This is a genomic window from Solwaraspora sp. WMMD792, assembly GCF_029626105.1.
GTDB lineage: Bacteria > Actinomycetota > Actinomycetes > Mycobacteriales > Micromonosporaceae > Micromonospora_E.
On record NZ_JARUBH010000009.1, the window covers coordinates 4,145,722 to 4,261,064 of the forward strand.

Here is a 115,343-nt window from a genome sequence, read left to right on the forward strand (position 1 = left end):
AGCTCGCCGTCTACCAGGACATCCCGGCCGACCTGCTGGAGCTGGTCGAGGACGTACTGTTCGACCGCCGCCCGGACGCCACCGACCGGCTGGTGACCTTCGCCGGCACCGTCTCCGGCTCCGGCACGAAGCGCGCCGTCGACCTGTCCTGGCGGGACGCCCCGGTCGCCGACCGGCTGTCGCACGCGCTGGTGCACGGCATCGTCGACTTCATCGAGGCCGACACCGAGGAGGCCCGCCAACTGGCGGCCCGGCCGCTCGACGTGATCGAGGGGCCGTTGATGGACGGCATGAAGGTCGTCGGCGACCTGTTCGGCTCGGGCAAGATGTTCCTGCCGCAGGTGGTCAAGAGCGCCCGGGTGATGAAACGGTCGGTGGCCTACCTGGAGCCGTTCCTGGAAGCGGAGAAGGAACAGGCCCGACAGGACGCCGCCAACGCACCGGCCGGGCAGGAGACCGCCGCCGAGGGCGGTGGGGAACGCGGACCGGGCACCGTGGTGCTGGCCACCGTCAAGGGCGACGTGCACGACATCGGCAAGAACATCGTCGGGGTGGTGCTGGGCTGCAACAACTACCGGGTCATCGACCTCGGGGTGATGGTGCCGGCCGCGAAGATCCTGGACACCGCGGTCGCTGAGAACGCCGACGCGGTCGGGCTGTCCGGCCTGATCACCCCGTCGCTGGACGAGATGGTCACCGTCGCCGGCGAGATGCAGCGGCGTGGGCTGAAACTACCGCTGCTGATCGGCGGGGCCACCACCTCCCGGCAGCACACCGCGGTGCGGATCGCACCGGCGTACGACGGGAGCACCGTGCACGTGCTCGACGCGTCCCGGGTGGTCGGGGTGGTCTCCGACCTGCTCAGCGCCGACCGGGTGGAGCAGTTCGACAGCGACAACCGGGCCGAGCAGGACCGGCTGCGCGAGCAGCACACCAACCGGCGGCAGCCGCTGCTCACCCTCGCCCAGGCCCGGGCCAACGCGGAGCCGGTGTCCTTCGAGGATCTGCCGGTGCCGGCGTTCACCGGCGTACGGTACGTCGAGCCCGGCCTCGACGAGCTGCGGCCGATGATCGACTGGCAGTTCCTCTTCCTCGCCTGGGAGCTCAAGGGCAAGTATCCGGCGATCCTGGAGCAGCCGGTCGCCCGCGAACTGTTCGACGACGCCAACACGATGCTCGACCAGATCATCGCCGACGGTTCGTTGCGGGCCCACGGCGTCTACGGCTTCTGGCCGGCCCACTCCGAGGGCGACGACCTGGTCATCGCCGCCGGACAGGCCGACCCGCCGGGCGGCGGCACCGACACCGACCAGCCGGTACGGATCCCGATGCTGCGCCAGCAGACCACCAAACCCGCCGGGCGGCCGAACCGCTGCCTCGCCGACTACGTGGCACCGGCCGGGGACCATCTCGGTGGCTTCGCGGTGGCCGTGCACGGCGCGGAGGAGCTGGCCGCCGGATACGAGGCCGCTCAGGACGACTACCGGGCGATCATGGTGAAGGCGTTGGCGGACCGGCTGGCCGAGGCGTTCGCCGAGCACCTGCACCTGCGGGCCCGACGGGACTGGTACGAGCCGGACGCCGACCCGGACGTGGCCGACCTGCACGCCGAGCGGTTCCGCGGCATCCGGCCGGCGCTGGGCTACCCGGCCAGCCCGGACCACAGTGAGAAGTGGCAGTTGTTCGACCTGCTGGGCGCCGGGCGGGCCGGCATCGAGCTGACCGAATCCGGGGCGATGACCCCGGCGGCCAGCGTCAGCGGCCTGCTCTTCGCCCACCCGGCGTCGCGGTACTTCACCGTCGGGCGGATCGGCCGGGACCAGGCCGAGGACTACGCGGCCCGGCGTGGGATGCCGCTCGCCGAGGTGGAGCGCTGGCTGCGCCCCAACCTCGGCTACGAGACCGACTGAAACCGCACCGCGCGGGCTGGGGAGGAATCAGCCCGCGGCGGTGAGGTCCGAGCAGTCCGTCTCGTCCGGCAGCAGCGGGCGCAGGGTCACCGTCCACCGCTTACCCGCCGACGTCCACGGGGTGGCGGTGGTCGCGTCCGCCGCTGCGGACCGCAACTTCTCCAACGCCTCCCCGGTGACCGTCACGCAGCCGAGATCGAGCGTCTCGGACAGCGATTCGCCGGGCAGTTCCGGGCCGGGCCAGGCCACCTCCGGCTGGCTGGCGTCGACGGACTCGTCGACCGCCACCCACGGCTCGGCGACCGCGGCGATCGCGTGCGCGACGTAGGGCTCGGAGTCCTCCGGTGCCGCGCCGACACCGCCGGACAGCTCGGTGAGCGAGTCGGCGAAGTCCCGCAGCTTGTCCCGGGCGGCGACCTGCTCGTCGGTCAGCCCGGCGTCACCGGAGGCGTCGTCGGACAACGCGTAGACCTCGAGTTGTTCGACGCCGTTGTCGGTCAGCACGGTGAACCGGGTCGACGTCGCGTCGGCCACCGGCGGGCGGCCCAGGTCCTGCTCGGTGCCGACCCCGGCGGCCAGCGCCTGCTTGACCAGCTCGTCGACCTGCTCCGCGCTGATCGTCTGCACCTGCAGGTTCGGCATGGCCGGACCGGGGTAGACCAGGATGGTGGGGCCCTGGGTGATCACCCGGCCGTCGGCGTACACGCTGACCACCGGTAGCCGGGTCAGCAACGCCGCCGGCATGGTGAAACCGCCGGTGTGGTCCACCCGCAGGACCAGCGTGTCGGCCGGCAGCGACGACCCGCCGGCGGTGCCGTCGGTGGACGAGTCGGTGCCCGGGTTCTGTCCGCACGCGGCGGTGAGCAGCAACAGGGAGGCGGCGGTGGCCGCCGCCCGTACGCCTCGAAAAATCGTCATGTCTGCTGAGACGTCGCTCGATCCCGATCGGTTCCACCCCAACCGGTTCAGTTCCCGCCCGCCGGTTCCGGGCCGGTGGACGCCGGGACCGGTACGGCGTAGCCGGCCGTCCCCAGCACCAGGGCCATGGTGACCGCTGCCGTGCCGGCGATCCCCGCCGCGCTACCCGCGTACGCCACGAACAGCCGCCGCCGGCTCAGCGCCTCCAGCGGCAGCCCGGTCACCTGGTCGGTCACCGCCATCGCGGCCCCGGCCGCCGCCAGCAGTCCGACCCCGGCGAGCAGCAGCAACGCCAGGGACATCGGGTGGTGTTCGCTCGGACGCAGCTCGTCGTCCGGCGACCGGGCCAGCGTGAGCGCGAGCATCCCGGCCGCCGCCCACCCCCCGACGACCAGCAGCGCCGCCACCGCGTCACTGGGCCGGTGCCAGCCGGCGGACAGGGTGGCCACCCCGGCGGCCGCCGCGTAGCCGGCACCGGCGAGGGCGCCGATGCCGCGCAGCGCCGCTGGCAGCACCAGGACCAGCGCCACCGCGACCGAGGCGGCAACCGTGGTGTGCCCGCTGGGCAGGCTGTTGGCCGGGTTCGCGTCGACCGGATCGACCCCGAACGACGGCCGGGCGACGGCGTACTTCACCCACTGGGTGGTCAGGTTGGAGCCGGCGATCACCCCGGTGGCGACCACCGCCAGCAGGACCCGGCCCCGGATCAGCGCGATGAACCCGATCACCCCGGTGGCCAGGGCGAGCGAGGCCACCGAGACCACACCGAGCACCGTGTTCGCCGGCCCGTACGCCTCGTCCTGGCCGATCGAGTTGCCGGTCAGCGCGATGGTGTCCAGCCACTGGCCGCGCCAGGTCCGCACGAAGACCCACCAGACCACGCCGAAGGCCGCGGTCTGGCCGGCGGCCAGCAGAAGGCACCAGACGCCCAGGAGCACCGCGCCGCGACTGCGCATGCCGTCACGGTAGCCGCCCGGCCCGGCTCCCGCGCTCGGTCAGAACGTCCCGCGCTCGGTCACAACGTGGGAACCCGGAATCTCAGCACGTCAGAACCAACCAGCGAACCAGTTCCAGACGCTGACCACCCATTCGGTCTGCCGCAGGTAGGCGAACCCGACGACGATCAGGTACGCCCCGGTCACCATGTGCGAAACGCGAGCACCGTGCCGGACCCGACCCAGCTGCCGTTCCAGCACCACCCGGCCGATCACCCGGCACAGCGCGAACAGACCCGCCCCGACCAGCATCGTCAGCACGAAGGTCAGCACCGGGCTGGCCAGGTTCCCCCGGGCGGAGATGGCCCAGACCCCCCAACAGACGAAGGCGAACAGGCCACCCAGCACGCTCCACTCGCCGCCGCGACGGAGCTGGGCGAGCTGCTGACTCAGCGGTGGCCGGGGCGGCCGGATCCGGCCGTCCGACCAGCCCGGCCCGGCCTCGGACGGCCAGCCCGTGCCGGTCGGCTCGTGCGGCGCGGTGAACTCGGCGGTCGGCGGCGGCCCGCCCCGGCCGACCTGCGCCACCCCACGCCGGAAAAGACCGGCGACGCCCGGTGCCGTCGGCTGGTCCGCGCCCGGTGCCGTCGGCTGGTCCGCGTCCGCTGCGCCGGGAGCCGTGCGCTGCGGCGGCACCTCCACGGTCCGCTCGGCCCAGGGTGTATGCCGATCTGCCATCTTTCCTCCCCACGGGTGCGGGCGGACCCCCGTACCATTTAGACGCTCACATCCGAGAGTAGCGAGCCGGCAAATGGGTCGCCGACCCCGCCACCGATCGGTTAGACAGAGCAGATGGATGCACCGTTTCCGATCCGGGCCGGCGTGCCGCAGGACTTCGACCCAGTGATGGAGTTGCTGCTGGCGGCCTTCCATCAGAACCCGGACCCGGACCTGCACCACGTCGAGCGGGGCGTCTTCGAGCCGGACCGGTCGCTGGTGGTCACCGACGGCGACCGGTTGGTCGGGCACGCGGGGGCGTACACCAGGGAGTTGACCGTGCCCGGCGCGGTGCTGCCCGCCGCCCACGTCTCCATGGTCGTGGTCGCCCCGACCGACCGTCGGCGCGGGCTGCTGACCCGGCTGATGCACCGCCAGCTGCGCCAACTACGCGACGGCGGCGAACCGGTCGCGGTGCTGTGGGCCAGCGAGGGCCGCATCTACCCGCGGTACGGCTACGGGATGGCCGCGCAGCGGCTGGAGCTGGATGTCGACCTGCGGGAGACCCGGGTGCTCGACCCGGCCGGCCCGGGCGCGGGCGCCGACCCGTCCGCTGGCCCTGGCGTCGGGTCGCTGCGCGTCGGCGACCCCGGGCAGCTGCGGCCCGAGCTGGCGGCGGTGTACGAACGGCTGCGCCCCGGCCGTCCCGGCTGGTCCGGCCGGGACGACCGGTGGTGGCGGTACGTGCTGGCCGACAGCCCGGCCTGCCAGTCCGGCCAGACCGCGCTGCGGGTGGTGCTGCACGACGGTCCGACCGGCCCGGACGGCTACGCCCTGTGGCGCACGGTGAGCGACTGGGACGCCCGTGGGCCGAAGGGCCGGGTACGGGTGACCGAGGCGGTCGCCGGCAGCGTCGACGGATACCGGGCCCTGTGGCGGTTCCTCACCGGCATCGACCTCAGCCGGGCGCTCTCCTTCCGGTTCGCGGCGCTGGACGAGCCGCTGTTCCAGCTGGTCGACGAGCCCCGGCAACTCGGTGCCGCGCTCGCCGACAGCCTCTGGGTGCGGCTGGTCGACGTCGCGGCGGCGCTGTCCGCCCGCCGGTACGCCACCGGAGTCGACGTGGTCATCGACGTCACCGATCCGCTGCTGCCGGAGAACTCCGGCCGCTGGCGACTGACCGGCGACCGGGAACAGGCCCGCTGCGTACCCACCGACGAACCGGCGGACCTCGCCTGCGGGGTGGCCGACCTGGCGGCGGTGTACCTGGGCGGCCCGTCGCTGCGGTCGCTGGCCGACGCCGGCCGGGTACGCGAGCTGCGCCACGGTGCGGTGGCCGAGGCCAACACCGCGTTCGGCTGGGACCGTGCCCCGGCCGGCATCGAGATCTTCTGAGCCGGTCGCGGTACGGTCGGCGGATGGCGGACTTCGAACGGCGCAGGCGACGGCACCGGCACGGCGCCCCGACGGAACGCCCCGACAGCGGACCGGCCAGCGCCAGCACCGCCGAGGTGCACGATCCGGAGCAGGACAGCACTCCGGAGCCGGACAGCACTCCGATCACTCCGGAGCCGGACGGCAGGCCGGTACCGGGGCCGGGGCCGCGCCCGCAGTCACTGGGACCGCGTGCTCCGGAGCCGTCGCAGCGCGTTCCGGAGCCACCGCCGACGCACCGTCAGCGCCGGCAGACGTCGGGCCGGTCCGGCGGCGGCGGGTCCGGCGGCGACGACCGGGAAGCCGACCGTGGCCTGCGCGGACTGGTCGGTTCCGGCACCTCACAGGTCAGCACCTCGGCGGCGCTGCGGGCGCGGGACGCGTCCCGCCCCAGTGAGGACGACCTCGCCCGGGCCGAGGAGACCCTGACCATCGTCCGCCGGCACTGGGTGCCCCGGGAGGAACTGCCCCGCCGGGAGCGGTGAACCGGCCGGTTCCCCGAGAACCACCGGACCCCGGAACGCAGCGCCACGGCGTCCCTGGTCAGGGCAGCGCGGGCAACTCCCGGTCGACCTCGTACGCGGCGACCTGGGCGATCCGGCGGGCGTGCCGGTCGTTGCCGGAGAAACCGGTGGCCAGGAACGCCTCCACCAGCGTGGTCGCCTCGTCGAGGGTGTGCTGGCGGGCACCGATCGCGACGACGTTGGCGTCGTTGTGGGTGCGCGCCAGCTGCGCGGTCTCCAGGTTCCAGGCCAGGGCCGCCCGCACCCCGGGCACCTTGTTGGCGGCGATCTGCTCGCCGTTGCCGGAGCCGCCGATCACCACTGCGAGGCTGCCCGGGTCGGCGACCACCCGGGTCCCGGCGTGCAGGCAGAACGCCGGGTAGTCGTCGTCCGGGTCGAACTCGTGCGGCCCGACGTCGGTCACCTCGTACCCCTGCTTGGCGAGGTGGTTGACCAGATGCACCTTGAGCTCGTAGCCGGCGTGGTCGGCTGCCAGGTAGACGCGCATACCCGCAGTCTCTCAGCGCCGACAGGTAGGCCGTACAGCCGGGTCAGCCGGTCCCGCGTAACGGCTCAGCCGATCTCGGCCAGCACCAGGCCGCCGCGTGCCTTCGGGGTGAACCAGGTGCTCTTGCGGGGCAGCTTCTGCCGGGCCAGGTTCACCGCGACGAAATCGTCGACGGTGACCGGGGCGATCAGCACGGCCAGCTCGGCCCGGCCGGCGTCGACCTCGCCGGTCAGCCAACTGGCCGGATAGTCGCCGCCGACGTAGGTGATCCGCTTGTCGCCCGGGTCGAGGCCGAGCACACCGCGCAGCAGCACCCGCTCCACCAGCGCGTGGTCGAGGTTGTCCACCCGGTCACCGCCACCGGTCGGCAGGGTGACCTGGTAGCCGCGTCCGGCCAGGTAGAGCCGTACCTCGCCGCCGGCAGCCGGAACCGTCGGCGCGCCGTCGAGCGCGGTCACCGCAGCACCGGCGGCCCGCAGCCCGGCCAACGTCTCGTCCGGGCTCAGAGTCAGCTCGCTGACCAGCCGGTTGTACGGCTGGATGGCCACCGACGCGGGAGTGGTGACCACGGCCAGGAACCGGGACAGGCCGCCGGTCTGCGCGGCCAGACTGCGGTGGTTGCCGTCGGCGACGACCAGCTCACCGCCACCGGCCAGCGCACAGAGCCGCTGCTGCAGCTCTCCCGGACCGACCGGCCAGATCGCGTGGGTACGGCCGGCCTGGTCCAGATCGGTCGCGGCCGGCGCGCCGGCGGCCTCCGCTGCCTCGCCGAGCGCGGCGTGCAGCTCGTCGCCGCGCCCGGTCTGCAGCAGCAGCACCGGGGAGAGCAGATGTCCGACCGCCTCGGCCAGCGCCACCCGCTCCCGGACCTTGGCGATGAACACATCCTCGTTGCGGATCACCAGGCCCGGTTCGTCGGCGCTGGTGGAGATCTGGTCGGTGTCGACCATCACGAACAGGCCGTACGCAGCCGCGTCGCTGGCCGGCTCGGTGATCCGGTAGAGCACGGCGACCTGCTCGGCCGGTGTGTAGCTACCGTCGGCGCGGGCCTCGGCGAGCCGTCGGGCGGCCGCCGGCAGGCAGTCGAGAAACGACTGGCCGAGGCTGTCCGGCGCCCGGTGCGGCATCTCCACCGCCAGCGCGCTACGGGGATTCGCCTCGATGATCGCGGTGATCTCGGCGTCGTCGGCGAACTCGTCGTAGTTCTGCGCACCGGTCTCACCGGTGGTGATCCAGGCGCGGGAAATCGGGTGAACGACCGTCATGGCGCGGACGCTACCGGCGGGGTCCGCTGTGACGACCGATACATCGGCCGTGTCCACCGGATGGACGCCGACCTGGTCGCCGGACCAGTGCGACGGACGCCGGCCCGGTCGCCAGGGCAGGTGGAACGGGACAGCGGCCCGGTCGCCCGGGCCGCTGTCGACGGCGGTGGCCGCAGTGACCGGCCGGACCGGATCACCCGACCGGGGTCGGGCGCCGGTGCCGGCCGCCGCCGGACCGGGCCGCCGGGACCGCGCCGACCGTCGACGCCGGCAGCCCCGACGGTACGGCGACCGGCACCCGCTCCACCTCGTGGACCGACGGTTCCCGCCGGTGCCGGCTGCCGTCACTCGGCGCGCCCCAGACCTGGGCGGCGATCGCCTCGCGCAGCACGGGCAGATCCCAGTAGTCGGAGTCGATGTCGACCAGCATGTTGACCTCCGATGCGTCGGTGTGGCCCGGTCTCCTACCGGGCCGGCGGGGTGAACATCCTGGGCAACGACGTGGCCTGGGACGCGTCACGTGCGCCGCGCAGCGACACGCCGGGCGACGTGGAACTCGTCCCCGACACCGACGAATTGGTCAGTCGAACGTGGGATCCACCTCGCGGGACCGCTTCAGCTCGTAGAATCCCGGCGTCCCGGCGACCAGCAGCACACCGTCCCAGAGCCGCCCGGCGGCCTCGCCGCGCGGCACCGGGGTGATCACCGGGCCGAAGAACGCGACCGGGCCGGCACCCTCCGGGCCCGGGGCGTGGATCACCGGCGTACCGACGTCCATCCCGACCGGGGCCATCCCGGCGGCGTGGCTGGCCCGCAGCGGGCCGTCCCAGGCCGGATCGTCGGCGGCGGCGGCCAGCGCCGGGTCCAGCCCGGCCTCGGTCAACGCGGCGGTGTAGAGATCCGGTCCGGTCGGCTGCTTCTCCAGGTGGATCCGGTTGCCCAGCGCGGTGTAGAGCGCCCGTACCGCAGCGTCGTCGTGGTCCTGCTGGACCGCGACGGCGACCCGGACCGCCCCCCAGGCCCCGTCGAGCAGCTTCCGGTAGCTCTCCGGCAGGTCTCGGCCCTCGTTGAGCACGGCCAGGCTCATCACCCGGAACCGCACGTCGACCGGCCGGACCTGTTCGACCTCCAACAACCAACGTGAGGTGATCCAGGCCCACGGGCACAACGGATCGAAGTACATGTCCACGGTCTGACGGTCGGACATCAGACTCCCCCTCTTTTTCGTCCGGCGGCTGTCCGCCGCCATTGTCCGGGTCACCTCGCCAGATACCGCCCCAACCCACCAAGTCCAGGATCTGGGCCGGCCTCGCCAGGCCCCCACGACGTGAAAGACTTGGCCGAACGGGGTCATTCCCAGCTGTCCCCGACGCCGCCGACGTCGACGTCGGCGGTTGAACGATTGGACGGAGGCACACGGTGGCTGGAGTGCGCAATCTGACCCAGGTCGAGGCGGCCGAACGCGCCCGCCTGCTCGACGTGACCGGGTATGACATCCACCTCGACCTGTCCGCCGCCGGCAGCGCAACGGACAACCGGGTGTTCCGCTCGACGACAACGGTCACCTTCCGTTGCGCCGAGCCCGGAGCCAGCACGTTCATCGAGGTGGCGGCGGACCAGCTGCACTCGGCGACGCTGAACGGCCAGCGACTCGACCCGTCCGGTTGGTCGGCCGAGTCCGGGCTGGCCCTGCCGGACCTGGCTGCGGAGAACACGCTGGTCGTCGAGGCCGACTTCATCTACTCGGCCAGCGGGCAGGGGCTGCACCGCAGCGTCGACCCGGTCGACGGCGAGACCTACCTGTACAGCCAGTTCGAGACCGCCGACGCGCAGCGGGTGTACGCCTGCTTCGACCAGCCGGATCTGAAGAGCGTCTACACCTGGCACGCCGTCGTACCGGCCCACTGGCGGGTCATCTCGAACATGCCGGTGGCCGCCGAGGAGCCGGCCGGGCCGGACGCCAAAACCGTCCACTTCGCCGAGTCGGCCCGGATGAGCACCTACATCACCGCGCTGTGCGCCGGCCCGTACCACGAGGTGCGACGCAGCCACGACGGCGTCGACCTGGGCTACTTCTGCCGGGCCAGCATGGCCGAGCACCTCGACGTCGACGATCTGCACCTGATCACCGCGCAGGGTTTCGACTTCTTCCAGGACCAGTTCGGGGTCCGCTACCCGCTGCCCAAATACGACCAGATCTGGGTGCCGGACTTCAACGCCGGCGCGATGGAGAACTTCGGCGCGGTCACCCACGCCGAGGCGCACTACATCTTCCGTTCCCAGGTGACCGACTTCGAGTACGAGCAGCGGGCCAACACCGTGCTGCACGAGCTGGCCCACATGTGGTTCGGCAACCTGGTGACCATGCGCTGGTGGAACGACCTGTGGCTGAACGAGTCGTTCGCCGAATGGGCCAGCCACTGGTGCAACTCGGAGGCGACCCGGTTCACCGACGCCTGGACCACCTTCCTGTCGGTCCGCAAGAACTGGGGATACCGGCAGGACCAGCTCTCCTCCACCCATCCGGTCTACTGTGAGATGCCGGACCTGGAGGCGGTCGAGGTCAACTTCGACGGCATCACGTACGCCAAGGGCGCCAGCGTGCTCAAGCAGCTCGTCGCGTACGTCGGGTTGGAGCCCTTCCTCGCCGGTCTGCGGACCTATTTCCAGCGGCACGCATGGGGCAACGCCACCTTCGACGACCTGCTCTCCGAGCTGGAGACCGCCTCCGGCCGGGAGCTGCGCAAGTTCGCCGCCCAGTGGTTGGAGACCGCCCAGGTCAACACGCTGCGGCCGGAGCTGTCGGTCGGCCCGGACGGCACCTACCAGCAGGTCACGGTGCTTCAGGAGGCACCGGCCGGGCACCCGACGCTGCGTACCCACCGGATCGGGGTCGGCCTCTACGACCTGGTCGACGGTCGGCTGGTCCGCCGGCACCGGGCCGAGGTCGACATCAGCGGCGAGCGCGCCGAGCTGGTCGGCCTGGCCGGGCTGCCCGCCGCCGACGTGCTGCTGCTCAACGACGACGATCTGAGCTACACCAAGCTGCGGCTCGACCCGGCGTCGATGGCCAACGTGGTGCAGCACATCAGCGCGTTCGAGTCGTCGCTGGCGCGGGCGCTGTGCTGGGCGGCGGCCTGGGACATGGTCCGGGACGGGGAGCTCGCCGCCCGCGACTACGTCGCCCTGGTGCTCACCGGGCTGCCCAACGAGACCGACATCAACCTGGTGACCGCGACCCTGCGGCAGGCCACCAACACGCTGACGTTCTACGCCGAGCCGGGCTGGGCGGCGCAGGGCTGGGCCGACCTGGCTCGGACGGCCCGGGCGGCGCTGCAGGCGGCGGAGCCGGGCAGCGGTTTCCAGCTGGCCTGGGCGCGCAGCTACGCCACGGCGGCCCGCTCCGACGGCGACCTGGCGGTGCTGCGTGGCTGGCTCGACGGGGCAGACGTGGTGCCGGGGCTGACCATCGACACCGAGCTGCGCTGGACGGTGTTGCAGTCGTTGGCCGCCAACGGCGCCGCCACCGGCGAGCAGATCGACGCGGAGCTGGCCCGGGACCGGACCGCCAGCGGTGAGCGGGAGGCAGCCCTGGCCCGCGCCCTGCTGCCGGACCCGGCCAACAAGGCCGCCATCTGGGCCAAGCTGACCGGGCCGGACAGCCTGCCGAACTGGCAGCACCGGGCGTTGCTGCAGGGTTTCCAGCACTCGACGCAGGTGGAGCTGACCGAGCCGTACCGGACGGCGTACTTCGACGTGTTGGGCCGGATCTGGGCCACCCGGGACAGCGAGCCGGCGCAGGAGTTCGTCATGCTGGCCTACCCGGCGTACCTGGTCTCCCAGGAGACGGTCGACGCGACGGACGAGTGGCTGGCCGGCGAGGGTCACCCGGCTCCGCTGCGCCGGCTGGTCGCTGAGGGCCGCGACGGGGTGGTCCGGGCGTTGACCGCGCGGGCCACCGACACGGCCGCCGCCAGCTGAGCGACTCCCGCGCCAGCCGCCATCGAGGTGAGGCTGAGACACCCTACGACGCAGATTTAAGGTGTCTCAGCCTCACCTCGATGCGGCTCTCCGGCTCGTCTGGCTCAGCCGACGCGCAGTGCGGCCACGGCTACCGGTTCACGCGTGGCGGCGGAGGCGCCAGCCGGTTCTGCACGCGAAGCCGGTAGATGGCGGCCTCACCGCCAACTCGCGGACCTGCTTCGCGCCCAGATCGAAGCCGGAGAGCTACCGCCGGGCCGGCCGATCCCGAGCGTCGTCCAGCTTCAGCAGCGGTACGGGCTCGCCCGAGAAACCGTGCGACGACGGAGCCGATCACGGCCGGCGGTCGGCGGATCAACTTCGGCACCCGATCGTGTGTCCAGCGACCATCCGCGCAGTGCTGGTCGCCGGTCATGCGTGCCGGCTCTTGCGGGCGATCATGCCGACGAGGGTGTCGGTGAGGTCTTCGGCGGAGACGCCACCCCATTTGGGGTCGGTGAGCTGACCACTGGCCGCCAGGCCGGCAATCCCGTTCGCGCTGCTGATGAGCAGGGCCGCGTACCGGCGGGCGTCCTGCTCTCCCACCAGGTCGGCCACGACGGCGAGAAACTCGGTCTGACTGTGCTGGGCGGCACGGGCGAGTGCGGTGGGGTCGCCGGACGGGTTGCTGAACATGAGCTTGTAGAGGTGCGGCTGAGAGCGGCCGATGTCGATGAGAGCGAGGAGGCCGGCGCGTAGTTTGTCGGCAGGCGACAGGCCCGGATCCGCGCGAAGGGTTTGCATGCGGTCGCCGAGAGTGTCCCAGGCCCGGCTCCCGACGGCGATCAGCAGGCTTTCCTTGTCCGGGAAGTGCCGGTAGGGCGCTCCCCGAGTCACCCCGGCACGCGCTCCCACCGCGCGCAACGTCACGGCCTCGAGGCCGCCGGAATCAAGCAGGTCAGCGGCCGCAGCCAGCAGGGCACGGCGCGTGGCGGCGGCGGACTCGGCGCGGCTGGACACGCGGACCATCCTAGCCAACTTGCGATGACTAAGTCACTCGATACAGTTGACAACGTCATCTCAACGTCGGACACTCGGAAGATGACAACGTCATCTGAAACTCAGGAACTTGTGGTCGTGAGCGGGGCCTCGACCGGCATGGGCGCGGCCACCGCGCGGGAACTGGCCCGCCGCGGCTTCCACGTCCTCGCCGGCGTACGACGCGACAGCGACGGGATGTCCCTGCGAACTGAGGGCATCGAGCCGGTGATCCTCGACATCACCGACCCCGACCACGTCGCCGCGCTCACCGCACGCGTCGATCAGGACCTGCGGCCGCTGCGGGCGCTGGTCAACAACGCCGGCATCCCTGGCGCCGGCCCGGTCGAAGTGACGCCGCTCAGCGAATGGCGGCGGATCTTCGAGGTGAACCTCTTCGGCCACGTCGCCGTCACCCAGGCCCTGCTTCCCGCGCTGCTACGCGGCAAGGGACGCGTCGTCAACATCACCTCCCTCAACGGCAGAATCTCCATGGCCGGCTATGGACCGTATGCCGCCAGCAAATTCGCGATGGAGGCGGTGAGCGACGCGTTGCGCAACGAGTTGGCCCCCCATGGCGTGCAGGTGGTGGTGGTCGAACCGGGCGGCGTCAAAACCGAGATGTCCCGCGTCGGCCTCGCCGCCCTCAGCCGCCTCGACGATGGGATGACGCCCGAGCAGAACGCGCGCTACGGGACTCTGATGCAGGCAATACCCTCCCACGTGGCCGCGTTCACCAAGGCCGGCGTGACCTCCGAGGTGGCCGCGAAGAGGATCGCCAAGGCAGTGACCGACGGCAGGCCCCGCACCCGCTACACCATCGGCGCGACGGCTGCCTTTCTCATCCTGGCTTCCCGCATCCTTCCCGACCGGGTGCTCGACCGGATGACCACCTCGGACCTGCGCAGGCACTACCCGGCCAAGGCCCGTGGCCGGACGACTGCGGCACCCGCTTCGAGACGCTGAAAGGCAACGGCGGCTCAGCCGCAGGGGGTGATCCGGGGCGGTTCGGCGGACGTGGTACGCGGACCTGGCCGACGCTGGGGGCATGCGTGCCATCCAACTCACCGCGCCCGGCACCCTCGAGCTCGTCGACGTGCCGACACCGAAGCCCGGCCCGGGCGAGATCCTGCTGGCCACGGCGGCGGTCGGCGCCTGCCACTCGGACCTGCACATCCTCGACGCGCCCGCCGGGGTCTTCCCGACCCCGATGACCATCGGCCACGAGATCGCCGGCCGGGTCGCCCAACTCGGTCCGGGGGTCACCGGATGGGCCGAAGGGGACACCGCGGCGGTGTACGGGATCATCGGCTGCGGGCGCTGCCGGGCCTGCCTGCGCGGGCTGGAGAACCAGTGCCGCACCGTACCGGTCGGCGGGGTCGGCATCAGCCGCGACGGCGGACTCGCCGACCACGTGGTGGTGCCGGCGGACCGGCTGCTGCCGCTCGGCGGGCTGGACCCGGTGCAGGCGGCACCGCTGACCGACGCCGGGCTCACCCCGTACCATGCGATCTCCCTCAGCCGGGACGCGCTGCGGCCCGGCACCCACGCGGTGGTGATCGGCGTCGGCGGCCTCGGCCACATGGCGGTGCAGATCCTGGCGGTGACCACCGCCGTCACGATCATCGCGGTGGACACCAGCGACGCCGCGCTACGGCTGGCCAAACGGATGGGCGCGCACCACACCGTGCAGGCCGGTCCGGCAGCGGTCGACCAGATCCGTGAGCTCACCGGCCCGGCCCCGGACGGTGCCGACGTGGTGCTCGACTTCGTCTGCGTGGACGCCACCCTGGACACCGCCCGGCAGGTGGTGTCCACCGGCGGTCACCTGACGATGGTCGGCCTGGGCGGCGGTACGCTGCGGATCGCGGCGACCGTCGAAGGCCCGCCGCCGGTGCCGATGGAGACCACCGCGGTCATCCCGTTCTGGGGCACCCGCGCCGAACTAACCGAGGTGATCGCCCTCGGCCGCCAGGGCCTGCTCCGCGCCGAGGTGCAGACCTTCCCGCTGACCGAGGCGGTGCAGGCGTACCAGCAGTTGCGGGACGGGAAGATCCACGGCCGCGCCGTGCTGGTCCCCTGACCAGGCGACGGTGACTGGGAGATCCGGTAAGGCTGGATCTGTCAGGCGCGGCCGGCTCGCGACGCCAGCTGGTCGATCCCGCTGACCAGGCCGCCGGCCAGGTCACCGCCGCCGAAAGAGGCCACCATGGACAGCGCGGCGAGCTTCGCGTCCCGGTCCGGGATCCGCTTACGGGCCTCGGCGCCGGTGACGACCTCCAGCACCCGCTGATTCGGCGACACGGCGATGAGCACCGCGTCGTCCGGGTCGGTGAGCTGCCGGTGCAGCGTCACCGCGTACTCCCGGGTCGGCTCCTCCAGCTCACCGACGTAGATGCTGAACGCCAGCCCGGTGGCCGAGTCGGCCAGCCGCAACGCCTCGTCGAGCCGGAGCAGCTGCCGGGTGCCGAACGGCCCCGGCAGGGTAGCGCTCGTCCGGGTGGACTCGCTGGACTGCTCGTGGGCCTGCTCACCAACGGTCACTTGCGCCTCCCGTCGCGCCCGGACGCGGCTGCCCGCCGCCGAGGTTGGTCGACTCGATCGCCGTCGGCTCGGTGCCGGCCGGCAGCGCCGCCGCCGGGGTCCCGGTGGACCGGTCGCCGGACGAGACGTACCAGACCGGGCTGAAGTCGAACTGCCGGCCGGGCCGGTAGCGGCGGTCCGCGCCGCCACGCCCGCCGATCATCGCCAGACCGGCCACCACGAGCACGATGACCGCCGGGATCACGACGAAGAAGAGCACCGTGTTGGTAACAGACAATCTCAACGCCCCCCGGCATCGGTTCAAGGGACTCAGCGGATGTCTGGAGTGGTGGACCTGGCCACACCGCCAGCCCGTTCCGGCTCAGACGCCTTCACGGTAGCGGAGGGCCCGGCCCGCCAGATCTCCGGGTGCCGACCGGGCCAGCCGGTCCGCTCCTCCAGCTGAGCGGCCGCGGCCAGCACGGTGGCGTCCGCGCCGCCGCGGCCGGTCAGCAGAACTCCCACCGGCTGCCCGGCCGCACTCTGCGCCACCGGGACGGACACCGACGGTTGCCCAGTGACGTTGAACACCGCACAGTACGGCGAGAAGCGCCGCTGCCGGTCGAAGTCCTCGGCCGGGTCACCCGTTTCGGTGAACCAGCCGACCGGGGCCTGCGGAGCGCTCAACGTCGGGCACAGCAGCAGGTCCAGCCCGACCACCGCGTGCATCGCCCGGCGTACCTGGACCTGCAGCTCGGCCAGGGTGGCGACCAGCGTCGCGGCGCTGATCGCGTTGCCCCGGCGACGCAGCAGCCGGGTCAACGGCAGCAGCCGCGCCTCCCGTTCCGGTGGCACCGGGGCCAGCGCGAGCACGTACCAGACGGTCTCGAACAGCGGCCACAGGTCCGGGCCGAGCGGCGCCGGAACGTCGACGACCTCGTGGCCGGCGTCGGCGAGCAGCGCGGCCGCCGTGTCCACCGCCGCCAGGCAGTCCGGATGCACCGGTTCGTCGGCGAGCATCGGGGTGGTGAACCGGCCGATCCGCAGCCGGCCGGGGTCCGCGCGACGGGCCGCCGCCAGATAGCCGCCGGGCGGCGGTGGCGGTGCCAGGTACGGCTCACCGGGCACCGGCACCGCCATCGCGTCGAGCATCGCGGCGGCGTCGGCGACGGTCCGGGCGATCGGTCCGTGGCTGGGCAGGCCGAACCCGCCGGCGCCGAGCGGGCCGCCGGAGACGACCCCCCGGGTGGGCTTGTAGCCGACCAGGCCGCAGAGGGCGGCCGGGATCCGGCACGAACCGCCGCCGTCCGAGCCCTGCGCGAACGGCACCAGTCCGGCGGCCACCGCCGCCGCCGCTCCCCCGCTGGAGCCGCCGGCGGTGCAGGCCAGGTCCCACGGGTTACGCGCCGGCGGTGCCACCTCCCCCTCGGTGTAGAGCGAACAGCCCAGCTCGGCGGCGGTGGTCTTGCCGAGGCTGACGGTGCCGGCGGCACGCAGCAGGCGGACCACGTCCGCGTCGACGCTCGGCACGTAGTCGGCGAACGCCGCCGAGCCGAAGGTGGTGCGGACCCCGGCGGTGAGGGTGAGGTCCTTGATCGCCACCGGTACGCCGTACAGCGGGCCGGGGTGCTGCCGGGTCCGGGTGCTCGGCGGGACCCGGTCGAGGGCGTGGGCCTGTTCCCGGGCGTGGTCGGCGGTGACCGTGACGAACGCCCCGACGGTGTCCGAGTGGGCGTCGATCCGGGCCAGGTAGTGCTCGACGATCTCGGTGCCGCTCAGCTCGCCCCGGCGGATCGCGGCGCCCTGCTCCAACGCGGTCAGATCATGGATCTGCGACATTGACCGATCCTGGCAGGTCACTCGCCGGCCGCAGCGGCCAGGTACGGGTGACCTGACCGGGCGCTGGTTCACCCGGGAGGGGGAGGCATAGCCGGCGCCGGGACGGGAAGTCGGGCCAGCGGGCTCCGGCCGTCGGCACGGCACACCGGTCGCCGCCGACGCAGCCGGCATCGCCGGCCGGCCGGAGCGTAGTCGGGGGGAGATCATGCCAGGAGTGAGCCATCTGGTCCGCACGCTGGCCGGGCTCGCCGCCGCCGTGCTGATCGGCACGGTGGCGGCCGGGGTCGACGCGTCGCCGGCGTACGCGGGCAGCACCTACGTGGAGGCCGATCCGAGCACCGTGCACGCCGGTGGTCGGGTGACCATCCGGGCCAGCTGCGGGGACGACAACACCAGCCAGGCGACGGTCGAGTCGGACGCGTTCGGGCGGGTGATCGTGATGCCGGACCAGGATGTGCTGACCGGCCAGGTGACGGTGCCCGGCAGCAAGCGTCCCGGGCGCTACCCGGTGGACCTGCAGTGTCAGAACGGGAACACGGCGACAACCACCCTGACCGTGACCGGCACGGCGCACCCGACCAGAGGCCCGGACGCCGGAGGCGGCGGCACCGCGTCGGCCAGCACCGGCTCCGGCGGCTCGGCCCTGCTGGTCGGCGGTATCGCCGTGATCGGGCTGGGCGCCGGGATCGGGCTGTTCGCGATGCGCCGTCGACGCGCCGACTCCGGCGCGTAACCAGCGGGCGGCCAGATGGTCCGTCCTACCCCGGCTGGCGGCCGCCCGGGCGGCTGGGTGCTCCCGTTCCTGACCCAGGTCACGGCGGCGGGTACCACGGCGCACACGGTGGCGCCCCGGGTGTCGACCTACGGTCAGCCGAGGCCGACACCGCCAGATCGGCCGACGGACGAAGTGGGGGATCCGCCGGCGAACGGGGCGACGGATCAGCCGACGGACGGGGCGGCGTACCCGGCGTACCCGGCGATCCCCGGCACGGCCCGCGGGGTGGCCCGTGCCCCGCTGCGTGGGGTGGCCGCGGTGCCGGGTGCCGCCGGTCGCCGCGGTGTCAACGGGCCCGCCGCCAACCGCCGTGCACCGCACGGCCCACCCCGGCAACGGCGGAGCTGGCCCGGGTTCGGGTCGCTGCGCCCGGGTCGACGCCGGGCCGAGGCGGCTGCCGCCCAGCGGGTGGCGGTGGGTGGCTACCGGGGGCGCACGGACGCGCCGTCACGGTGGAGTCCGGTCGCGCTGGTGCTGATCGTGGCGGGCGTCTTCGTCGCCGGGTTCGGCTTCGAACGGGTGACCGGCACCCCGCTCGGGCAGTGGCTGCCCGGAGCGCACCGCGCGACGCCCGAGACGCACCCGCCGTTGGGTGCCAGCGACCCGGTCAGTCTCGCAATCCCGGCGTTGAACCTGCAGGCCGCGGTGCACGACGTCGGGTTGGCCGAGGACGGCACGATCGCGGTTCCGGAACTGAACCGGCACAACGAGGCCGGCTGGTACGTGGCCAGCCCGACGCCGGGTGAGAACGGCCCGGCGGTCATCGTCGGCCACGTCGACACCAGTACCGGTCCGTCGGTGTTCCACCGGGCCGCCACGCTGCACCCGGGCGCGCAGATCCAGGTCCGCCGGATGGACCGGTCGGTGGCGCTGTTCGAGGTCACCTCGGTAGAGCAGTTCGACAAGTCGTCCCTGCCGGTGGACCGGGTGTACGACGACTTCAGTCACCCCGGGCTGCGTCTGATCACCTGCGGTGGTCAGTGGGTCGGTGGTTCCACCGGGTACGCGGACAACGTCGTCGTCTTCGCGTCACTGGTCGGCGCCCAGCACGGCTGACCTCCGCAGCCGGCTCGGGCGGCGGACCGGTCTGCTCAGACAGCGCCCAGCCGGCTCAGGCGGCGGCTTCGGACTCGGACAGGTCGAGCCAGTCGGCCCAGCGCGGATCCGGCGCACGGTGCCCGAGCACCCGCCAGGCGGTGCCCTTCGGGGCGGCCGGCGGGGACGGCAGCCGCCAGCCCAGCTCGGCCGGGGTCCGGTCGCCCTTGCTGTGGTTGCAGCGGGCGCACGCGGCGACGACGTTCTCCCAGATGTGCCGGCCACCACGGCTGCGGGGAAAGACGTGGTCGATGGTCTCCGCCGGGCCCCGGCAGTACGCGCACCGCCAGCCGTCGCGGGCGAAGATCGCCCGGCGGGAGAGGCCGACGTGGGTCCGGTAGGGCACCCGAACGTAGCGGGTGAGCCGCACCACCGACGGCACCGGCAGGCAGTGCCGGGCACTGTGCAGCATGCCCTCGCCGTCGGCGACGCAGACCGCCTTGGCGGACAGGACCAGGATCGCGGCCCGGCGTACGGATACGACACACAGCGGCTCATACGTCGCGTTGAGCACCAACGAACCGGAGCCCACCGTGGGTCGTATGTCAGGCATCCCGCTCACCCTCTCGGTTGTGTTCCCACCCGCTCCTAGTGCCGACTACGAATCGACGCGGACCGACGGTCGGACCGCGACCGGCGCTGGCGAATCGCCAGCGCCCGTGCGCCAATAGTCCCCGATAGATGACCCAAATGCACGTACTATTCGGGCCTGACCCCTCGGGCGTTCGGCCGAGGGCTCGTCGCTGGCCTGTTCCGCCTGGTCAGACCGACAGTGTGGGTCGGCCGCCGACCGGGCAGGGCGGTACGGTACGAATTGACGGTGACCGCACGATCGCCCGCCCGCGCTGACCCCGAGCCTCCCGACCCGGCGACCGGGGCAGCGGCGACCGACCCGCCGTACCAGTGGGCTCAACCGGAGCCGCAGCCCTCGGTGAGCCCGGTGTGCCCCGACGACGACCCGGTCTGCAGCCAGGTGCTCGACTGGACCGGGCTGCCGTGGCTGGCGGAGGGGAGCTTCTGGCTACTGGTCAAACCCCTGCGGATCGTGCTGATCGTCGTGGTGGCGGTGGTGCTGCGGTACCTGCTGCACCGGGCCATCCGCCGGCTGGTGACCAGTACCTCGACGGTCGCCGGGCCGACCATCCTGCGGCCGTTGCGGGAACGGACACCGCCGGCTGGGACGGTGGTGATGCCGGAACGGCGGCGGCAACGCGCCGAGGCGATCGGCTCGGTGCTGCGCAGCACGGTGAGCGCGACCGTGTTCGGGATCGCCGTACTGCTGGTGCTTGGCGAACTGAGCTTCAACCTGGCACCGCTGCTGGCCAGCGCCGGCATCGCCGGCATCGCGCTGGGTTTCGGGGCGCAGACCTTGGTGAAGGACTTGCTCGCCGGGCTGTTCATGCTGCTGGAGGATCAGTACGGCGTCGGCGACATCGTCGACCTGGGCGAGGCCACCGGCGTGGTCGAGGCGGTGGGTCTGCGGATCACCACGGTCCGGGACGCCCGGGGTGTGCTCTGGTACATCCGCAACGGGGAGATCATCCGGGTCGGCAACAAGAGCCAGGGCTGGGCCATGGTGGTGGTCGACATGCCGGTCGGCTTCGCCGACACCGAGCAGGCCACCGCGGTGCTGCGTACCGCCGCCCTGGGGGTGGCGGCCGACGAGGAGATGGCCGGTCACTTCGTGGAGCCGCCGGACGTGCTCGGCGTCGAGCAGGTCACGGTCGACGGCGCGGTGATCCGTACCGTCGCCAAGACCACCGCCGAGGGGCAGTTCGTGGTGGGCCGCGAGTTGCGCCGTCAACTGGCCGCGGCACTGCACACCTCCGGGATCTCGGCACAGATCGTGGCCGGGCGGATGTTCGTCACCCGTGGGTCGGGAGGTGGGCAGGAGGAGCCCGGCCAGGGCGGAACGACTTGACCGGTCACCGGGACGGCGTGTCCGAGTACCGGGACGACGTGTCCGCCTCGGCCGACTAGCAGGGACTATGCACCGTATGGCGAACTGGTTGTCATCCGAATGTTTAGTCGGAGTGACGACAAACCAGCCGTTCACACTAGCCAGATGTCACCCGATCGGGCATGATCCGGGACGAGTGTCATCGGAGTGTCACCACCACTTCGCTCAGCCGTACGTCCGGGACGTTCCCCGGTAGCACCCGCCACGAGCGGGTGCCGCCGAGAACGATGGAGGCGCCGTCCGTGTCCGACGAGGCACAAACCGCCGGGAGTCCGGCGACCTTCCGCGAGGTGTTCGCGGCGGATGAGTTCCGCTTTCTTTTCGTCTCGGTGGCGCTGTCCTGGATCGGCGACTACATCGCGAAGGCAGCGGTCACCGTCCTGGTCTACCGGGAGACGGAGTCGGTGGCCCTGTCGGCCGCCGCCTTCGCGGTCAGCTTCCTGCCCTGGTTGATCGGCGGCCCGCTGCTCACCACGGTCGCCGAGCGGCACCCGTACCACCGGGTGATGATCACCACCGATCTGATCCGGATGGCCCTGATCGCCGTTGTCGCCACCCCCGGCCTGCCGGTCTGGGCGATGATCAGTCTGCTGTTCTGCACCACTCTGGCGAATCCGCCGAACCAGGCCGCCCGGTCCGCGCTGATGCCCACTGTGCTGACCGGTGACCGGCTGATCGTGGGGCTGTCGCTGATCGCCAGTACCGGCCAGCTCGCCCAGGTCGGCGGCTACATCGCCGGCGCGGCGATCGCCTCCGTCAACCCACGGGCGGCGTTGCTGTTGAACGCGACCACCTTCGCCGTCTCGGCCCTGGTGATCCGGCTCGGGGTCCGGGCCCGGCCGGCGGCCACCACCCCGGACCGCCGCCAACACCTGCTCCGCGAGACCGCCGAGGGCTTCCAGCTGGTGTGGCGTACCGACGTGCTGCGGGCCATCGCGATCCTGGTCTGGACGGTCCCGCTGTTCGCCATCGTGCCGGAGGGGTTGGCCGCCGCCTGGGCGGCCGAGCCCGGGGTGTCCGACTCCGAGCGGGGTCTCGCCCAGGCGATGATCATGGCGGCGAGTCCGACCGGCTACATCGTCGGCGGGCTGCTGATCGGCCGGCTGGTCCGTCCGGGCCGCCGACGCAGACTGATCCGACCGTTCGCGGTGATCGCCCCGCTGGCGCTGGTCCCCACTCTGCTCGACCCGTCGCCGCCGGTGGTGGCGGTGCTCGCCGGGGTCTGCGGCTTCGCGGTGGCCGGTCTGCTGCCGGTGACCAACGGGCTGTTCGTCCAGGCGTTGCCGCACGGTTACCGGGCCCGCGCGTTCGGGGTGATCGCTACCGGCATCCAGGTCGGCCAGGGAGCCGCAGTGCTGGTCACCGGCCTGCTCGCCGACCGGTTCGACATCCCGACCGTGGTCGGGTTGTGGAGCCTGACCGGTGCGGTGGTGATCTCCCTGGCGCTGCTGCGGTGGCCGGCCGAGGAGCGCTTCGACGCGGCGATCGCCGCCGTCGCAGCCGCCCCCGGCGCCGCGACCGGTACCGCGACCGGCGGTGGTTCCAGCACAGCCGGCACAGGGACCGCCGGCACAACGGAGACACCGGGCACTTCCGCCGCCGGCTCTTCCGCCGGCGCGGCGGCCAGCAACGGCAACCCCGTACCGCAGGCCCGTGACGCGCAGCAGGCCGACGAGGTCGGCCGCGCCTGAGCCCGCGCTGGCGCACACCACGCCGCACCACGCCGCACCACGCCGCACCATGCCGCACCATGCCGCACCGGGGACCGCCGGGCGCGGACCGGCTGGCAGGATGGAGTGGTGACAGCGTCAGATCCTGCCAACGACTCGGCCGGCGCGGCGCCCGCGGCCGGCGGTCCCGCCCCGACCTTCTTCGCCGCCATCGGCGGGGAACCCGCCTTCCGCCGGCTCGTCGACGAGTTCTATGCCGGCGTCGCCACTGATCCGCTGCTCCGCCCGATGTACCCGGAGCAGGATCTGGGGCCGGCCGCGGAGCGACTGACCCTGTTCCTGATGCAGTACTGGGGCGGCCCCGGCACGTACTCCGAGCAGCGTGGACACCCCCGGCTGCGGATGCGGCACGCACCGTTCCGGATCGGTCCGGCGGAGCGGGACGCCTGGTTGACCCACATGCGCCGGGCGGTCGACCGGCTGGACCTGCATCCGGAGCTCGCCGGGGTGCTCTGGGACTACCTGGAGCGTGCCGCCTACTTCATGGTGAACGAGATGGACCCGTCCGATCCGCCCCGGCGCGACCTGGCCAGCGGCTGACCGGCCGTCAGAGCAGGGCGCCCTCGTCGTGCAGCCAGTCGACGAAACTGGTCGCCACGGCCGCTCCGCAGTCCAGCAGTTCGACAAGCAGCGCGTCGTTGGCTCCGGCGGCGAGTGGGACCTGCAGCTCGGCGTAGATGGGCAACTGGCCACGGTCGGTGGGGTCGCCGACGTACGCCTTGCAGAACCGTCTGGTGTGGTTCCACTCGTTGACCACCCGGTAGGCACGGTCGGCCCAGTCGGGTGGCACGGTGGAGTGCGGTCGGGCGCGGACCACCAGGATCTCGTCCTCCGGCCCTTCGAGGGTGAACAGGACGGCGTGCCGCTCCCACATGGCCAGCAGGCTGCCGTCGCCGTCCGCGAGATACCGGATGTCCAACATGTCCAGTGCGGTGCCGATCCGGCGGAGGGTCACCGGCACCACCTGCGGCGATAATTCCTTGCCCGCCGCCGCGGCCGGCGACGAGATCGGGCAGGACGGCCCTACCGGCCTGGTCGGCCCGAGTTCAGCCGACGACGACCGGGGCGTCTGCTCCGGCGTTCGTGGCGCGGGCGGGCCAAGCCGGACACCGCTGTCCACTCCGGTCCTGCTTCGGGTATCCGGCTCACCGCCATCTGCGTGACCGGAGCGCCACGACCACCATGGCATTATCCGCACCTCACTCCCCAGCGGATCCGGGCGCCTACGTTGCGTCGGATCCGAGGCCCGACGGTACCCGGATAGCCGTTCCTAGGCACCCCCCCAACGGACCCCCCGAACCAGAGGGATGAGGGAGCATCATACTTTCGGCTGAGTGATCGTCGGCGTGAGTGCAAGATTGTTAACTCTTTGTGTCCAGGCCGCCCCGAACGGCGCATCAAGTGCTACCCAATTGCCTACTGTCCCGACCCGTACCACCGACTGCAGTGGATCCACGGGGCGGCCCGGCAGGTCGGTCCGGTCCCGACAGTCGACCGGCTCCGGCCGACCGACCGGCCCCTCGGTCGTGCCGAGGAACCCCATCCGGGCCACCGCCTGCACCAGCCCCTGGCGGATCTCGATCCGCTCGCCGATCGGACCGTCGACGGTCACCACCACGGCCACGTGGTCGAGCAGGGCGTCCCGTACCGCCCGCTGGCCCACTGCCCGTCCACCGACGCCCTGCGTCTCGGCGGCCCGCAGGGTGCCGGCCGCCGCCACCGCGACCCGTCGCAGATCGGCCGCCGGCACCACCTCGACGACCCGCGCCGGGCCGGGCGGCAACGGCCACCGCCACGCGCTGTCCCGGCGCGGCGGCAGCCCGGTGGAGACCGCCGTCAGCCGGGCCAGCAGCTCCGCGGCGGACACCGTGGCGTCCCCCGGGCCGGGCCCCGCCACGGTCCGCTGCACCAGGACCGCCCACGGCAGGCGGGCCCAGAGCTCGGTGTGGTCCCGACCGACCGACCGCAGCCGCACCGGTGCGCCGGGGTCCAGCCGTACCAGCCGGGCCAGGAACGCGCCGGCGTCGGCCAGCCCGGTCAGCCGGTGACCGGCCGACGCCGAGTCGGCCCGGGGCGTCCGGCCGGCCATCATGCCTCGGCGGCGGCCGGTCGGACGTACGGCAGCAGGAAGGCCCGCTCCGCCTCGGTCAGCCGGCGCGGCCGCCCCTGCTCCAGGTCGAACGGCACCAGCACCGAACGGGCCCGGCTGACCAGCAGGTCGCCGTCGAACATCTCGTAGGCGACCGTGAACCGCGACGGACGGACCTGTTCGATCCAGAGTTCGATCCGGACGGCCGGTGCCTGATCGGCGGTCGACCGGCCCATCCGGTAGTCGACCGGGCGCAGGTAGTCGACCTCGTGCCGGTGGATCAGCACGCCGTCGGCGAACGAACCGACGCCCCAGGCCCGCCCGCCGGAGAACATCAACGCGACCCGGGCCTCCTCGTACAGCGTCAGGAACCGGGCGTTGTTGACGTGCCCGTACGCGTCGAGGTCGGACCAGCGCAGCGCGGCGTGGAACGTGTAGCGCTGGCCACCGCCGGCGGCCGGGACCTCGCCGGTCGTCGACGAGCCCCCGGCCAGTGCCGCATCAGTCACGGGTCAGCTTGCGGTAGGTCACCCGGTGCGGCCGGGCCGCTTCCGCGCCGAGCCGGTCGATCTTGTTCTTCTCGTACGCCTCGAAGTTGCCCTCGAACCAGAACCACTTCGCCGGGTTGGTGTCGTCGCCCTCCCAGGCCAGGATGTGCGTGGCGACCCGGTCCAGGAACATCCGGTCGTGGGAGATGACCACGGCGCAGCCGGGGAACTCCAGCAACGCGTTCTCCAGGCTGGACAGCGTCTCCACGTCGAGGTCGTTGGTCGGCTCGTCGAGCAGGATGACGTTGCCGCCGATCTTCAGGGTGAGCGCCAGGTTGAGCCGGTTACGTTCACCACCGGACAGCACCTTGGTCGGCTTCTGCTGGTCGGGGCCCTTGAAGCCGAACGCGGCCACGTACGCCCGGGACGGCATCTCGACCTTGCCGACCATCAGGTGGTCCAGCCCGTCGGAGACCACCTCCCAGACCGTCTTGCTGCTGTCCAGGCCGGAGCGGTTCTGGTCGACGTACGACAGCTGCACCGTCTCGCCGACCCGGACCTGGCCGCTGTCCGGCTGCTCCAGCCCGACGATCGTCTTGAACAGCGTGGTCTTACCGACGCCGTTCGGACCGATGATGCCGACGATGCCGTTGCGCGGCAGCGAGAAGCTCAGGTCGTCGATCAGGACCCGGTCGCCGAAGCCCTTCTTCAGGTTCACCGCCTCGATGACGGTGTTGCCCAGCCGCGGCCCCGGCGGGATCTGGATCTCCTCGAAGTCCAGCTTGCGGGTCTTCTCCGCTTCGCTGGCCATCTCCTCGTAGCGGTCCAGCCGGGCCCGGGACTTGGTCTGGCGCGCCTTGGCGTTGGACCGGACCCATTCCAGCTCCTCGCCGAGGCGCTTCTTCAGCTTGGCGTCGCGACGACCCTCGACCGCCAGCCGGGCGGCCTTCTTCTCCAGGTACGTGGAGTAGTTGCCCTCGTACGGATAGGTCCGGCCGCGGTCCAGCTCGAGGATCCAGTTGGCGACGTTGTCCAGGAAGTAGCGGTCGTGGGTGATCGCCATGACGGTGCCGGCGTACTTGGCCAGGTGCTGCTCCAGCCAGTGCACGCTCTCCGCGTCCAGGTGGTTGGTGGGCTCGTCGAGCAGCAGCAGGTCCGGCGCCTCCAGCAGCAGTTTGCACAGCGCGACGCGTCGCCGCTCGCCGCCGGAGAGCTGGGTCACCTCGGCGTCCGGTGGCGGGCAGCGCAGCGCGTCCATCGCGAGTTCGAGCTTGGAGTCGATGTCCCAGGCGTCAGCGTGGTCCAGCTCCTCCTGCAGCTGACCCATCTCGGTCATCAGCTCGTCGGAGTAGTCGGTGGCCATCTGCTCGGCGATCTTGTTGAACCGCTCCAGCTTCGCCTTGGTCTCGGCGACCGCCTCCTCGATGTTGCCGAGCACCGTCTTCGCGTCGTTGAGCGGCGGTTCCTGAGCGAGCATGCCGACGGTGTAGCCGGGCATCAGCCGGGCGTCGCCGTTGCTCGGCCGGTCCATGCCCGCCATGATCTTCAGCAGGCTGGACTTGCCGGCGCCGTTCGGGCCGACCACACCGATCTTGGCACCCGGCAGGAAGTTGAGCGTCACGTTGTCCAGCACGACCTTGTCGCCGTGCGCCTTGCGCGCCTTTTCCAGGACGTAGATGAACTGGGCCACGGTGCGGCCTACCTCCAGAACTCTCGTGGGACCCGTCGGTACGGGCAGGTCACGACCCCGCGTACCGGCCGCCGGCACCGACCGGAGCGGCTGCGGGTGGTACGCGGTACGCGGTCGTGCGCGGTACGACGGTCCGATCGGTGCGTACGCCGTTGTCAATCCTGACAGGTCCAACGCCCCAGCCGCACCTCACCCCACCGGACGGCCGGGATCTTCGCGCCAGTGTTACCTGCCTCATTGCGCCCGGCCGGGTTTCGATGTCCTGATCAGCTGGGCACCAAGAGGGGGACGGGGGTCCGCCCGTCTGGCCCGCACAGTACGCTCATGGCGGTCCCGTAATCACCGGAGGTGTACGGAACGTGACGGTTCGGAGCTCGTTCGTAGTGGTCGCCAACCGCCTGCCGGTGGACGAGGTGACCACGCCGGAAGGTCGCCAGTGGCGGCGCAGCCCCGGCGGTCTGGTGACCGCCCTGCACCCGGTGCTCGCCGCGCACCAGGGCACCTGGGTCGGCTGGGCCGGTGGCGCCGGTGCGGCACCGGAGCCCTTCGACCTCGAAGGCATCCGGTTGCACCCCGTCCCGCTGAGCGCCGAAGAGCTGGAACGGTACTACGAAGGTCAGTCCAACGCCACCATCTGGCCGCTGTACCACGACGCGGTCGAGACGCCGGCGTTCAAGCGCCGCTGGCGGGAGGCGTACCGGGTGGTCAACGCCCGGTTCGCCGAGGCGGCAGCGGAGGTCGCCGACGAGGGTGCGACGGTGTGGGTGCAGGACTACCAGCTGCAACTGGTGCCGGCCATGCTCCGGGAGATCCGCCCGGACCTGCGGATCGGCTTCTTCCTGCACATCCCGTTCCCGCCGATCGAGCTGTTCATGCAGATGCCGCAGCGCGCCGAGATCCTGCGCGGACTGCTCGGCGCCGACCTGGTCGGCTTCCAGCAGCGGCTGGCCGCGCAGAACTTCGTCCGGCTGGCCCGCCACCTGCTCGGGCTGCGGTACGAGGGCCAGATGATCCAGGTCGACGGCCGTAAGGTCAAGGCGGGTGCCTTCCCGATCTCGATCGACGTTCCGGAGATGGAACGGATGGCGCACGACGCGACGGTGGAGGCGCGGGCCAAGCAGATCCGCGCCGAGCTGGGGGATCCGAAGACGGTGATCCTCGGGGTGGACCGGCTCGACTACACCAAGGGGATCGAACTCAGGCTGAAAGCGTTCCGGGAACTTCTTGCTGACGGAAAGCTGACAGTTCCGGACGCAGTTATGGTGCAGGTTGCCACCCCCAGCCGCGAGCGGGTCGAGCACTACCAGGCACTTCGGGTCAAGGTTGAGCGCGAAGTTGGCCGGATTAATGGTGAATTCGGCCGGGTGGGTGTGCCCGCCGTGCACTACCTGCACCAGTCGTACAGTCGCAGTGAACTCGCCGCGCTCTACCGCGCGGCCGATGTGATGATGGTGACACCACTGCGAGACGGAATGAACCTGGTGGCCAAGGAGTACGTCGCGGCCCGCGCCGACACCGGCGGTGCCCTCGTGCTCAGTGAGTTCGCCGGCGCGGCAACGGAGCTGCGTCAAGCGTTCCTGTGCAACCCGCACGACCCGGACGGCGTCAAGGATGCCCTGTTGCGGGCGGTGCACGTCGACAGTTCCGAGGCCCGGCGGCGGATGCGGATCATGCAGCGCCATCTGCGGACCCATGACGTCGGCCACTGGGCCCGCTCCTTCCTCACAGAACTCGGTGTGCCCGAGACGGAGGAATGAATGAGAACGTCCGTCCTTGACGGGGACGTACGCGCGGCCGCGGATCAGATCGATCCCGAGCTGCGCGCGGCGATCGGGCGGATCGCCCGGATGCCGATACTGCTGGTGGCCTGCGACTACGACGGCACCCTCGCACCGATCGTCGAGGACCCGACCCGAGCCGTACCGCTACCGGAGTCGGTCGCGGCGGTGCGGGCGCTGGCCGCGCTTCCACAGACCACCGTCGCGGTGGTCTCCAGCCGGGCGCTGCGCGACCTCGCCGCGCTCTCCCGGCTGCCCAGCGAGGTCCATCTGGTCGGCAGCCACGGGTCCGAGTTCGACATCGGCTTCGTCGAACGGCTGGCCCCTGAGCAACTGCAGGTGCACTCCCAGCTCAAGCGGGAGCTACGGCAGCTGATCAAGGACCAGCCCGGGGTACGGCTGGAGGTCAAACCGGCCAGCGTCGCGGTGCACACCCGGGGCGCCGATCCGGCGGTCGCCGAGGCGGTCGTCGCGGCGGTCAACACTGGACCGGCCGCCTGGCCCGACGTCACCGTCACCCAGGGCAAGGAAGTCGTCGAACTGTCGGTGGTCGCCACCGACAAGGGCACCGCCCTGGACCAGATCCGCACCCAGACGTCGGCCAGCGGCGTGCTGTTCATCGGCGACTCGATCACCGACGAGAGCGCCTTCGCCAACCTGCACGGCCCGGACGTCGGCATCAAGATCGGCGACGGCGACACTCGGGCGGCGTTCCGGGTCGCCGAACCGATCGACGCCGCGCGGGTGCTCGGCGTCCTGCTGGAGACCCGGCGCAACTGGCTCTACGGCGAGCACGCGGTGCCGATCGAGCGCCACTCGATGCTGGCCAACGGCCGGACCATCGCGCTGCTCACCCCGGACGCCAAGGTGACCTGGCTGTGCCATCCCAAGCCGGACTCGTCGGCGATCTTCGCCGATCTGCTCGGCGGCGCACCGGCCGGGCACTTCGCCGTCGCACCGGCCCGCGGCGGGTTCCCGCTGGGGCAGCGCTACCGGCCCGGCACGATGACCGTGGAGACCCGCTGGTCGGGGCTGACCGTCACCGACTGGCTGGACCACCCGCCGGCCGAGTCCTCCGCCGGCGACACGGTGCTACCGGGCGCCGACTCCACCCTGGTCCGGGTACTCACCGGCACCGGGCAGGCACAGCTGGAGTTCGCCCCGCGCCCCGAGTTCGGCCAGGTGGCCGTGCAGCTGCAGCCGCTCGGTGACGGGCTGCTGGTGCTCGGCTCCAACGAGCCGGTGGCGCTCTACTCCCCCGGGGTGGAGTGGAAGGTCGTCGACGACGGCGGTCGGGAAACCGCCCGCGCCCTGGTCGACCTGGCCGCGCTCGACGGCATGCTCACCATGGAGCTGCGGTTCGGCTCGCACAGCCTGGAACACCACACCGTCACCGTGCAGCAGCGCCAGTCCACCGCAGAACAGCCGTGGCGGGAGTGGGTCCGGCAGCTGCAGCTGCCGAACACCGGCCGGGAGCTGGTCGCCCGCAGCGCGCTCACCCTGCGGGGGCTGTGCCACGAGGCAACCGGCTCGATCCTCGCCGCCGCGACCACCTCACTGCCCGAAGAGCTCGGCGGGGTACGCAACTGGGACTACCGGTACTGCTGGCTGCGGGACGCGGCGATGAGCGCCCGGGCGTTGGTCGACCTCGGCTCGCTGGCCGAGGCCGAGGCGTTCCTGCGCTGGGTGGACGGCTGCGTCGAGCGCACCGGCGGCCACCCGGAGCGGTTGCACCCGCTCTACACGGTGGAGGGACTGGAGCTGGGCGCGGAGGCGGTCATCGACACCCTCCCCGGCTACGCCGGCTCCCGCCCGGTGCGGGTCGGCAACCTGGCCAACCACCAGCTGCAGCTCGACGTGTTCGGGCCGATCGCCGACCTGCTCGCGGTGGTCGCCGACGCCCGTGGTTCGGTGCACGACGACGAGTGGCGGGTGCTGGAGGCGATGGTGCAGGCGGTCGAACGCCGCTGGCACGAGCCGGACCACGGCCTGTGGGAGGCCCGGCTCGCTCCCCGGCACCATGTCTTCTCCAAGGTCATGTGCTGGATGACGGTGGACCGGGCGCTGCGGATGGCGGGCCGGCACGGCGGCGGCGAACGGCCGGACTGGGTCGAGCTGCGCGACCGGATCGGCCGCAACGTGCTGGAACACGGCTGGCACGCCAAGGCCGGCGCGTACACGGTCGCCTACGGCGACGAGGAGATGGACGCCTCCTCGCTGTGGATCGGGCTGTCCGGGCTGCTGCCCGACGACGACCCGCGGTTCCTCGCCACGGTGCTCAAAGTGGAGGCGGACCTGCGCAGCGGCCCGGTGGTGTACCGCTACCGGTGGGACGACGGGTTGCCCGGCCGGGAGGGCGGGTTCCACATCTGCACCGCCTGGCTGATCGAGGCATACCTGCGCACCGGGCGGCGCGGTGACGCCGAAGAGCTGTTCGAGCAGATGATCGACACCGCCGGCCCGACCGGTCTGCTGCCCGAGCAGTACGATCCGCTCGCCGAACGCGGGCTGGGCAACCATCCCCAGGCGTACAGCCATCTGGGGCTGATCCGGTGCGCCCTGCTGCTGGACGACATGCTCAAGCTCTGAAACCGGGGCCGGTCCGGCGCGCCGCTCCCCCGGCGCGCCGGACCGCTCAGTCCTCGGTCCGGTCGGCTCGATCGGTTGGCCGGTCGGCTCGATCGGTCGGCACGTCCAGCGTGCCGACCACGTCGCCGACGACCACCACGGCCGGCGGCCGCAGCCCGGCGGCGGCGGCCTCGCCGGCCACGGCACCCAGGGTCGACGTCAGCGCCCGCTGGGCACCGGTGGTCGCCTCCTGCACCACCGCCGCCGGGGTGTCCGCGCCACGGCCGTTGGCGAGCAGCGTCTCGGCGATCGCCGGCAGGTTCTTCAGCCCCATCAGCACCACCAGGGTGCCGCGCAGCCGGGCGAGCGCCGGCCAGTCGACGAGCGACAGCCGGTGCCCCGGCGGCAGGTGGCCGGAGACCACGGTGAACTCGTGGGCCACCCCTCGGTGGGTGACCGGGATACCGGCGGCGGCGGGTGCCGCGACCGAACTGCTCACGCCGGGCACCACCGACACCGGTACGCCCGCCTCGACGCAGGCCAGCAGCTCCTCGCCGCCCCGGCCGAAGACGTACGGGTCACCGCCCTTGAGCCGGACCACGACGGACCCGGCCCGGGCCCGGTCCACCAGAATCCGGTTGATCTCCTCCTGGGCGGCAGCCGGGCCGTACGGGATCTTCGCGGCGTCGACCAGCTCGACCCGGGCGGGCAGCTCGTCCAGCAGCAGCCCCGGCACCAGCCGGTCGGCGACCACCACGTCGGCCTCGGCGAGCGCGCGGCGGCCCTTCACGGTGATCAGTTCCGGGTCACCGGGGCCGGCGCCGACCAGGACCACCCGGCCGGTCGGGCCGGGGCCGGCGGCGGCCGGCGCCGCCCCGGCGGTGCCGGCGACCGGGATCGTGCCGTCGGCCAGCCGCTGGTCGATCGCGTCCCGGACCCGGACCGCCCGCTGCGGGTCCCCGCCGCCGAGCACCGCCACGGTCACCGGGCCGTGCCGGGTCACCGCCGGGGTCCAGGCGGTCGCCTCGGTCCGGTCGTCGGCCCGTACGCAGAACACCCGCCGGGGCTCGGCGGCGGCGCTGACTTCGGCCGCCGCCGCCGGGTCGTCGACGGCGACCTGGACCAGCCAGGCCCCGTCGAGGTCACCGGGCTGGAACCGCCGCTGCCGCCAGCCCAGCCGACCGGCGGTGACCAGGCCGTGCAATGCCGGGGTCAGCTCGGGTGAGACGACGAGCACGTCGGCTCCGGCGTCCAGCAACGCCGGCACCCGCCGGGTGGCGACCGTGCCGCCGCCGACCACCAGCACCCGCCGGCCGTCCAGCCGCAGTCCCAGTGGGTAAAGGTTCACTTCTCGGAAACTCCCGCCGCGTCGAAGGTGGCCACCTCGTGCAGGACCCGGACCGCACTGGCCACCATCGGCCAGGCGAGCAGGGCGCCGGTGCCCTCTCCCAGGCGCAGCTCCAGGTCGACCAGTGGGTGCAGGCCGAGCTGGCGCAGCCCAACGGTAGCCCCCGGCTCCACCGAACGGTGCCCGGCGACCATCGCGGCGGTGGTGTGCGGGGCCAGGGCCGCCGCGGCCAGCGCGGCGGCCACCGCGCTGACCCCGTCCAGGATCACCGGGATCCGCCGGGCGGCGGCGCCGAGCAGGAAGCCGCAGAGCGCCGCGTGTTCCAGCCCGCCGAGCGCGGCCAGCACCCCGACCGGGTCGGCCGGGTCCGGCCGGTGCCGGCGCAGCGCCGCCTCCACCACGGACACTTTCCGCTGGTACGTCTGCTCGTCGACCCCGGTGCCCCGGCCAGTGACGTCAGCCGCCGTCGCACCGGTGAAGCCGGCGATCAGGGCCGCCGCCGCAGTGGTGTTGGCGATTCCCATGTCACCGGTGAGCAGGCTGGCGGCGCCACCGTCGTGCAGGTCGCCGGCGACCCGGATGCCCACCTCGATGGCGGTACGGGCCTCGTCGACGGTCATCGCCGGCCCGCTGCACAGGTCGGCGGTGCCGGGGCGTACCCGGGCCGACACGAGCCCGTCGGCGGGCTCCAGCGGCGCGGCCACGCCCACATCGACCACGGTGACGCTGGCCCCCATCTGGCGGGCGAAGGCGTTCACCACCGCGCCGCCAGCCAGGAAGTTGGCCACCATCTGCGCGGTGACCTCCTGCGGCCAGGGGGTGACCCGCTGCCGGTGCACCCCGTGGTCGGCGGCGAAGACGGCCACCGCGCCGGGCTCGGGCAGCGGTGGCGGGCAGGCCGCGGCGAGGCCGGCGAGCCGTACCGAGAGCTCCTCCAGCGCGCCGAGTGAGCCGGCCGGCTTGGTCAGCCGGGCGTGCAGTGCACGGGCCTGCGTCATCGCGTCGCCGTCCGGTGGCCGGATCCGCGCCAGGGTCGCCTCGATCAGTGAGCCGGTCGGGCCGTCGGGCACAGGACCTCCAGAGCCGTCGGGCATCAGTCCTCCACGACCATCGGGCATCAGTCCTCCAGGGCGGTCGACAACACGGAGACGAAGGCGTCGGTGGTGGCAGTGTCCCGTACCGCGATCCGCAGCCAGTCGACACCCAGCCCGGGGAAGGTGTCGCCGCGGCGTACCGCATAGCCCCGCTCACGCAGCCGGTGCCGCACCCGCTGCGCACCGGCGACGTGGATCAGGACGAACGCGCTGGCCGGGGTGCCGGCCACGGTGACCCCGGGCAGTTCGGCGAGCCGTCGGACCAGGTGGGCGCGCTCGGCGGCGAGCGCGGCGGCGAACCGGCGTTCGGCGCCTACCGCCCGGCGGCTGGCGCACATCTCGGCGGCGACCAGCGCCGGAGTGGCGACCGGCCACAGCGGCGCCGCGGTGGCGAGCCGGCGCAGCAGCGGCTCCGGGCCGAGCAGGTAGCCGATCCGCAACCCGGCCAGTCCCCAGGTCTTGGTCAGGCTGCGCACCACGACGAGTCCGGGCAGGTCGCGCCGGTCGGCCAGCGACTGCGGTTCGCCCGGTACGCCGGCGGCGCAGGTGGTGTCGGCGAACGCCTCGTCGACGACGACGACCCGGCCCGGTCGGGTGAGCGCGGCGACCGTCTCGGCGGGGTGCAGCACCGACGTCGGGTTGGTCGGGTTGCCGATGAGCACCAGGTCCGCGTCGGCCGGGACGAGGGCGGGGTCGAAGGTGAACCCGGTGTCGGCGGACAGCAGCACCCGGTCGACCCGGTGCCCGGCGTTGCGCAGCGCGGCTTCCGGCTCGGTGAACTGCGGGTGCACCACCACTGGGCGGCGGGCGTCGCGCAGCCCCTGGGCGATCAGGACGAAGCCCTGGGCGGCACCGGCGGTGAGCAGCACCTCGCTGGCGGGCCGGCGGTGCCGGTCGGCGACGGCCGTGACAGCGGCCCGCTGGTCGGGGTAGCGGGCGAGATCGCGCAGGCTGGCAGAGACCGGTTCGGTCAGCCAGCGCGGCGGTTCGCCGACGCGGACGTTGACCGCCAGGTCGATCAGGCCGGCGGTGGCCTCGACGTCGCCGTGGTGCCCGAGATCGTACTCCTGCATGGTGGCGATCATGCCGGGCGGGCGGGATGAAATCGACGAAGGGTGACGCTTGTGACACGATTCGTCTTATGGTTTTAATCCTTTTGGTCACTTTTTGTGGCTGTCCGGCTTAGCTTTGGGCCGTGAGGAAACGCACCCGCCACCCAGCTCGCAGTGGCCGCCTCGTCCAACTGCTCCGGGCCGGTCTGATCGCCGGTGTCGTGGTCGCCGCCGCCGCGTACCCGATGGCCGCCGTTGCCGGTCTCGGCGTCATCGCCAGCACCAAGGCGATCGACCAGATCCCCAGCGAGCTGCGCGAGGCCCAGCCCGCCCAGACGTCGTACGTCTACGCCGCCGACGGCAAGACCCTGGTGACGATGTTCTACGAGGAGCACCGCAAGTACGTACCGCTGACCGAGATGTCGCCGTTCATCCAGCAGGCCATCGTCGCCTCCGAGGACAACCGGTTCTACCAGCACTCCGGCGTCGACCCGAAGGGCGTCGCCCGGGCGTTCGTCGCCAACCAGCAGGCCGGCGGGGTGTCCCAGGGCGGCTCCACACTGACCATGCAGTACGTCCGGCTCGCCCTGCAGCAGACCGCCCAGAACCCGTTGGAGCTGCAGGCGGCCACGGCACAGACCCCCGGCCGCAAGATCCGGGAGATCCGGATCGCCATGGAGCTCGAGAAGCAGATGTCCAAACCGGAGATCCTGGAGCGGTACCTCAACGCCGCCTACTTCGGTCACCGGGCGTACGGCATCTACGCCGCCGCGGAGATCTTCTTCTCCAAGCACCCGAAGGCGCTGACCGCCAGCGAGGCCGCGCTGATCGCCGGACTGGTCAAGGCACCGTCGGAGTACGACCCGGCGACATCGGACCAGGCCGCGGCCACCGAGCGGCGCAACTACGTCATCGACCGCATGGCCGACCTGGGCTACCTCTCCCCGGTCGCGGCCGAGCAGGCCAAGGCCGAACCGATCCGGCTCAACCTGAGCACCCCGCCGAACGAGTGCGTGTCGGTGCCGCAGGAGCACAACGACTGGGGCTTCTTCTGCGACTACCTCAAGTCCTGGTGGATGAGCCAGAAGGCGTTCGGCGACAGCCCGTCCGAGCGGCTGGCCAACCTGCGTACCGGCGGGTACCGGATCGTCACCAGCCTCGACCCCGGCATCCAGAAGGTCGCCCAGGAACAGGTCACTTCCCGGGAGTCGATCGGCAGCCCGTTCGCGCACGGCCTGGTGGCGGTCGAACCCGGCACCGGACAGGTCAAGGCGATGGCGGTCAACCGGGTCTACTCGCTCGACCAGACCGACAACGGACAGCACTCCAACCCCAACCTGCGGGAGAAGGTCAAAGGCAACTACCCGAACACGGTGACACCGCTGCTCGGCGGCGGCGACCTGCCCGGGTACCAGGCCGGCTCGACCTTCAAGATGTTCACCATGCTGGCCGCGCTGGACGCCGGGATGCCGTTGCGCTCCGGGTTCAACGCGCCGCACCGGATCAACTCCATCTACGACGGCGGCGAGGGCTCCAGCAGCTGCGGCGGACGGTGGTGCCCGAGCAACGCCGACGGGTCGATGGCCGGTTTCCACTACATGTGGTCCGGGTTCGGTAAGTCGGTCAACACCTACTTCGTCTGGCTGCTGCAGCAGGTCGGCGCGGAGAAGGCGGTGCAGATGGCCGAGCGGCTCGGGCTGCGTTGGCGCACCGACGTCGACCGGCGCAACGCCTCACCGGAGCACGCCAGCAAGTGGGGTGCGTTCACCCTCGGCGTCTCCGACGTGACCCCGCTGGAGATGGCGAACGCGTACGCCACCATCGCCGCCGACGGCAGCCACTGCGAGGACTCCCCGGTGCTGGCGGTGGAGAACCCGGACGGCAGCCCGGTCACCTACCGGGCGTTGACCGGGGTCGACGTCGAGGTGGCAACCCCGCGCTGCCGGGCGGCCTTCTCGCCGGACGTGGCCCGAGCCGCCACCGACGCCGCCCGCTGCCCGGTCGGTGACCGCCCGGCCGCCGGCGGCTGTGGCGGCTGGGCCACCGCCGAAGGGGTCGCCAAGGCGGTCGGGCGGCCGGTTGCCGGCAAGACCGGTACCACCGACAGCACCCGGTCCGCCTGGTTCACCGGCTACACCCCGGAACTCGCCGTGGCCAGCTTCATCGCCGACCCGGACAACCCGTTCAACGCGGTCGGCGACTGGCAGTCGCAGAAGCCGGTGGACTCGGCCGCCGGCACGTTGAAGAACGCCCTCAAGGGCAAGCCGCCACGCCAGTTCACCCCGCCGTCAGCCGAGATCGTCGGCTGAGGCCACCAGCACCGGCTCGGTGTCCTCGTCGTCGCCGACCGACGGCGGCCGTGGCCCAGGCGGATGCTGCACGGACGCATGCGGCGCTGCCGAATGCGGTGCAGGCGGGTGCGGACCGGGCGGATGCGGCGGCACCGGCGGATGCGGTGCGGGCTCCCCCGCTGGCGGGCCGACCGGGGAGCCCGCACCGGTACGGCCGTCGGCGGCGGCGACCACCAGTCGCCGGGCGATCTCCGGCGCCCCCGCCCAGTGCAGCGTCAACTGGGAGGCGTGCACCCGACGCCAGACGAAGCCCTCCGGCACCCCGTTGCCCCAGGTCCACGCGGGGGTGTGGCCGGCACGCGGGGAAACCACCATCTGGTGCTGCTTGTAGCCGATCAGTCGGCCGCCGAGCGGCGCGACCGGGGTGGCCGCCCGCGACGTCGCCTCCCGGTAGCCGACGATCATCCGGTCGGTGGTCGACGCCGCCGCGTCGAACACCTCACCCATCGGCCGCCCGTCACACTCCCGGACCAGCCAGAGCAGCCCGGTCCCCTCGGCAAGCACCGGCCGACCGGACCGGGCGAGGTCGGCCACCGCGAGGGTCAACGCCCGGTTCGCCGACAACTCCGGCAGGTAGGTCTCCGGCAGCCCGCCGGGCAGCACCAGCGCCGCCGTCGCCTCCGGCAACGACTCGTCCCGCAGCGGATCTACCGGCACCACCGCGGCACCGGCAGCGGTGAGCAGTTCGACCGTCTCCGCGTAGCCGTAGATCAGCTCAGCGGTGCCGGCGACCGCGATCACCGGACGCCGGGCCGGCGGCGGCGCCGGCGGCACCCCGGCCGCCTCGGCCTCGGCCGCCAACGCGTCGCCGGCGGTCCACTCCGGCACCGGCAGCGGCGGCGCTGACCGGGCCATTGCCAGCACCAGGTCCAGGTCGACGGCCGCGTCCACCGCCTCACCGAGCCGGCGGATCAGCCGTACCGTGTCGATGCTGTGATGCGCGACCGGCACCACCCCGGCCGGACGCGGAATCCCCGCCGGCAGTTCGCCCCGGTGCAGCGCGCCGAGCACCGGCACGCCGATCTCGTCCAACGCGGTACGGAGCACCTGTTCGTGCCGCGCCGAGCTGACCCGGTTGAGGATCACCCCGCCGAGCCAGAGCAGTTCGTCGTACGCCCGGAAGCCGTGCACCAGCGCGCCCACCGACTGCCCCATCGTCGCCGCGTCCACCACCAGCAGCACCGGGGCACGCACGGCGGTGGCGACGGTGGCCGTGGACGGGCTGTCCGGTCGGCTACCGAGACCGTCGAACAGCCCCATCGCCCCGGCGACCACGGCGATGTCGGCTCCGGCCGCACCGTGCGCCAGCAACGGACCGATCCGCCCGGAGCCCACCAGCATCGGGTCCAGGTTGCGGCCCGGACGCCCGGCGGCGGCGCCCAGGTACGCGGCGTCGGTGTGGTCCGGCCCGACCTTCAGCCCGGCGGTGCTCAGCCCTCGGTGCCGCAGCGCGGCCAGCAGGCCGATCGCCACCGACGACTTGCCGTGGCCGGACGCGGGGGCGCTCACCACCAGGCGGGGCAGGGACGGCATCTGCGACTCCTCTGTACGTACGGGTGGCGGGCGGTCCCGGGCCCGACGGACGCCCGGTGGGGTCGGCCGGACCGCCACCGGCGGCATCGGTGGAACAGCCGCAAGACGATACCCGGTAGTCTCCGCAATGTGTACCGGTTCCTGCTGACGCCCCGGTGGCTGGGCTACCTCGCGGTGGCCCTGGCCGCCGCGGCGGTGATGGTACAGCTGGGAAACTGGCAGCTCGACCGCTACCACCAACGCAGCGCGGTCAACGACCGGATCGACGCCGCCGGGCAGCAGACCCCGGCCGAGCTGACCCAGGCCGCCGGCCGCCCCGGTCCGGCACCCGGGCAGGCCGGCGACGCGCCGCCGGAATCGGCCACCTGGACCAGGGTGACCGCCGTCGGGCGCTACGACAGCGACAACCACGTGCTGGTCCGCAGCCGTACGGTGAACAGCCGGGTCGGGTACGAGGTGCTCACCCCGCTGGTGCTGGCGGACGGTTCCGCAGTGCTGGTCGACCGGGGCTGGATCCCGCCGGACGACAATGGGCTCGCCGTCGCGCCGCCGGTGCCGCCGGCGCCGACCGGCGAGGTGAGGGTGACCGGACTGCTGCGCCAGCCGGAGCCGATGTCCGGCTCGGTGACCCGCCAGGACGGCACGCTGCAGACCCGGCGGATCGCCACCCCGGTGCTCGCCGCCGAGTTGCCCTACCCGATCTACGGCGGTTACGTGCTGCTGCAGCAGCAGGACCCACCGGCCGACCCGGTCTTCGTCGCCGTACCGATCCGGCACGAGAACAGCTGGCAGAACGGCGGCTACGTGGCCCAGTGGTGGATCTTCGCGGCGATGACCCTGGTCGGTTTCGGCTGGCTGGCCCGGCGCGAGGCACACCACCGGCGGCGGCCGGCCGGCGACGGTGACCGGGCCGATGCCACCGGAGGCGATGCCGGCCCGGTCGACCAGCGTCCGACTACCGTGCGGTGAGCCCGACCGACCCGTCGCCCGGCGGTCTGGCCCGTCGGCTCGGCACCGGCGACGCGGTGGTCGTCGGTCTCGGCGCGATGATCGGCGCCGGGGTGTTCGCCGCGTTCGCCCCGGCGGCGGCCGCCGCCGGCGGCTGGCTGCTGGCCGCGCTCGGCGTCGCCGCCGTGGTGGCCTACTGCAACGCGATGTCGTCGGCGCGGCTGGCCGCCCGCTACCCGGAGTCCGGCGGCACCTACGTGTACGGCCGACAACGCCTCGGCGACCTCTGGGGCCACCTCGCCGGCTGGGGGTTCGTGGTCGGCAAGACCGCCTCGTGCGCGGCGATGGCGCTCACCGTCGGCAGCTACCTGGCACCGGGGTACGCCCGGCCGGTAGCGGTCGCCGCGGTGGTCGCGCTCACCGCGCTGAACCTGTTCGGCGTACACCGGTCGGCGCTGGCCACCCGGATCATCGTCGGTGTCGTGCTGGTGGTGCTGGCGGCGGTGGTCGTGGCCGGCCTGCTCGGCGGCACCGGGCCGGTCGTCGGTGCGGCGGGCGGCGTACCCGTCGACGGTTGGGGGGTGCTGCAGGGCGCCGGGCTGCTCTTCTTCGCCTTCGCCGGCTACGCCCGGATCGCCACCCTCGGCGAGGAGGTCCGCGACCCGCGGCGCACCATCCCGCGGGCGATCCCGATCGCGCTGGGCATCGCCCTGACGGTGTACGCGCTGGTCGCGATCGCCACGCTGCGGGCCCTGGGCCCGGCCGGGCTGGCCGACGCTCCGGCACCGCTGGCCGCCGCCGTGTCGCAGGCCGGTGCCGGTTGGTTGGTCCCGGTGGTACGGATCGGCGCGGCGACGGCGGCGCTCGGCGCGCTGCTGGCGTTGATCCTCGGGGTGTCCCGGACCGTGTTCGCGATGTCCCGGGGCCGGCACCTGCCGGCCGGGCTGGACGCCGTGCACCCACGTCGGCAGGTGCCGCACCGGGCGGAGATCGCGGTCGGGGTCGCGGTGGTCGCCCTGGTCTGCGTCGCCGACCTGCGCGAGGCGATCGGCTTCTCGTCGTTCGGCGTACTGATCTATTACGCGGTGGCCAACGCCGCCGCGCTGACCCTGCGCCGCGACGAGGGCGCGCTACCGAGGTCGGTGCCGGTCGTCGGGATCGCCGGTTGTCTGCTGCTGGCCGCCACCCTGCCCGGCACGGCGGTGCTCACCGGGCTGGTGGTCTTCGCCGTCGGCGGCGTCGTCTGGTGGGCCGGTCGCGGCGTCCGGTCCCGCCGCTGAGCCATCCGGCCGCCCGCTGAGCGATGCCCGGCGGCGAGGGAACCCACATGGTTTGGCTCTGCCGGTCCCGCTGCCCGGGGCGCCAGCACCCGGGCAGCGGGACCGGCAGGCGTCAGAAGCCGCGGGCCAGCCGGTGGTACGCCTGGCTCCAGCGCAGCTCGGCGGCGAACCGCCGGACCGTGGTGTCGGCGTCGATGACCGCCAGTTCGGTGCCGGTCATCTCGGCCAGGTCGTGCAACTCGTCCACCCCGACGGCCTGGGAGAGAACGGTGTGGTGCGGGCCGCCGGCGGTCAGCCATGCCTCCGCCGACGTCGGCAGGTCCGGCTCGGGGCGCCACACCGCCCGGGCCACCGGCAACTTCGGCAGCGGCTGTGCCGGCGGCACGACCTCTATCTCGTTGGCCACCAGACGGAACCGTTCGCCCAGGTCGACCATGCCGAGCACGACGGCCCGGCCGGGTGCGGCATCGAAGACCAACCGCACCGGGTCCTCCCGGCCGCCGATGCTCAGCGGATGGATCTCACACGACGGGGTGTCGGCGGCGATGCTCGGGCAGACCTCCAGCATGTGCGCCCCGAGGATCCGCTCCTGCCCAAGGGTCAGGTCGTAGGTGTAGTCCTCCATGAACGACGTACCACCGGAGGCGCCGACGGACATGGCCTTGAGGGTGCGCACCAGTACGGCGGTCTTCCAGTCGCCCTCACCACCGAAGCCGTAGCCGTCGGCCATCAGCCGCTGCACCGCCAGACCGGGCAGCTGCCGCAGCCCGCCCAGGTCCTCGAAGTTGGTGGTGAAGGCCCGGAAGCCGCCCTCGGTCAGGAAGCCGCGCAGACCCAGCTCGATGCGGGCGGCGTAGCGCAGCGAGTCGTGCCGGTCGCCGCCGGCCCGCAACGCCGGGTCCACCCGGTACCGCTGCTCGTACTCGTCGACAAGGACCTTGACGTCGGGGTCCGGTACCGCGTCGACCGCCTCGACCAGCTCGTTCACCCCGTACGTGTTGACCGAGACGCCGAACCGGACCTGCGCCTCCACCTTGTCGCCTTCAGTGACCGCGACGTTGCGCATGTTGTCGCCGAACCGGGCCAGCTTCAGTGACCGCAGCTCGGTGTGGCCGATCGCGGCCCGCGCCCAGCCGGCGATCCGGCCGACGACCCGGGGGTCGCTGACGTGGCCGGCGACGGTCTTGCGGGCCACCCCGAGCCGGGTCTGCACGTAGCCGAACTCGCGGTCGCCGTGCGCGGCCTGGTTCAGGTTCATGAAGTCCATGTCGATCTCGGCCCACGGCAGCGTCACGTTCGCCTGAGTGTGCAGGTGCAGCAGCGGCTTGCGCAGCGCGTCCAGGCCGGAGATCCACATCTTCGCCGGGGAGAACGTGTGCATCCAGGCGACCACCCCGACCACGCCGGGTTCGGCGTTGGCGGCGAGGCAGACCCGCAGGATCTCCTCCGGGCTGGTCAGCACCGGCTGCCAGACGATCTTGACCGGCAGCCCGTCGGCGTCGTCCAACCGCCGGGCGATCTCCTGGGACTGCTCAGCCACCTGCTGCAACGTCTCCGGACCGTACAGCCCCTGGCTGCCGGTCAGAAACCACACCTGCGCCGACCGCATCGATGCCTCCATCACCACGGATCCCCCCTGTGCCACACTTCTCGGTCCCATCTGGACAATCTCTGCCGGCTGCGGTTCACCGCTGGCCGTACACGTTCTGGTAGCGCTCGTACAGCGCGTCGACCGCCGCCTGCGGCAGCGGCTCGACCGGACCGAGCTGGCGGGCCAGGTGGATGGTGCGGGCCACGTCCTCGCACATCACCGCCGCCTTCACCGCCGCCTTCGCGGTCGCGCCGATGGTGAACGGGCCGTGCTGGCGCATCAGCACCGCCGGTGACCGGTGTCCGGTGAGCGTCGCGACGATGCCCCGGCCGATCGCGTCGGAGCCGATCAACGCGAACGGCCCGACCGGGATCTCGCCGCCGAACTCGTCGGCCATCGCGGTCACCGCGCACGGGATCGGTTCGCCGCGTGCCGACCAGGCGGTGGCGTACGGGCTGTGCGTGTGCACCACCCCGCCGACCTGCGGCATGTGCCGGTAGACGTACGCGTGTGCCTCGGTGTCGCTCGACGGCGCGTAGTCGCCCTCGACCAGCGAGCCGTCGAGATCGGTGACGACCATGTGCGCCGGGGTGAGCTCGTCGTAGCTGACCCCGGACGGCTTGATCACCAGCAGGTCGGCGCCGGGCACCCGGGCCGAGACGTTGCCGCTGGTCCAGGTGACCAGCCCCCAGCGGGTCAGGTGCTCGTGCAGCCGGCACACCTCGGCACGCAGCCGGGTGATCTCGGCGGCCACGTCGGTGGCTGCGACGTCGGTGGCGGAGCCGGCGGTCGTTGCGGGGCCGGCGGTCGTTGCGCGGGCGGTGGTGCTCATCAGGCGGATACCTCCCGGTCGGAGCGGGCGAGCGCGGCGTTGCGGATGTCCCGCAGCCGGTGCATCGCCTTGTCGGCACCGGTGCCGAAGTGGTCGTGCAGCAGCTGGTACTCGGCGTACAGCCGGTCGTAGCCGGCGGCGGCATCGGGGTCGGGGCGGTAGACGGCGGTCTCCACCGCGCCCATCACCCCTGCCGCGGTGACCACGTCCGGGTACGCCCCGGCGGCGACCGCCGCGTGGATCGCCGAACCGAGCGCCGGTGCCTGGTCGGAGCTGGCCACGCTGACCGGCCGGCGCAGCACGTCGGCGTAGATCTGCATGATCAGCTTGTTTCGTTTCAACCCACCGGCGACGACGAACTCGGTCACCGGCAGCCCGGCCCGTTCGAACGTCTCCACGATGGTCCGGGTGCCGAACGCGGTCGCCTCGATCAGCGCCCGGTAGATCTCGTCCGGCCGGGTCGCCAGGGTCAGCCCGACGATCAGCCCGGACAGGTGATGGTCGACCAGGACCGACCGGTTGCCGCTGTGCCAGTCCAGGGCGACCAGCCCGTGCCCGCCGACCGGCTGCTCGGTGGCCTGCCGGGTGAGCAGGTCGTGCACGCTGAGTCCGAGGCGCGCGGCCTCGTCGTGCACCGCCGGCGGTACGCCGTTGTCGACGAACCAGGCGAAGATGTCACCGACGCCGGACTGGCCGGCCTCGTAGCCGTACGCCCCGGCGGTGATGCCGCCGTCGACGACGCCGCAGATGCCCGGGACCTCGACCAGGTCGGTGCCGTTCATCACGTGGCAGGTCGAGGTGCCCATCACGGCGAGCAGCTGTCCCGGTGCGACCGCGCCGGCCGCCGGCGGGGTGACGTGCGCGTCGACGTTGCCGACGGCCACCGCGATGCCGGCCGGCAGCCCGGTCCAGCCGGCGGCCTCGGCGGTCAACCCGCCGGCCCGGGCGCCCAGCGGCAGGATCGGGTGTTCCAGCCGGGTGGCCGCGAAGTCGGCGAAGTCGGGGTGCAGCGCGGCCAGGTACGCCGGGTCCGGGTACCGGCCGTCCTGGTAAATACCCTTGTAGCCGGCGGTGCAGGCGTTACGGGTCTCGGCGCCGCACAGCTGCCAGACGATCCAGTCGGCGGCCTCGATCCACCGCTCGGTACGGGAGTAGACCTCCGGGTCCTCCTCCAGCACCTGCAACGCCTTGGCGAACTGCCACTCGGCGGAGATCTTGCCGCCGTACCGGCCGATCCACGGCTCGCCGCGCTGGTGGGCCAGGGCGTTGATCCGGTCGGCCTGTGGCTGCGCCGAGTGGTGCTTCCACAGCTTCGGCCAGGCGTGCGGCCGCTCGGCCAGCTCGGGCAGCTGGCACAGCGGGGTGCCGTCGGCCAGGGTCGGCAGCACCGTGCACGCGGTGAAGTCGGTGGCGATGCCGATCACCTGTGCCGGATCCACGCCGGCGTCGGCGAGTGCCGCCGGCACGGCGTGGCGCAGCACGTCCCGGTAGTCCTCCGGGTCCTGCAGGGCCCAGTCCGGCGGCAGCGGTTTGCCGCTGGTGGGCAGGGCCCGGTCGATGACGGCGTTGCGGTACTCGTGCACCGCCGAGCCTGCTTCGGCGCCGTCGGCGACCCGGACCACGACGGCCCGCCCGGACAAGGTGCCGAAGTCGATGCCGATGGTGTACTGGTCGGTGTTCACCCGTTCTCCCTGTGGTGGATTCCTACCTGGCCACTATGGTGAGTCATCCGCGCCGCCGGGTGACCAGGCGTTGCAGGATGATGAAGGCGAACAGCAGCGCGCCGATGACGATCTTCGTCCACCAGGAACTCAGCGTCCCCTGGAAGGCGATGATCGTCTGGATGAGACCGAGCACCCCGACGCCGAGGACGGTGCCGAGCAGGTAGCCGGATCCGCCGGTGAGCAGCGTGCCGCCGATCACCACCGCGGCGATCGCGTCCAGCTCCAGCCCCTGGGCGTGCAGGCTGTAGCCGGAGAGCATGTAGAAGCTCAGCAGCACGCCGCCGAGGGCCGCGCAGAACCCGCTGATGGTGTAGACGGCGATCCGGGTCCGCCCGGCCGGCAGCCCCATCAGCAACGCGGACTGCGGGTTGCCGCCGATCGCGTACACGTTGCGGCCGAACGGCGTGTACGCGAGCACGAAGGCGGCGATCAGCACGACGACGAGCGCGATGACCACGCTGATCGAGATGAAGTAGCCGTCGCCGAAACGCAGCCGCTGCTGGGCCGCGCCGGTCCAGAACGCGTCGGTGATCGGGATCGAGTCGCTGGTGATCAGGTGGCAGAGCCCCCGGGCCAGGAACATCCCGGCCAGGGTGGCGATGAACGGCTGGATGTCGAAGAAGTGGATGATCAGGCCCATCAGCAGCCCGAGCGTGGTGCCGATGAGCAGGACCAGCGGCAGCACCACGCCGGCTGGCCAGCCCTCGCGCAGCAGCACGGCGGCGCAGACGGTGGTCAGGGCGACCACCGCGCCGACCGACAGGTCGATGCCGCCGGTGAGGATCACGAAGGTCATCCCGACCGCGACGACCAGCAGGAAGGCGTTGTCGACGAAGACGTTCAGCACGATCTGTGGCTGGGCGAACCCGGTGTAGTTGAGCGCGCCGAGGCCGTACATGGTGGCGAGCAGGGTGAGGGTGGCGAGCACCGGCAGGTGCCGTTGCTGCGGCAGGTACCGCCGAGGGCGCACGGTCGGCGTCGGCGCGGTGGCCGTCGCCTGCCGGGGGTCGCTGACGTCGATCATGCCCGTACCTCCGCCTCTGCCGGTGCCGCCGGGCCGGCCTGCTGGGGCAGCCCGCCACCGGTGCCGTCCGGTCGCTTCCCGGGCGGGGTTGCCGGCGGCCGGGCGGGCCCGCCACGGCGGGTGATCCCGGCCAGTCGGGCGCGGAACGCCGACGACTGGGCCAGGCACAGCACGATGACCACGACCGCCTTGAACAGCAGGTTCGCCTGGCTGGGGATGCCGATGGTGTAGATGGTGATGTCCAGCGCCTTGATGATCACCGCGCCGAGGACGCTGCCGGCGAGGGAGAACCGGCCGCCGGTGAGCGCGGTGCCGCCGATGACGACGGCGAGGATCGCGTCGAGCTCGATCAGGTTGCCGGCGTTGTTGCCGTCGGCGCTGGAGACGTTGGAGCTGAAGATGAGTCCGGCGATGCCGGCACACAGTCCGGCGAAGACGTACGCCAGGATGACGAGTTGCCGGGCGCGGATGCCGGCCAGTCGGCTGGCGGTCGGGTTGCCGCCGACCGACTCGACCAGCATGCCGAGCGCACTGCGCCGGATCAGCAGCGCGGCGGCGGTGACCACCGCGACGACGATGAGCACCGACACCGGCAGGGTGAGCGCGTAGCCGGCGCCGATCACCTTGTACGGCGCCGAGTTGACGTTGATGATCTGCCCGTCGGTGATCAGCTGGGCCAGCCCTCGGCCGGCCACCATCAGGATCAGTGTGGCGATGATCGGCTGGATGCCGATCGCGGCGACCAGGGTGCCGTTCCAGAGGCCGAGCAGCACCGAGAGCCCGAGCGCCAGGGCGACGGCGAACAGCACACCCCCGACGCTGTTCTGGTCGGCCAGACCGCTGATGTGCAGGCAGGCGAGCGCGCCGGAGATGGCCATCACCGAGCCGACGGACAGGTCGATGCCGCCGGTGGCGATGACCACGGTCATCCCGACGGCGACCAGGACCAGCGGGGTGCTGGCCCGCAGGATGTCGATCAACGAGCCGTACAGGTGCCCGTCGCGAACCGTGATGGAGAAGAAGCTCGGGGTGAAGAACAGGTTGCTGACCAGCAGCACCACCAGGATCAGCACCGGCCAGAACAGCCGCTGCCGGACCAGGCCGGTCAGTCGTCGCTGCGCGTCGCTCATGCTGCCGCCTCCCCGGCGATGGTCCGCATGATCCGGTCCACGTCGACGCCCGCACCGTTGGCGAGCTGGTCGATCATCTGCCGGTCCCGCAGTACCGCGATCTTGTGGCTGAGCCGGAGGACCTCCTCCAGCTCGGCGCTGATGAACAGCACCGCCATGCCGCCGCCGGCCAGCTCGACCACCAGGCGCTGGATCTCCGCCTTGGCGCCGACGTCGATCCCCCGGGTCGGTTCGTCGACGATGAGCAGCTTGGGCTCGGTGATCAGCCACCGGGCCAGCAGCACCTTCTGCTGGTTGCCGCCGGACAGGTTACGGATCGGCAGCTCCGGGTCGGCCGGGCGGATCTGCAGCGCGGCGATGTACTTGGCGACCAGCTCGTCCTGGCGGCGACGCGGGATCGGTCGGGCCCACCCCCGGGCGGCCTGCATGGCGAGGACCAGATTTTCCCGTACGGTCAGGTCCTCGACCACGCCCTCGGCCCGCCGGTTCTCCGAGCAGAACGCGATGCCGTTGGCCATCCCGGTCCGCGGGCCGCGCAGCGCGGTCGGCCTGCCGGCGATGCTCAGCCGGCCCCGCTCGGCGCGGTCGGCACCGAACAGCAGCCGGGCCGCCTCGGTACGTCCCGATCCGAGCAGCCCGGCGAAGCCGACCACCTCGCCGGCGTGGATGGTCAGGTCGAACGGGGCGATCGCCCCGGACCGGCCGAGTCCGGTCGCCTCCAGCACCGGCTGACCGCCCTCCAGGGTGGCCAGGTCCGGCTTGGACTCACCGTCGAGCTGCTCCAGCACGCTGAGGTCCTTGCCGATCATCTTGGCCACCAGCTCCAGCTGGCTCAGCTGCGCGACCGGCCACTCACCAATCAACCGGCCGTTGCGCAGCACGGTCATCCGGTCGGCGATCTCGTAGACCTGGTCGAGGAAGTGCGAGACGAACAGGATCGCCACCCCGGACTCCTTGAGCTGGCGGATCACCGCGAACAGCTGTTCCACCTCGGAGGCGTCCAGGCTGGAGGTCGGCTCGTCGAGGATGAGCACCTTGGCCGAAATGTCCACCGCGCGGGCGATGGCGACCATCTGCTGTACGGCGAGCGAGTGGCTGGACAGCGGCGCCGTCACGTCGATGTCGAGATGCAGCCGGTGCAGCAGCTCGGCCGAGCGGCGCCGCATCGTGGCCCACCTGATCGCGCCGAACCGACGGGGCTCCCGGCCGATGAAGATGTTCTCCGCCACCGACAGGTTGGGGCAGAGGTTCACCTCCTGGTAGACGGTGCTGACGCCGGCCTGCTGGGCCTGCAGCGGACCGGCGAACCGGACCTGCCGGCCGGCGAGCCGGATCTCGCCGCGGTCGATCCCGTAGACCCCGGTGAGAACTTTGATCAGGGTGGACTTGCCGGCGCCGTTCTCGCCCATCAGGGCGTGCACCTCGCCGGGGAACATCCGGAAATCGACGTCGTCGAGCGCGACGACGCCGGGGAAGGTCTTGCCGATCCCGGTCATCTCCAGGATCGGCGCCGCGTCGGTCATCCGTACCTCTCACTGCTGTCGCTGCGGCCGGCCACCGCCGGCCCGGTCGGCGCCTGCGAGGGCCGACCGGGCCGGCGGCCGGCGCCTGCCCCCGTCGTCCCGCCCGGCGCGGTGGCCGGGCGGGACGACGGCCCGGCTCAGTACTCCCGGGTGGGCAGTGCTTCCTTGGCCTGTTCCTGGGTGAAGGTGGTCTCCTCGGTGACCACCCGCTTGGGCACCGACTCGCCGGCGTGCACCTGCTCGACCAGCTCCATCAGCTGTGGCCCGAGCAGCGGGCTGCACTCCGCGATGAAGTTGATCTTGCCGTCGGCGAGCGCCTGCATGCCGTCCCGGACCGCGTCGATCGTGATGATCGTGATGTCCTGGCCGGGCACCAGACCGGCGGCCTCGATCGCCTCGATCGCACCGAGACCCATGTCGTCGTTGTGCGCGAAGAGCACGTCGATGTCGTCGTGGGCCTGGAGGAAGGCCTCCATGACCTCCTTGCCCTTGGCCCGGGTGAACTCACCGGTCTGCGACGCGATGATCTCGAACTTCGGGTCGGCGGCGATCGCCTCACCGAAGCCCTGCTTGCGGTCGTTCGCCGGGGCCGAGCCGGTGGTGCCCTGCAGCTCGACGATCCGCACCGGGCCGGGCTCGTCGGCGAACTCCTCGACCAGCCACTCCCCGGAGAGCCGGCCCTCGAGGACGAAGTCGGAGCCGATGAAGGTCTCGTAGAGCGTCTCGTCCTGCGAGTCCACCGCGCGGTCGGTCAGGATCACCGGGATCTCGGCGTCCTTGGCCTCCTTGAGCACCGTGTCCCACCCGGACTCCACGACCGGGGAGAAGGCGATCACGTCGACCCGCTGGGCGATGAAGTTGCGGATCGCCTTGATCTGGTTCTCCTGCTTCTGCTGCGCGTCGGCGAACTGCAGCTTGATCCCGGCCTCGGCCGCGGAGTCCTGGATCGACTTGGTGTTCGCGGTACGCCAGCCACTCTCGGCGCCGACCTGGGAGAAGCCGAGGACGATCTGGTCGTCACCGCCGCCACCCCCCTCCGCGCCCGAGTCACCACAGGCGGCGGTGGTCGCCACCATCATCGCCGCGATCATGACGGCGGAAAAACGTCTGAACACTGCCTACCTCCCGCTGAGGCTGATGTCGTCCGCCGGTTGGCCGGACGACCGGCGGTCGAAACGGCCCACGGATGCGGTGGACCGATTGTTAGCGTTAACTTCGTGGCCTGGTCAAACACCCGGCATGCGCCGAGCTTTCACCCTGCCGACACCCTTCCCAGGTGGCCAGACTGGTCGGGATGCCATCGACGGCTGGGGCTCAACCGCCGCGTTTCAGGAGTGTTACCGTTCTCATCAAGCACGTCAAGGGGGTGGATCGCGGCCGTTACCGCTCTGTTGCGACAACTTTCCTCGGCGACACCGAGTGGGGCTGGACGATCAGATGAGCGATAACATCGACAACTGTCGCAGACAAGGATATCCGGTCGGGTCCCCGTAGTGGGCTACCACTGCCGGATCGATGGGACCAGGTTCTCCCCTCGGCTCGCCGCCAGCCCATGGCGGCTCCCGGCGGGTGACCGCTAACCTCGCTGTTGACGGAGCTGGCACGGGCACCGGAAGACAGCCCGGCCCACCCGGCCGGTCCAGTTCCACGGCCCTGGCACCACGCCGGGTCTGAAAGATCATCGGCAGTGCCGGCACGTCCCGGCCGGACTTGAGGTGGGCAGCGGTGAGCAGCAGAAGCGTCCGGGAACCGGCGATGACGGATGTGGCCAGACTGGCCGGGGTTAGCCACCAGACGGTGTCCCGGGTGCTCAACGGTCACCCCAACGTGCGCGAACAGACCCGGCTGCGGGTCCGGGCCGCCATCGCCGAGCTGGGCTACCGGCCGAACCGCGCCGCCCGCGCCCTGGTCACCGGCAAGTCACAGGTGATCGGAGTGGTGGCACAGAACTCGACGCTCTACGGCCCGGCGTCCCTGCTCGCCGCGTTCGAGCAGGCCGCCGGGGCCGCCGGGTTCGCGGTCAATGTGGGCAGCGTCCGCAGCCTGGACCGGCAGTCCATCGCCGGCGTCGTCGACCGCCACCTCGACCAGCGGGTCGCCGGCCTGGTAGTGATCGCACCGGTGGTCTCCGCCGGCGAGGCCGTGGAACAGGTGCCGGCCGGGGTGCCGCTGGTCACCATCGACGGTGACCCGCAGCGCAACACCGCGCTGGTCACCGTCGACCAGGCGGCCGGGGCACGGGCCGCCACCCGGTGCCTGCTGGACGCGGGTCACCCGACCGTCTGGCACGTCTCCGGTCCGGGCGACTGGTTCGACAGCGCCGGGCGGATCCACGGCTGGGAGCAGACCCTGCGGGACGCCGGTGCCGAGGTCCCGCCACTGGTGCCGGCCGACTGGAGCGCGGCGTCCGGCTACCGGGCCGGGCAGATGCTGGCCCGGATGCGCGACGTCACCGCCATCTTCGCCGCCAACGACCACCTCGCGCTGGGCATCCTGCGGGCACTGAGCGAGCGGGGCCGGCGGGTGCCGGACGAGGTCAGCATCATCGGCTTCGACGACGTGCCGGAGGCCGCCTACTTCACCCCACCGCTGACCACCGTCCGGCCGGACTTCGACGCGGTGGCCAAGGCGAGTCTGGCGCTGCTGCTGCGGCAGATCGAGTCGGGCGCGCGCAGCGACGAGCGGCACACCATCGAGCCGACCCTGGTGCACCGGCGCAGCGTCGCCGCACCCAGCTGAACCGGCCCGCCAGCCGAGCCGGCGGCGCTCCACATCCAGCCCTTGAGCTGTGGAAACGTCCCGCGACGGAAGCGTCGGGGCGGCACCGGCGCGGGCGGTCGGATGTTTCGCATCGGTTTCCCCAGGATCGCGCAGGGGCTCTTGACAGCGATCTTGTGAGCGATAACACTGCGACTCACATAGCCACCGATAGTTGCAGCAACCCGACAGCGTGACGGGGCCGCATGGCCAGCGGCCGTCCGCCGTGCCCGGGTCACCGCCCAGCGGCCCGGCACCTCATCGCCCACGGCACCACAACCTCCCGCCTGCGGCGCCACCGCCCGCAGCCCATCCCAGAAGAGGGAGACGTCCGTGCAACTGCGCACCAGCACCATGATTCGACGGCTGGCCACGATCGGCGCAGCCGCCGCCCTGGCGACCGGTCTGGCCGCCTGCGGTTCCAGCGAGAAGACCATCAACCAGGAGACCGGCAACGGCGACAACACGGGTGCCCTGGTCGGTGTCACCATGCCCACCCGGTCCTCCGAACGCTGGATCAGCGACGGCGACAACGTCAAGGCCGCGCTCGAGGAGCTGGGTTACGAAGTCGACCTGCAGTACGCGGAGAACGACATCCCGACCCAGGTCAACCAGATCGAGAACCAGATCACCCAGGGCGCCCGGCTGCTGATCATCGCCTCGATCGACGGCAAGGCGCTGACCACTCAGCTGCAGCAGGCCGCCGACCAGGGCATCCCGGTCATCTCCTACGACCGGCTGATCCTCGGCAGCCCCAACGTGGACTACTACGCCACCTTCGACAACTTCCAGGTCGGCGTACAGCAGGCGACGTCGCTGCTGGTCGGGCTCGGCGTACTCAACGCGGACGGCTCCGCCGGCGAGGCCGACGGGCCGTTCAACATCGAACTGTTCGCCGGATCGCCGGACGACAACAACGCCACCTTCTTCTTCGACGGCGCGATGTCGGTGCTGCAGCCGCACATCGACTCGGGCAAGCTGGTGGTCCGCAGCGGCCAGACCGACTTCGACACCGTCGCGATCCTGCGCTGGGACCCGGCCAACGCGCAGCGACGGATGGAGGATCTGCTCACCCGCACCTACCAGGGCGGCGTCACCGTCGACGGGGTGCTCTCGCCGTACGACGGGCTCTCCATCGGCATCCTGTCCGCGCTCAAGAGCAGCGGGTACGGCACCGCCGGCCAGCCCTACCCGGTGGTGACCGGGCAGGACGCCGAGGAGGCTTCGGTCAAGTCGATCCTGGCCGACGAGCAGTACTCGACGATCTTCAAGGACACCCGCGAGCTGGCGCAGAAGACCGTCGAGATGGCGCACGCCATCCTCAGCGGCGACGAGCCGGAGGTCAACAACACCACCGACTACGACAACGGGGAGAAGGTCGTCCCGTCCTACCTGCTCGAGCCGGTGATCATCGACAAGAGCAACTACGAGGTGCTGATCGACAGCGGCTACTACTCGGCCGAGCAGCTGGGCTGAGTCCACGACCATGCCGACCGACGCCATCCTGCAGATGCGGGGCATCACCAAGACGTTCCCCGGCGTGCGTGCTCTGCACGACGTCAATCTGACCGTACGCCGGGGTGAGATCCACGCCATCTGCGGCGAGAACGGCGCCGGCAAGTCGACCCTGATGAAGGTGCTCTCCGGCGTCTACCCGCACGGGTCGTACGCCGGAGAGACCACCTTCGACGGCCGGCCGGCCCGGTTCGCCGGGATCCGGGACAGCGAGCACCGGGGCATCGTGATCATCCACCAGGAGTTGGCGCTCTGCCCGCAGCTGACCATCGCCGAGAACATCTTCCTCGGCAACGAACAGACCCGCCGTGGGCTGATCGACTGGAACCACACCAACCACCAGGCGGCCGAGCTGCTGCGCCGGGTCGGGTTGACGGAGAATCCGACCACCCTGGTCACCGAGATCGGGGTGGGCAAGCAGCAGCTGGTCGAGATCGCCAAGGCGCTGTCCAAGCAGGTGAGGCTGCTGATCCTGGACGAGCCCACCGCCGCGCTCAACGACGAGGACTCCGCGCACCTGCTCGACCTGCTCCGCGGGCTGCGGGACACCGGCATCACCTGCGTGATCATCTCGCACAAGCTGAACGAGATCCTCGCCATCGCCGACACGATCAGCATCCTGCGCGACGGCGAACTGATCGAGACGCTCGACCTGGCGACCGACGAGGTGACCGAGGACCGGCTGATCTCCGGCATGGTGGGCCGGTCGATGGAGCACCGGTTCCCGCCGCGCACCCCGAGGATCGGCGCCGAGGCGCTGCGGATCGAGGAGTGGACGGTGCGCTCCCCGGACGGCGACCGGGTGGTCGTCGCCGACGCCAACCTCACCCTGCACCGTGGGGAGGTCGTCGGGCTCGCCGGGCTGATGGGAGCCGGCCGCACCGAGCTCGCGATGAGCGTCTTCGGTCGGGCGTACGGCCGGGACATCAGCGGCCGGGTGTACAAGGACGGCCGGCAGATCCAGCTGCGCTCGGTCCGCGAGGCGATCGACCACGGCATCGCGTACGCCACCGAGGACCGCAAGCGGTACGGGCTGAACCTGATCGAGGACATCCAGCGCAACGTGTCGGCGGCCGGGCTGACCCGGCTGGCCCGTCGCGGCTGGGTCGACGAAGGCGCCGAGCACCGGACGGCGCAGGAGTTCCGCCGCAGCATGAACATCAAGGCGCCGAGCGTGGCGAGCATCGTCGGCAAGCTCAGCGGCGGCAACCAGCAGAAGGTCGTGCTGTCCAAGTGGATCTTCACTGAGCCGGACGTGCTGATCCTGGACGAGCCGACCCGGGGCATCGACGTCGGCGCCAAGTACGAGATCTACTCGATCATCAACCAGATCGCCGACAACGGTACGGCGGTCCTGGTCATCTCCTCTGAACTGCCCGAACTGATCGGGCTGTGCGACCGGATCTACACGTTGTCGGCCGGCCGGATCACCGGCGAGGTGCGGCGGGCCGACGCCACCCAGGAGCGACTCATGCAGCACATGGTGCAGGGACAGGAGCAGGGATCGGGGGCCGACCGGTGAGCGTCGCCCGGATCAACGTCCGCGAGAGCGGCATCTACATCGCGTTCGGGCTGATCGTCGTGCTGTTCGCGGTGCTGACCGACGGGGCGCTGCTGCAGCCGCAGAACCTGTCCAACATCATCGTGCAGAACTCGTACGTGCTGATCCTGGCGATCGGCATGATCCTGGTCATCATCGCCGGGCACATCGATCTGTCGGTCGGCTCGGTGGTCGGCGCGACCGGGGCGATCGCCGCCGTACTGATGGTCGAGCACGACCTGCCCTGGCCACTCGCCCTGCTGATCACCCTGATCGCCGGTGCCGCGATCGGCGCCTGGCAGGGGTTCTGGATCGCGTACTTCGGCATCCCGGCGTTCATCGTCACCCTCGCCGGGATGCTGCTGTTCCGAGCGCTCACCCTGAGTGTGCTCGGCAACCAGGGCATCGGGCCGTTCCCGGATCCGGTGCGTACCCTCGCCAACGGCTTCACCGAGGGCTATCTGGGCAACATCGGGTTGGGCCCGCTCGGCGGCGCCGATCTGGTCAGCCTGCTGGTCGGTCTGGTCGCGGTCGGCGGTATCGCGGTCAGCCAATGGCGGGCCCGGGTCGCCCGGCTCGGCTACGACCAGGCGGTGGAGCCGATGCCGGTCTTCCTGTTCAAGATCGTCGGCGCCTCGGCGGCGGTGCTGTTCGTGATCGTGCAGCTGGCCCGGTTCAAGAACCTGCCGTGGGTGCTGGTGCTGCTGGCGGCACTGGTGCTCGGCTACTCGCTGCTGACCAAGCGGTCGGTGTTCGGTCGGCAGATCTACGCGGTCGGCGGCAACCTGCAGGCCGCGGTGCTGTCCGGAGTCAAGGTCAAGTCCGTCGTGTTCTGGATCTTCGTGAACATGGGGGTGCTCTCCGCGCTGGCCGGGATCATCTTCGCTGGCCGGCTCAACCTGGCTGGACCGACCGCCGGCAACACCTTCGAGCTGGACGCGATCGCCGCCGCGTTCATCGGCGGGGCGGCCGTGCAGGGCGGGGTCGGCAAGGTGGTCGGCGCGGTCACCGGCGGTCTGATCATGGGCGTGATCAACAACGGGATGTCGCTGATCGGCGCCCCCAGTGAGAACGTCATGCTGGTCAAGGGTGCGGTGCTGCTCGCCGCGGTCGCCTTCGATGTGTGGAGCAAGCGCCGCGCCGGCGTCGCCTCCCGCTGACTCCGCCGATCCACCCGTACCGCCTGGGCTGTCCACCGGGATGCGGCGCAGCTCACCATCGGCCCCACCGGTCTGACACCCGCAGCCCGCACCGCTAACCTCCTGATGCTCGGCGACAGCCCGGAGCCGCCGGCGATCCCGGCGGCGGTGGCCATCACGGCCAGCCACGGACGTCGTACCGCGAACCGTAGGCAACAACCACGCCTACCGCGGCCTGCCCTGCTCCCACACGACGGGGGCGGGGCAGGCCCATGTCGTCCTAGCGCACCAGCTTGGCTTCACCTGACGACCCGGCCCCGTCCGCCGCCAGGGCCGGGCTGCCAGGGCCACGGCACGTCCCGGTACGCGGCCTCGATGAGCAGCGCCTCCAGGTCGCGCAGGTACGGCTCGATCGTTTCCGGTGCCAGGAACCGGGTGTCGACCGTGTAGGTGAGGCCGAGCGCATCCGGCTCGTCCACCACGTGCAGCAGGCGGTGCCAGGAGGCGGCGTCCAGGCCGTCGGTCCGGGAGAAGCGACTGTCGTCGGCGGCCGCCCGCAACTGCTGCTCGGCGACCAGCGGCGCGTCGTCCACCAAGTCCCCGCCGGGCAGCCGGACGTCGTTGAAATAGTAGTGCGGCAGGAATGCGGTGGTGTAGTCGTAGCCGAGTTCCTCGAACGTCGTCCGCATCGCAACGGCGTCGTAGTAGGCGTGCAAATAGCCGTCTAGCGCGACCCGATAGATCCGTGGTAACAGCTCAAAGAATCCCGGCCGATCGGCGATGTCCAGCACACAGAAGCCGATTTGACCGAGATTGGCGATCGCATTGACGTACTCGGGCCGGAAGCGGTTGTGCGACATGTTGAACAGTCCGCAGACCTGACGCCCGGTCGCTCCGGCCGACAGGGCGGTGGTGGCGGCGAGCAGCACCGTCGAGACGCTCACCCGGTGCCGGGCGGCGACCATCCGGGCGGCGGTGGCGGCGGCCGACGAGACCAGCGTGCCCCGGTGCAGCCGTGGGGTGGCCGGCGGCACCGGCTCGTCGAGCGAGACGTCGGCCAGCCGGCGGTACTGCCGGAGCCAGTACGCCACGGTACGGCCCGAGCGCCGCTGGTCCGGCCCGTGCTGGCGGCGGGCCACGTCCACCGACTGCAGCCCGGCCGGGGTGCCCAGGTCGCCCCGGAGCAGGATCAGCCGCAGGTCACGCAGCACCACCTCGACCGCGTACGCGTCCACGGTCGAGTGGCTGAAGACCAGCACCAGCTGGCGTACCACGCCGTCGACCTGCACCACGGCGAACCGCACCGGCCACTCCCGACCGTGGTCGAAGGCGACGTCACCCAGCCGGCGGGTGAGCTCGGCGGCCGCCGCGGCGCCGTCGCCGGTGCCCGCAACCACCAGGACCGGGACCTGCCCGGCCGCCGCGGTCTCCTGCCGCGACGTTCCGTCCGCCGCCCGGCACACCCGGGTACGCAGCCCGCCGTGCCGGCCGACCAGCGTGCCGATCGCCCGCACCACGCTGGACAGGTCGGCCGGGGCCCGACGCGGCACCGCCAGCACCCGGCGCAGGTTGAGGAACAGGTGCTGGGTCCTCGACAGGGTGGCGGCCCGCCACATGACCTGCTGTGCCCAGGTCATCGGCGCGTCCTCGGTCCGACCACCGTGGAATTCCGCGTGGATCAACTCGTCCATGGCCCACTCGGTGGGCACGATGGCATCGGCGAATCGCATTCCTGACGGTACGACGGCACGACGTGCATCGAATCGATCGTTCGTCTGCACCACAGTGCACCAAAAGTTGATTCCGCTGTGCCGACGACGGGAGTCAGGCTGATGGTTCATGTAGACAAATCAAAGGCAATCCGGGTGACGAATCTCGACGTACCAGCGCAGGATGTCCCGATCCAATCACAAGTGATTCAGCACCGAAATGGGGAAAGTCCGGCACTGTCGTTCGGTCAGGAACGGATCTGGTTCACCGAGCAGCTGACGCCGGGCACCGCCGGCTACGTCGTACACAGCACGGTACGGATGGGTGGCCCGCTCGATGCCGACCTGCTGCGCGCCGCAGTGGACACCGCCGCGGCCCGCCACGACAGCCTGCGGATGCGGTTCACCGAGAACCTCGACGGCGAGCCGCGGGTCGAGGTGGTACCGCAGGTCACCGTACCGTTCACGGTGCTCGACGCCGACGACGAGACACACGCCCGGGAGCTGGTCGACGCCGCCGTGCGGACCCCGTTCGACCTGGCCGTCGCACCGCTGCTGCGGGTGCTCCTGGTCCGGCTCGGCGACCACGACCAGGTACTGCACGTCGGGATGCACCACATCGTCAGCGACGGCTGGTCGCTGAACCTGCTGCTGGCCGAGGTCGCCGCCCGCTACGGCGCGCTCACCGACGGTCTGCCGGTGCCGCCGGCACCGGCCATCGACTACGCCGACTACGCCGCCTGGCAACGGGTACGCGGTGACGGACCGGCCGCCCAGCGGGAACTCACCTACTGGACCGGGGCGCTCGCCGGAGTACCGCCGCTGGAGCTGCCGACCGACCGGCCCCGACCCGCCGTGCAGTCGTACGCCGGCGACGTGCACCGGTTCGGCTTCGATGCCGAGCTCACCGCGGCACTGCGCCGGCTGAGCCGGGCCCACCGCAGCACCCTCTACATGACGCTGCTCGCCGGCTGGCAGGCGACGTTGTTCCGGTACAGCGGGCAGCGGGACTTCGCCGTCGGATCACCGGTCGCCGGCCGGGTGGTGCCGGAGGTGGAGAACCTCGTCGGGCTGTTCGTCAACACGGTGGCGATCCGGGCCGACCTGTCCCGGACACCGACCAACAGCGCCGGCGGTGGCGGTGCCGGCGATCGCGGTGGTGCCAGCAGTGCCGGCGACGGCGGTGAGCCGAGCTTCGGCGAGGTGCTGCGCCGTACCCGGGGGCGGGTGCTACGGGCGCTGAGCCACCAGGAGGTCCCGTTCGAACGTCTGGTCAAGGAACTCAACGTCGCCCGCGACGTCAGCCGGGCACCGGTGTTCCAGGTGCTGTTCACCCTGCAGAACTACTCGCGGGCGCAGAGCAGCTGGCCGCGCGGGATCACCACCGGGGCGTTCGGCAGCGACGCGGCGGCGGCCCGGTTCGACCTGTCGCTCTACGTCAGCGAGACCGACGACGGGCTGCGGGCCATGCTGGTCTACAACACCGACCTGTTCGACGCCGCCACCGTGGCACGGCTCACCGGGCACTACCGGGCGTTGCTGCGCGCCGCGGTGGCCGACCCGGACCGGCCGGTGGTGGACCTGCCGCTGCTCGACGACGCACAGCAGCGGCAGCTGACCGCGTTCAGCACCGGCCCGGTGCCCGACGCCGACCGCCCGCGACCGGCCACCGCCGGTGCGGCCACCCTCGGCGACCTGGTCAGCCGGCACGCCACGGCCACCCCGCAGGCACCCGCCGTGGTCTGCGGCGACGACCTGATCAGCTACGCCGAGCTGGACCGACGCGCCAACCAGCTGGCCCACCAGCTGCGGGAGTGCGGCGTCGCACCCGGCCGGCTGGTCGGCGTCTGCCTGGACCAGTCGGTGCAGCTGGCGGTCGCCCTGCTCGCCGTACTGCGGGCCGGCGGGGCCTACCTGCCGCTCGACCCCGAGCAGCCACCCGCCCGGTTGCAGCTGATGCTCGCCGACGCCGCCCCGACAGTGGTACTGACCAGCAGCGAGATCCGCGCCGTGCTGGGCGGCGACGCGGCCCCGCCGGCTCTCGCCGAGGCGACCTGCCTGGACCGGATCGCCTCGGTCGTCGCGCAACAGCCGACCAGGCCGCCGGCAGGGGCGGCGGGCGGCGACGACCTGGCCTACGTCATCTACACATCCGGCTCGACCGGCGTGCCCAAAGGGGTCGCGGTCGCCCACCGGCAGGTGCTGAACTATCTGGACGGCGTCGCCGAACGGTTCGACGTCGTGCCCGCCGGCCGGTACGCGCTGCTGCAGTCGCTGTCGTTCGACTTCAGCGTCACCGTGTTCTACCTGGCGCTGGCGACTGGCGGCAGCGTCCATCTGGTGCCGAGGCGGTGCACCGGTGAGGAGCTCGCCGACGCGTTGCGCACCGGGCAGATCGACTACCTGAAGATGACGCCGTCGCATCTGCGGGCGCTGGCCGCCGAGGTGGACACGGCGCGGCTGCTGCCCCGGCGGGCGCTGATCCTCGGCGGCGAGGCGGCCGACCTGGACTGGGCGGCCGACCTGGCCGGGCACGGAGTGCCGGTGTTCAACCACTACGGACCAACCGAGGCAACCGTCGGGGTGACCACGTACCGGGTGTCGGCACACGAGCGGGGGCCGGGCAGCGTGCCGATCGGCCGTCCGCTGCCGTACGCCCGGGTGCACGTGCTCGACGCCCGGCTGCGGCCGGTGCCGGTCGGCGTACCGGGTGAGGTGTACCTCGGCGGCGACCGGCTGGCCCGGGGCTACCTGAACCGGCCCGGACTGACCAGTCAGCGCTTCGTCCCGGACCCGTTCGGCCCGCCCGGCTCCCGGCTGTACCGCACCGGTGACCTCGGCGCGTGGCGTGCCGACGGCGAACTGCTCTTCCTGGGCCGCACCGACCACCAGGTCAAGATCCGCGGCTACCGGGTGGAGCTGGGTGAGGTGGAGGCGGCGCTGCGCGAGCTTTCCGGGGTACGGCAGGCCGCCGTACTGCTGCGTGACGACCGGTTGGTCGGCTACCTGGAACGCGTTCCGCAGGACCCGGCACCGGAAACGGCGCACGGGCCGGCACCCGAGCCGGCACCCGAGCCAGAGCCGGCCGAGCTGCGCCGGCTGCTCGCCGACCGGCTGCCGGACCACATGATCCCCAGTCGGTACTGCTGGCTGGACCGGCTGCCGCTGCAGGATCACGGCAAGATCGACCGCAGGGCGCTGCCGGATCCGGGCGACGATCAACCCGCCCGGGAGTACGTCGAGCCGGCCGGCCCGGTGCAGACGCTGATCGCCGCCGTCTGGCAGGCGGTGCTGCAGGTGCCCCGGGTCGGCGCCGACGACGACTTCTTCGAGCTGGGCGGCCATTCGCTGCTGGCCACCCAGGTGGTCGCCCGGCTGCGCCGGGAACTGCCGACGGTCCGCGCCGGGGACGGCGCGCCCCCGGCGGTCAGCGTGATGGACCTGTTCCGGCACCGGACCGTACGCGAACTCGCCGCCCTGCTGACCGACGGTGACGCCGAGCGGGGTCGGCTGCTGCATGAGCTGACCGCACCGGCCTCCGCCGCCGAGCGGGTCGCCACCCTGCTCTGTGTCCCGTACGGCGGCGGCAGCGCGGTGGTCTACCAGCCGCTCGCCGACGCGCTGCCGGCCGGCTGGCGGCTGCTGTCGGTGGCGATGCCCGGACACGACATCGGGCTGGCCGACGAGCCGGCGCCGATCGACGAAGTCGCCGAAGGCGTGGTCGCGGAGATCCTGGACCGGGTCGACGGGCCGCTGATCCTCTACGGCCACTGTGGGCCCGGCGGGGCGCTCGCCGTCGAGGTGGCCCGCCGGCTGGAGGAGGCCGGGCGGGAGTTGACCGCGGTCTACCTCGGTGCGATCTTCCCGTTCGGCCGGCCGACCGGCGGGTTGCTCGGTCCGCTGCTGCGGCTGCGGTTGGTGGAGCGGGTCCGCAGCGACCGGATCTACCGCACCTGGCTGCAGGCGCAGGGCACCTCGATCGGTTCCCTCGACCCGGAGGAGGCGGCGTTCCTGATCCGGGCGATGCGCCACGACGCCCGGGTCTCCGAGGACTACTTCACCGCGCTGATGCGCGACCAGGTGACCCCGCTGCGCGCCCCGGTGATCTCGGTGGTCGGGGAACGCGACCGGGGCACCGACTTCCATGAGGAACGCTTCCAGGAGTGGCACTTCCTGTCCGACCGCACCGCACTGGCGGTGATCGACGAGGCGGGGCACTACTTCCTCAAGTACCGGGCCGGCGAGCTGGCGGAGATCGTCACCGGCGTCCATCTGCGGCTGGACACACCGCCAGCGGGCGACGTACCGCCGGTGGGCGCGGTGCCACCGGCCGTACCGGTCGAATCCGACGTGCCACCCACCGACGGCGCGGGGGTGGACGACCCGGCGTGGCGGCTGCACGCGGTCTCCGACCGAGGCCCGGCCGCCGACCCGCCGGGGGCCCGGTCCGGACCGTCGGCACCGGACCGGGTGGCGACCGGACCGGACCGGGCAGGCGGGCCACAGCCCAGCCTGCGCCGGTTCGGTCTGGTCGCGGCCGGCCAGATCGTCACCACCACCGGCACCGCGCTGACCAACTTCGCCGTACCACTGTGGATCTACCTGGAGACCGGTTCGCTGGCCCGCTTCGCCCTGTTCTCCATCGTCAGCTTGCTTCCCGGACTGCTGATCGCCCCACTGGCCGGGGCGTTGATCGACCGGACGAGTCGCCGCCGGGTACTACTGGCCGCCAGCGTCGCCGCCGGCGGCGCCAAGGCGGTGATGGCCGGGCTGCTGATCGCCGACCGGGCCGAGATCTGGCACTTCTACCTGCTCGTCGGCTGGCTGTCGGTGGCGTTGGCGTTTCAACGGCTGTCGTTCGTGTCGGCGGTGCCGCAGCTGGTGCCGAAACGCTTCCTCGGCCACGCCAACGGCCTTACCCAGACCGCGGTCGGGTTGACCCAGTTCATGGTGCCGCTGCTGGCGGTCGCGCTGCTGGAGGCGGTCGGACTGCGCGGCATCATGATCATCGACGTGGTGGCGTACGTCTTCGCCGTCGCGGTGCTGATCGTCATCCGGTTCCCCCGCACGCTGGCGCTGCAGCGGCGGGAGAGCCTGGGGCAGGAGATCCTCGGTGGGTTGCGCTACTCGCTGCGCCGCCGGGAGTTCCGCGGCATGCTCGCCTTCTTCGCCGCCCTCAACCTGTTCCTGTTCCCGGTGCTGTTCCTGCTCTCCCCGTTGGTGCTGGGCTTCGCCGAGCTGGCCGAGGTGGCCCAGATCGCGCTCACCGGCGGGGTCGGCGCGGCAGTCGGCGGGCTGGTGATGCTGGTCTGGGGCGGCCCGCGCCGCTACCGGATGCGGGCCGTGCTGATCGGCACGCTGGGCATCGCGGTGGCCTGCGCGGTGACCGGGCTGCGCCCCAGCCTGCTCGTCATCGGTGCCGGGGCGTTCGGCATGTACTGCGCGCTCGGCCTGGTCAACGGCATCTACAACACGATCATCCAGATCAAGGTGCCGCCCCGGTTCCACGGTCGGGTTTTCGCGCTCAACCAGATGGTCGCCTGGTCGACGATGCCACTCGGCTGGGGGGTGATCGCCCCGCTGGCCACCAGCCTGATGGAGCCGCTGCTGATGCCGGACGGGGCGCTGGCCGACACGGTCGGGCAGGTCATCGGGGTCGGTCCGGGCCGGGGCATCGCCCTGCTCTACATCGCCTTCGGCGTCTGCATCGCGCTGACCGCGATCGTCTCGATGCGCACCCGGGTGCTGTCCCGGTTCGACGACGAGGTGCCGGACGCTCCGCCGGACGACCTGGTCGGCATCGAGACCCGGCAGGCCCGGGTGGCGGCGTCCCCCGGCGGTGGCCGGCAGGCCCGGGTGGCGGCGTCCCTCGGCGGTGGCCGATGAGCTCAGCTACCGGTGTCCCCCGGCGGCCGGCCGCCGCGCCGGCCGCTCGGACCGTACCCGAGCTGCTCGACTGGCGCTGCTCCCTGCACCCCGACCGGGTCGCCATTGAGGTCCACGGCGTGGACCAGCTCACCTTCGCCGACTGGCGGGCCGGGTCGCTGGCGGTGGCCGCCGCGCTGCGACGGACCGGGGTGGCCCCCGGTGACCGGGTCGCGCTGGTGTTCGCGGCGCGGGAGTGGACCGGCTACGCCGTGGCGTACTGCGGGGTATTGCGGGCCGGCGCGGTCGCGGTGCCGCTGTCCGACCGCCTCGCCCCGGCCCAACTGGAGTACGCGGTGCGGCACTGCGCCGCCCGGCTGGTCCTGCACGGACCGCTGACCGGCCCGACCGGGCCGGCGCCGGCCGTACCCACCGGGGTCGCGCCGCTAGCGCTCGCCGACCTGGTCGCCGACGGCCCGGTCGCCGACGGCACCGGCGCGTCCGCTCCCCCGGTGCGGCCCGCTGACCTGGCTCAGATCCTCTACACCTCGGGCACCACGGGCCGGCCCAAGGGCGTCGGCGCCAGTCACGCCAACCTGGTGGCCGGGGCGCCGAACCACCCGCGCCGGCTGGCCCTGGCCCACTCGGAGCGATTCCTGCATGCCTTCCCGATCGGCACCAACGCCGGGCAGACCATGCTGTTCAACGCGTTGACCGCGAAGCCGGCCGCGCTGACCCTGCCCCGGTTCACCCCGGCACGGTTCGCCCGCCTGGTGACCGCGCCCGGCACCGGCACCGTCTTCCTAGTCCCGTCGATGGCGATCGAACTGCTCGACTCCGGTGCCCTGCGGGGCCGGGACACCTCCGGCGTGATGCTGATCGGGTCGACGGCGGCGGCGCTCGCGCCGGCGGTCGCCACCCGGCTGGCGACGACGTTCCCGGCCGCGACGATCGTCAACTACTACTCGTCGACCGAGGCCGCCCCCGCCCAGACCGTGATGATCTTCGACCCGGCGCGGCGGGCCGCCGTGGGCCGGCCGGCCGACGGTCAGCTGATGATCGCCGACGAACAGCGCCGGCCGCTGCCGCCGGGCAGCCTCGGCGAGGTCTGGCTGCGCTGCCCGCATCCGCGTTCGTACTACCGCGACGGCCCGGCCACCGAGGCGACGTTCCGTCAGGGCTGGGTCCGGATGGGCGATCTCGGCCGGCTGGACGCCGACGGCTACCTGTACCTCGCCGACCGGCACCAGGACATGATCAAGTCCGGCGCCTTCAAGATCTCCTCGCTGGAGGTGGAGGCCGCGCTGCACGAACATCCGGCCGTCGGCGAGGCGGCGGTGGTGGCCGTCCCGCACCCCGTGCTCGGGTCGGCGGTCGGGGCGGTGCTGGTGCCCCGCGCCGGGCAGCCGCCGCACGAACTCACCCTGCCCACGGTGCGTGCCTTCCTGGCCGACCGGCTCGCCGACTACCAACTGCCGGCCCGGGTGCTGGTCGTCGAGGCACTGCCCCGCAACGAGGCCGGCAAGGTCCTCAAACGGACGCTGGCCACGCTGTTCGACCCGCTCGGCTGACCGGCTCCGACCCGGCCACACCGTCCGACATCGACAAGACAACAGCAGTACCAGGAGGATCCCGTGGGCACCGCCGAAGCGACGTACACGCAGCACGCCGTCTGGTTCACCGAACAGGCCGGAGTGGCGGGTACGGCGTACCACATGGCACTCGGAGTGTGGTTCGCCGCCGGCCTGGACCAGGCGGCGCTGGCCACGGCGTGCGCCGCCGTCGTCGACCGGCACCCGATCCTGGCCACCCGGGTCGACGACAGCGACGGCGTACCGCGACTCGCCCCGGCCGCCGACCGCCCGACGCTGCGGCGGCTGACACCGCCGGCTGGTGGCGCGGACGCCGACCGGCTGATCGCGGCGGAGATCGCCCGCCGCCACGACCTGCGGGCCGGCCCGCTGGCCAGGTTCAGCCTGATCCCCGCCGCCGGCGGTGACCGGCACCTGCTGCTGATCACCGCCCACCACCTGGTCTTCGACGGTACGTCCAAGGACGTGCTGGTCCGGGACCTGGCGGCGGCGTACGGTGCCGCCCGCGCCGGTCGCCCGGTCGAACTGCCGGCGGCACCGACCGACGGGTACGCGGCACGGGCCGGCACCGAACGGGACCGGGTCGCGGCCGAGTCGGCGGCGGCCGCAGAGCACTGGGCCACCCGCTGGTCCGGCCCGGGTGGGCTGGTGCTGCCCGGTCTCGCCCGGGTGCCGACCGACGCCGAACCCGGCGACGCCGTACCGGTGGTGTTGGAGCCGGGTCTGGTCGCCGGGCTCGACCAGGCCCGGCGCAAGCTCGGGGTCACCCGGTTCGAGCTGCTGCTGGCCGCGGTGCACGCGCTGCTGCACAGGTACGGCAACCAGCAGGTCCCGGTCGGGGTCGGGGTGTCGACCCGTACCGCCGACGACGCCGACGAGATCGGCCTGTTCGTCAACGAACTGCCGGTGACCGTCCCGGTGCCCGACGACGCGGGTTTCCGCGACCTCGCGCTCGCCGTCCGGGACGAGACGCGGGCGCTGAACCGGTTCCGGGCCGTCCCGCTGGCGCACGTGGCCACCGGGCTGCGGCCGGCGCCCGCGCTCACCCCGGTGTCGATCGGCTACCGCCGCCGCGCGCCGGAACCCGTGTTCGCTGCGGTGCCGACCACCGTCGACTGGGCGATGTTCAGCGGCGCGGCCCGCAACGCGCTGCACATCCAGGTCGTCGACGGGCCGGTACCGGACAGCGACCAGGAGCACCTGGAAAGCAACCTGGAGATCAACCTGCAGTTCAGCCCGACGGCTGTTCCCGCCGCCGCCGTCACCCGGATCGGCGACCACCTGCGGACCCTGCTGGCCGCCGTGGCCACCGACCCGGAACAGCCGGTCGACGACCTGCCGGTGCTGCCTCCCGCCGAGTCCGAGCTGGTCTGCCGTGGCTGGAACGCCACCGGCCGCGACTACCCGGCCGACGCGACCGTGCCGCTGCTGTTCGCGGCGGCGGTACGGCGGACACCGGACGCCGTCGCGGTCGTCGACGGTGGACGTACGTTGAGCTACGCCGAACTCGACGCGGCCAGTGCCCGGCTCGCCGGGCTGCTGCGGCGCCGTGGCGTCGGGGCGGGATCGCTGGTCGCGGTGCTGCTGGACCGCTCCTGGCAGGCGGTCGCCGCGCTGCTCGCGGTGCTGCGCAGCCGGGCCGCGTACGTGCCCGTCGACCCCAACTATCCGCCGGCCCGGCAGGCAATGATTCTCGACGACGCCGCGCCGGCGCTGGTACTGACCACCAGCGGTACGGCGGCCGCCCTGCCCGCCGGGTCACCGGTGCTCACCCTCGACCAGCTCGACCTGACGACCGCTGCCCCAGAAACCGCAGACCCGGGGTCCGCTGACCCGGGGACTGCGGACCTGCCCGGCCCGGACGAGCTGGCGTACGTGCTCTACACCTCGGGTTCCACCGGGCGGCCAAAGGGGGTGCGTGTCCCGCACGGTGCGCTGGCCAACCTCCTGCTCGGCATGCGGGACATGTTCGACAGTGGGCCGGCTGACCGGTGGCTCAACCTGACCTCGCCGTCGTTCGACATCTCGGGGGTCGAGGTCTACCTGCCGCTGACCACCGGCGGCCAGGTGGTGGTGGCCTCCGGCGTCAGCGCGCTCGACGGCGCCGGGGTGCTACGGCTGGTGCGCGAGAGCCGGGTGACACATGTGCAGGCGACTCCGTCGGGTTGGCGGGTCCTGCTGGAGGCCGGGCTCGACGACCAGGTGGTGGCGGTCACCGGCGGCGAGGCGCTGGCGGTCCCGCTGGCCCGCCAGTTGCGCTCACGGGTGGCCCGCTTGGTCAACGGGTACGGCCCGACCGAGGCGACGATCTACGCGACGATGGCGGAAATCCCGCCGGAACCGGCCGAGGTCACCATCGGCCGGCCGGTGCCGAACACCACCGCGTACCTGCTGGACGGGCGGCGGCGGCCGGTGCCGATCGGGGTGCCCGGCGAGCTGTACCTGGGCGGGCGGGGCGTCGCCGACGGCTACCTGAACCGCCCCGAGCTGACCGCCGAGCGGTTCGTCCCCGACCCGTACGCTACCGACGCCGGCTGTCGTCTCTACCGCACTGGCGACCTGTGTCGCTGGCTGCCCGACGGCCGGCTGGAATTCCTCGGCCGGGCGGACGACCAGGTGAAGATCCGCGGCCACCGGGTGGAGCTGGGTGAGATCACCGGCCGGCTGCTGGAGCATCCGGCTCTCGCCGAGGCCGCCGTACTACTGAACGGGACGGACGAGGCGTCGCCGCGGCTCGTCGCCTACCTGGTGCCCCGCGGTGCCGCGCCGACCATCGCCGAGCTGCGCCGGCACCTGACCGAGAAGCTGCCCACGGCGATGGTGCCCACCGACTGGGTGCTGCTCGATCGGCTACCGGTGAGCCCGAACGGAAAACTGGACCGGGCCGCGCTGCCGGCACCGACGACCGGCGGTACGGACCCGACGGCCCCGACGGACCTGGTCGACGGCGCCGCTGCGGTCGTCGAGGCCGACCCAATCGTCGAGGAGATCCGATCAATCTGGCAGGACGTGCTGCAGATCGCCGAGATCGGCATTGACGAGGACCTGTTCGACCTGGGCGGGCACTCGTTGACGATCACCCGGATCAGTAGCCGGATCCACCGTCGGCTCGGCGTCGAGGTGCCGTTGGACGCGTTCTTCGACACGCCGACGATCGCCGAGATCGCCGACCTGGTCCGCGAAGCCGGCGGCCGGTGCTGAACCAGCGGCCGACGCTGGACGAACTCGAGACGAAGGAGGATTCGGTGGACACGACGACGCTGCGGCAGCGGGTGATGGAGCTGGTCGACGAGGCGACCGGCGGCACGGTGCCGGTCAACCAGCTGACCGGCGGCGGATCGCTGATCGCGCTGGGAGTCGACTCGCTGGGCCTGCTCCGACTGGTCGACGCCGTCGAGGCCGAGTTCGGCGTCGAGGTGGAGTTCGACGGCCCCGGCCAGCGGATGGACACTCTGGACGACCTGGTGGCCGCGATCGTCGACGCCCGCGACGAGGCCGAGCCGGACCGGGCCACCACCCCCGGGTGAGCCGGCCGCTCGACTAGGCTGCGTTCGTGTCGGTCGAGGGTGGGAACGCGGACGAGCGCCTCAAACGCATCGAGGCGATCACCGACCCTGCCCTGTCCCGGCTGGGCTTCGACGCGCTGCTGGTCGAGTCGCTGGCCCGCACCGGCGGGCTGCTCGGCGTCGACTCCGCCGCCGTCTGCCTGCTTGACGCACACTCCCAGCAGCTGGTCACCGCCGCAGCCTGGGGTATCGAGGCCGGCCACGAACCGCCGGCCCGGTTGCCGCTGGGGCGCGGGTACGCCGGCAAGGTGCTGACCACCGGCGACACGGTCATGCTGACCGACCCTGACGACGACGCGCTGGCGCATCCGGCACTGCAGGGGCAGGGCATCCGGTCGCTGCTGGCGGTGCCGGTGACGATCGGCGGCTCGGTCGGCGGGGTGCTGCACGTGGCAACCCGACGACGCGGGCCGGCCTGCGACGACGAACAAATGCTGCGGCTGCTGGCCGACCGGATCGCCCTGGCCGACCAGGCCCGCGAACGCCAGGTCGACCGCGCCACCACCCTGGCGCTGCAGTACGACCTGCTGCCCACTGAACTACCGACGGTCGTCGGGCTGGAGTTCGCCGCCCGGTACGTCGCCGGCCACGACGCCGGGGTCGGCGGCGACTGGTACGACGTACTGCCGCTGCCCGACGGTTGGGTCGGCGTGGCGATCGGCGACGTCACCGGACGCGGGCTGCACGCGGCCACCGTGATGGGCCGGCTGCGCAGCGCGCTGCGCGCGTACGCTCTGGAAACCACCGACCCGGCCGATGTGCTCGCCCGGCTGGACCGCAAGGTGCAGCATTTCGAGCCGGGCATGATGGCGACGGTGTGCTACGCGACGATCGACCCCGCCCGGACGGTCGTGTCGGTGTCGACGGCCGGCCATCCTCCGCCGGTGATGATCGGCGGTGGCCGCGCCGCACACAGCTTGCCGGTGCCGGCGGACCTTCCGCTCGGCACCCGCATCCACCGGCCACGCCGGGTGCGCAGGTACGCCCTCGAGCCCGGCGCGTTGCTGTTCTTCTTCACCGACGGCCTGGTGGAGCGGTGGGGGCCGACCATCGACGACGGCCTGCGTCAGTTGTCCGACTCGTTGGTCGCCACCAGCGCCGAGACGGCCTGCGCCGAGACAATGGGCGCGCTGGTGGACGGCCGGCCGCTGGTCGACGACATCGCCATGTTGGCGCTCCGCCGCCGGTAGCCATTGTTGGCGCTCCGCCGCCGATAGCCACTGTTGGCGCTCCGCCGCCGATAGCTGCAGTCGATGTCGCGGGCGTTACCAGCGGCCGATCGACGGCACCCCGGCGGCGTCGTGCGGGGTACGGGCACCGGCGTCGTCCGAGGTACGGGAGGCTGCAGCGGTGTCCGCCCAGTCGCGTGGGCCGGTGCCGTCCCCGCCGATCGTCGGGGCGTCGGCACCCCTGGGCTGCGCGTCCGGGCTGGTCTTGCGCCCGTTTGCGAACGTCACCTGGTCGAAGCGCACCTCGACCGGAGTCGCGTACCGCTTGCCGTTGACCGGGTCGTGCCGCATGAACTGCGGCGGCGCGATCCGGACCGTCACGTCGTACGGGCCGGGACCGGGCACCGAGGCGTTTCCGCCGTAGTGGTACAGGAACGGGTGCCACAGAAACGGCAGGCCGGCGGTGGCGACCGGTTGACCGTTCCGGCTGACCGTGATCCGCACGCCCAGACCGGGAATGAACCGGCCGTCGGCGGCATCCGCGACCGCGACCTCCAGATGCACGTTCGCATCCGGGGCAGCCTCCCGCCAGACCAGCTGACCGCCGGAGAGCTCGTACATGCCCTCCGCCTCCTCGTTGACGAACGCCACGAGGTAGTCGCCGGCCAGCTGGCTCAGCGCGCCGTCCTCCTCGGCCATGGCGCGCAGCGCGCCGCCGTACGCCTGACCCTGCCGCCGGGCGACGGCGAGCTGCTCCTCGGTGGCCTCGTTGCTGGTCCGCATGGGCGGCTGCGCGGCTGGTGTCGTCATGGTGACCCTCCGGGTCGATCTGGTTGCCATCTCACCTGGGTCTACCCCGCAGCGGCCGCGCTATTACTTCACCCCGCCGGGCAGGCTGGGTCACCTGGTGGGCGGCACCGGTCACCCACCGGCCGGCGTTAGCCACGCCGTCGGCCGGGAAGCCGATGGACATCGGGGCACGCCGGACGCGTGCCGTACCGGATCCGGGAGGTCGAGATGGGTAACCGCGATCAGCTGCACGATCTGCGGCGGCAGGCACACGAGGCCGGCATCGAAGGCAACTCGAAGATGTCCGAGGCCGAGCTACGCCAGGCGCTGAAGAAGGTCGGCAAGGGCGCAGACCCGCAGTCAGCCAAGCAGACCGCGAAGCAGGCCATGAGCCGTTGACCAGCGGCCGCGCCAGCCCGCCTCCGGCTCCGTGCCGTCGGCGGGCTGGTGCCGTTGCCGTGTTTGTTGCCGTCGTCGCGTCAGTGGGTCAGCCGTTACCCGGCGGCAGGTCGTAACCGGTCGCGACGCACTGCGCATTGAGCGTCCCGTCCGAGACGGTCCAGTAAAGGTGCGCCGCGCCGCGGCTGCCACTCGTACGGGTGAAGATCAGGACGTCATCGTTCGTGGTCCCGGCGGTGCCGTTGTCGGAGATCACCACCGACCCGAGGGGCGCACCGCCGAACACCCCTACCAGGGAAATTGGGGTCAGGTCCGGGTCGGCGGCGTGGTCGGTGACCGGGATGGTGACCGTCCCGCCGACCGTAGCGGGCAGGTTGAAGCCGACGCTGTTGCAGATCGGGCGACGGTTGGCCGCCGTGTGTCAACGCCGCCTCAATCGTGACCACCGTGGTCCGGCTGAAACTGGACCACCCCGGTTTGGTTGATCTTCAGTCGTTGGTCTTGGTCGCTGCCGGGACGCGGCCGAGGTCGCGGTCCTTGAGCCGGTAGCTGTCGCCCTTCATCGAAACGACCTCGGCGTGGTGAACAAGCCGGTCGATCATGGCCGCGGCGACGACGTCATCACCGAAGACCTCTCCCCACCGGCCGAAGGGCTTGTTACTGGTGACGATCAGCGAGGCACGTTCGTAGCGGTTCGAAACCAACTGGAAGAACAGGTTCGCCGCTTCGGCTTCGAAGGGGATGTAGCCGACCTCGTCAACGATCACCAGCGGGATCCGGCCGAGTTTGACGAGCTCGTCCTGCAGCCGGCCGGCGTGGTGGGCGTCAGCGAGACGGGACACCCACTGAGCGGCGGTGGCGAACGCGACCCGGTGTCCGGCCTGGCAGGCCCGGATACCGAGACCGATGGACAGGTGGGTCTTGCCGGTGCCGGGCGGCCCCAGGAACACGACGTTCTCCTTCGACGCCACGAAGTCCAGAGTGCCCAGGTGGGCGATCGTCTCCCGCTTCAACGACCGCTGGTGTTCGAAGTCGAACTCCTCCAGGCTCTTGCGTGCCGGGAACCTCGCCGCCCGGATACGCCCCTCACCGCCGTGGGCCTCCCGGGCCGCCACTTCGCGTTGCAGACAGGCGGCGAGAAACTCCTCGTGCGTCCACGACTCCGCCCGGGCCCGCTCCGCGAGCCGGTCCACCGACGCCGCCAACGAGGGCGCCTTCAACGCACGGGTGAGGAAAGCGATCTCGGAGGAGACGTTGCGGTTGCCGGTCGTTCTGGAGGCCATCACGCGGCCGCCTCGGCATCGACACCGAACATGCGGTCGTAGTCGGCCAACCTGCGGTGCTCCACCTCGGCCGTGACCGCCGGTGCCGGCGCCTGCCGCGCGGCGGTCCGCAGATCGGCGGCGGCCTGACGGTGAGCCGGGTCGGTGATGCTCTGATGCCGCGCCCAGCACCGGTCGTGCCGGGCGACGAGACGGCCCTCGCAGAGCACCTGCACCCGGTCGGCGTCAGCGACCACGTCGACCCGGCGGCCCACCACCATCGGGTGCACCGAGTAGTCGTTGCCGTCCAGCCGGACGTAGTGGTCGCGGGGCAGACGGGTGCTCCGCCGCCAGCCGACCACCGGCGCGACCGGCGGCAGCGTCAACATCGCCGCTCGGTCGGCCTCCCACCGGTCCACCGGCCGGCAGCCCAGCACCCGGTGCCGACGCTGGTTCGCCCGTACCAGCCATTCGGCAAGCTGGGCGTTGAAGTCCCGGGGCGAGCTGAACCGGCGCCCGGGCAGGAACGACGTCTCAAGATAGCCGTTCGCCCGCTCCACCAGGCCTTTGGCTTCCGGATCCGCCGGCCGGCACTGGAGCACGCGGATCCCGAGAGTGCCACGGAAGCCGTTCATCGCCTCGGTCAACTGCGGCCTGCCGGCACGCCACTGGCCAACCGCTGACTCGTTGTCCCATACCAACGTCCTGGGCACCCGACCCCACCCGGAGATCAACGTCCAGTGTCCGACCAGCAGATCCGCCGACTGCCGGGACGGGATCATCACCGCCGTCAGCCACCGCGAGTACCCGGACACCATCACCATCACCGGCGGCCGTCCGACCTGACCGAACCCCAGGGGCACGTCCGCCGGCGGGAACCACAGATCACACTGCGCCAGCTCACCCGGCAGGTACTCGGTGCGCTGCGCCGGGTCAGGCCGGCGGAACAACGGCCGCAGCCGCTGCACCCGGTCACAGAACACCGTCTTCCCACGGGTCCACCCGACCCGTTCCATGATCACCGTCGAGGGCATGTCCGGGAACTCCGCCAACAACGCCCTGATCTGCGGCTCGACCGCGTCCACGATCGAGCCCTTCGCCGCCCGTCGGTACCGCGGCGGCTCATCACTGGCCAACGCCTTCTTCACGGTGTTGCGAGACATCCTCAACCGCCGTGCGATGGCCTGAATCGCCATACCCTCCGACCGCCGCAGCCGCCGGATCTCCGCCCAGTCCTCCACGTTCAGCACCTCCCGATGCTTCAGGAGGTGGTCCCGATTCAGCCGGAACCACGTGGTCAGTTTTCACGCGGAGCTGACACCGTGGAGCCCGTGGCGCTGGCAGAGCTGGCTGCGGTGAGCGAGACGGCGGCCAGACCGACCACCGTCGCCGTTGCCACCCGCGCCGCGTACGGCATTCTCATGTGTTCTCCTCCTCTGGATCGGTCCGACCGTCGCAATGGACAGCAGAATGCTACGGCCGTCGATATCCACCTGGACACCGACGGTGATGGGACGTCACCGTTACGTAAGAAGTTGGCCCGGATGCGGACCGCTTGCCGACCGAGCCTGGCGACCGGTGACGAGGCCCGCCGGCCAGGACGAGCCACCGCCACCGGTCGCTCCGCTTGTGCCCGTGGGCGATGGCCTCTCACGACCGCGTCAGGTCAGCGGGATCTGCCGCATCGTGGTTCGGGTGGCTGCGTAGATGTGGCTGCGTAGATGAAGGGTCGCGGCTCGGAGATCGGCGAGGACGCGCGCAAGGCCGAGGAGGTCGGCATCGATATAGAACCGGACCTCGGCAGGTTTGATCCTGCTCACGCGGCGCGTTGGGAGTTCTCGTACGCCAGCGCCCACCGCACGTCGGGCACGTCGAGCTGGTACGTCTCGGCAATCTCCTCGACGCCCAGCCCTGCCTCGTCCTGCTCCCAGAGCACCTCGGTGCTGATCCCCTTGATCGATGGCCGACCAAACCGGACATCTGGCAGGATACGGACCGGGGACTGGGGGTTAGGGTCCGGTCGCCAGCCGGCAGCGACATCGCCGTCCCAGGTGACCCGCTCGACGAACGCCGCCGACGGAGGAGTGAGCAGCAACTGGTTACCGACTGCGGCCACCAGGCTGTATTCCGGGTCGAGACCGGCCTCCGCCTGAGCTTGCAGAACGAGTTTTTTGCCGGCGACATACGGTCGGCGGTCGGCGAGTGGGTAGGGCACCCCGAATTCCTCCCGGAGCAGGTCGATGAACGCCCGCAACTCGACCATCGGCACCCGGTGGGTACGGCGGTACTCCCGCAACAGCCCCGCCTCGACGAACTCGGCCCACGTGACCGAACGGGCGCCGCGCGGCTCGGTGCGTAGCACGGGTTTGTGCCGGCGTCCCTTACGCTCGTCGCCCTCCAGCCAGTAGTGCAGCGTCGACTGCGCCACCCGCAGAAGCCGGGCAGCCGCCGCCTCCGAGAAGACCTCACGCTCCAGGACGCTCACCACCGTGCCAGTCTCCCACGCATCAGCTTCTCCATGGGTATGCCAGACGGCCCTGTGCGACGCCTTCATGGCTGTGCAGCCCGCGTAGGACGGACCGCCGGTCGCAGACCGGGATTCGTGTACTCGAGCTGTGGTCCTGGCCTGGGAGAACGGGGGCGGGGGACGTGGGTGAACGTGGGCGACTCCCTGCCACCCAAGGTGAACCCCAGGTCGCTAGACTGGGCCCTCGCGCCCTCGTAGCTCAGGGGATAGAGCAACGGTTTCCTAAACCGTGTGCCGCAGGTTCGAATCCTGCCGGGGGCACCCCAGAGATCAGCGAAAACGCCAGCTGACCAGCGCGTACGCATATCGCGGTCGTAGGCAGCAGGATCTGCAGCCAGCCGGACTCGGCTCGTACGCCCCAGATCCGCTCAGCGTCGGCGTCCGCGCGTTCCTGCGCCGCTTCCAGCTTCGCAAGCTCGTCCGCGCCCCAGCGGCAGCGCCACCTAGCCCAGGGCAGTCGCCAAGCACGCTCGATCACGAGTACACGTTGTGACGGCCGGCACAGCAGCCCGGAGAGTCGTTTCGGGGTGCCACAGCCACAGTGCCGAAGGCCCGTCACCATACGCGGGTGTTTCGCGACTGGTGCGTAGGGTGGAAGACGCTACCAGCACCAGCCCAACCTGTGAGTCCAAAAATGACTGTTAGGCGAGTTTCATCCCGTACGCTCGGCGCGGGCGCGCGCGCGTCGTGGCTGACCGGCGTTGCCGCGTACGCGGCGGCGGTCGCCGTGGCGCTGGGGGTCCTTGTGACGCCGGCTCCGGCGGCCGCAGCTCCGCCGTACACGCTGGATGAGCGTGCCCTGGCGATCGCCTCGCCGTCACTGGTCTACGTCGAAGTGGTCTACACCGGATACCTGCGGGACAAGCAGTCCGGCGCACCGCTGCGCGCGTCGCCGATCACGTTCACCCGGCGGTGCAGCGGCTTCGTCGTCGGCACCGGCGGCGAGGTGATCACCAACGGGCTCTGCGTTCGGCCGGCGAAGGACACCGCAGCGCAGAACGCCCTCTACTCGCTCGGACGCATCCTCATCGCGGAGAAGACCCTCGAGGCCGACGCGCTCGACCGCTACGTCGCCGACAACCTCCACCAGAGCATCTTCACCGGTCTCGAGGCCGCAGCCGAGCCGGACCATCAGGTGTACGGGCAGCTCGGCGTGGCACCCACGGGCGGTCTGACGGAGGGTCCGGCGATCCCCGGTGAGGTGGTCGAGGTGCTGGACGCCGACGCCGGCAACATCGCCCTGGTCAAGCTGGAGCAGCAGAACCTGCCCGCGGTCGAGCTGGCCTCGTCGGGCACCCTCGACCCGGGGGCCTCGCTGGTCGTGGTCGGCTACGCCACCGACGAGGTCGATCCCCGCACGGCGACGTACTCGCTGCGCTCCAAGCCGGTGAAGGTCATCGGTACCGGCACTCGCGGCTCCGCGTCGCTGTACCGGGTCAACGAGGACGTAGGCATCCACTCGCTCGGCGGGATGGCCATCGACACGAACGGCCACGTCGTCGGTGTGCTCGACAACGACCTGGAACTGCCCGACCGGGCGAACCGTGCGCTGGTGCCGATGAACATCATCACCGCGCTGCTCACCGAGGCGGGCGTCGACAACGCGTTGGGCGAGACCGATCAGCTGTTCCGCAGCGGGCTCGACGCCTACTTCGCCGGTGACTACGAGACCGCCATCAGCCAGCTCGGCACCGTCATAGAGAACGCGCCGGTGAACTCGGTCGCGCAGACGTACCGGCAGAACGCCACCGAACTGCAGAAGATCGAGGACAAGTTTTCCGACGGAGCCGGCTGGCTGATCTGGGCCAGCGGCGCGGCGGGCGGCGTGCTGGTGATCGGGCTGATCGTGCTCGTGGTGCTGCTTCTGCGGCGCCGTGCCCGCCGCCGGGCCGCGTCGGTCGAGCTGGTGTCGCCGGCCGCGACGTACCCGTACTCGCCGTCGTCCGGGGACTCGGGCCAGCCCACTCCCGGGTACCCCTCGGTACCCGCCTATCCGGCACAACAGCCGGCGCAGGAATACCCGCCAGCGCAGGAATACCCGCCAGCGCAGGAATACCCGCCAGCGCAGGAATACCCACCAGCACCCATCTACCAGCCACCCGCACCCGCCTACCAGGTGCCGCCTGCCCCGCGACAGGGGGCAGCGCCCGACGACCAGACGTGGCCCGACGACGAGGCGTTGCCCGACGAAGTCGGGCCCGACCCGCACGGGCCCAACCGCCACCACTAGCTACAGCACGAGCAGGGACAGTGGCTTCGGCTGGTATCCCTCCAGGTAGCGGGCCGGATCGGCGTGCAGTACGGAGGCGAGCAGTGTGCCGAAGACGTCCCGGAAGTCGGTGGTCGCCTTCAGGTCGCCGTCGTCGAGGTCGGTGAGGCTGGGCTGTTCGCCGTGAAAGCCCCCGACGACTCGGGGACCGAGTACGAAGACCGGTCCGGCGGTCCCGTGGTCGGTGCCGTCGGAGGCATTGGCGCGCACCCGACGGCCGAACTCACTGTAGACAACGACCGTGACGTTGCGCCCGGCCGGACTCGTCGCCAGCCGGTCCATGAACATGGCCAGCGCCCCGTCGACCTCCTTGAGCAGCCGCTCCTGCGCGGGCCGCTCGTCGGCGTGCGTGTCGAAGCCGCCCAGGCTGACCGAGTAGACCTGGGTGGGCACACCTGCCTCGATGCACCGGTGCACGAGCGCGAGTTGGGTGGCCAGTGACGTCTCACCGCCCGTGCTGGTGGCCGGGAGGTGTCCGGCCTCACCGGCGTCGAACGGCTGATCGGACTCCCGTACCCGCCGGATCAGGCCGTCGACCCGCAGGAAGTCGTGCAGCGCGGTCGCCGCTCGCGCCTGCAGGACGTCCTCGCCCCGCTGTTCGCGCCCGAGCGCGCGGACCATGTCCGCGCTGATCCCGGCGGGCAGTTGGGGTACGCCGAGCGTGACACTCGCTCCCGCCCGCGTCTCGCCTGCCAGCAGTGGCGGAAGCACCGGCTCGAAGCTGACGGCCGCTTCCGGGGATGCCTGGATCCCGTCGAGCCAGCGCCCCACCCAGCCGGTCCGGATCGGCGCGTCGGGCGACGCTGTCTGCCAGATGTCCATCGACCGGAAGTGGCTGCGGTCCGGCCGGGGGTATCCGACGCCGAGAACGACTGCCAACCGCTTGTCGTCCCAGAGCCGCTTCAGTCCGCCCAGCGCGGGGTTGAAGCCGAACGCGCCGTCGAGGTGCAGCACCTCCTCGGGGGCGTAGGCCAGCTCCGGCCGGGCGGAGTGGTAGGCCGGGTCGGCGTACGGGATGACCGTGTTCAGCCCGTCGTTGCCTCCGTACAGCGTCACGATCACCAGCGTGTCGGCCGGTCCGGGCTCACCGTCCTTGTCGCCCTTGGCGAGCAGCTCAGCGATGCCCAGGCCGGCTGCGGCGAGCGCACCGCCGCCGACCGCGCCGGAGGCCAGCAGGAACGTGCGTCGGGTCAACGGATCCATGCTAGTTCACCAGGTATTCCGGGCTGGCCAGGCCGAGCGTGATCAGCTCTTGCGGTGTCGTCGCCTGTTTCAACGCCGCGTACGTGCGGTTGGTCCAGGTCGGAACCACGAGTACGTCGGCCAACCGCTCCACCGTTACCCAAGCGCCGCCGGCCAACTCGGCGAGTACGCCGGCGAGGCCCAGCCTTACCTGGGCCGCCGAGGAGGTCAGCCAGGCGGTCCCGCTCGGCCAGCCGGCCACACTCGGCGGCGCGAACGGCACCTGCCCGAGACCTTTGAGCCCACTGACGACAGTGTGGAAGGCCTCGCCGGAGAGTCGCGCCGGGCGGATGCCGAGCTGCCGCATTGCCCCGACCAGCCACTCCATCGGCTGCTTCACCATCCGGTAGCGCCCCGAGCGGAACTGCTCGTCTTCGACCAGGGCGCGCAGCATCGAGATGCCCACCGGGAACGCCGCGACCATCTTCCCCCGGGTGGACTCCGGGATCGGTTCGGTGGCGGACGCGTACCGGAACCACAGCCGGTCCGCGATGAACCGGGGGCAGGCCGGCCGGGCGGCGAGGTGGTCCACCAGCGAAAGCGCGTCGAACTTGGCGGTGGCGCCGAGGATGGTCTTGGGCCCGGCATCGTGGTCCTTGGGCACGAAGATCGCCGTCGCCGGCACGCTGAGGTCGGTCTTCCAGCCGGTCAGTGCCCGGCCGGCCGCCTTGACGTCGCGTTCGCTGTACTGCCCGATGCCGAGCATGAACAGTTCCATCAGCTCTCGGGCAAGGTTCTCGTTCGGCGCCCGTCTGGTGTTCGTGTGTCCGTCGAGCCAGTAGACCAGCGCCGGGTCGGTGACCAGTTTGCGGGCCATTGTGGTGAACGTCGGCGAGCTTCGCATCTTCTGGTGTTGCGCCAGCATGAACTGCGGACTTCCGACCTTCCGTATCGAGGTCGCCCAGTGCCCGTGCCAGAAGAACAGCAGCTTCTCGGTGGCCTGGTGGTCGGCGACGGTCAGCCGGTCGAGCCACCACCGGATGATCGTGTCGGTCTGCTGGCGGCGGAGCGCCTCCGCGGCGGCGCGCCGCTCGGCGCCCGGGTCGGGCAGATCGTCGAACGCGTCGGGGCCAAGCTCCGGCATCGGCGCCGCCGCTGCACCCCGGTCCTGCTCTCCGGGGTCCATCAGGCGCGCCACGGTGGCCGCGTACCCGGCCTTCGACGCGGCGGCCAACTCGGACGAGGTCGGACCGAACCCCACACGTCGCAGGAGCAGTGCGACGCTATCGCTCATGTGGATTAACGTACGCGACTGTGCCGGCGACCGGGTAACGCCTAGCGCCCGCGCCGCATCGCCGCCCCGCGCCGCGTCGCCACCAGGCCCACCAGGTTGACAGGTAGGGCACGCAGCACGTCGGCGGCGGCGGCCAGCCGATCAGCGCGGGTGAAGCCGACCCTGGCCACCAGCAGCGTCGCGTCGGTCGCGCTCGCCAGCAGCAGCGTCTCCGCATCGGACAGTAGCGATGGCGCGTCGACCACGACGAACCGGCCGCCGAGCCGCATCGACTCCAGCGCCGGGGCCAGCGCGTCCGAGGCCAGCAGTTGCTCGCTCGGCTCCGGCCCGGCCGGGCCGGCCGGCAGGACGTACAGCGGCAGGTCCGGGTGCCGGTGCGTGGCCTGCTCGGCCGCGACCTCGCCGCGCAGCACGCTGGTCAGGCCGACCGTGTTCGGCACGTCGAAGACCCGGTGTACGCCGGGGTTCCGTACGTCCGCGTCGATCAGCACGACCGGCTCGCCGGCCCGGGCGATCGCGATGGCGATGTTCGCCGCAGTAGCCGTTTTTTCTTCCCCCGGCACCGAGCCGGTGACCGTGAGGCTGGCGAACCGGCGCCCGGCCGCGCGCAGCCGCAGATTGGCGCGGATCTGCCGGAACGCCTCGACGCGCGGCTCCGTGTCGTCGCCGGTCGCCAGCGGCGGTCTCCCCCCGCCGGCCGCGACGGCACCGAGGAGGACGGTGCCGGCGACCTCGGCCGCGTGGCTCTCGTCGCGTACGGTGCGGTCACGCGCGTAGCGGACCACCGCGACGAGGACTCCGATCGCAAGGCCCCCGGCCGCGCCGAGCCCGGTGTCGGCCGCGACCTGCGGCGTGGCCGGGGCCGAGGGCGTCGTCGCCGGCCGGGTCACCGAGACCTTGACCGGCGACTCGTCGATGCCGGTCGGCTTCTCCAGGCGCGCGACGTATGCGGGAAACTCCGCCGCGATCGCGTTGGCGATGTCGCGGGCGCGTACCGGATCCGGGTCACGGACCTCGACGGTGAGCACCGCCGTGCCGGCCGCGCCGGTCACCGTGACCCGCTGCGTCAACTCCGAAGGCTGGTACGGCAGCCCGAGTCGCCGTACGACGGCTTCGGCCACCTCAGGGCTGTTGCCCACCTCGGCATACGAGCGCACCCGCTGCAGGATGTAGTTGCCGCCCTCGTTGAGTTGGCCGATGTCGCGGGTGGTGAAGTTCGGCGCGAAGAACAGTTGGGCGTCCGCCCGGTACATGGGTTCCTGCTGGGCGGAGGCGAGACCCGCGCCCGCGGCACCGAGCAGCACCAGCGCCAGCACCAGCCACCGCTGCGACCACACGGCTCGCAGATGGCGCTCGAGGGTGAGCTGCTGCCACTGCTGGTGTACGGATGGCGCGACATCGCCCGGCCCGTCGGAGGCAGGCCGACTGAGCAGCCGAGCCGGGGCGAACCGCCCGGAAAGCTTCACGCTGAACCTCACACCCCGCCGGAATAGCGGCGCAATGTTAGCAGCAGGTCCGCTCCGCTCATCGTCGCAAGGCCGTCAGCGCCGGGTCGGGGAGCCTACAGTCGACAGGTCGCAGCGACTCGGCGGCGCCGATGCCGACGGCGAGCAGCAGCACCCCTGCGGCGGCCGGCCACAGGTAGAAGTCGAAGAACCAGATCTGTACGGCGAACCCGACGATGAGCATCCGTGCGGTCAGCGACCTGAGCTTGACCAGCACGACCGCCAGGATGGACACGAACACCAGCAGCGCGAGCACGCCGAAGTCGTACCAGAGGGTGAGGTAGCTGTTGTCGAACGCCTGTGCCTGCCCGTCGGAGATGCCGACCTGCTGGAAGAACCGCACGTGCGCCTCCGGACCCAGGCCGAACAGCGCGCTGCCGGCACCGTCCATGATGCCGGACCAGGCCTCTTCCGTACGGCGGTAGCGCGCCGTCGCCGAACTCGACCCGCCGACGTTGGTCAGGCGGGCCCGGACGAGGTCAGTCAGGTCCCGCACCGGCTTGGGACCGACGGCCACCAGCACGGTGCCGGCGGCGGCGAACGCCGCGACCAGACCGACGCCGCGCCGGGTGAGCTTGCGCGGCTGGGCCAGGTACCAGATGCCGAGCGCGCAGGCCGTACCGATCCAGGCGCTGCGCGACCCGGACAGCAGCAGGCCGACCGCGCCTGCGGCGAACGGTACCTGCCAGAGCCGGCCGCGCAGGCCAACGGCCACGCACATCGCCAGCATGCCGTACGTGCCGTAGACGATCGGATGTCCCATGGTGCCGGCCGACCTGCCGGCTCCCGCCTGTGCCGTGAACGCGTTGCTGATCGCCAACTGGTCGAGAACCGGCCAGGTGCCGGACATCCGCTGGTAGACGGCCAACAGCGTGACGGGTACGGCGACCCAGGCGAACGCCCGCGCCAGGCGGATCACCGGCGCACCGGCCCGCGCCTCGGCCACGACATGCCAGCCGACCAGCGCGTAGCAGGCCAGCGGCGCGACGGCGATCACGATGTCCTTCGGGCCGGTCCACCACACCAGGCCGGTGAGCACGCAGACCGCCGGGACCGCGAATCCCAGCATCCCGACGGACGGCAGCGGCGCGTACGGCTGGAAGCGCTGGATCCGGCCGAGTGCGGCGATCGCCGTCGCCGCCAGCAGCACTGTCCATACCGGATCGACCGGGTATCCGGGATCGGCGGTGACCGGGACGAGCAACAGGACCGCGAACAGCGTGTAGTTGAGCCGGTCCGGGGTCCACAGCCCCCAGGCGAGCAGGCCGACCACGGCCACGGCGGCGAGCGCGAACGGCTGCCAGGCCGCCGCCACACCGACCGCGACGGCAGCCGCCCCGGCGACGACCGCCACGGCCGCGTCCGCCGGCCGGGACGCGCCGCGCAACGTGGGCAGGTGCGACATCAGCTGACCGCACCCAGCTCTTCGAGGTACGCGACGAAGCGTGCGGCCGGGGACGGTTCGGTGGCGAGCTCCCGCCCGCGCCGTGACGCCTCGGCCGCGAGCCGCCCGAACGCCTCCCGGTCGGCGGCCAGATCCAGCAACGCCGAGGCGAGCGCACCGGCGTCGGGATCCACCAGCAGTCCGCCACCACCGGCGAGGATCTCCGTCGTGGCGCCCGCCCGGTAGCCGATCACCGGTGTGCCGGAGCGGAGCGACTCGAACGTCACCCGGCCGTAGGCCTCGTTGCGGGACAGCATCAGCGTCGCGTCCGCCCGCGCGTACAACGCGGCCGGGTCGTCCGTCCACGCGACGGTTTCGAGCTGCGTCTCGACGCCGTACCGGCGGGCCAGGTCGGCGAGGCCCCGCTGCGCTTCGCCGTCGCCGACCCCGGCCAGGGTGAGGGTGAACGTGCGGCCCTGGCGCGCGCAGATCGCCAGCGCCTCCACCGCGTCCTGCTGACCCTTCTCGGCGCTGTGCCGGCCCAGCAGCACCAGCCGCTCCAGTGCGGCCGGACGGTCCGCATCCGGCCCGGATACACCGTCCGGCCCGGATACACCGTCCGGCCCGGACGGAGCGTCCGTGTCCGGCCCGGATTCGACCGGCGGTGGGATCACCCGCAGCTTCGTCCGCGCTGTCGGCACGGCGCTGGTCACCTGACCGGCGGCGTACCCGGAAACCGCCACGACGCCGTCCGAGAGGCGCGCGATGAGCCGGGCGATCGCGGCCCGGGGCAGCACAGACCGCAGGCTCGGGTTGCTGAGCAGGCTCTCCCGCACCACCCAGACGTGCGGCACCCGGGCCATCCGTGCGGCGACCGCCCCGGCTGGTACCACCGCCGAGTTGGTGACCACCACGTCCGGCCGCGTTCGGTGCAGCAGACGCCGGTATCGGGGAACCGAGGCGAGCGCTTGGAGCAGCCGGACCGCGCCGACCGCAGGGCCGTACCGTCGGCCCATCCACAGCCGGGTCGGCAGCACGACCACGTCGGCGCCGGCCGCGGCGAGCTGCGCGCGCAGCGGCCCGTCCCCGGGCACCGTGACGGTTACCTGGTGACCGCGCGCCCGCACCGCCTCGCCGACCAGGGCGAGCAACGAACGCTCCGCGCCCATCATTTCGGCGGAGTGGCTGACGAACAGGGCGTGCACGCTAGAACCTCTCCGTCGGGCCGTGCACTCCGCGCAGCCCGTCCCAGTAGCCGGCGAGGACGGCGAGCGCCCGGTGCCGGTCGTTGCGGCCTCCGGCGACGAGGCGGAGCACCGACCTGGCCAGGTTCTTGTAGTGGACCGGCTCCCCGATCAGGATCCGCCGCAGCGGACGGGGGTAGTGCTTGCGTACGTAGAGGATCTCGTTGCGATGATGGTAGTACTGCGCGCGCGGACTCGAACCGGCCAGGCTGCCGCCCCGCCGGTGCCACACCTGCGAGGCGCATACCAGGCCGATCCGACCACCCGCCGCGGCGATCCGCCGTACCAGGTCGAACTCCTCCTTGTAGTGGAAGAACCGCTCGTCGAACAGGCCGACCTGGACGGCCCAACCGACGCCGAGGAGGATGGCCGCGCCGGTCACCACGTCCACATCGTGCGCACCGACCTCGCACCCGGCGCAGCGGAACGGCCGTACCCGGCCGCCCGGCAGCGTCGCGGCGACGACGTACGGCTCCGGTTCGGGGTCGTCGGGTCGCGCGGACGTCGTCTGAGCCGATGTGCACACCGCGAACCGGTCCGCATGCGCCAACAGCGCCGAGAACGTGTCCGGCCGGGGTACGCAGTCCGCGTTCAGCAGCCAGACGAAGGCCGCGTCGCGGTCGTGCGCGACCCTGATGCCGGCGTTCATCCCGCCGGCGTAGCCGAGGTTGGCGTCGAGCCGCACCAGCGTCACCGCGTCACCGAGCGCGCGCAGTTTGTCGATGGAGTCGTCGGTGGAGCCGTTGTCGACGACGACCATCTCCGGCACGACGCCGCCGGCGGCGACCGCCCGGACGCAGCGGATCGTGTCGTCCGCGCAGTTCCAGTTGAGCACCACCGCGACGACGCGGGTTCCGCCGCTATCCACGCCCACTGACCCTGTCCCCCGCCACCCGATGACCGGCCCCGGACCGGACGGCGAGGCCCAGCACCGTGCTGTGCGCGGCGAACAGAGCCACCGACAGCGCGGCGACGCCCCACGCCCCGTACGGCGCGGCGACGAGAGGATAGCCGACCACCGCGGCCAGCGCGGTGCCGAGCGCGATCACGGCGGTGGTGCGCTCGCCGCCGAGGTTGACCAGGCGCGCGCTGAGGACCTTACCGACCGACACCGCGACACTGCGCGGCACCAGCAGCGCGCCGAGCAGCACCGCCGCCGCGTACCCGCTGGTCAGCACCCCGATGCCGGCCAGCCCGACGAGCACCAGCACTCCCATGCCGACCGCCAGGTAGACGGCCCGGCGCAGCACCCCGCGCAGCCGGTCGGCCGAGCCTTCCTCGTGGTCGCGCAGCGTCCGCTGGGCTGCGACGACCGCGCCGGCCTGGGAGAACTCGATCGCCGCTACCGCCAGGGAGTAGATCGCCAGTGCGTCCGCGCCCTGGTAGCGGGCCAGCGCGAGTTGGTCGAAGCGGTACGTGAAGATCTGTGCCACCGCGCCGGTGTGGGTCAGGCCCAGCCGGGCGAGGCGTTCGGGCTCCGCCGAGGCGCGCCGCGCCATCGCGCCCAATGGTGCCCCGTGCGCCGCCCACATCGCGACGGCCATCACCGCCTGGCAGCCGAGCCAGGCCAGCAGCCAGACCGTCGCGTCGTCGACCGAGGCGAGGATGAGCACGAGGTAGAGCACGGGCGCGACGGCTGCGAACAGCGCGCGCTGGCGGTAGACGGCGACGAACCGCCCGAGGGTCAGGCCGGCCGCCGCGGGCATGGTGCCGGCCGCGACGCACGCCGCCCCAGCTGCCGCGAGTGCCGGCGCCGCCGCCTCCGCGTACCAGGCGAAGACCCAGCCCAGCGTGGCCGACAGCGGCACCGTGGCGGCGTAGACGGCGAGGCTGCGCCGCCCGGACCGCTCCCGTAGCCAGTCGCTGCCCTGCGCGAGCATGAACGTCTCCAGTGACAGCCCGCCGACCGCGACGCCGACGGTCGCGCTGGTCGTCGTCGCGACCAGCAGGCCGCGCTCTGCCGGCGGCAGCGCGACGCTGAGCAGGATGGCGAACCCGGACATGGCCAGCGCGGCCACGTACATCACCGTCGCGCTGCCGACCGCGCGCCGGATCGCGTACGCCGCCAGCCTGGGCCGGCCCGGACTGGACCGGCCCGGCCCGGGCCCTCGGCTCGTCAAGCCCGCAACCCGGCGACGGTGCCGCGGATGACGGCGGTCGCCGCGTCGGGGCGGCGGGCGAGCAGCGCCTTCGCGGCGTAGCCGAGCCGGGCCGCGGCGGCGAACGGCACCCGGTGCCGGTAGTGCTTGCGGAAGAAGACCATGCAGCTGCGGCTGGCGTGGAAGTACGTCGTGGTCGACTTGGCCGCCATGTCCGCCGTCGCTCCGGTCGCCACGCCGCCGGTGTGCTCGACGGCCAGGTCCGGGACCGCTGTGGTCGGGATGCCCAACCGGGCCGCGCGTAGCGCGATGTCAGCCTCCTCGTAGAACAGGAAGAAGTCCTCGGAGAACCCGCCCAGATCCTGCCACGCGCGGCGGGTGACGAGCAGCGAGTGGCCGGCCGCGTAGACCAGTTTGCTCGGCCCTGCCGCCCCGCTGGCGGGCGGTCGTCCGCTCTGGCCGGTCCACAGGTCGACCATGCCGAGGTCCGGCCCGCCGCCCGGTGCGACGCTGGCCGTCGCGCCGATCGCGCGGTCGCCGGCGTGCAGCACGTCGAGGGCCGAGGCGAGCCCGCCGCCCGCGATCCGAGTGTCCGGGTTGAGCACCCAGATGACGTCGGCGCCCTCGGCCAGCAGCCAGGTGGCGGCGAGGTTGTTGCCGGCGGCGTACCCGACGTTGCCGTGCCCGGCGATCACCCGGACCGGCACGCCGGCACGCTCGGCGTACCCGGCGATCTCTGACAGTTCGGCGGCCTGGTCGCTGTTGTCGACGATCGCGATCGCGACGCGCGGACCGGTGGCCTGCGGACCGGCGGCCCGTCCGGTCACGATGGAACGGATGAGGCCGGCGGTGTCGCCCGCACTGCGGTAGTTGACGATCGAGATGCCGAGCAGACCGCTCACCGTGCCCCCACCGCACCATCGCCCGCCACACGCCCAGGACAGGAGTACGAAACAGGCTCCCGATCAACCTGTCAAGTGGCCTCGGAACCGACTCCTTCCTGGACCGGGTCGATCAACTCGACTGGATCATGCCGGCTCCGCCGAGCCCGACTCACTAATTTGGAGCAATCGCATTTTGTCGGGCACGGCTGGCGTCTCCGGGGTGATGGACGCGGGCAGTCACTCGCTACGATTCTCCAGCAAGGAGTACGGGGAGGAATCGATGGCGCGCGTACTTGTCGTCTCGACGCAGCGTTCGGGGGCCTACCCGAGCATCCGCGATGCTCTGGAGGTCGCGCCCGACGGTGCGACCATCTCCATCGAGGCGGGCGTCTACGCCGAGACGGTCCGCGTCAGTGGCCAGCGGCTGAGCCTGGTCGCGGCCGGTGAGGCCGGCTCCGTGACGATCGACGCGAGCGACGGCGCCGGACCGGCGGTCGGCAGCGACGGCGCCGACGTGACCCTGCAGGGACTGGTCGTCAGGTCGGGGCACTATCCCGGCGTGCAGGCACGCGGCGGCCGCATCACCATCGAGAGGTGCGAGGTCGCCGCGCAGTACGCCGCCGGTGTCAGCGTCACCGACGGCGCGGTGCTCACAGCCACCGATGTGAAGATCACCGCAGGTCAATCCGGCTTCGTCATCGAAGACGCGGGCGGTGTGATCGACAAGTGCGAGGTCCGCGACATTGCCGAGGACGGGATCATCGTCCGGCTCGGCGCGGACCCGGCGATCCGGAATTCGACAGTCAGCGCGTGCGGATACCGGGGCATCTACATTTACCAGGCCGGCCGGCCCACGATCGAACGGTGTGACATCTCATCGACGGGCGACGCCGGCATCTCGGTGGCGCACCAGAGCTCGCCGACCATCACCGGTAGCTGGGTGCACGACACTCGCGGCGTGGGCATCATGATCGGTCGCGGTTGCGGTGGCCTGGTCGAGGGCACCCGGGTGGAGGGCACGGCCGCGCCGGGCATCCAGCTCGACGACGGTGCCACCGCGACCGTACGCAAGGCCGACGAGGGCGGGCACCAGCCCCGGGTCGGCGTCAGCGCGATCGAGGGCGCGACCCAGCAGGACACCGAGCGGGTCGACAAGCTGCTCGCCGAACTCGACTCGATGATCGGCCTGGCCGGCGTCAAGAGCGAGGTCCGCGCGCTCATCGACGAGATCCAGGTCAACGAGTGGCGCCGCAGCGCCGGCCTGGCGGTCGGCGGGACGAGTAACCACCTGGTGTTCACCGGTGCACCGGGCACCGGCAAGACCACCGTCGCGCGCCTCTACGGCCAGCTTCTCAAGGCTCTGGGCGTACTACCCAACGGCCAGTTCCGCGAGGTGGCCCGGCGTGACCTGGTCGGCCAGTACATCGGACACACCGCGGAAAAGACCACGAAGGTCTTCGAGGAGGCGTTCGGCGGTGTGCTCTTCATCGACGAGGCGTACACCCTGTCCCGCGCCGGTGGCGCCAGCGCCGACTTCGGCCAGGAAGCCATCGACACCCTGGTGAAGCTGATGGAGGACCACCGCGACGAGGTGGCCGTCATCGTCGCCGGCTACACCGACGAGATGGTCGACTTCCTCGACGCCAACGCCGGTCTGGCATCCCGGTTCGCCAAGACGCTGGAGTTCGAGAACTATGCACCCGACGAACTGGTGCTGATCGTCAACCGGATCGCCCGTAACGACGACTACCTGCTCGAACCCGGGCTCGACGACGCGCTCCTGGAGTGGTTCGGCCAGATCGAGCGTGATCGCAACTTCGGCAACGCGCGCGAGGCGCGCAAGCTGCTGGAGGGCATGCGCAAGGCCCAGTCCGGTCGCCTGCGGGCGCTGGGCCGGATGCCGTCGCGCGACGACCTGCGCACCCTGGTGCTCGATGATCTGTTGGCCGCCACCCGATGACGAGTTCCGATGTCGACGGAGCGCCTGGCGGCGCCGCGCGGGTCAGCGCCGAGACGCCCGACGCCTCCGGCCCCGCGATCCTGCTGCCTCGCCGGCGTCCCGGCTACCTCGGCCCCGTACACGTGATGCAGCTGCTGCTGGTCGAGGCGGTCATCGTCGCCGTCCTCGCCGTCCTCGGCCGAGGCGTGGCGCTGACGACGGGCGCCAGCGCCGCAGGCCTGCTGCTGCTCGCGGCGACGCTGGGCCGGCACCAGGGCCGGTGGTGGCTGGAACGACGCGCGATGACGCGGCAGTACCGGCGGCGCCGGCAGGACACATCCGGCACCCCGCGAGCCGACGATCCCCGGGTGGCCGCGCTGCACCGGCTCGCCCCCGGGCTCGTGGTGGAGAACGTCGCGGTGGCCGATGGCGCCCAGGTCGGCGTCGCCCGTGACGACGCCGGCTGGTACGCGGTGGCCGCGGTGACGCCGAGCACGCCGATGCGCGGTGTGGCCGGCGGCCTTCCGCTCGAAAAGTTGGCCGACGCGCTGTCCGAGGCCGACCAGCCGGGCACAGTGCTCCAGGTGGTCACCCAGACGGTGCCCGCGCCCAGCGTCGACATGCACCCGTCCGCCCCAGCCGGACAGTCGTACCACCAGTTGCTGGCCCGGTTCGGCGGTGTGCCGCTGCCCGCGGACCGGGCGACCTGGATCGCGGTACGGCTGGACGCGCGGGCGCTGGCCGAAGCCGCAGCAACCGGCGACGCCGACCTCGACGCGGCACCCGCAGTGGTGGCGGCGCTTGTCCGGCGGGTCACCAAGTCGCTGCGCCGGGTCGGTGTCTCGTGCCGCCTGCTCGACGCCGACGGCCTGCTCACCGCGCTGGTGCGCTCCTGCGACCTGGAGCCGGCGGCGCCCGACACACAGCGGGAGGCGGCGCCGCCCCGCGAGGAGTGGTCCGACTGGCACTCGTCGCGGCTGGCCCACCGCTCGTTCTGGATCCGCGACTGGCCACCGGTCGGGCAGGTCTCCGGCCTGCTGGACTGGGTGTCGACCGTGCCGGCCGCGATGACGAACGTAGCGTTGATCATGGCGCCGGACAGCAGCCAGAAGATGATCGACCTACGCGGCCTGGTTCGCGTGTCGGCACCCGCCGCCGACCTCGGCCAGCTCTGCCAGTCCGTCGCGCAAGGCGTCGAACGGGCCGGGGCCGACCTCTTTCCGCTGCACGGCGAGCAGGGCCCCGCCGTCTACGCGTCGGCCCCGACGGGCGGTGGCGCACGGTGACCGCGCCGCAGGACGAGGAGAACAGGCCCAGGCCGCAGGACGAGGAGAACCGGCAGCACTCCCAAGCGCCACAGCACCCGCCGGCGGTCCCGGGCCGGCCAGCCTCGGGCTATCCGGCCGCCGGCCAAGTCTCTGCGGCCCAGCAGCCGGCGTCGCCCGTACCGCGCGCCGGGCAGCCGCCCGTACGGCAGGTCCACGCACCATCGCCGGCCCAGCAGGCCAAGCCGGCGCAGGCCCAGGCACCGACGGCCGAGTCCGCTACTGTCGCCCGCCCCGCCACGCAGGCCGCGGTGGCGGCCGCAGCTGCGGCCGCCACCCCCGCCAGGGCGCAGCCGCTCGCCGCGCCGGACGCCGCAGGCCAAGGCCCACCGGGGACGGTGTACGACGGCGGCCAGCCGCCCGGCCCCAACGGCAACGGCCACGGCGGCGTCTCGGGGCGGCTGGCGCGGCTGCGCATCGGCTGGCACACGTTGTCCCGCCCGGCGCTCGCCCAGATGCGCATCTCCGCGCCGGGCACCGGGCTGATCCTGGGCTCCGACCGGCAGCAGAAACCTGTGGCCGTGCGGATGTTCCGGCCGGAGTCCACTCGCGTCACGCTCGTCGGTGGGGCCTGGGCCGGGCAGTTGGTCGCTTTCCGGGCACTCGCCCTCGGCGCGCGGGTGGCCCTGGTGGCCGCCGATCCGCAGGCCTGGCACGGCTTCGGCGAGCGGGCCACGGGCCGCAGCGACCGCCTGACGGTGCTCGGCGCCGAGCAGCCGCTGGCGCTGGCCGCGACCCCGCAGCAACCGGTGCTGGTGGTTTACGACCTTGGCGTGGTCGGCGCCGCGACGCCCCAGCCGCTCGGGCCGTGGCAGACGCAGCTCACCGTCCTGCGCCGCCTCGACCAGCCGGGTGTACCGGCGATTCAGGACTGCAACCTGGTGATCCTGCAGCGGCTGGCCAGCGCGGAGGCGGCGCACGCCGGCGGGGCGCTGAAGCTGCCGTCGAACAGCACCCAGTTTCTGCAGGTGATGGCCGAGGACATGGTCGCGCTGGTCGGTGACGGCACGCTGCGCTACATCTCGCTGGCACAGACCGACATCGAGCATCAGCACCTGGGTGCCCCGCGCCGCTGACCGCCCCGCCACGAACTCCCGCTCCGTCCCCGCAAGATACCGTCGATGTTGACTGGCCGACGGACCTGCCCTGCGGGCGGTCTGAGGCGGGTCAGTGAGCCGGCGGGGTCCAGGCGAGCTGGACGAGGCGGGCGCCCTGGCGGCGGGTGAAGAGCCAGGCCCGGCCGGGCGGCAGGAACTGCGGCTTGACGGTGCCGAACAGTGCGCCCTCTTCACGGGGGCCGGACATCATGATGCCCGGCGAGGCCAGCTCCCGGATCCGGCTGATCACCGGGTCGAACATGGCCCGGCTGGCGCCGCCGATCCGCCGGGTCAGCACCAGGTGCAGCCCGATGTCGCGGGCCTGGGGCAGGAACTCCAGCAGCGGGGTGAGCGGGTTCGTCATCCCACCGGAGAGCAGATCGTAGTCGTCGATCAGCAGGAAGAGCTCGGGCCCGGACCACCAGCTCTGGTCGCGGAGCTGCTCGGGCTTGACCTCCGGGCCGGGCAGCCGCTCCCGCATCACGGTGGTCACCTGGTTCACCAGATCGGTGGTGCTCTGCTGCGACGTGCCGTACCCGATCAGGTGCGGCGTGTCGACGCAGCCGAGCAGGGTCCGCCGGTAGTCGACGAAGATGAGCCGGGCCTCGCTGGGTTCGTAGCTGGTGGTGACCATCTTGGCCAGGCTGCGTAGGAACGAGCTCTTGCCGCTTTCGATGTCGCCGAACAGCAGCGCGTGCGGCTCGGCGTCGAAGTCGAGCAGGACCGGCTGCAGGTCGGACTCGGCAATGCCGATCGGCAGCTTCCCGCCCTGCGGCGCGGGCAGCGCGGCGTACGGCAGCTCGGCGGGCAGCAGCCGCACCGCGGGTGCCGGCGGGTTGGTCCAGTACGTCTGGGCGAGCTTGACGAACTCTGCCACCGCGTCGGAAAGGTCGTCGACGCGCTGCTCGGCGTCGATGCGGGGCAGCCCGGCCAGAAAGTGGAACCCGTCCGGGGTGAGACCGCGGCCGGGTGTCTGCTCGGGCACGTTGACCGCGGCCCGCCGGTTGATCACCGAGTCGCTCGGCTCGCCCAGGCGCAGCTCGATCTTCGTACCGAACATGTCGCGGACCACCGCCCGCACGTCCATCCACCGGTTGGTCGCGGCCAGCAGATGGATGCCGTAGCCGAGGCCTCGGTTGGCCAGCTCGTTCACCAGCGGTTCGAGGTCTTCGAACTCGCTGCGCAGCGCCGACCAGCCGTCGATGACCAGGAACACGTCGCCGAACGGGTCTTCGGTGAACCGCCCCTGCCGCTTGGCTCGACGGTAGGCGGCGATGCCCTCCACACCGTGCGCGGCGAACAGGCCCTCGCGGGCCTGCATGAGCCCGTGCATCTCGGCGATCGTGCGGCGTACCTTGTCCACATCGCGCCGGGCGGCGACGCCGCCCGTGTGCGGCAGGCCGGCCATGGCGGTCAGGCCGCCGCCACCGAAGTCGAGGCAGTAGAACTGAACCTCGCGTGGGGTGTGCTGCAGTGCCAGACTGCCGATCAGGGTACGCAGGAAGTTGCTCTTGCCGCTCTGCGGTCCGCCGACCACCACCAGGTTGCCGCCGCTGCCGGACAGGTCCAACCACATCGGCTCGCGCAACTGCTCGAACGGCTTGTCGATGATGCCGACCAGGCCGTGCAGTGCACGCTGCGGGTCAAGGTCCGGTGCGCTCAGTCCGCGCTCCGGCGACTGCACGATCGGCGCCATCAGCTGGCCCAGGGTCGGCGGTTCGGCCAGCGGCGGCAGCCACACCTGGTGCGCCGGCGGGCCCTGCCCCTCCATCCGGTTGACCAGCACGTCCAGCAGAGTCTCGCCGACCGCCACGTCCTCCTCCGGCTCGGCCTCCTCCGCGACGGGCTTGTCGTCACGTGGCGATGCCACGTAGTACGTGGGGTACTCCCGCACCGGGTCGGTGGCACGGCCGCCCACGCTTGCGCCAGAGCCGTCCTGGCGCACCACCCCGGAGACGTACGCGGCCTTGAAGCGGATCATCCCCTCGGTGCCGGTGCGCAGGTAGCCGTGACCGGGTGCCCGCGGCAGCTCGTACGCGTCGGGCACGCCGAGCACCGCCCGGCTGTCCATGGAGGAGAAGGTACGCAGGCCGATGCGGTACGACAGGTGCGTCTCCAGCCCGCGCAGTCGGCCCTCCTCAAGGCGCTGCGAGGCGAGCAGCAGGTGTACGCCGAGCGACCGGCCCACCCGACCGATCTGCACGAACATGTCGATGAAGTCGGGGCGCGCGGTCAGCAGCTCGGAGAACTCGTCGACGATCAGCAGCAGACTCGGCAGCGGGACGAGCGGCACCCCGGCCGCCCGGGCACGCTCGTAGTCGCGCTGCGAGGCGTAGTTGCCGGCTCGGCGCAGCAGCTCCTGCCGGCGCATCAGCTCGCCCTGGATGGCACCCAGCATCCGGTCCACGAGGGACAGTTCGTCGGCGAGGTTGGTGATGACGGCGCTGGTGTGCGGCAGCCGGTCGAGCGTGGTGAACGTCGCGCCGCCCTTGAAGTCGACGAGCACGAAGTTGAGGATCTCGGAGCTGTGGGTGATCGCGAGGGCCAGCACCAGCGTACGGAGCAACTCGCTCTTGCCCGACCCGGTGGCGCCGACCAGCAGGCCGTGCGGGCCCATGCCGTCCTGCGCGGACTCCTTGAGGTCGATCTCGATCGGCCGCCCGTCCGGGCCCACGCCGAGCGGCACCCGCAGCCGGTCACGGTTGGGTCGGCTGGCCCAGGCATGGTCCAGGTCGAAATCGTACGGCGAGCCGAGGCCGAGCAGCTCGGCGAGTCCGAGGTCGAACGTCACCCCGGCGGGCTGGTCTGCGTACGATGCGGCAGACAGCCGCAGCGGCGACAGCTCCCGGGCCAGCACCTCGGCCTGCGCGACGTCGAGGCGGTCTGCGGTGCCCACCTGGATCAGCCCGTCCATCGTGGTGCCCGAGATGGTGCCGTCGTCGGCGACGTCGAGCACGACCGAGGTGTCGTCGAGCAGCCGCGGCGGCGGGTTGGACAGGTCGAGGATGGTCACGCCGGCGACGCCGCCGTCGGTCATCAGATGGTCGGAGCCGGTGGTGGAGCCGCCGTCGATGACCACCACCACGTGCGGCCCGGGAATCGAGTTCGCCATGGCTGGTTCGAACCGCGGACGGTTCGCCAGCACGTCGTCGAGCATCGCCTCCAGCGCGTTGACTGCGGGCGCGAAGAGCCGTACCGGCCCGACTGCGTCGAGCTTCGCCGGGTGCTGTGCGTGCGGCAGCCACTTGGCCCATTCCCAGTTGGGCCGCTGCATGTCCGGCACGCACAGACCGATCAGCAGGTCGTCCGGGGAGTGGAAGGCGGACATCTGGGCGAGCAGCGCACGCGTCAGGTCGCGCACCGCCCGCTCGGAGCCGCGCAGATAGACGTGGGAGAAGTCGCGCAGTGCGATGGCCACCGGCAGGTCGGGGACCACCGAGTACGTCGCCACGAACTTGCGCAGCGCCATCGCGCACAGCGGCTCCAGCTCGTCGACCGGGCGGGTCTGCGGCGGTATCAGCGGCGTGGCGACCTCCAGTGCCCCGATGCCGATGCGTACGACGCTGAAGTCCGCGTCGGCGCGACGGCGCTCCCAGAGGCGTCCGCCGGTGACCGTCGACCACAGCGCGTCGGGCTCCGGGTGCCGGTAGTGGATGGCCTCCCGCTGCTGTCTGATGGTGGCGCGGATCTGCGCACGCTGCTGTGCCAGGCGGCGCATGTACTGCCTGCGGGCCTCGATCATCTCCTTCTTGCCCGGGCCCGTCTGATTGAGCATCATCATCCCCATCATTCCGAGGATTGAGATGCCGAACATTCCACCGGCCACATAGGTCAACGGTCCGCCACCGCCGCGCTGGCCGGCCATCATCAGGCCCATGGCCGCGCCGCCGGCCGCCATCGGCAGAATCATGAGCATGCGGGTCCACGCCTTGCCGGCGGGTGGGGGAATCTCGGGCGGTGGATCCAGCACGACCTCGCCGGTGGGCAGCGGCGGCGCGGGCCGACGCGGCGGCCGCTTCACGATCACCGATGTCACCCGATCGACCTCCGCCGCGCCGGCTCGTTCCCTTTGTGTGCAGGGCAATCCTATAGACCGAATCCACCGTGAAGAATGGATCAGTTGGGTGGCATGGACATGCTAGTTTGGCGCTCGACGAGCGGCGGCGGGCCCCGGTGGAGGTGACCAGCGTGACTGCCCCGGGAGGCCTCAGCCTGGCCAGAGTGACGGTGGCGGCACCGAAGCGGCGCATGGACGTCGCGTTGCCCGACAACATGCTCGTCGGGGAGTTGCTGCCGCACCTGCTGCGGCATGCCGGCGATGACCTCGGCGAGGCCGGCGAGCGGCACGGCGGCTGGGTGCTGCGCCGCGCCACCGGCGGCGTGCTCGAAGCCACCCGCAACCTCTCCGTGCAGGGCGTACGCGACGGCGAACTGCTGCACCTGGCCCCGCGCCGGGAAGACTGGCCCGAGCTCGCGTACGACGACGTGGTCGAGGTGATCGCGAGTGGCGCGCGGCGGGCCGGGCGTTCCTGGGGAGGCTCCGCGACCCGCCGGTGCGGCCTCGCGGTCGCCGCCGCGGTGCTGAGCTTCGGTCTGCTGACCCTCGTGCTGTCCGGACCGCCGTGGCCGCTGCCGGCGGGCGTGGCGCTGGGGATGGCGGCGGTCCTCGCGATAGTCGGACTGCTGCTGTCCCGGGCCTTCTCCGACGCGACCGCCGGCGCCGCGGTGGCCGCGTCCGGCCTGCCGTACGCGTTCGCGGGCGGCGCGCTGCTCGCTGCGCCCAGCGACATCGGTCTGCTCCGGCTGGGTGCGCCGAGCCTGTTGCTCGGCTCGGCGGCGCTGCTGGTGTTCAGTGTCATCGGCTACACGGGCGTTGCCGCCGTGCAGCGGCTCTTCATGGCCGGGCTGGCGATCAGCGTCGCCGGCCTGCTCGCCGCGGTGCTGTGCCTGGCCGGGATGTCGCCGTCCGGCTCCGCCGCTGTCACGCTTACCACGGTCATCGGTCTGCTCCCCGGCTACCCCCTGTTCGCCAGTTGGCTCGGCCGGCTACCGGTGCCCGAGCTCCCGGACCGCCCGGAGGAGATCCTCGAAGACCGCCCGGTGCCCAGACGGTCCGACGTGTTCGCCGCCGTCGCGCGGGCGACCGAACTACTCTCCGGAATGCTGCTCGCCGCCGCCGTCACCGGGGTCTGCGCCACCACGATCTTGATTACTGTGGACGGAAGCATACCGGCCCAGCTCCTCGGCTTCGCGGCCGCGGCGGCGCTGCTGTTGCGCGCCCGCCTGTTCGCCCTTCCGCAGCAGCGGGTGCCGCTGCTGGTCAGCGGTGTGGTCGGGATGGCGCTGCTGGCCTTCGGCAACACACTGGACGCCGACCACGGCGGTCGGCTGCTGATCCTGCTCCTGATCGTGGTCGCCGCCGCAGCGGTGCTCGCCGCCAGCCTGGTCTACAGCCGGCGCAGCCCGTCGCCTTACCTGGGTCGCGCCGCCGACATCGTCGACGTGCTCGCCATCCTGGCGCTGATCCCGCTGGCCTGCGCGGTCGCCGGCCTTTTCGGCGCGATTCAAGGACTGTTCTCGTCGATCGGCGGGTGACCCGGACATGGCCACGCGACGCGACCAACTCCACTCGTACCAGTTCCTCACCCAACGGGTCATCTCTGCCTTCGTGATGCGCGAGACCGACCCGCAGCAGTCCCCGCTGCGCCGCGGTATCGGCGCAATCTTCGGCGGCCTGATGATCGCCATCCTGGTAGCCGCCGGATTCGGCATCTACGGCATCATCACCAAGGCCGGCAGCGACAGGTGGCAGGCCGACGGCGCGGTCGTGATCGAAAAGGAGACCGGCGCCAGCTTCATCTACCTGCAGGGCAAACTGCACCCGACGCTCAACTACGCGTCGGCGGTGCTGGCCTCCGGCCGCCCCGACGCGCCCGTGTTCCGGGTGCCGGGCAACTCACTGGCCAGCGCGCCCCGCGGCGTCACGATCGGCATTCCGGGCGCGCCCAACTCTCTGGCACCGGCCAGTAAGCAAGCTGGTCTTCCTTGGACGATCTGCTCGGCGCCCAGCGGGGACGACACCGGCCGAACCGTCGAGACCGTCTCCCTGGTCGTGTCTCGGGCACCGGTCGGCGGGCGGTCGCTGGCCGAGGAGGGCGTACTGGTCCGCGACTCCCGGCAGGACGCGACGTACCTCGTCTGGCACGGCCGCCGGTTCCTGATCCGCGACGCCCGCAACGTCGTACCCGCCCTATTCGGAGAGGTCGACGCGGCACCGGTCGGCGCGGCGTGGCTCAACGCGCTACCCGCCGGCAACGCCATCGAACGGGTCGCGTTCAGCGGGCGCAACCAGCCGTCCAGCGAAGTGGACGGCTGGACGATCGGCGACGTGCTGGTCACGCAGACCGGCTCGGGGCCGCAGTACTACCTCGTCCTCGACGACGGGCTCGCTCCGATCACCGAGCTGCAGCAGAACATCCTGCGTGCCGAGTTCACCGTGGAGCCGGTCGAGATACCTGTGTCCCAGGCCACGTCGGCACCGGTCAGCAGCCAGGTGCGGCCAGCGACCGGAGACAGCGCCCCGCCCGCGACGCCGCCCGCGCTGATCCGACCGGCCACCGGCGACGCGCTGTGCGCGGTCACCAGCGACGCGCGCGCCGTACCGACGATCACCTCTGTTGGCGGTACGGAGGCCGGCCTCGACGAGGCCGTACCGACCGGCTCGGTCACCCGCGACGGCGTGATCCTCGCCGACTATGTGCTGGTGCCGCCGGGCCAGGTCGCCGTCGTACGGGTGCTCGGCGCGCCGACCGCCGATGCCGGCCCGTACTACGTCGTCACCGACCTCGGCATCAAGTTCCCGGTGCCCAACGCGACAGTCCTCGGGCAGCTCGGCTACCCGGCGGCCCAGGCCACCGACGTGCCGACCATGCTGGTCTCGCGGATACCCACCGGACCGACGCTCGACCCAGTCGCGGCCACCCGCCCCGCCTCGGCTGCCCCCGCCGACTGACACCGGGGGCGCTCAGTCGAAGAGCATGACCGGCGGGCCGGGTTCTTCGGATTCGTCCCGCCGCGCCGGCGCGGGAGCCACCGCCGAGCGCCAGAACCGCCGCCGGCCCCGCGGCAGCGCGATCGACAGCGTCAGTACGGTCAGCACCACGGCGACCGCCAGACCGGTGCCCACCAGAGCGAGGTCGCGGCTGCGCGCCCAGGCGGGTGACCCTCCGCTGGACGGCTTGCCGAGCGCGGGCAACGGCTGCGCTTCACCGCCGTCGGCCAGACTGTCGTGCACCGCCGAGTACGGGTTGACGATGCCGTGGCCGTACGCGGATCCGCCGGGTGCCGGGACGGTAGTGGTCAGCAACTGCCGGGCGGCCTGCTCGGCGGTCAGGTCGGAGCGCCGGGCGCGCAGCAGCGCCGCCGCGCCGGCCGCGAAGCCACAGGCCACCCCCGTGCCGTCGACCACCGCTCGGCCGCGCGTCCGTTGCAGCGTGACCACCCCGACGCCCGGCGCGACCAGGTCGACGTAGTCGCCGCGCTGCGACCTGGGCCAGACCTCGCCACTGTCCTGGATCGCGCCGACGCCGATCACGCCGTCGTAGTCCGCTGGGTACGGGGTGGGGTTCTCGCCGTCGCCGAGGTCCCCGGCGGCGGCCAGGACCAGCACGTCGCTGGAGAACGCCCGGTCCACCGCCGCGCGCAGGGCCGGCGAGTCGCGGTACGTGATGGTCGACACCGCTATCACGTCGGCGCCGCCGTCAACGGCCACATTGATGCCCTGCGCGAGCACCTGCGGATCGGCGCCCTCGCCGGAGAGCCGGTCGGCCACCACCCGGATCGGCAGGATCCGGGTGGTGGGTGCCACGCCGGTGAGCCCGCCCGGGCGCTCCTGCTGGGCACCGATCACGCCGGCGACCTGCGTGCCCGTACCGAGGCAGTCGCTGTCCGCGGACCCGCCGCCGGCTACCGCGTCGAATCCGGATTCGACGCGGCCGGCCAACTGCGGGTGGCCGGCGTCGACACCGGAGTCGAGCACCGCGACGGTCACTCCACCGCCCCTGGTCAGCGGGAAGATCCGCTCCGGCCCGAGCATCCGCTGCGGCCAGGGCACCGGATCGATGGCCTCGCCGGGATCGGCGCAGCTGGGCGCGGCCAGCGCCGAAACCGGCGTAACGACGCCGGCCACCGCCGGAGTCGGCGCGACCTGGCCCGCCGCGAGCACACCGGCCGCCGCGACCACTGCTGCGCGGGCCAGCCGCCTCATCGGGCCTTCACCGCTCGTCCTCCTCCGCGTCGTCAGCTGCGCCGAGCAGCAGGAGCATCTGTACGTGCTCGCTCGGCACCGTCAACTCCTGCGCGGTACGCGGGTCGACCGCCAGATTGTGCCCCTCCGGCCACAGGGACAGCACGAACGGAAACGCCACGGTCACGGCGGGCACCGGCTCAGGATACGCCTCGACGAACGTCTCCTCGGACGTGAAGACCTCGATGAACGGCGCCTCTTCCGTGCCGACCGGCCGCCAGGGGAAGTCGTCCGACAGGATCTGGTTCGCGTCCGGCACCTCGCCCAGGGTCGGCAGCAGCACCACCGTGTCGAGCAGGGCCTGGATGTAACCGTCGGGGTCGACGTCGCCCTCCGTCGGCACCTGTTTTTCGGCCTCGGCCACCACCTCTGACACGGTCGGGACCACGATCTCTCCGAGCGCGGCCGCCTGCACCGACTCGATCGGTACGTACATGTCGATCGGCGAGCCGACGTTGACGGCGAGCCGCCACTGCGGGTTGGGCCACTTGCGCCGCAGCTCGGCGCAGTTCGTCACCGCGTACCCGTCGGCGGCACCGCCCACCTGCGCCGCCATACCCTCGACCGAGGTGAACACCGGCAGGAACGTCTGCCCGAACAGTTGCATGGTCATCAGTCGCTGCGGCCCGCCCCGGTCGGTGGTGCGCTGCGGCAGGTAGAGGTCGCTGAACGCCAGGATGCGGAAGAAGTCCTGGCGGTCGCCGTCCAGCAGGGCGCGGACCATCGCCCGCTCGGTCTCGTTCGCGGGCTCCCACGACTGTGTCACGGCAGGGCCTCCGGCGCGCGTCTGGCGGCGGGCAGGTCGGCACCCATCCGCTCGTCCCACACCGGCGACGCGTGAGCACCGGCCGCGTCTCGCTCGGCGATCGCCCGCAGCGACGAGGGCACCTCGCGCAGCGCGCGCCAGAAGGCGGCGAACCCATCGGCGCACCGGTGCAGCAGCCGGTCCGCCACGTCAGCCGCGCCGTACGCGTCCGTGTCGCGGGGATCGTCGTCGTCCCAGTACCAGACGGAGCCCTCGTCGCCGCCGCGCACCCGGACCGCGATCAGGCCGCCCTGCACGTACCCGACCGCGAGAAATTCGGCGGTGAGCCGGTCGCCGAACCACGCGTTGGCGTAGATCAGGTCCTGCAGCCAGTCCTGCCGGGCGACGCCGAAGAACGGCTGGTCGACCACGAACCCGAAGCGCGGGTGGACGGCCGGCCACGCCGGTCGGCCGCCGTTGGTGCGGACCAGAAAATCACGGTACGCGGGCGGCAGCGCGTACCCCAGGCGCTCCTCCACCTTGCCCACCGCCTCGGGTGACAGGCGCGCGGCGAAGTGGATCGGCGGCGGCGGTCCGTCCTCGACGGGCAGGCCGCGCCGGCTGCGGTCGGCGGCCCCGGTGCTGACCCCGCCGAGGTGCCGGGCGGCGCCGTGCAACTCGATCGGCACCAGCGCGAGTCGCCGCGTGCCGGCCAGGTGTGCCCAGGTCCAGCCCACCGGCGTGCCGGTGCCCGCCGCCCATAGTTGATCACCGGTGCGGGTCATCGTCTCGTTGGCGGTCAGCACGTTCAGCACGCGCGCCTCGTCCATGCCGAAGTCGGACGGGGCCGGCGGCAACTCGACCAGGGCCCGGGCGTACGGCGTCCAGTCCGGAAAGCCGTGCGGCCCGAACGCCACGCCGCGCCGGTACCGGATCCGCAGCATCGGCGATCCGGCGTGCACCACCCGGAACGCGTGCCGCGCGCCCGGAATGGGCGGCAGCGCCGGTTGGGTCATCTCGGACACCTCCCCGGGTTCGAGCCTACTGAGCGCGCGCCCGGCCGGTGGCGCGAACCTTCGCGCGGCGGTGCCACACCAGCGCGCCGACCACGACTGCCGTCCAGCCGGTGGCCAGGGCCCACACCGCTGGCGGGGGCAGGAAGCCGACGGCAGCGAGGGGCAGCAGCAGCGCGCCGGCGACGAACGTGTGCCGGCCCACGTTCTCCACCGGGATGTCGGCGAACGCGTACCGCTCGGTCCGGATCCAGCCGCCGCCGGGCCCCCGGCGCCGGTTCAGCGCCAGCCCGAGCAGGTAGCTGACCGCGCCGCCGGCGAGCAGGCCGACCGCCAGGCCGCCGAGCGGAACACCACTATGGTCGATGCCGTCGTCGCCCTGCACGGCCAGGTCGTACAGCAGCCGCACCGCCAGGTACGGCCCGCCACACACGGACAGCACCCAAATCGGTACGATGATCACACCCCAACCGGTCCACCCCGCATTGACGTACACCCCAGACAGAATAGGTGGCCAGCCCGTGACCCGGGTGGGATGGCATAGGCTCCGAGGAATGCGACGCCTCGCCTTCCCGGCCGCCATGGTGACCGCCTTCGTGCTGGCGGTCTCGGGCTGCGGTGGCCCGGATCCGGTGTCCTACCAGGTCCGCTACGACCTCAACATGGTGGGCGACCGAGCATTTGCCGACATCTCCGCCTATTACACCCAGGACACGGGGTTCGAAACGGGAGTCACGGAGTTCGGCGCGTCCTGGACACACGAGGTCACCGTGCGCCATCCGGACGTCGAGTGGGTCCGCCTCAACGGCTCCTTCCGCTTCGACACCGAGGTGCCGGGTACGCACCCGAACCCGTTGCTGTCGAAGATTCGCTGCCAGATCCACATCGACGGCAAGCTTCTGGTGGAACACACCGGTCAGAACCCGTCCTGCGCGGTCCGGCTGACCGAGACCGGCCCGACACCCGGCGTGGGCTGATGCCCGACGCGCTGGCCAGCGGGGACACGTCCGGCTAGGACGGCGGCAGGGTGAGCCGCTGCGCTACCGGCTCACGCACCCAGGAGGCCGGCTGGCCGGCCGGCGCGGTCACCGTCCACCGGTAGATGTCGATGGCCGCGCCGAACTCGACCAGGTAGTAGTTGTGCGAGAGGAAGTCGATCCGGCTGACCCCGCCCTCCTGGCTCGCTCGCGGCGGGGACACCAGGGACGGATCCACCGACGGATGCTTGCGGAGGAACTCCTCGACGTCCGCGATCAGCCAGCCGGGCCGGAATCCGGCGGTGGCCGCGAAGGAGAAGACCACCGGGTCGTCGATCCGCTGGCCCGAGTACAGCTCGGCCAGCAGTTCGGCGTACGCCAGCGGGTCGAGACCCGCGCCGAGTCCCCGGCCGAGCTCCCGGATGGCCGCCGCGTCGTTGAGAAAGAGGGCGCCGCCGTCGCGGGAGAAGACGAAACCGTACGTGGCGACGAAGTTCTCCAGCGAGCTGTCCCGGGCCACCCGGACGGCGCTGTCGACCCACGCCGCAGTGCCGATCCGCCAGCCCGCAGGCTCCGCCTCGTACAGGGCCTGGGTGGTGGACAGCACCGTCACCCGCTCCGGCTCGGCGAACCGCTTCGCCACGTCCTCACCCGGCTGGAACACGTGCCGTCGCAGCGCCTCGACGACGCGGTCTGCCTGCATCCGCTGCGCTCCCCCTTGTGCGATTCCGGCGCGGCCCCGCCCATTCTCACACGCTGAGCGACGGTACGGACGGCTGACAGCCGCAGCCCACGCGCGACTCAGCCAATGTCCACTACGGCCAGGCCGGATCGGCCAGCGACGTGAAACCGGTCGGGCGCCGAGAACAGCGCCGCCATCGGCCGCTGTGCCAGCCGCGTCTCGCGGGCCAGAAGGCCGTCCGGCAGCCGCCACACCCGCACCGCGCCATCGTCGGTCGCCACCGCGAGGAAGCTGGTGCCGTCGGTCGCGCCGAAGGCCAGCGCGGTCACGGTGCCGTCGTTGCCGGACAGTACGTGGAGCTCCGCGCCGGTGGCCGCGTCCCAGATCCGTACCGTCCCGTCCTGGCCACCCGACGCGATCACGGGGCGGTGCTCCAGCGAGCCGAAGGCGAGACAGTACACCGACGCCGGGTGCCCGTGGCCGCCGTGCAGCGGCTCTCCGGTGGCCGCGTCCCAGCTGCGTACCACCCGGTCCCGGCCGGCCGAGACGATCACCATCCGGTCACCGACCCACCCGGCCGTCACGGCCGTCACCGCAGCCAGGTGGCCGAGCATCCGCCGCAGCGGCGCCCCGGTGAGCGCATCCCAGACCCGCACCGTGCCGTCCGCGCCGCCGGACACCACCACGTCGCGGTCGCCGACCGTCGCGAAGCCCAGCGCCAGCACGGAACCGGTGTGCGGTGTCGGCACGGACAGCACCTCGCCGCTGCCCACGTCGTCGACGCGTACGGTGCCGGTGGCGTCGCCGGTCACCAGCACCGGGGCGCCACCGAACAGCCCGAACGCGACAGAGGTGACCCGCCCGTCGGCCGGGCGGTGGGTCCGGACCGGCGAGCCACTCGCCGCGTCCCACAGGCGCATGCCACCATCGGGGTAGCCGGTGGCCAGCAGCGTTCGGTCGCCGGACCGCCCGGCGGCGACGGCGGTCACCGCGCCACCCAGCGCGTCAGCGGTCAACTCCAGCACCAGCGAGCCGCCGACCACGTCCCAGCCACGCACCGGACCGTCGGCACAGGACGTGACGATCACGGACCGGTCGCCGGTCTGGACGGCCGCGATCCCGCTGGGCCAATCGCCGCCGCACGGCCAGGCACCCAGCGCATCGCCGGAGGCGACATCCCACAGGCGCAGCATCCCGTCCAGGGCGCAGGAGGCCACGACGGGCTGCCCGGCCACCTCGCCGAACACCACGCCGGTCACCCCAGCGGTCTGGCCCACGCCGCTCGCACCCGCAGCTTGGCCGGCAAGAGCATGCACCTGCTTACCCGTGGCCAGATCCCAGACCCGTACGACGCCGTCGGCACCACCCGACGCCAGCAGTCCTTTCCGCCCGGTGCCCATCATCGATACTGCGTTCACCCAGCCTTGGTGGCCGCTGAGCGTGTGCAGGTTGGAGCCGTCCGCGACGTTCCATACGTACACGACGCCCTCGTCGCCGCCCGCCGCGACCAGGTCGAGATCCGCGACCCGGGCGAAGCACACGTCGTTGAGGCTCCCGGTCCATCCAGAGATCGCCCCGCGCTCCTCGATGACCCCACCGGCCATCCGCCAGGACCAGACCCGGCCGTCGCCGCCCGCCGCGAAGATCCAGCCATCGCCGCCCACCACCGCAGCCGTCACCGCGCGCACCGCGCCCTCTGGGCCACCCCGGGCATGCAGTTCTGCGCCGGTGTTGACGTCCCAGACCTTGACTATCTGGTCGTCACCGCCGGTGGCCAGCAGTTCCCGCGCACCGGCCGCCCCCAGGGCGAGCGCCCGGATCGGCGCGGAGGACCGGGTGGACGCGCCACGCGGCTCCCCGTCCGGTACGGAGAACAGGCGGAACGAGTTCTCCGGCGTCGTCACCGCGTATGCGGGCGCGCCGCCCGCCATGCCGAAGGAGGCCACACCGACCGCCGCCTCCGCCTCGGGCGGCTCCGCAACGATCCAGTGGGCCAGCTGCGGAAGGTCATCCCGCGTGGCGCGTACCGCACCGCCGCTGAGCTGGTACACCAGCGAGTCGAGGATCCGCAGCGCCCCGGCCAGCCCGGAGCCGGGCGCCGCGGCACGGTCCAGCACCAGCTCCCCGGCCAGCTCCGCGCCGACCACCTCGATTTGGTGGCTGGTACCGCCGGGCGGGATCGGCGGCACCTCGACGGCCGGGAAGGAGGACCGGCGCAGTTCGTCGAGCAGCCGCGGCCACACCACCGGGTCCAGCCGCGCCGTCCACCGCCGGACCCGGCCGACCTCGTAGTGGTCGAGCCGCGCGCCGCCGTCGACGGTCACCGTCAGCTCGACCCGCCCGTGCCGGTTGGCCGGCGAAAACTCGTTCCCGAACCGGTAGTGGACCCGCGGGGCCACCCGGCCTTCGACCTCCGGTTGCGACACGTGGAGCACCTCCTGCTCTCGCCCGCCCCGGCCGGAGCGGACGCGACGTTGCGAGCGTACGGCCTATCGGTCCCGTGGTCCGGCGGGCGGCTGGCCGGTCGTGCCCGGCGGCGTCTCCCAGGGCTCGATGACGCGCTGCGCGTTGCGGGCGTTCACCACGTGCTCGATCGCCTCACGCAGCTTGGCGATCTCGTCCGGCGTCAGCCGCAGCATCCGCAGGTCCGAGCTGGCCCGGCTGCTGAGGTCGGGCACGTCGAGGAGGTCCTGCAGGACCCACACCACTGCCTGGCCGCGCTCCGCCGGTGGGGCGTCGTATGCCTCCCGTAGCCGGGCCGCCAGCTCGTCGGGCAGCGGCCCGGCGGCGTGGAACCCACCCTCCCGGTACGCCCCGGCGACGTCCCGGCTGTGCGGGTCGAGTACACCAGCGAGGGCGTGCCCGAGCGCCGACCACCGGTGCGCCGCCGCCGCCATGCCGGACGGCTCGGCGTGCAGCCACTGGTACGCCTGGCCGGCGTAGTAGTGGCTGGCGTCCCACTCGGCCGCGTCCCACGCCCGCCATCCGTTCTCCTGCGGCGACCACGACCGGCCCATCCGTTCCGGCCAGTGCTCCAACTCGCCGCGCTCCACGAGCTGGATCACCCGGTCTGCGGTGGCGGAGATGGTGGCCGGGTAGTAGACGGCCACCGGCGGCGTCAACCGGTCGGCCGGATCGGGCAGGCCGGGTCCGAACTCGACCCGCCGGATCGTGTTCAGCGGCGGGGGCAGCCGCTCGCCGGCCGGGTGGAACTCCATGATCGGCCGCCGCGACTCGAAGAACAGCGGGCTGCCGTCCTCGCTCCGGGCCTGCACGCTGTGCCCGTACGACCACTCGTCCCAGTAGAGCTGCCAGCGCACGCCCTTGTCGCCCACGTGCTCCAGACCCTGGAAGTAGACGGTGGGTACGCCCATCGTGATCGCCGTCTCCAGCGCCCCGCTCTCCATACCGATCTGGACGATGTCGCGCTCGAGGTTGAGGTAGTGCAGGAACAGGGTCTGCTCGCCGTGGCCCAGGCGCCCGTCCGGGCGCTCCCAAAAATGCTGCAGGGTCTGCAGGTCCACGCCGGCCAGGACGCCCTCCGCCGCGAACTGCGCACGCAGTTGCGGCCGGCCCTCGAACAGATCATCGCCGATCAGCATGATCTGCCGATCCGGGTCCACGGCCCGGATCGTCTCGATCGTCTGGCGCAGCAGTTCGGGCTTGGTGTCCATGAAGGCGCCCATCGGTACGTGCGTACGGCGCACCCACAGCAGCGCGTACTTCTTCGGCGTCCCTGGCGTCTCGTGCCGGGCGTAGATCTCCTGGGCGACCTGCCGCGCCCGTGCCTCGCGCCGCGCGCCCCGCTCGCCGTCCCCGCGCATGGCGTCGGCCATCGTCTGCCGGGCCTGTACGGGCGACTCACGTACCTTCGGCAGCGCCACCAGGTGGGCCCGGCGGAACTTGCTGTTCGCGTAGTGCACCTCGCGCGGCTGGTCGTCGTAGCTCAGCCGCACCCGGCGTGGATCGATACTGTATTCGCGGATCAGCCGGTCGCGCATGGCGAGCGCGTTCTTCAGCGGCCGCACCTGCATGTCGATCAGGTGGTTGGCAAGCGCTACCGGGTCGAGGTCGTCCAGCGGCAGGCCGCGCACCGAACGCCACAGCACGGCCCGGTCGACCAGGTCGCGGGTCAGGCCCTGCGGTACGTCGCCGAGGTTGGCCAGGAACGCGTCGGACACGTCGTCCCGGAACTCGGTGAAGTGCTGGTGCGGCTCGTACGCGACCTCGATAGTCGCCTCCGGGCGCAGCATCATCGCCGACGCGTGGATGAACAGTTCACCGCTCTGCCACTCGTAGAACCGTAGGTTCATCATGTCGAGGTTGCCCTCGACGCGTGCCGGCTGGTAACCGAACCGGGCAAGCAACTCGTCCTGGATGAGCCTCATTTTCTCCGGCACGGACAGGTCGGTGCGGACCCTGACCTGGTTCACCAGCTCATCCAACCGCCCGGCGTGCAGCTCGTCCCACTGGCGCATCATGTGCGGCTCGGCGAAGTCCCGGGACGGTACGAGCCGCCCGGTGGCCCCGACCTCGCTGACCCGGGGCGGCTCGGCGAGCGGCCGGCCGTCGTCGCCGAACCGGATCGCGCCATCGTCGCCGAACCGGATCGCGCCATCGTCGCCGAACCGGAACTGGTCGACGGTACGCCAGTCCGGCATCGGGTTACCGGCCTCGGCCGCCCGAGTCAGCACGTCCGTCGCCGCACGCGCCGCCGCTGGGCCGGGTGCTTCGCCGAGCAGCTCGCCGGCCGCGCGCCGCAGCGCCGCGACCGGGGACTCCCCGTCCAGCCGTACGCCGCCGGTGGCCTCGAACCACTGTGCCAGCCGGGCCAGGCCATCGACCTGCCGTACGGTGGCCCCCTCGCCACCCAGCACATCCTGGGCGTGCCGCAGCATCGCCTCCGCATCGGGCAACGGGCCGCCGGGCCGCGCGCCGAACATGTCGGCGAGGTCGCGCAGCCGGCCCAGGTCGCGCGCCGAGAAGGAGAAGTCAGGCGCCGCCTGATAGATCCGGCTGGCCGCGCCGACCAACGCGTCGGTGTAGCGCAGGTGATCGCCCGTCATCCGGTCCACCGACAAACGGTCGCCGAACAGTGCATGCATGCGGTCCAGCCGGCGGGCGTGGTCGAGCGGGGTGTGGCCGTCCGGGTGAAAGGTCTCCAGCAGTCGCTGTACGTGCGGCGGTAGGCGCAGGGCGGCCACGGGCAGCGGCTCGGCGTTGCGGTGTCGCGGCCCCTCCGCCCCGCCGCGCCCCTCCGGTCCGTCAGCGCCGCGCGCGGCGGATCCGTCAACGCCGCGCGCCAGGTCCACTTCGGGGAGCATCTCGCCCAGTTGGGCCAGGTGGCGGTCACGCAGCCCGGCGAGCGCGGGCACGGCCTGACCGGCGTGGTCCCGGACCAGCCCACCATCGGCCCAGAACAGTCGGGCGTGCCCCATCACGCTGGCGTCCAGCCGGGCGCTCTGCGCGGTCAACGTCCGGCGGCCCTCTGCACCGGGCTGCACGTACTCGTCGGCCAGCCCGAGATGGTGGCCCACCTCGTGGGCGAAGACCACCGGGTCCATTTCGGCGTGCCAGGACATCTGGTTGATCGAGTCGCCTGGGCCGTCGCCCCGGCCTGGGTGCAGGGTCACCACGTCGGTGATGCGCGCAAGCGGGTCGAACTCCACCCGCTCCAGCTCCACCCGCAGATGGAACTGCGAGCCGTCGGGCAGCCGGTGCTGATGGTTGAAGTAGAGGTCGGTGCCGTCGAGCAGGTTCGACCGCGCGCGGTCCAGCGCTTCCGGCGTCACTGCGGGATCGGCCTGGTACCGGATCCGCAGCGTCACCTCCGTCACCGCCCGCGCGTGGCCACCGGCGTCCACGACCGATACCCGCCGCGCCTGCGCCTCGGCCGCCGCGTTGAACGGCGAGTCCGGGCGGGCCACCGCCACCGGCGGGCTGGCGTCTCGCAGCCCGGCCCATTGGCCGGACAGCAGCGCCTCAGTACGCGAGACGGTGTACGCGTGGTCGCCGCGCAGGTCGGCAAGCAGCTGCGCGCCGTGGCCGGGCAGCAGCGGTGTCCGGGTGTCCGGGTGCAGGTCGGCGGCGCGCACCGGCGCCGAATAGCCCGGGGCGTCGTCGATCCGGTCGCCGGGGGACGTCGCGTCCGGATGCGGCACATCGTCTTCCTCGGGTCCTCGGCCGCGCTCCTCCATGAGCGTGTCCGGATCCCGGACGCCGGGCTCGGCTGCCTTGGCGCGCTCCCCCGCCGGCGCCTCGTCGCGCAGCGGCGGGGCCTCATCGCGCAGCGGCGGGGCCTCATCGCGCAGCGGCGGGGCGATGGTCTCGCCCTGCCGCTGCCCGATGGCATGCAGGTCGATGCCGTACTGTTCGGCCAGCCGCGCGGTGACCGGACCGTACAGTGTGCCGTGCTGCCGCTCACCCGGCAGCGGGTGGTTGGCCTCGAGGATGGCCAGGCGTGCGCGGTTGACGCTGTTCTCGATGGTGAGCTCGGGGTGCCGGCCCACCACGTCCGGCCCGACGAGCCTCCTGCCCTCCTCGGAGAGATATCTGCTGCGGACGAAATCCTCGATCTGCTGCGGGGTCCAGTCGGCGAGCTCGCGCAGACCGTCCGCCTTCGGCACCCGGGCGTCGGACGAATGCTCGGCCGGGCGGAAGCCGGCCAGACCCTCCACGAAGTGCCGCTGCACCGCGAACGCCCCGAACTCGGCCTCGAACCGCAGGTGGGCGCGGACCAGGTCGCGGGCGGCCGGCGGGTAGCCGGCCTCGGCCATCGCGGCGATCACCAGTGCGGCGTTGGGTTGCAGCGAATGCATGCTCTCGTGCACCAGGGTGGCGGCGAAGGCGCTGATCGGCCGCGGCTCGCCGCTGGACCTCGGATCGATGAACGTAGCGCCGATGCGGGTGTCGTAGCCACCGCGCGCCGGTCCCTCGACCCAGCGCATCAACTCCGGCGTGACCGCCTCGGGCGGGACCAGGGCGCGCACCGAGTCGGGATCCTTGGGCACCACCCGGTCGAGCGTCTGGAGCGCGTGCGCGGCGAACTCCGGACCGAGAATCTCTTCGATTTTGGCGACGGCGATGGCCTGGTCGATGACGTGGAACCGGTGGGTCGACGGGTCGATGCCGATCGCCCGGTTCGCCATCTCGACCGAGTTGAGCGGGTCGATACCGTCGACGTCGCGCCAGCCGGGGTCGGCGTGCTCGCCGTCGCGGGTGAAGTCGCGCCAGTTGCGGTACTGGTCGGCGTAGTCGTTGACCGACCGGCTCAGATCGCGCACGCTCTGCACCAACTCGCCGAGATCGCCGGTGGCCCGGGCCCGGGCGGCGGCCGCGTCCAACGCGTCGGCCCGGGCGACGATGGCATCCAGGTCGCGGATCCGCGTCTGGACCGCGTGCTCGGGGTACCTGGCGAGAAGATTCTCCTTTGCCCTGGCCGCCAACTCGTGGACCTGCTGCGGCAGGTCGGCACCGGTGCGGGTGACGTGCGGCGGGAAGTTTTCGCTAGGTGCCAGCTCCGGCATGATGTGAGCTGGCGTGCCGTCATGACCGACCCGGGCCGCCGCGTGTCCACCGGCAGCCGAGGAGGTGTCGGTCCCGGTCCGGTCCACTCCGGATCCGGCCACCATCCGCGCGGCCTCCTGCTCCAACCGGGCGAGCGTCGCCGTGACCTCCACTGCGGATCGGGGCGCGAACGACCCGTCGTCGGCGCGGTCGGCCAGATGGTCCGCGATCGCGCGGACAACCGGCTCGGGCTGGCTTCGGTCGGTGAGCGCATCGCGGATCGACTCCGGCGTCCACGGCGGGTGCGGACGCGGGTCGGCGGGCCCGGCGTCCCGGAACGTCACCTGGTCCGCGTCGAGGACCGGCACGTCCGGGTTGCCCTCCTCCAGCACCGCGAGCGGCACCTCGTCGGTCCGAGGGGCAAGCGCCGGGCCGTCCGCGCGAGGCGCATCCGGCAGCGGCTCGGTCGGTAGCAGGTCGCGTAGTTCCTCGTGCAGGGCACGCCAGGCGTTGTCGATTTCCTGGTGGACGAAGTCGGTGCGCGTGACACCGTCCGGGGGCGCGTGCGCGGGCAGGATCACACCGGCGGCGTCGGCCTGCCGCCAGGCACCGTGCACGAACTCCATCGTCGGGCGCAGCACCGTGGGATGGCCGGGCGGCAGCGACGAGTTGACCTGGAGTACGACGCGGGCCTCCAGTCCGTCCGGGTAGTGCACGGTCAGCGTGCCCGACTCGGGATCCCACGTGGCCCGGTGCGGCTGGTCCGCCGCGTCCACGGTGCGCCCGTCGAGCAGGCCGGTGACGTGCTGGTCGATCACGGCGGCCACCGCGTCGGGCACCTCGGCGACCCGGGTCGCGGACACCGGCTCGACCGGCACCAGCCGGTACGGGACCCGCTCGCCCGCTACGCCGCGTACGAGCCCTTCGCCGGCCACCTGTTCTGCGCCTGGTGATAGCGGAGAATCTTCACGAACACGGCCGAGAACTGGTGGTTCCGGTCCCCGTCCAGTGGCCTCCCCTGTTCCGACGCCTTCTCGATCACCAACCGGCGGTCCATCTTCTCCGGGATCCCGAAAATGTATTCGACCTCCCGACTGTCTTCCCTGGTCTTCTGAAAATCGAGCAGGATCGCCACCGAAGTTCTCCCGTCCCCACGAAATGTCCAAGTCTTCGCCGGTGCGATCTGGAAAATAGCCCTCGTGGTCCCGTCCCGAGACGAACTCGTCGCCGCCCCGACCCGGCGCATCCGGATCGCGCGGCGGTGGCGCGTCGCCACCGAGGCGCGTCGCCGGGTCGAGGACGCGCGGCGGAGACTCGGCCCGGGGGGTGGCTGGGCCGTCGGCCCGTGGGGGTGGGGTATCAGTGCGGAGCGGCGGTGCGTCTGCGCTAGACGCGCGATCGGGGCCCGGCGCGCGGTCGGGCACCACGTCGTCAGCTGCCCGCGCCGCCATCGGAACTGCCTCGTCGCCGCGCCGGTCCGCCGCGCGCACTCCATCACCGCCGGACGGCGTCAGGTCACCGGGCCGGACCGAGTCGCCGTCGGCCGGCACCCGATCACCCGGCGGTGGCGCGTCGTCGCCGACCCGTAGCGGCTCGACCGGCACCGGCGTCCGCTCGATCGTGCCCGGCCCCGCGCCCCCCTCGTCGCGGACCTGATCGGCCGCGCGTGGCGACGAACCGCCGCTGGGAGCGGGTGTGGCAGGCTGACGCGGGCCCGGGCCCGCGCCGCCGTCCCCGCCCCGGGCGGGCAGCGCCTCGCTGCGCGTCAACGCGTCTACGACGGGCAGCGCCGGCGCCACGACCCCGCGTGGCGTCTCGGCTTCCGGTACGCGCGGCGCGGACTCGCCGTCGCGCCGCAGGCCGATCCCGTCGCCGTCCGGCAGGCTCCCGACGCCGTCACCGAGCCCTGGGGCGAAGCCCTCACCGCTGCGCGCGCCGGCGAGACCGCCGGGCAGGCCACCGGATGCCCGGCTCCCGGCGGCAAGTGAGTCGGGCAAGGTGCGGATGTCGGCGCCGCCGATCCGCGAAGGCGCGTTGACGCGTACCATCTCCAGGTTGTTTTGGGCCCCGAAGATGGCACCGGCCATGCCACCTTTCGCGGCCTCGTGCCCGACCTTCGCCCAGTCGTCGGGATCCCTCCAGTCAAAGCCTTCTTCGCTGGCCATCGCGGTGCCCAAGCCGACCATGCCGCCGGCGGCGGCGCCGCCGAGGATGTGGCCGCCGAGCCCGCCCCACATGCCGAGGCCGAAGGCCGCGCCCTGCGCCGCCGTGACCGCTGTCTGTGTCATGTCGATGCCGCTGCGGTTGCCGTCGAGCACCTGCAGGCCCTGGCCGAGCAGGTCGCCGCCGCCGAGGAAGCCGGCACCGAAGGCCACCCGGATGCCGAGGTACTTGGCAAACTCTCTGCGGAATGCCACCTCAGTGGCTTCGGTCGCCGCCCGGGCGAGTCCCTGCTGGACGGCGCGCTCCATCATCTGGTTGCCGGCGTAGCGAGCCGCCGAGTTGGCCGCTGTCCGGCCTGCCGCCTGCGCTGCGGTCCGCGCGCCCCAGTTGGCGAGAATTTGCTGCTGCAGTTCGCGGGCAACCTGTGAACGCGCGGCGTTGGCCGCGGCCCGGCTACCCAGACCGCGGCCGAGTTGGTTGCGCAGCGCCCTGCGGGCGGCACGGTTCATCGCCTGACCGGCCAGCCGGTCGGCAACGGTACGCGCGACGACGTTGCGCGGGGTGAGCCGGGTGAACGTGTTCCTGGCCACGGTGCCGAGGCCCCGGCCGGTGGTGGTGGCAGCCCGGGGCACGGCCCTTACCACGGTAGGCAGCACCCTGGGTGCCGCCCGCACGCCAGCGGGCAGTGCCCGGGTCGCGAACTGGCCCAGCCCTTTGAGGGCGGTGCGGAACGTGATGCCGGTGATCGCCTGAACGATTTTGCGGACGGCTGCCCACATCGCGGTCCGGCACGCCGCGAGGGCGGGCGGCACTCCACCCAGTGATGCGCCGGCGCTGGGGATCAGGGCGGCGATGATGATGTAGAGCGAGACGGCCAGCATGATCAGGTTGATCACGGCCATGAACTTCATCATCTCGACCTGGAGCGCGAGGCCCTGCACGCCCTGCTGCATCGACGAGACGCTGTCGGCGGTCGTCCGCAACGCCTCCAGGTAGCTCATCCACTGCTGGGCGAACTGCATGGCCGCGGCGTCGCCGCTCCACGACTCGATGATGCTGTCGGCGGCGGGGCGCACCTCCTCGTACGCCTCGGCGAGTCCCTGCGCCACCTCACCCCAGGCCTCGGCCAGGTCGTAGAGGCGCGCCCCGTCCGACAGCGGGATAGGCCCGAAGATGATCTCACCGACGGTGCTGTGGATCCCCGGAATCCACTCCTCTATCTCCCAGAACCAGTCCAGGATGTCGGAGAGGACGTGGTCGCTCACCCGCTACCTTCCCTGCTCACCGCCGTCGGCGGGCCCGGCGCGGTCGACTGTGGCGCCGGATCAGGTGCCCGTCTGCCTGATGTCCGTGGCGTTGTCGTCGTCGGTGCCGGCGTAGCTCCACATCGCGGTGGAGACCTTTTCCCCCAGGTCCTGCAGCGCCTGGCCGAGCCCGATGGCACTCTGCTTCATCGCCTGGTTGGCGGGGATCGTTTCGCCGTCGCCGTTGTCGACGGCCTGGTGGTAGTTGGCCAGGAACGGCTCGGTGAACTTGTCGGGCGGCAGGCACTCCTCGTGGTTCTCCAACTCGGTGACTCGATCGGTTGCGCCCTGCATGTCGTCTCTCAGGGTGCCGCCCCGATCGCTGAGCCGGTTGGCGATGCCGACGATGTCCCCGATGCTCGTCTTGATCTCGACGAAGCTACCCACGGTCCTCGTCCTCCTTCAGCCGTACATCGGCGTCGTGGCTGCGTACGAGCTTGGTGATGTCGAGGTCATCGGCGAGCCGGCCCGAACGCAGGTCACTCGGCAGGGTTTCGTCGATGATCTCGGCACTTTGCCGCGTCGCGTCCTCGACAGCGAGCCGCACGGTCTGCACGATCGCGGCCGACAGCGCCTTGGAGTTGGGCTTACGGAAGACGCGCGGATCGATGTCAAGTTCGAGCAGGTGCCCACGCGGGCCGACCACTGCCTTGATCATGCGGTCGTCGGACCAGGCGGTGCCGGTGACTTTCAGCATTTTCTTGTGCAGATCGGGCAACTCGGCAGTGGCACGCTTCAAATCGCCGATGATGTCGCTCAATGAGTTCCAGTTAGGACGCTCCACCGCAGCAACCTCCCCCGACAGCCACGACAGCGGTACCCAAAAGGATAGCGGGTACTGGCGGTACTCGCCGCAGCCGTCATCCCGGCGATCATCCCGGACGCCCGGGTACGTCGCCGGGATGACGACTCGCGTGCGCTTCTTCGTTCAGGAGCCGGCCGATTCGTTCAGAAGCCGGCCGAGAGCTGGTTGTCGACCTGCTGCATGCGCTCAGCCGAAGCACCCACCGTGGTGCCGAGGCGCATGAGTGCCTCCCTGATCTCGTCCGCACCCTGGTTCCACTTGATCCGGGCCTCGTCGCACGCCTGACCCGCGGCGCCCGACCAGTCGTTTGCGAAGAGCTGGGTGAAGGACTGGTACAACTCGCCCAGCATACGGTCCATATTGCCCTGATAGGTGCCGATGGCTGTCGCCACGTCGGCGATCTGGCCGAAGTTGTAGGTAATGGGTTGACCCATGGATCTATCGCCTCTCGACTCTCGACGGGTGGAACAACGACGGTCAGCCGCGCAGCGCGTTGATGACGGTGCTGTTGCCGGTCGCCTCAGCGGCGGCACGGATTTCGTTTGCGGCGTCCTCGTCGTTCACGCCGTACTGCGACGAGGCATTGCTGATCTTGCCGGAGAGCTCGTCCAGCGCGTTCAGGATCGTCGTGAGACCCGA

85 protein-coding genes, 1 tRNA gene and 3 pseudogenes (2 of these 89 only partly in view) are annotated in these 115,343 nt (G+C 72.0%); 35 read left to right on the top strand and 54 right to left on the bottom strand.

Features of this window, described 5'->3' with window-relative positions:
* A protein-coding gene (gene metH, locus O7629_RS19620) for a methionine synthase (RefSeq protein ID WP_278174592.1) crosses the window boundary here: on the top strand, positions 1-1,910 show its 3' portion. 1,738 nt of this gene lie to the left of the window's left edge; the window shows 1,910 of its 3,648 coding nt (coding positions 1,739-3,648); its start codon lies beyond the left edge, outside the window; its stop codon occupies positions 1,908-1,910.
* 27 nt (positions 1,911-1,937) lie between these two features.
* Here metH and O7629_RS19625 read toward each other — a convergent pair whose 3' ends face one another.
* The 3 genes from O7629_RS19625 to O7629_RS19635 all read right to left on the bottom strand — a co-directional run bounded on the left by O7629_RS19625 (position 1,938) and on the right by O7629_RS19635 (position 4,501).
* The gene (locus O7629_RS19625; protein ID WP_278170911.1) at positions 1,938-2,828 is read right to left on the bottom strand and encodes a hypothetical protein; all 891 of its coding nucleotides are present in this window, start codon (positions 2,826-2,828) and stop codon (positions 1,938-1,940) included.
* Between the two features lie 47 nt (positions 2,829-2,875).
* Positions 2,876-3,784, bottom strand: a complete 909-nt coding sequence (locus O7629_RS19630; protein WP_278170912.1) for a phosphatase PAP2 family protein — start codon at positions 3,782-3,784, stop codon at positions 2,876-2,878.
* A gap of 90 nt (positions 3,785-3,874) precedes the next feature.
* Complete coding sequence (locus O7629_RS19635; RefSeq protein ID WP_278170913.1) at positions 3,875-4,501, bottom strand: hypothetical protein; 627 nt, start codon at positions 4,499-4,501, stop codon at positions 3,875-3,877.
* A 114-nt stretch (positions 4,502-4,615) separates the two neighbouring features.
* Between O7629_RS19635 and O7629_RS19640 the strand changes: the two genes are divergently transcribed.
* A complete protein-coding gene (locus O7629_RS19640) occupies positions 4,616-5,875 on the top strand; it encodes a GNAT family N-acetyltransferase (RefSeq protein ID WP_278170914.1) in 1,260 nt (419 codons plus the stop codon).
* 23 nt (positions 5,876-5,898) lie between these two features.
* Complete coding sequence (locus O7629_RS19645) at positions 5,899-6,399, top strand: hypothetical protein (RefSeq protein ID WP_278170915.1); 501 nt, start codon at positions 5,899-5,901, stop codon at positions 6,397-6,399.
* A 58-nt stretch (positions 6,400-6,457) separates the two neighbouring features.
* Here O7629_RS19645 and O7629_RS19650 read toward each other — a convergent pair whose 3' ends face one another.
* The 4 genes from O7629_RS19650 to O7629_RS19665 all read right to left on the bottom strand — a co-directional run bounded on the left by O7629_RS19650 (position 6,458) and on the right by O7629_RS19665 (position 9,397).
* Positions 6,458-6,925 (bottom strand): ribose-5-phosphate isomerase, encoded by a 468-nt coding sequence (locus O7629_RS19650; protein ID WP_123603168.1) that lies wholly within the window; start codon positions 6,923-6,925, stop codon positions 6,458-6,460.
* Between the two features lie 65 nt (positions 6,926-6,990).
* Complete coding sequence (locus O7629_RS19655) at positions 6,991-8,190, bottom strand: DUF1015 family protein (protein WP_278170917.1); 1,200 nt, start codon at positions 8,188-8,190, stop codon at positions 6,991-6,993.
* A 193-nt stretch (positions 8,191-8,383) separates the two neighbouring features.
* A complete protein-coding gene (locus O7629_RS19660; protein ID WP_123603169.1) occupies positions 8,384-8,620 on the bottom strand; it encodes a hypothetical protein in 237 nt (78 codons plus the stop codon).
* Positions 8,621-8,770: 150 nt separating this feature from the next.
* The gene (locus O7629_RS19665) at positions 8,771-9,397 is read right to left on the bottom strand and encodes a DsbA family protein (RefSeq protein WP_278170918.1); all 627 of its coding nucleotides are present in this window, start codon (positions 9,395-9,397) and stop codon (positions 8,771-8,773) included.
* A 221-nt stretch (positions 9,398-9,618) separates the two neighbouring features.
* Between O7629_RS19665 and pepN the strand changes: the two genes are divergently transcribed.
* Entirely contained in the window at positions 9,619-12,171 is a 2,553-nt protein-coding gene (gene pepN, locus O7629_RS19670; RefSeq protein ID WP_278170919.1) for an aminopeptidase N, read from the top strand.
* 144 nt (positions 12,172-12,315) lie between these two features.
* Positions 12,316-12,489: pseudogene (locus O7629_RS19675) on the top strand (GntR family transcriptional regulator); the annotation flags it as partial.
* Positions 12,490-12,582: 93 nt separating this feature from the next.
* Here O7629_RS19675 and O7629_RS19680 read toward each other — a convergent pair.
* A complete protein-coding gene (locus tag O7629_RS19680; protein WP_278170921.1) occupies positions 12,583-13,170 on the bottom strand; it encodes a TetR/AcrR family transcriptional regulator in 588 nt (195 codons plus the stop codon).
* A gap of 81 nt (positions 13,171-13,251) precedes the next feature.
* Here O7629_RS19680 and O7629_RS19685 point away from each other — a divergent pair, with 81 nt between their 5' ends.
* Together O7629_RS19685 and O7629_RS19690 are read left to right on the top strand one after the other, a co-directional pair.
* Positions 13,252-14,154, top strand: a complete 903-nt coding sequence (locus tag O7629_RS19685; RefSeq protein ID WP_278170922.1) for an SDR family oxidoreductase — start codon at positions 13,252-13,254, stop codon at positions 14,152-14,154.
* Between the two features lie 82 nt (positions 14,155-14,236).
* Positions 14,237-15,271 (top strand): NAD(P)-dependent alcohol dehydrogenase, encoded by a 1,035-nt coding sequence (locus O7629_RS19690; protein ID WP_278170923.1) that lies wholly within the window; start codon positions 14,237-14,239, stop codon positions 15,269-15,271.
* 41 nt (positions 15,272-15,312) lie between these two features.
* On the opposite strand, the gene O7629_RS19695 is transcribed toward O7629_RS19690, so the two are convergent.
* From O7629_RS19695 to O7629_RS19705, 3 genes are read right to left on the bottom strand one after another with little or no spacing between them, the layout of a single operon-like run.
* The gene (locus tag O7629_RS19695; RefSeq protein WP_278170924.1) at positions 15,313-15,732 is read right to left on the bottom strand and encodes a DUF5130 family protein; all 420 of its coding nucleotides are present in this window, start codon (positions 15,730-15,732) and stop codon (positions 15,313-15,315) included.
* A complete protein-coding gene (locus O7629_RS19700) occupies positions 15,719-15,991 on the bottom strand; it encodes a hypothetical protein (RefSeq protein WP_278174593.1) in 273 nt (90 codons plus the stop codon). Before O7629_RS19700 ends, O7629_RS19695 begins: the two co-directional genes overlap by 14 nt.
* A 50-nt stretch (positions 15,992-16,041) precedes the next feature.
* Positions 16,042-17,550 carry an amidase gene (locus O7629_RS19705; RefSeq protein ID WP_278170925.1) on the bottom strand — a complete coding sequence of 503 codons (1,509 nt, stop codon included), beginning with the start codon at positions 17,548-17,550 and terminating at the stop codon, positions 16,042-16,044.
* A 205-nt stretch (positions 17,551-17,755) separates the two neighbouring features.
* Here O7629_RS19705 and O7629_RS19710 point away from each other — a divergent pair, with 205 nt between their 5' ends.
* Together O7629_RS19710 and O7629_RS19715 are read left to right on the top strand one after the other, a co-directional pair.
* Positions 17,756-18,283 carry a hypothetical protein gene (locus tag O7629_RS19710; RefSeq protein WP_278170927.1) on the top strand — a complete coding sequence of 176 codons (528 nt, stop codon included), beginning with the start codon at positions 17,756-17,758 and terminating at the stop codon, positions 18,281-18,283.
* 15 nt (positions 18,284-18,298) lie between these two features.
* Positions 18,299-19,381 (top strand): class F sortase, encoded by a 1,083-nt coding sequence (locus tag O7629_RS19715; protein WP_278170928.1) that lies wholly within the window; start codon positions 18,299-18,301, stop codon positions 19,379-19,381.
* A 55-nt stretch (positions 19,382-19,436) separates the two neighbouring features.
* On the opposite strand, the gene O7629_RS19720 is transcribed toward O7629_RS19715, so the two are convergent.
* On the bottom strand, positions 19,437-19,973 hold the full coding sequence (locus O7629_RS19720) for an HNH endonuclease (protein WP_278170929.1): 537 nt from the start codon (positions 19,971-19,973) through the stop codon (positions 19,437-19,439).
* Positions 19,974-20,360: 387 nt separating this feature from the next.
* On the opposite strand from O7629_RS19720, the gene O7629_RS19725 reads away from it, so the two are divergent.
* The 3 genes from O7629_RS19725 to O7629_RS19735 all read left to right on the top strand — a co-directional run bounded on the left by O7629_RS19725 (position 20,361) and on the right by O7629_RS19735 (position 23,650).
* Positions 20,361-21,341 (top strand): mechanosensitive ion channel family protein, encoded by a 981-nt coding sequence (locus tag O7629_RS19725; RefSeq protein WP_278174594.1) that lies wholly within the window; start codon positions 20,361-20,363, stop codon positions 21,339-21,341.
* Positions 21,342-21,607: 266 nt separating this feature from the next.
* Complete coding sequence (locus O7629_RS19730; RefSeq protein ID WP_278170930.1) at positions 21,608-23,071, top strand: MFS transporter; 1,464 nt, start codon at positions 21,608-21,610, stop codon at positions 23,069-23,071.
* Between the two features lie 105 nt (positions 23,072-23,176).
* Positions 23,177-23,650: a globin gene (locus tag O7629_RS19735; RefSeq protein ID WP_278170932.1), complete on the top strand. Its 474-nt coding sequence runs from the start codon at positions 23,177-23,179 to the stop codon at positions 23,648-23,650.
* A gap of 7 nt (positions 23,651-23,657) precedes the next feature.
* On the opposite strand, the gene O7629_RS19740 is transcribed toward O7629_RS19735, so the two are convergent.
* The 4 genes from O7629_RS19740 to ettA all read right to left on the bottom strand — a co-directional run bounded on the left by O7629_RS19740 (position 23,658) and on the right by ettA (position 27,377).
* Positions 23,658-24,299, bottom strand: coding sequence for a YbjN domain-containing protein (locus O7629_RS19740; protein WP_278170934.1), 642 nt, complete (start codon positions 24,297-24,299; stop codon positions 23,658-23,660).
* 129 nt (positions 24,300-24,428) lie between these two features.
* Positions 24,429-25,199, bottom strand: coding sequence for a hypothetical protein (locus O7629_RS19745; RefSeq protein ID WP_278170935.1), 771 nt, complete (start codon positions 25,197-25,199; stop codon positions 24,429-24,431).
* Positions 25,199-25,618 (bottom strand): thioesterase family protein, encoded by a 420-nt coding sequence (locus tag O7629_RS19750; protein WP_278174595.1) that lies wholly within the window; start codon positions 25,616-25,618, stop codon positions 25,199-25,201. The genes O7629_RS19745 and O7629_RS19750 overlap by 1 nt, the downstream gene beginning before the upstream one ends.
* Positions 25,619-25,700: 82 nt before the next feature.
* A complete protein-coding gene (gene ettA / locus O7629_RS19755; protein WP_278170936.1) occupies positions 25,701-27,377 on the bottom strand; it encodes an energy-dependent translational throttle protein EttA in 1,677 nt (558 codons plus the stop codon).
* A gap of 359 nt (positions 27,378-27,736) precedes the next feature.
* On the opposite strand from ettA, the gene O7629_RS19760 reads away from it, so the two are divergent.
* Positions 27,737-29,134, top strand: coding sequence for a trehalose-6-phosphate synthase (locus tag O7629_RS19760; protein ID WP_123603184.1), 1,398 nt, complete (start codon positions 27,737-27,739; stop codon positions 29,132-29,134).
* Positions 29,135-31,744, top strand: coding sequence for a trehalose-phosphatase (otsB, locus tag O7629_RS19765; protein WP_278170938.1), 2,610 nt, complete (start codon positions 29,135-29,137; stop codon positions 31,742-31,744). It abuts the gene before it with no gap.
* 46 nt (positions 31,745-31,790) lie between these two features.
* Here the strand turns inward: otsB and cobA are convergent, their stop codons facing one another.
* From cobA to cobC, 3 genes and pseudogenes are all read right to left on the bottom strand, one after another.
* Positions 31,791-33,071 (bottom strand): uroporphyrinogen-III C-methyltransferase, encoded by a 1,281-nt coding sequence (gene cobA, locus O7629_RS19770; protein ID WP_278170939.1) that lies wholly within the window; start codon positions 33,069-33,071, stop codon positions 31,791-31,793.
* Complete coding sequence (cobT, locus tag O7629_RS19775; protein WP_278174596.1) at positions 33,068-34,117, bottom strand: nicotinate-nucleotide--dimethylbenzimidazole phosphoribosyltransferase; 1,050 nt, start codon at positions 34,115-34,117, stop codon at positions 33,068-33,070. The genes cobA and cobT overlap by 4 nt, the downstream gene beginning before the upstream one ends.
* Before the next feature lie 71 nt (positions 34,118-34,188).
* A pseudogene (gene cobC, locus O7629_RS19780) lies at positions 34,189-35,274 on the bottom strand (Rv2231c family pyridoxal phosphate-dependent protein CobC); the annotation flags it as partial.
* Positions 35,275-35,462: 188 nt separating this feature from the next.
* Here cobC and O7629_RS19785 point away from each other — a divergent pair.
* Complete coding sequence (locus O7629_RS19785; RefSeq protein WP_278174597.1) at positions 35,463-37,526, top strand: transglycosylase domain-containing protein; 2,064 nt, start codon at positions 35,463-35,465, stop codon at positions 37,524-37,526.
* Here O7629_RS19785 and O7629_RS19790 read toward each other — a convergent pair.
* On the bottom strand, positions 37,506-39,101 hold the full coding sequence (locus tag O7629_RS19790) for a cobyrinate a,c-diamide synthase (RefSeq protein WP_278170940.1): 1,596 nt from the start codon (positions 39,099-39,101) through the stop codon (positions 37,506-37,508). The genes O7629_RS19785 and O7629_RS19790 overlap by 21 nt on opposite strands.
* Before the next feature lie 129 nt (positions 39,102-39,230).
* Between O7629_RS19790 and O7629_RS19795 the strand changes: the two genes are divergently transcribed.
* Together O7629_RS19795 and O7629_RS19800 are read left to right on the top strand one after the other, a co-directional pair.
* Complete coding sequence (locus tag O7629_RS19795) at positions 39,231-40,070, top strand: SURF1 family protein (RefSeq protein ID WP_278170941.1); 840 nt, start codon at positions 39,231-39,233, stop codon at positions 40,068-40,070.
* The gene (locus O7629_RS19800; RefSeq protein WP_278170942.1) at positions 40,067-41,329 is read left to right on the top strand and encodes an APC family permease; all 1,263 of its coding nucleotides are present in this window, start codon (positions 40,067-40,069) and stop codon (positions 41,327-41,329) included. The genes O7629_RS19795 and O7629_RS19800 overlap by 4 nt, the downstream gene beginning before the upstream one ends.
* A gap of 112 nt (positions 41,330-41,441) precedes the next feature.
* Here O7629_RS19800 and araA read toward each other — a convergent pair whose 3' ends face one another.
* The 7 genes from araA to O7629_RS19835 all read right to left on the bottom strand — a co-directional run bounded on the left by araA (position 41,442) and on the right by O7629_RS19835 (position 50,244).
* Positions 41,442-42,938 carry an L-arabinose isomerase gene (gene araA / locus O7629_RS19805; protein WP_278170946.1) on the bottom strand — a complete coding sequence of 499 codons (1,497 nt, stop codon included), beginning with the start codon at positions 42,936-42,938 and terminating at the stop codon, positions 41,442-41,444.
* A gap of 76 nt (positions 42,939-43,014) precedes the next feature.
* A complete protein-coding gene (locus tag O7629_RS19810; protein WP_278174598.1) occupies positions 43,015-43,674 on the bottom strand; it encodes an L-ribulose-5-phosphate 4-epimerase in 660 nt (219 codons plus the stop codon).
* Positions 43,675-43,751: 77 nt separating this feature from the next.
* Positions 43,752-45,434 (bottom strand): ribulokinase, encoded by a 1,683-nt coding sequence (araB, locus tag O7629_RS19815; RefSeq protein ID WP_278170947.1) that lies wholly within the window; start codon positions 45,432-45,434, stop codon positions 43,752-43,754.
* A gap of 43 nt (positions 45,435-45,477) precedes the next feature.
* Positions 45,478-46,500, bottom strand: a complete 1,023-nt coding sequence (gene yjfF / locus O7629_RS19820) for a galactofuranose ABC transporter, permease protein YjfF (RefSeq protein ID WP_278170948.1) — start codon at positions 46,498-46,500, stop codon at positions 45,478-45,480.
* Positions 46,497-47,630, bottom strand: coding sequence for an ABC transporter permease (locus tag O7629_RS19825; protein WP_278170949.1), 1,134 nt, complete (start codon positions 47,628-47,630; stop codon positions 46,497-46,499). The genes yjfF and O7629_RS19825 overlap by 4 nt, the downstream gene beginning before the upstream one ends.
* On the bottom strand, positions 47,627-49,153 hold the full coding sequence (locus tag O7629_RS19830) for a sugar ABC transporter ATP-binding protein (RefSeq protein ID WP_278170950.1): 1,527 nt from the start codon (positions 49,151-49,153) through the stop codon (positions 47,627-47,629). The genes O7629_RS19825 and O7629_RS19830 overlap by 4 nt, the downstream gene beginning before the upstream one ends.
* Positions 49,154-49,290: 137 nt before the next feature.
* On the bottom strand, positions 49,291-50,244 hold the full coding sequence (locus O7629_RS19835; RefSeq protein ID WP_278174599.1) for an ABC transporter substrate-binding protein: 954 nt from the start codon (positions 50,242-50,244) through the stop codon (positions 49,291-49,293).
* A 664-nt stretch (positions 50,245-50,908) separates the two neighbouring features.
* Between O7629_RS19835 and O7629_RS19840 the strand changes: the two genes are divergently transcribed.
* From O7629_RS19840 to mmsB, 4 genes are all read left to right on the top strand, one after another.
* Positions 50,909-51,892, top strand: a complete 984-nt coding sequence (locus tag O7629_RS19840; protein WP_278174600.1) for a LacI family DNA-binding transcriptional regulator — start codon at positions 50,909-50,911, stop codon at positions 51,890-51,892.
* 372 nt (positions 51,893-52,264) lie between these two features.
* Positions 52,265-53,386 (top strand): multiple monosaccharide ABC transporter substrate-binding protein, encoded by a 1,122-nt coding sequence (gene chvE / locus O7629_RS19845; RefSeq protein ID WP_278174601.1) that lies wholly within the window; start codon positions 52,265-52,267, stop codon positions 53,384-53,386.
* Between the two features lie 10 nt (positions 53,387-53,396).
* Positions 53,397-54,947, top strand: a complete 1,551-nt coding sequence (gene mmsA / locus O7629_RS19850; protein WP_278170951.1) for a multiple monosaccharide ABC transporter ATP-binding protein — start codon at positions 53,397-53,399, stop codon at positions 54,945-54,947.
* Positions 54,944-56,125, top strand: coding sequence for a multiple monosaccharide ABC transporter permease (mmsB, locus tag O7629_RS19855; RefSeq protein WP_278170952.1), 1,182 nt, complete (start codon positions 54,944-54,946; stop codon positions 56,123-56,125). Before mmsA ends, mmsB begins: the two co-directional genes overlap by 4 nt.
* Before the next feature lie 278 nt (positions 56,126-56,403).
* Here mmsB and O7629_RS19860 read toward each other — a convergent pair whose 3' ends face one another.
* Positions 56,404-57,834, bottom strand: coding sequence for a condensation domain-containing protein (locus O7629_RS19860; RefSeq protein WP_278170953.1), 1,431 nt, complete (start codon positions 57,832-57,834; stop codon positions 56,404-56,406).
* Positions 57,835-58,017: 183 nt separating this feature from the next.
* On the opposite strand from O7629_RS19860, the gene O7629_RS19865 reads away from it, so the two are divergent.
* The 5 genes from O7629_RS19865 (at position 58,018) to O7629_RS19885 (ending at position 70,026) form a co-directional block, all read left to right on the top strand.
* Positions 58,018-63,699 (top strand): non-ribosomal peptide synthetase/MFS transporter, encoded by a 5,682-nt coding sequence (locus O7629_RS19865; RefSeq protein ID WP_278170954.1) that lies wholly within the window; start codon positions 58,018-58,020, stop codon positions 63,697-63,699.
* Positions 63,696-65,249 carry an AMP-binding protein gene (locus tag O7629_RS19870; RefSeq protein ID WP_278170955.1) on the top strand — a complete coding sequence of 518 codons (1,554 nt, stop codon included), beginning with the start codon at positions 63,696-63,698 and terminating at the stop codon, positions 65,247-65,249. Before O7629_RS19865 ends, O7629_RS19870 begins: the two co-directional genes overlap by 4 nt.
* Before the next feature lie 63 nt (positions 65,250-65,312).
* Positions 65,313-68,471, top strand: coding sequence for an amino acid adenylation domain-containing protein (locus tag O7629_RS19875; RefSeq protein WP_278170956.1), 3,159 nt, complete (start codon positions 65,313-65,315; stop codon positions 68,469-68,471).
* A gap of 44 nt (positions 68,472-68,515) precedes the next feature.
* Complete coding sequence (locus O7629_RS19880) at positions 68,516-68,797, top strand: acyl carrier protein (RefSeq protein WP_278170957.1); 282 nt, start codon at positions 68,516-68,518, stop codon at positions 68,795-68,797.
* 26 nt (positions 68,798-68,823) lie between these two features.
* Complete coding sequence (locus O7629_RS19885) at positions 68,824-70,026, top strand: GAF domain-containing SpoIIE family protein phosphatase (protein WP_278170958.1); 1,203 nt, start codon at positions 68,824-68,826, stop codon at positions 70,024-70,026.
* Between the two features lie 273 nt (positions 70,027-70,299).
* On the opposite strand, the pseudogene O7629_RS33650 reads toward O7629_RS19885, so the two are convergent.
* Positions 70,300-70,845: pseudogene (locus O7629_RS33650) on the bottom strand (iron transporter); the annotation flags it as partial.
* 177 nt (positions 70,846-71,022) lie between these two features.
* Here O7629_RS33650 and O7629_RS19895 point away from each other — a divergent pair.
* Positions 71,023-71,193 carry a hypothetical protein gene (locus O7629_RS19895; RefSeq protein WP_278170959.1) on the top strand — a complete coding sequence of 57 codons (171 nt, stop codon included), beginning with the start codon at positions 71,023-71,025 and terminating at the stop codon, positions 71,191-71,193.
* A gap of 88 nt (positions 71,194-71,281) precedes the next feature.
* Here O7629_RS19895 and O7629_RS19900 read toward each other — a convergent pair whose 3' ends face one another.
* From O7629_RS19900 to O7629_RS19920, 5 genes are all read right to left on the bottom strand, one after another.
* Positions 71,282-71,452, bottom strand: a complete 171-nt coding sequence (locus tag O7629_RS19900; protein ID WP_278170960.1) for a hypothetical protein — start codon at positions 71,450-71,452, stop codon at positions 71,282-71,284.
* A 229-nt stretch (positions 71,453-71,681) separates the two neighbouring features.
* Positions 71,682-72,476 carry an IS21-like element helper ATPase IstB gene (istB, locus tag O7629_RS19905; protein WP_278148120.1) on the bottom strand — a complete coding sequence of 265 codons (795 nt, stop codon included), beginning with the start codon at positions 72,474-72,476 and terminating at the stop codon, positions 71,682-71,684.
* A complete protein-coding gene (istA, locus tag O7629_RS19910; protein ID WP_278169419.1) occupies positions 72,476-73,705 on the bottom strand; it encodes an IS21 family transposase in 1,230 nt (409 codons plus the stop codon). The genes istB and istA overlap by 1 nt, the downstream gene beginning before the upstream one ends.
* A 47-nt stretch (positions 73,706-73,752) precedes the next feature.
* A complete protein-coding gene (locus O7629_RS19915; protein WP_278170961.1) occupies positions 73,753-73,878 on the bottom strand; it encodes a hypothetical protein in 126 nt (41 codons plus the stop codon).
* A 393-nt stretch (positions 73,879-74,271) separates the two neighbouring features.
* A complete protein-coding gene (locus O7629_RS19920; RefSeq protein WP_278170962.1) occupies positions 74,272-74,943 on the bottom strand; it encodes a DUF433 domain-containing protein in 672 nt (223 codons plus the stop codon).
* Between the two features lie 227 nt (positions 74,944-75,170).
* Between O7629_RS19920 and O7629_RS19925 the strand changes: the two genes are divergently transcribed.
* Positions 75,171-75,243 (top strand) — tRNA-Arg (locus O7629_RS19925).
* A gap of 307 nt (positions 75,244-75,550) precedes the next feature.
* Entirely contained in the window at positions 75,551-77,212 is a 1,662-nt protein-coding gene (locus tag O7629_RS19930) for a trypsin-like peptidase domain-containing protein (protein ID WP_278170963.1), read from the top strand.
* Here O7629_RS19930 and O7629_RS19935 read toward each other — a convergent pair whose 3' ends face one another.
* The 8 genes from O7629_RS19935 to O7629_RS19970 are packed head-to-tail and all read right to left on the bottom strand — an operon-like array spanning position 77,213 to position 86,861.
* Positions 77,213-78,454 (bottom strand): DUF1501 domain-containing protein, encoded by a 1,242-nt coding sequence (locus O7629_RS19935; RefSeq protein ID WP_278170965.1) that lies wholly within the window; start codon positions 78,452-78,454, stop codon positions 77,213-77,215.
* Between the two features lies 1 nt (position 78,455).
* Entirely contained in the window at positions 78,456-79,727 is a 1,272-nt protein-coding gene (locus O7629_RS19940) for a DUF1800 family protein (RefSeq protein ID WP_278170966.1), read from the bottom strand.
* Positions 79,728-79,768: 41 nt separating this feature from the next.
* On the bottom strand, positions 79,769-81,193 hold the full coding sequence (locus O7629_RS19945) for a polysaccharide biosynthesis tyrosine autokinase (RefSeq protein WP_278170967.1): 1,425 nt from the start codon (positions 81,191-81,193) through the stop codon (positions 79,769-79,771).
* Positions 81,194-81,251: 58 nt separating this feature from the next.
* Positions 81,252-82,637 (bottom strand): O-antigen ligase family protein, encoded by a 1,386-nt coding sequence (locus O7629_RS19950; RefSeq protein WP_278170968.1) that lies wholly within the window; start codon positions 82,635-82,637, stop codon positions 81,252-81,254.
* The gene (locus O7629_RS19955; RefSeq protein ID WP_278170970.1) at positions 82,637-83,821 is read right to left on the bottom strand and encodes a glycosyltransferase; all 1,185 of its coding nucleotides are present in this window, start codon (positions 83,819-83,821) and stop codon (positions 82,637-82,639) included. The genes O7629_RS19950 and O7629_RS19955 overlap by 1 nt, the downstream gene beginning before the upstream one ends.
* 1 nt (position 83,822) lies before the next feature.
* Positions 83,823-84,728 carry a glycosyltransferase family 2 protein gene (locus tag O7629_RS19960; RefSeq protein WP_278170971.1) on the bottom strand — a complete coding sequence of 302 codons (906 nt, stop codon included), beginning with the start codon at positions 84,726-84,728 and terminating at the stop codon, positions 83,823-83,825.
* Positions 84,721-85,980: a hypothetical protein gene (locus O7629_RS19965; protein WP_278170972.1), complete on the bottom strand. Its 1,260-nt coding sequence runs from the start codon at positions 85,978-85,980 to the stop codon at positions 84,721-84,723. The genes O7629_RS19960 and O7629_RS19965 overlap by 8 nt, the downstream gene beginning before the upstream one ends.
* A complete protein-coding gene (locus O7629_RS19970) occupies positions 85,977-86,861 on the bottom strand; it encodes a glycosyltransferase family 2 protein (RefSeq protein WP_278170973.1) in 885 nt (294 codons plus the stop codon). The genes O7629_RS19965 and O7629_RS19970 overlap by 4 nt, the downstream gene beginning before the upstream one ends.
* Positions 86,862-87,123: 262 nt before the next feature.
* Between O7629_RS19970 and O7629_RS19975 the strand changes: the two genes are divergently transcribed.
* The 3 genes from O7629_RS19975 to O7629_RS19985 are packed head-to-tail and all read left to right on the top strand — an operon-like array spanning position 87,124 to position 91,183.
* Complete coding sequence (locus tag O7629_RS19975; protein WP_278174602.1) at positions 87,124-88,803, top strand: right-handed parallel beta-helix repeat-containing protein; 1,680 nt, start codon at positions 87,124-87,126, stop codon at positions 88,801-88,803.
* A complete protein-coding gene (locus O7629_RS19980) occupies positions 88,800-90,068 on the top strand; it encodes a type VII secretion protein EccE (RefSeq protein WP_278170975.1) in 1,269 nt (422 codons plus the stop codon). The genes O7629_RS19975 and O7629_RS19980 overlap by 4 nt, the downstream gene beginning before the upstream one ends.
* A complete protein-coding gene (locus tag O7629_RS19985; protein WP_278170977.1) occupies positions 90,065-91,183 on the top strand; it encodes a hypothetical protein in 1,119 nt (372 codons plus the stop codon). Before O7629_RS19980 ends, O7629_RS19985 begins: the two co-directional genes overlap by 4 nt.
* A gap of 91 nt (positions 91,184-91,274) precedes the next feature.
* Here the strand turns inward: O7629_RS19985 and eccCa are convergent, their stop codons facing one another.
* Positions 91,275-95,240, bottom strand: a complete 3,966-nt coding sequence (gene eccCa, locus O7629_RS19990) for a type VII secretion protein EccCa (protein WP_278170978.1) — start codon at positions 95,238-95,240, stop codon at positions 91,275-91,277.
* 152 nt (positions 95,241-95,392) lie between these two features.
* Here eccCa and eccD point away from each other — a divergent pair, with 152 nt between their 5' ends.
* Together eccD and eccB are read left to right on the top strand one after the other, a co-directional pair.
* On the top strand, positions 95,393-96,799 hold the full coding sequence (eccD, locus tag O7629_RS19995; RefSeq protein WP_278170979.1) for a type VII secretion integral membrane protein EccD: 1,407 nt from the start codon (positions 95,393-95,395) through the stop codon (positions 96,797-96,799).
* Between the two features lie 7 nt (positions 96,800-96,806).
* Positions 96,807-98,216 carry a type VII secretion protein EccB gene (gene eccB, locus O7629_RS20000; RefSeq protein WP_278170980.1) on the top strand — a complete coding sequence of 470 codons (1,410 nt, stop codon included), beginning with the start codon at positions 96,807-96,809 and terminating at the stop codon, positions 98,214-98,216.
* Positions 98,217-98,228: 12 nt separating this feature from the next.
* On the opposite strand, the gene O7629_RS20005 is transcribed toward eccB, so the two are convergent.
* From O7629_RS20005 to O7629_RS20020, 4 genes are read right to left on the bottom strand one after another with little or no spacing between them, the layout of a single operon-like run.
* Entirely contained in the window at positions 98,229-99,470 is a 1,242-nt protein-coding gene (locus O7629_RS20005) for a S8 family serine peptidase (RefSeq protein WP_278170981.1), read from the bottom strand.
* A gap of 7 nt (positions 99,471-99,477) precedes the next feature.
* Entirely contained in the window at positions 99,478-100,275 is a 798-nt protein-coding gene (locus O7629_RS20010; RefSeq protein WP_278170982.1) for an SseB family protein, read from the bottom strand.
* The gene (locus tag O7629_RS20015) at positions 100,272-101,270 is read right to left on the bottom strand and encodes an SMI1/KNR4 family protein (protein WP_278170983.1); all 999 of its coding nucleotides are present in this window, start codon (positions 101,268-101,270) and stop codon (positions 100,272-100,274) included. The genes O7629_RS20010 and O7629_RS20015 overlap by 4 nt, the downstream gene beginning before the upstream one ends.
* Before the next feature lie 25 nt (positions 101,271-101,295).
* Complete coding sequence (locus tag O7629_RS20020; RefSeq protein WP_278170984.1) at positions 101,296-101,709, bottom strand: hypothetical protein; 414 nt, start codon at positions 101,707-101,709, stop codon at positions 101,296-101,298.
* A gap of 142 nt (positions 101,710-101,851) precedes the next feature.
* Between O7629_RS20020 and O7629_RS20025 the strand changes: the two genes are divergently transcribed.
* Complete coding sequence (locus tag O7629_RS20025; protein WP_278170985.1) at positions 101,852-102,244, top strand: hypothetical protein; 393 nt, start codon at positions 101,852-101,854, stop codon at positions 102,242-102,244.
* A 34-nt stretch (positions 102,245-102,278) separates the two neighbouring features.
* Here O7629_RS20025 and O7629_RS20030 read toward each other — a convergent pair whose 3' ends face one another.
* The 7 genes from O7629_RS20030 to O7629_RS20060 form a co-directional block, all read right to left on the bottom strand.
* Positions 102,279-102,947, bottom strand: coding sequence for a hypothetical protein (locus O7629_RS20030; RefSeq protein ID WP_278170986.1), 669 nt, complete (start codon positions 102,945-102,947; stop codon positions 102,279-102,281).
* A 98-nt stretch (positions 102,948-103,045) separates the two neighbouring features.
* A complete protein-coding gene (locus O7629_RS20035; protein WP_278170987.1) occupies positions 103,046-105,352 on the bottom strand; it encodes a WD40 repeat domain-containing protein in 2,307 nt (768 codons plus the stop codon).
* Between the two features lie 63 nt (positions 105,353-105,415).
* On the bottom strand, positions 105,416-113,860 hold the full coding sequence (locus O7629_RS20040; RefSeq protein WP_278170988.1) for a hypothetical protein: 8,445 nt from the start codon (positions 113,858-113,860) through the stop codon (positions 105,416-105,418).
* A gap of 60 nt (positions 113,861-113,920) precedes the next feature.
* On the bottom strand, positions 113,921-114,286 hold the full coding sequence (locus tag O7629_RS20045) for a hypothetical protein (protein ID WP_278170989.1): 366 nt from the start codon (positions 114,284-114,286) through the stop codon (positions 113,921-113,923).
* Positions 114,279-114,683 (bottom strand): YbaB/EbfC family nucleoid-associated protein, encoded by a 405-nt coding sequence (locus tag O7629_RS20050; protein WP_278170990.1) that lies wholly within the window; start codon positions 114,681-114,683, stop codon positions 114,279-114,281. Before O7629_RS20050 ends, O7629_RS20045 begins: the two co-directional genes overlap by 8 nt.
* 164 nt (positions 114,684-114,847) lie before the next feature.
* On the bottom strand, positions 114,848-115,138 hold the full coding sequence (locus O7629_RS20055) for a WXG100 family type VII secretion target (RefSeq protein ID WP_278170991.1): 291 nt from the start codon (positions 115,136-115,138) through the stop codon (positions 114,848-114,850).
* Positions 115,139-115,181: 43 nt separating this feature from the next.
* Positions 115,182-115,343, bottom strand: the 3' end of a protein-coding gene (locus tag O7629_RS20060) for a WXG100 family type VII secretion target (protein WP_278170992.1). It continues 303 nt past the right edge of the window; 162 of the gene's 465 nt are visible here — the last part of the coding sequence; its start codon lies beyond the right edge, outside the window — the gene reads right to left on this strand; it ends in the stop codon at positions 115,182-115,184.

Bases quoted from the DNA above. Each gene is read 5' to 3' on its own strand.
- O7629_RS19625 (WP_278170911.1), bottom strand. From the start codon at position 2,828: ATGACGATTTTTCGAGGCGTACGGGCGGCGGCCACCGCCGCCTCCCTG.
- O7629_RS19630 (WP_278170912.1), bottom strand. From the start codon at position 3,784: ATGCGCAGTCGCGGCGCGGTGCTCCTGGGCGTCTGGTGCCTTCTGCTG.
- O7629_RS19635 (WP_278170913.1), bottom strand. From the start codon at position 4,501: ATGGCAGATCGGCATACACCCTGGGCCGAGCGGACCGTGGAGGTGCCG.
- O7629_RS19640 (WP_278170914.1), top strand. From the start codon at position 4,616: ATGGATGCACCGTTTCCGATCCGGGCCGGCGTGCCGCAGGACTTCGAC.
- O7629_RS19645 (WP_278170915.1), top strand. From the start codon at position 5,899: ATGGCGGACTTCGAACGGCGCAGGCGACGGCACCGGCACGGCGCCCCG.
- O7629_RS19650 (WP_123603168.1), bottom strand. From the start codon at position 6,925: ATGCGCGTCTACCTGGCAGCCGACCACGCCGGCTACGAGCTCAAGGTG.
- O7629_RS19655 (WP_278170917.1), bottom strand. From the start codon at position 8,190: ATGACGGTCGTTCACCCGATTTCCCGCGCCTGGATCACCACCGGTGAG.
- O7629_RS19660 (WP_123603169.1), bottom strand. From the start codon at position 8,620: ATGCTGGTCGACATCGACTCCGACTACTGGGATCTGCCCGTGCTGCGC.
- O7629_RS19665 (WP_278170918.1), bottom strand. From the start codon at position 9,397: ATGTCCGACCGTCAGACCGTGGACATGTACTTCGATCCGTTGTGCCCG.
- O7629_RS19685 (WP_278170922.1), top strand. From the start codon at position 13,252: ATGACAACGTCATCTGAAACTCAGGAACTTGTGGTCGTGAGCGGGGCC.
- O7629_RS19690 (WP_278170923.1), top strand. From the start codon at position 14,237: ATGCGTGCCATCCAACTCACCGCGCCCGGCACCCTCGAGCTCGTCGAC.
- O7629_RS19705 (WP_278170925.1), bottom strand. From the start codon at position 17,550: ATGTCGCAGATCCATGATCTGACCGCGTTGGAGCAGGGCGCCGCGATC.
- O7629_RS19710 (WP_278170927.1), top strand. From the start codon at position 17,756: ATGCCAGGAGTGAGCCATCTGGTCCGCACGCTGGCCGGGCTCGCCGCC.
- O7629_RS19715 (WP_278170928.1), top strand. From the start codon at position 18,299: ATGGTCCGTCCTACCCCGGCTGGCGGCCGCCCGGGCGGCTGGGTGCTC.
- O7629_RS19720 (WP_278170929.1), bottom strand. From the start codon at position 19,973: ATGCCTGACATACGACCCACGGTGGGCTCCGGTTCGTTGGTGCTCAAC.
- O7629_RS19730 (WP_278170930.1), top strand. From the start codon at position 21,608: ATGGAGGCGCCGTCCGTGTCCGACGAGGCACAAACCGCCGGGAGTCCG.
- O7629_RS19740 (WP_278170934.1), bottom strand. From the start codon at position 24,299: ATGCCATGGTGGTCGTGGCGCTCCGGTCACGCAGATGGCGGTGAGCCG.
- O7629_RS19745 (WP_278170935.1), bottom strand. From the start codon at position 25,199: ATGGCCGGCCGGACGCCCCGGGCCGACTCGGCGTCGGCCGGTCACCGG.
- otsB (WP_278170938.1), top strand. From the start codon at position 29,135: ATGAGAACGTCCGTCCTTGACGGGGACGTACGCGCGGCCGCGGATCAG.
- O7629_RS19785 (WP_278174597.1), top strand. From the start codon at position 35,463: ATGGCCGCCGTTGCCGGTCTCGGCGTCATCGCCAGCACCAAGGCGATC.
- O7629_RS19790 (WP_278170940.1), bottom strand. From the start codon at position 39,101: ATGCCGTCCCTGCCCCGCCTGGTGGTGAGCGCCCCCGCGTCCGGCCAC.
- araA (WP_278170946.1), bottom strand. From the start codon at position 42,938: ATGCGGTCGGCGCAGGTGTGGTTTCTGACCGGCAGCCAGGGGCTGTAC.
- yjfF (WP_278170948.1), bottom strand. From the start codon at position 46,500: ATGATCGACGTCAGCGACCCCCGGCAGGCGACGGCCACCGCGCCGACG.
- O7629_RS19825 (WP_278170949.1), bottom strand. From the start codon at position 47,630: ATGAGCGACGCGCAGCGACGACTGACCGGCCTGGTCCGGCAGCGGCTG.
- O7629_RS19830 (WP_278170950.1), bottom strand. From the start codon at position 49,153: ATGACCGACGCGGCGCCGATCCTGGAGATGACCGGGATCGGCAAGACC.
- O7629_RS19835 (WP_278174599.1), bottom strand. From the start codon at position 50,244: ATGATCGCGGCGATGATGGTGGCGACCACCGCCGCCTGTGGTGACTCG.
- O7629_RS19840 (WP_278174600.1), top strand. From the start codon at position 50,909: ATGACGGATGTGGCCAGACTGGCCGGGGTTAGCCACCAGACGGTGTCC.
- chvE (WP_278174601.1), top strand. From the start codon at position 52,265: ATGATTCGACGGCTGGCCACGATCGGCGCAGCCGCCGCCCTGGCGACC.
- mmsA (WP_278170951.1), top strand. From the start codon at position 53,397: ATGCCGACCGACGCCATCCTGCAGATGCGGGGCATCACCAAGACGTTC.
- O7629_RS19860 (WP_278170953.1), bottom strand. From the start codon at position 57,834: ATGCGATTCGCCGATGCCATCGTGCCCACCGAGTGGGCCATGGACGAG.
- O7629_RS19870 (WP_278170955.1), top strand. From the start codon at position 63,696: ATGAGCTCAGCTACCGGTGTCCCCCGGCGGCCGGCCGCCGCGCCGGCC.
- O7629_RS19895 (WP_278170959.1), top strand. From the start codon at position 71,023: ATGGGTAACCGCGATCAGCTGCACGATCTGCGGCGGCAGGCACACGAG.
- istB (WP_278148120.1), bottom strand. From the start codon at position 72,476: ATGGCCTCCAGAACGACCGGCAACCGCAACGTCTCCTCCGAGATCGCT.
- O7629_RS19915 (WP_278170961.1), bottom strand. From the start codon at position 73,878: ATGAGAATGCCGTACGCGGCGCGGGTGGCAACGGCGACGGTGGTCGGT.
- O7629_RS19935 (WP_278170965.1), bottom strand. From the start codon at position 78,454: ATGGATCCGTTGACCCGACGCACGTTCCTGCTGGCCTCCGGCGCGGTC.
- O7629_RS19940 (WP_278170966.1), bottom strand. From the start codon at position 79,727: ATGAGCGATAGCGTCGCACTGCTCCTGCGACGTGTGGGGTTCGGTCCG.
- O7629_RS19950 (WP_278170968.1), bottom strand. From the start codon at position 82,637: ATGTCGCACCTGCCCACGTTGCGCGGCGCGTCCCGGCCGGCGGACGCG.
- O7629_RS19975 (WP_278174602.1), top strand. From the start codon at position 87,124: ATGGCGCGCGTACTTGTCGTCTCGACGCAGCGTTCGGGGGCCTACCCG.
- O7629_RS19980 (WP_278170975.1), top strand. From the start codon at position 88,800: ATGACGAGTTCCGATGTCGACGGAGCGCCTGGCGGCGCCGCGCGGGTC.
- eccB (WP_278170980.1), top strand. From the start codon at position 96,807: ATGGCCACGCGACGCGACCAACTCCACTCGTACCAGTTCCTCACCCAA.
- O7629_RS20005 (WP_278170981.1), bottom strand. From the start codon at position 99,470: ATGAGGCGGCTGGCCCGCGCAGCAGTGGTCGCGGCGGCCGGTGTGCTC.
- O7629_RS20015 (WP_278170983.1), bottom strand. From the start codon at position 101,270: ATGACCCAACCGGCGCTGCCGCCCATTCCGGGCGCGCGGCACGCGTTC.
- O7629_RS20030 (WP_278170986.1), bottom strand. From the start codon at position 102,947: ATGCAGGCAGACCGCGTCGTCGAGGCGCTGCGACGGCACGTGTTCCAG.
- O7629_RS20055 (WP_278170991.1), bottom strand. From the start codon at position 115,138: ATGGGTCAACCCATTACCTACAACTTCGGCCAGATCGCCGACGTGGCG.